At 41.8% G+C, this 115343-nt stretch carries 97 protein-coding genes and 1 pseudogene (1 of these 98 running past the window's edge); 64 read left to right on the top strand and 34 right to left on the bottom strand.

Features of this window, described 5'->3' with window-relative positions; genetic code table 11:
• The first annotated feature begins 156 nt into the window (after positions 1-156).
• A complete protein-coding gene (locus RH40_RS14750; RefSeq protein WP_039954797.1) occupies positions 157-753 on the top strand; it encodes a glutathione S-transferase family protein in 597 nt (198 codons plus the stop codon).
• A 248-nt stretch (positions 754-1001) separates the two neighbouring features.
• On the opposite strand, the gene suhB is transcribed toward RH40_RS14750, so the two are convergent.
• Entirely contained in the window at positions 1002-1805 is an 804-nt protein-coding gene (gene suhB, locus RH40_RS14755) for an inositol-1-monophosphatase (RefSeq protein WP_009602409.1), read from the bottom strand.
• Positions 1806-1982: 177 nt separating this feature from the next.
• Between suhB and trmJ the strand changes: the two genes are divergently transcribed.
• The 12 genes from trmJ (at position 1983) to fusA (ending at position 12817) form a co-directional block, all read left to right on the top strand.
• A complete protein-coding gene (gene trmJ / locus RH40_RS14760; RefSeq protein WP_009602410.1) occupies positions 1983-2708 on the top strand; it encodes a tRNA (cytosine(32)/uridine(32)-2'-O)-methyltransferase TrmJ in 726 nt (241 codons plus the stop codon).
• Positions 2709-2827: 119 nt separating this feature from the next.
• Entirely contained in the window at positions 2828-3334 is a 507-nt protein-coding gene (gene iscR / locus RH40_RS14765; protein ID WP_009602411.1) for a Fe-S cluster assembly transcriptional regulator IscR, read from the top strand.
• 29 nt (positions 3335-3363) lie between these two features.
• Positions 3364-4578, top strand: coding sequence for an IscS subfamily cysteine desulfurase (locus RH40_RS14770; RefSeq protein WP_009602412.1), 1215 nt, complete (start codon positions 3364-3366; stop codon positions 4576-4578).
• Between the two features lie 49 nt (positions 4579-4627).
• Positions 4628-5008, top strand: coding sequence for a Fe-S cluster assembly scaffold IscU (gene iscU / locus RH40_RS14775; protein ID WP_009602413.1), 381 nt, complete (start codon positions 4628-4630; stop codon positions 5006-5008).
• A gap of 70 nt (positions 5009-5078) precedes the next feature.
• Positions 5079-5402, top strand: coding sequence for an iron-sulfur cluster assembly protein IscA (gene iscA, locus RH40_RS14780; protein WP_009602414.1), 324 nt, complete (start codon positions 5079-5081; stop codon positions 5400-5402).
• Between the two features lie 53 nt (positions 5403-5455).
• The gene (gene hscB / locus RH40_RS14785) at positions 5456-5971 is read left to right on the top strand and encodes a co-chaperone HscB (protein WP_009602415.1); all 516 of its coding nucleotides are present in this window, start codon (positions 5456-5458) and stop codon (positions 5969-5971) included.
• Between the two features lie 17 nt (positions 5972-5988).
• Positions 5989-7842, top strand: coding sequence for a Fe-S protein assembly chaperone HscA (hscA, locus tag RH40_RS14790; RefSeq protein ID WP_009602416.1), 1854 nt, complete (start codon positions 5989-5991; stop codon positions 7840-7842).
• Positions 7843-7852: 10 nt separating this feature from the next.
• On the top strand, positions 7853-8191 hold the full coding sequence (gene fdx / locus RH40_RS14795) for an ISC system 2Fe-2S type ferredoxin (RefSeq protein ID WP_009602417.1): 339 nt from the start codon (positions 7853-7855) through the stop codon (positions 8189-8191).
• A gap of 54 nt (positions 8192-8245) precedes the next feature.
• A complete protein-coding gene (gene iscX, locus RH40_RS14800) occupies positions 8246-8440 on the top strand; it encodes a Fe-S cluster assembly protein IscX (RefSeq protein WP_009602418.1) in 195 nt (64 codons plus the stop codon).
• Between the two features lie 305 nt (positions 8441-8745).
• A complete protein-coding gene (gene pepB, locus RH40_RS14805; RefSeq protein ID WP_009602420.1) occupies positions 8746-10044 on the top strand; it encodes an aminopeptidase PepB in 1299 nt (432 codons plus the stop codon).
• A gap of 66 nt (positions 10045-10110) precedes the next feature.
• Complete coding sequence (ndk, locus tag RH40_RS14810) at positions 10111-10536, top strand: nucleoside-diphosphate kinase (RefSeq protein ID WP_009602421.1); 426 nt, start codon at positions 10111-10113, stop codon at positions 10534-10536.
• A gap of 193 nt (positions 10537-10729) precedes the next feature.
• A complete protein-coding gene (gene fusA, locus RH40_RS14815; RefSeq protein ID WP_009602422.1) occupies positions 10730-12817 on the top strand; it encodes an elongation factor G in 2088 nt (695 codons plus the stop codon).
• A gap of 105 nt (positions 12818-12922) precedes the next feature.
• On the opposite strand, the gene RH40_RS14820 is transcribed toward fusA, so the two are convergent.
• The 3 genes from RH40_RS14820 to chrA form a co-directional block, all read right to left on the bottom strand.
• On the bottom strand, positions 12923-13816 hold the full coding sequence (locus RH40_RS14820; protein WP_009602423.1) for a LysR substrate-binding domain-containing protein: 894 nt from the start codon (positions 13814-13816) through the stop codon (positions 12923-12925).
• Between the two features lie 104 nt (positions 13817-13920).
• The gene (locus tag RH40_RS14825) at positions 13921-15606 is read right to left on the bottom strand and encodes an AMP-binding protein (RefSeq protein ID WP_009602424.1); all 1686 of its coding nucleotides are present in this window, start codon (positions 15604-15606) and stop codon (positions 13921-13923) included.
• 144 nt (positions 15607-15750) lie between these two features.
• A complete protein-coding gene (gene chrA, locus RH40_RS14830) occupies positions 15751-16908 on the bottom strand; it encodes a chromate efflux transporter (RefSeq protein WP_009602425.1) in 1158 nt (385 codons plus the stop codon).
• A 102-nt stretch (positions 16909-17010) separates the two neighbouring features.
• Between chrA and RH40_RS14835 the strand changes: the two genes are divergently transcribed.
• Both RH40_RS14835 and RH40_RS14840 read left to right on the top strand, forming a co-directional pair.
• Positions 17011-17922, top strand: a complete 912-nt coding sequence (locus RH40_RS14835) for a LysR family transcriptional regulator (protein ID WP_009602426.1) — start codon at positions 17011-17013, stop codon at positions 17920-17922.
• A 42-nt stretch (positions 17923-17964) separates the two neighbouring features.
• Complete coding sequence (locus RH40_RS14840; RefSeq protein ID WP_009602427.1) at positions 17965-18675, top strand: AraC family transcriptional regulator; 711 nt, start codon at positions 17965-17967, stop codon at positions 18673-18675.
• On the opposite strand, the gene RH40_RS14845 is transcribed toward RH40_RS14840, so the two are convergent.
• The gene (locus RH40_RS14845; protein ID WP_009602428.1) at positions 18644-19522 is read right to left on the bottom strand and encodes a DMT family transporter; all 879 of its coding nucleotides are present in this window, start codon (positions 19520-19522) and stop codon (positions 18644-18646) included. The genes RH40_RS14840 and RH40_RS14845 overlap by 32 nt on opposite strands.
• A gap of 148 nt (positions 19523-19670) precedes the next feature.
• The gene (locus RH40_RS14850) at positions 19671-20225 is read right to left on the bottom strand and encodes a gamma-glutamylcyclotransferase family protein (RefSeq protein ID WP_009602429.1); all 555 of its coding nucleotides are present in this window, start codon (positions 20223-20225) and stop codon (positions 19671-19673) included.
• A 230-nt stretch (positions 20226-20455) separates the two neighbouring features.
• Between RH40_RS14850 and RH40_RS14855 the strand changes: the two genes are divergently transcribed.
• Positions 20456-21640 (top strand): NnrS family protein, encoded by a 1185-nt coding sequence (locus RH40_RS14855; protein WP_009602430.1) that lies wholly within the window; start codon positions 20456-20458, stop codon positions 21638-21640.
• 28 nt (positions 21641-21668) lie between these two features.
• On the opposite strand, the gene glpD is transcribed toward RH40_RS14855, so the two are convergent.
• From glpD to glpK, 3 genes are all read right to left on the bottom strand, one after another.
• Entirely contained in the window at positions 21669-23213 is a 1545-nt protein-coding gene (glpD, locus tag RH40_RS14860; RefSeq protein WP_009602431.1) for a glycerol-3-phosphate dehydrogenase, read from the bottom strand.
• A 159-nt stretch (positions 23214-23372) separates the two neighbouring features.
• The gene (locus RH40_RS14865) at positions 23373-24146 is read right to left on the bottom strand and encodes a DeoR/GlpR family transcriptional regulator (RefSeq protein WP_009602432.1); all 774 of its coding nucleotides are present in this window, start codon (positions 24144-24146) and stop codon (positions 23373-23375) included.
• A gap of 205 nt (positions 24147-24351) precedes the next feature.
• The gene (glpK, locus tag RH40_RS14870; protein WP_009602433.1) at positions 24352-25869 is read right to left on the bottom strand and encodes a glycerol kinase GlpK; all 1518 of its coding nucleotides are present in this window, start codon (positions 25867-25869) and stop codon (positions 24352-24354) included.
• Positions 25870-26620: 751 nt separating this feature from the next.
• On the opposite strand from glpK, the gene glpT reads away from it, so the two are divergent.
• Together glpT and glpQ are read left to right on the top strand one after the other, a co-directional pair.
• The gene (gene glpT / locus RH40_RS14875; RefSeq protein ID WP_009602434.1) at positions 26621-27988 is read left to right on the top strand and encodes a glycerol-3-phosphate transporter; all 1368 of its coding nucleotides are present in this window, start codon (positions 26621-26623) and stop codon (positions 27986-27988) included.
• A 48-nt stretch (positions 27989-28036) separates the two neighbouring features.
• A complete protein-coding gene (glpQ, locus tag RH40_RS14880; RefSeq protein WP_009602435.1) occupies positions 28037-29092 on the top strand; it encodes a glycerophosphodiester phosphodiesterase in 1056 nt (351 codons plus the stop codon).
• A 50-nt stretch (positions 29093-29142) separates the two neighbouring features.
• Here the strand turns inward: glpQ and dapD are convergent, their stop codons facing one another.
• On the bottom strand, positions 29143-30174 hold the full coding sequence (gene dapD, locus RH40_RS14885) for a 2,3,4,5-tetrahydropyridine-2,6-dicarboxylate N-succinyltransferase (protein ID WP_009602436.1): 1032 nt from the start codon (positions 30172-30174) through the stop codon (positions 29143-29145).
• Between the two features lie 331 nt (positions 30175-30505).
• Entirely contained in the window at positions 30506-31114 is a 609-nt protein-coding gene (locus RH40_RS14890; protein ID WP_009602437.1) for a peroxiredoxin C, read from the bottom strand.
• 194 nt (positions 31115-31308) lie between these two features.
• On the opposite strand from RH40_RS14890, the gene RH40_RS14895 reads away from it, so the two are divergent.
• The 3 genes from RH40_RS14895 (at position 31309) to aceA (ending at position 35935) form a co-directional block, all read left to right on the top strand.
• Entirely contained in the window at positions 31309-32232 is a 924-nt protein-coding gene (locus tag RH40_RS14895) for a hydrogen peroxide-inducible genes activator (protein WP_009602438.1), read from the top strand.
• Between the two features lie 624 nt (positions 32233-32856).
• The gene (gene aceB, locus RH40_RS14900; protein WP_009602439.1) at positions 32857-34494 is read left to right on the top strand and encodes a malate synthase A; all 1638 of its coding nucleotides are present in this window, start codon (positions 32857-32859) and stop codon (positions 34492-34494) included.
• 127 nt (positions 34495-34621) lie between these two features.
• Positions 34622-35935, top strand: a complete 1314-nt coding sequence (gene aceA, locus RH40_RS14905; protein ID WP_009602440.1) for an isocitrate lyase — start codon at positions 34622-34624, stop codon at positions 35933-35935.
• Positions 35936-36021: 86 nt separating this feature from the next.
• On the opposite strand, the gene RH40_RS14910 is transcribed toward aceA, so the two are convergent.
• Together RH40_RS14910 and RH40_RS14915 are read right to left on the bottom strand one after the other, a co-directional pair.
• Entirely contained in the window at positions 36022-36456 is a 435-nt protein-coding gene (locus tag RH40_RS14910) for a CBS domain-containing protein (protein ID WP_009602441.1), read from the bottom strand.
• Positions 36443-36634 carry a hypothetical protein gene (locus RH40_RS14915; RefSeq protein WP_039954788.1) on the bottom strand — a complete coding sequence of 64 codons (192 nt, stop codon included), beginning with the start codon at positions 36632-36634 and terminating at the stop codon, positions 36443-36445. Before RH40_RS14915 ends, RH40_RS14910 begins: the two co-directional genes overlap by 14 nt.
• 132 nt (positions 36635-36766) lie before the next feature.
• On the opposite strand from RH40_RS14915, the gene queA reads away from it, so the two are divergent.
• The 6 genes from queA to mepA all read left to right on the top strand — a co-directional run bounded on the left by queA (position 36767) and on the right by mepA (position 43376).
• Positions 36767-37822, top strand: coding sequence for a tRNA preQ1(34) S-adenosylmethionine ribosyltransferase-isomerase QueA (queA, locus tag RH40_RS14920; protein WP_009602443.1), 1056 nt, complete (start codon positions 36767-36769; stop codon positions 37820-37822).
• 106 nt (positions 37823-37928) lie between these two features.
• Complete coding sequence (tgt, locus tag RH40_RS14925) at positions 37929-39068, top strand: tRNA guanosine(34) transglycosylase Tgt (RefSeq protein WP_009602444.1); 1140 nt, start codon at positions 37929-37931, stop codon at positions 39066-39068.
• Positions 39069-39247: 179 nt separating this feature from the next.
• Entirely contained in the window at positions 39248-39577 is a 330-nt protein-coding gene (yajC, locus tag RH40_RS14930; protein WP_009602445.1) for a preprotein translocase subunit YajC, read from the top strand.
• A gap of 20 nt (positions 39578-39597) precedes the next feature.
• Positions 39598-41454 carry a protein translocase subunit SecD gene (gene secD, locus RH40_RS14935; RefSeq protein ID WP_081455021.1) on the top strand — a complete coding sequence of 619 codons (1857 nt, stop codon included), beginning with the start codon at positions 39598-39600 and terminating at the stop codon, positions 41452-41454.
• A 14-nt stretch (positions 41455-41468) separates the two neighbouring features.
• Positions 41469-42416: a protein translocase subunit SecF gene (secF, locus tag RH40_RS14940; RefSeq protein ID WP_009602447.1), complete on the top strand. Its 948-nt coding sequence runs from the start codon at positions 41469-41471 to the stop codon at positions 42414-42416.
• Between the two features lie 111 nt (positions 42417-42527).
• Positions 42528-43376, top strand: a complete 849-nt coding sequence (mepA, locus tag RH40_RS14945) for a penicillin-insensitive murein endopeptidase (RefSeq protein WP_009602448.1) — start codon at positions 42528-42530, stop codon at positions 43374-43376.
• Positions 43377-43380: 4 nt separating this feature from the next.
• Here mepA and RH40_RS14950 read toward each other — a convergent pair whose 3' ends face one another.
• The 3 genes from RH40_RS14950 to rdgC all read right to left on the bottom strand — a co-directional run bounded on the left by RH40_RS14950 (position 43381) and on the right by rdgC (position 46162).
• Positions 43381-43635, bottom strand: a complete 255-nt coding sequence (locus tag RH40_RS14950; protein WP_009602452.1) for a YfhL family 4Fe-4S dicluster ferredoxin — start codon at positions 43633-43635, stop codon at positions 43381-43383.
• Positions 43636-43637: 2 nt separating this feature from the next.
• A complete protein-coding gene (gene trhP / locus RH40_RS14955; RefSeq protein WP_009602453.1) occupies positions 43638-45038 on the bottom strand; it encodes a prephenate-dependent tRNA uridine(34) hydroxylase TrhP in 1401 nt (466 codons plus the stop codon).
• A gap of 209 nt (positions 45039-45247) precedes the next feature.
• Entirely contained in the window at positions 45248-46162 is a 915-nt protein-coding gene (gene rdgC / locus RH40_RS14960; RefSeq protein ID WP_009602454.1) for a recombination-associated protein RdgC, read from the bottom strand.
• Between the two features lie 215 nt (positions 46163-46377).
• Between rdgC and phoB the strand changes: the two genes are divergently transcribed.
• Genes phoB through RH40_RS14975 form a run of 3 tightly spaced genes read left to right on the top strand, consistent with a single transcriptional unit; the run spans position 46378 to position 49338 of the window.
• On the top strand, positions 46378-47067 hold the full coding sequence (gene phoB, locus RH40_RS14965; RefSeq protein WP_009602455.1) for a phosphate regulon transcriptional regulator PhoB: 690 nt from the start codon (positions 46378-46380) through the stop codon (positions 47065-47067).
• A gap of 25 nt (positions 47068-47092) precedes the next feature.
• A complete protein-coding gene (gene phoR / locus RH40_RS14970; RefSeq protein ID WP_009602456.1) occupies positions 47093-48394 on the top strand; it encodes a phosphate regulon sensor histidine kinase PhoR in 1302 nt (433 codons plus the stop codon).
• A complete protein-coding gene (locus tag RH40_RS14975; protein ID WP_009602457.1) occupies positions 48391-49338 on the top strand; it encodes a PstS family phosphate ABC transporter substrate-binding protein in 948 nt (315 codons plus the stop codon). Before phoR ends, RH40_RS14975 begins: the two co-directional genes overlap by 4 nt.
• A gap of 2 nt (positions 49339-49340) precedes the next feature.
• Here the strand turns inward: RH40_RS14975 and ppx are convergent, their stop codons facing one another.
• Together ppx and ppk1 are read right to left on the bottom strand one after the other, a co-directional pair.
• Positions 49341-50849, bottom strand: a complete 1509-nt coding sequence (gene ppx, locus RH40_RS14980) for an exopolyphosphatase (protein WP_009602458.1) — start codon at positions 50847-50849, stop codon at positions 49341-49343.
• A gap of 7 nt (positions 50850-50856) precedes the next feature.
• The gene (ppk1, locus tag RH40_RS14985; protein WP_009602459.1) at positions 50857-52935 is read right to left on the bottom strand and encodes a polyphosphate kinase 1; all 2079 of its coding nucleotides are present in this window, start codon (positions 52933-52935) and stop codon (positions 50857-50859) included.
• Positions 52936-53201: 266 nt separating this feature from the next.
• Between ppk1 and RH40_RS14990 the strand changes: the two genes are divergently transcribed.
• From RH40_RS14990 to phoU, 4 genes are read left to right on the top strand one after another with little or no spacing between them, the layout of a single operon-like run.
• A complete protein-coding gene (locus RH40_RS14990; protein WP_009602460.1) occupies positions 53202-55385 on the top strand; it encodes an ABC transporter permease subunit in 2184 nt (727 codons plus the stop codon).
• A 19-nt stretch (positions 55386-55404) separates the two neighbouring features.
• Positions 55405-57051 carry a phosphate ABC transporter permease PstA gene (gene pstA, locus RH40_RS14995; protein WP_009602461.1) on the top strand — a complete coding sequence of 549 codons (1647 nt, stop codon included), beginning with the start codon at positions 55405-55407 and terminating at the stop codon, positions 57049-57051.
• A gap of 2 nt (positions 57052-57053) precedes the next feature.
• Entirely contained in the window at positions 57054-57872 is an 819-nt protein-coding gene (gene pstB, locus RH40_RS15000; protein WP_009602462.1) for a phosphate ABC transporter ATP-binding protein PstB, read from the top strand.
• 12 nt (positions 57873-57884) lie between these two features.
• Complete coding sequence (gene phoU, locus RH40_RS15005; RefSeq protein WP_009602463.1) at positions 57885-58583, top strand: phosphate signaling complex protein PhoU; 699 nt, start codon at positions 57885-57887, stop codon at positions 58581-58583.
• 27 nt (positions 58584-58610) lie between these two features.
• Here phoU and RH40_RS15010 read toward each other — a convergent pair whose 3' ends face one another.
• The 3 genes from RH40_RS15010 to RH40_RS15020 all read right to left on the bottom strand — a co-directional run bounded on the left by RH40_RS15010 (position 58611) and on the right by RH40_RS15020 (position 60707).
• Positions 58611-59348 carry a copper homeostasis protein CutC gene (locus tag RH40_RS15010; protein ID WP_009602464.1) on the bottom strand — a complete coding sequence of 246 codons (738 nt, stop codon included), beginning with the start codon at positions 59346-59348 and terminating at the stop codon, positions 58611-58613.
• Between the two features lie 63 nt (positions 59349-59411).
• On the bottom strand, positions 59412-59714 hold the full coding sequence (locus RH40_RS15015; protein WP_009602465.1) for a YebG family protein: 303 nt from the start codon (positions 59712-59714) through the stop codon (positions 59412-59414).
• A 102-nt stretch (positions 59715-59816) separates the two neighbouring features.
• Positions 59817-60707: a LysR family transcriptional regulator gene (locus RH40_RS15020; protein WP_009602466.1), complete on the bottom strand. Its 891-nt coding sequence runs from the start codon at positions 60705-60707 to the stop codon at positions 59817-59819.
• A gap of 102 nt (positions 60708-60809) precedes the next feature.
• Here RH40_RS15020 and RH40_RS15025 point away from each other — a divergent pair, with 102 nt between their 5' ends.
• Positions 60810-61772, top strand: a complete 963-nt coding sequence (locus RH40_RS15025; RefSeq protein WP_039954790.1) for a TDT family transporter — start codon at positions 60810-60812, stop codon at positions 61770-61772.
• Here RH40_RS15025 and RH40_RS15030 read toward each other — a convergent pair.
• A complete protein-coding gene (locus RH40_RS15030) occupies positions 61769-63631 on the bottom strand; it encodes a sigma-54-dependent Fis family transcriptional regulator (RefSeq protein WP_009602468.1) in 1863 nt (620 codons plus the stop codon). The genes RH40_RS15025 and RH40_RS15030 overlap by 4 nt on opposite strands.
• Before the next feature lie 335 nt (positions 63632-63966).
• On the opposite strand from RH40_RS15030, the gene RH40_RS15035 reads away from it, so the two are divergent.
• The 6 genes from RH40_RS15035 to RH40_RS15060 all read left to right on the top strand — a co-directional run bounded on the left by RH40_RS15035 (position 63967) and on the right by RH40_RS15060 (position 69971).
• Positions 63967-65058 (top strand): ABC transporter ATP-binding protein, encoded by a 1092-nt coding sequence (locus RH40_RS15035; protein WP_009602469.1) that lies wholly within the window; start codon positions 63967-63969, stop codon positions 65056-65058.
• Position 65059: 1 nt separating this feature from the next.
• On the top strand, positions 65060-66160 hold the full coding sequence (locus tag RH40_RS15040) for an ABC transporter ATP-binding protein (protein ID WP_009602470.1): 1101 nt from the start codon (positions 65060-65062) through the stop codon (positions 66158-66160).
• A complete protein-coding gene (locus RH40_RS15045; RefSeq protein WP_009602471.1) occupies positions 66160-67023 on the top strand; it encodes a carbohydrate ABC transporter permease in 864 nt (287 codons plus the stop codon). The genes RH40_RS15040 and RH40_RS15045 overlap by 1 nt, the downstream gene beginning before the upstream one ends.
• Positions 67024-67033: 10 nt before the next feature.
• A complete protein-coding gene (locus tag RH40_RS15050; RefSeq protein ID WP_009602472.1) occupies positions 67034-67858 on the top strand; it encodes a carbohydrate ABC transporter permease in 825 nt (274 codons plus the stop codon).
• An 11-nt stretch (positions 67859-67869) separates the two neighbouring features.
• Entirely contained in the window at positions 67870-68142 is a 273-nt protein-coding gene (locus tag RH40_RS15055; protein ID WP_009602473.1) for a DUF2160 domain-containing protein, read from the top strand.
• A 110-nt stretch (positions 68143-68252) separates the two neighbouring features.
• Positions 68253-69971: an ABC transporter substrate-binding protein gene (locus RH40_RS15060; protein WP_009602474.1), complete on the top strand. Its 1719-nt coding sequence runs from the start codon at positions 68253-68255 to the stop codon at positions 69969-69971.
• Between the two features lie 171 nt (positions 69972-70142).
• On the opposite strand, the gene RH40_RS15065 is transcribed toward RH40_RS15060, so the two are convergent.
• The gene (locus RH40_RS15065; RefSeq protein ID WP_009602475.1) at positions 70143-70952 is read right to left on the bottom strand and encodes a sulfite exporter TauE/SafE family protein; all 810 of its coding nucleotides are present in this window, start codon (positions 70950-70952) and stop codon (positions 70143-70145) included.
• 338 nt (positions 70953-71290) lie between these two features.
• On the opposite strand from RH40_RS15065, the gene RH40_RS15070 reads away from it, so the two are divergent.
• Complete coding sequence (locus tag RH40_RS15070) at positions 71291-72268, top strand: DUF1852 domain-containing protein (protein ID WP_009602476.1); 978 nt, start codon at positions 71291-71293, stop codon at positions 72266-72268.
• Positions 72269-72296: 28 nt separating this feature from the next.
• The gene (locus tag RH40_RS15075; protein ID WP_009602477.1) at positions 72297-73322 is read left to right on the top strand and encodes a methionine synthase; all 1026 of its coding nucleotides are present in this window, start codon (positions 72297-72299) and stop codon (positions 73320-73322) included.
• A gap of 127 nt (positions 73323-73449) precedes the next feature.
• On the opposite strand, the gene RH40_RS15080 is transcribed toward RH40_RS15075, so the two are convergent.
• Positions 73450-73818, bottom strand: coding sequence for a VOC family protein (locus RH40_RS15080; RefSeq protein WP_039954793.1), 369 nt, complete (start codon positions 73816-73818; stop codon positions 73450-73452).
• Positions 73819-73985: 167 nt separating this feature from the next.
• Here RH40_RS15080 and RH40_RS15085 point away from each other — a divergent pair, with 167 nt between their 5' ends.
• On the top strand, positions 73986-74561 hold the full coding sequence (locus RH40_RS15085; RefSeq protein ID WP_009602480.1) for a VOC family protein: 576 nt from the start codon (positions 73986-73988) through the stop codon (positions 74559-74561).
• A 235-nt stretch (positions 74562-74796) separates the two neighbouring features.
• Here the strand turns inward: RH40_RS15085 and RH40_RS15090 are convergent, their stop codons facing one another.
• The 6 genes and pseudogenes from RH40_RS15090 to RH40_RS15110 all read right to left on the bottom strand — a co-directional run bounded on the left by RH40_RS15090 (position 74797) and on the right by RH40_RS15110 (position 81824).
• Complete coding sequence (locus RH40_RS15090; protein ID WP_009602481.1) at positions 74797-76629, bottom strand: leukocidin family pore-forming toxin; 1833 nt, start codon at positions 76627-76629, stop codon at positions 74797-74799.
• 263 nt (positions 76630-76892) lie between these two features.
• Positions 76893-78932: a hemolysin gene (locus RH40_RS15095; RefSeq protein ID WP_422636331.1), complete on the bottom strand. Its 2040-nt coding sequence runs from the start codon at positions 78930-78932 to the stop codon at positions 76893-76895.
• A 505-nt stretch (positions 78933-79437) separates the two neighbouring features.
• Positions 79438-79791 (bottom strand): annotated as a pseudogene (locus RH40_RS15100) (OmpA family protein); the annotation flags it as partial.
• Between the two features lie 514 nt (positions 79792-80305).
• A complete protein-coding gene (locus RH40_RS20910) occupies positions 80306-80512 on the bottom strand; it encodes a hypothetical protein (protein ID WP_081455022.1) in 207 nt (68 codons plus the stop codon).
• 311 nt (positions 80513-80823) lie between these two features.
• On the bottom strand, positions 80824-81273 hold the full coding sequence (locus tag RH40_RS15105; RefSeq protein ID WP_009602484.1) for a MarR family winged helix-turn-helix transcriptional regulator: 450 nt from the start codon (positions 81271-81273) through the stop codon (positions 80824-80826).
• 128 nt (positions 81274-81401) lie between these two features.
• Entirely contained in the window at positions 81402-81824 is a 423-nt protein-coding gene (locus RH40_RS15110; RefSeq protein WP_009602486.1) for an organic hydroperoxide resistance protein, read from the bottom strand.
• A gap of 406 nt (positions 81825-82230) precedes the next feature.
• Between RH40_RS15110 and RH40_RS15115 the strand changes: the two genes are divergently transcribed.
• Positions 82231-83010, top strand: coding sequence for a substrate-binding periplasmic protein (locus RH40_RS15115; RefSeq protein ID WP_009602488.1), 780 nt, complete (start codon positions 82231-82233; stop codon positions 83008-83010).
• A gap of 327 nt (positions 83011-83337) precedes the next feature.
• Entirely contained in the window at positions 83338-83916 is a 579-nt protein-coding gene (locus RH40_RS20995; protein WP_009602489.1) for an acyloxyacyl hydrolase, read from the top strand.
• Between the two features lie 225 nt (positions 83917-84141).
• Here RH40_RS20995 and RH40_RS15125 read toward each other — a convergent pair whose 3' ends face one another.
• Positions 84142-84528, bottom strand: coding sequence for a hypothetical protein (locus RH40_RS15125; RefSeq protein WP_009602490.1), 387 nt, complete (start codon positions 84526-84528; stop codon positions 84142-84144).
• Positions 84529-84879: 351 nt separating this feature from the next.
• On the opposite strand from RH40_RS15125, the gene recC reads away from it, so the two are divergent.
• The 3 genes from recC (at position 84880) to recD (ending at position 94103) form a co-directional block, all read left to right on the top strand.
• Positions 84880-88338, top strand: coding sequence for an exodeoxyribonuclease V subunit gamma (gene recC, locus RH40_RS15135; RefSeq protein ID WP_039954808.1), 3459 nt, complete (start codon positions 84880-84882; stop codon positions 88336-88338).
• A gap of 63 nt (positions 88339-88401) precedes the next feature.
• Entirely contained in the window at positions 88402-92016 is a 3615-nt protein-coding gene (recB, locus tag RH40_RS15140; protein ID WP_009602493.1) for an exodeoxyribonuclease V subunit beta, read from the top strand.
• Positions 92017-92018: 2 nt separating this feature from the next.
• Positions 92019-94103, top strand: a complete 2085-nt coding sequence (gene recD / locus RH40_RS15145; protein ID WP_009602494.1) for an exodeoxyribonuclease V subunit alpha — start codon at positions 92019-92021, stop codon at positions 94101-94103.
• Positions 94104-94121: 18 nt separating this feature from the next.
• On the opposite strand, the gene RH40_RS20915 is transcribed toward recD, so the two are convergent.
• Both RH40_RS20915 and argA read right to left on the bottom strand, forming a co-directional pair.
• On the bottom strand, positions 94122-94298 hold the full coding sequence (locus RH40_RS20915; protein ID WP_009602495.1) for a hypothetical protein: 177 nt from the start codon (positions 94296-94298) through the stop codon (positions 94122-94124).
• A 382-nt stretch (positions 94299-94680) separates the two neighbouring features.
• Positions 94681-96018, bottom strand: coding sequence for an amino-acid N-acetyltransferase (argA, locus tag RH40_RS15155; protein ID WP_009602496.1), 1338 nt, complete (start codon positions 96016-96018; stop codon positions 94681-94683).
• 205 nt (positions 96019-96223) lie between these two features.
• On the opposite strand from argA, the gene RH40_RS15160 reads away from it, so the two are divergent.
• From RH40_RS15160 to RH40_RS15215, 12 genes are all read left to right on the top strand, one after another.
• The gene (locus tag RH40_RS15160) at positions 96224-96610 is read left to right on the top strand and encodes a DUF2850 domain-containing protein (RefSeq protein WP_241209902.1); all 387 of its coding nucleotides are present in this window, start codon (positions 96224-96226) and stop codon (positions 96608-96610) included.
• A gap of 90 nt (positions 96611-96700) precedes the next feature.
• The gene (mltA, locus tag RH40_RS15165; RefSeq protein WP_009602498.1) at positions 96701-97807 is read left to right on the top strand and encodes a murein transglycosylase A; all 1107 of its coding nucleotides are present in this window, start codon (positions 96701-96703) and stop codon (positions 97805-97807) included.
• A 67-nt stretch (positions 97808-97874) separates the two neighbouring features.
• The gene (gene tcdA / locus RH40_RS15170; protein WP_009602499.1) at positions 97875-98684 is read left to right on the top strand and encodes a tRNA cyclic N6-threonylcarbamoyladenosine(37) synthase TcdA; all 810 of its coding nucleotides are present in this window, start codon (positions 97875-97877) and stop codon (positions 98682-98684) included.
• A gap of 5 nt (positions 98685-98689) precedes the next feature.
• The gene (csdE, locus tag RH40_RS15175; RefSeq protein ID WP_009602500.1) at positions 98690-99118 is read left to right on the top strand and encodes a cysteine desulfurase sulfur acceptor subunit CsdE; all 429 of its coding nucleotides are present in this window, start codon (positions 98690-98692) and stop codon (positions 99116-99118) included.
• A gap of 170 nt (positions 99119-99288) precedes the next feature.
• Positions 99289-100416 carry a dual-specificity RNA methyltransferase RlmN gene (gene rlmN, locus RH40_RS15180; RefSeq protein ID WP_009602501.1) on the top strand — a complete coding sequence of 376 codons (1128 nt, stop codon included), beginning with the start codon at positions 99289-99291 and terminating at the stop codon, positions 100414-100416.
• Between the two features lie 498 nt (positions 100417-100914).
• Positions 100915-101916: a cytoskeleton protein RodZ gene (rodZ, locus tag RH40_RS15185; protein ID WP_009602503.1), complete on the top strand. Its 1002-nt coding sequence runs from the start codon at positions 100915-100917 to the stop codon at positions 101914-101916.
• A gap of 8 nt (positions 101917-101924) precedes the next feature.
• Entirely contained in the window at positions 101925-103043 is a 1119-nt protein-coding gene (ispG, locus tag RH40_RS15190) for a flavodoxin-dependent (E)-4-hydroxy-3-methylbut-2-enyl-diphosphate synthase (protein ID WP_009602504.1), read from the top strand.
• 34 nt (positions 103044-103077) lie between these two features.
• Positions 103078-104346: a histidine--tRNA ligase gene (gene hisS, locus RH40_RS15195; RefSeq protein ID WP_009602505.1), complete on the top strand. Its 1269-nt coding sequence runs from the start codon at positions 103078-103080 to the stop codon at positions 104344-104346.
• Positions 104347-104411: 65 nt separating this feature from the next.
• A complete protein-coding gene (locus tag RH40_RS15200) occupies positions 104412-105026 on the top strand; it encodes a YfgM family protein (RefSeq protein ID WP_009602506.1) in 615 nt (204 codons plus the stop codon).
• A 9-nt stretch (positions 105027-105035) separates the two neighbouring features.
• The gene (bamB, locus tag RH40_RS15205; RefSeq protein ID WP_009602507.1) at positions 105036-106196 is read left to right on the top strand and encodes an outer membrane protein assembly factor BamB; all 1161 of its coding nucleotides are present in this window, start codon (positions 105036-105038) and stop codon (positions 106194-106196) included.
• Between the two features lie 146 nt (positions 106197-106342).
• Positions 106343-107830, top strand: coding sequence for a ribosome biogenesis GTPase Der (der, locus tag RH40_RS15210; RefSeq protein ID WP_009602508.1), 1488 nt, complete (start codon positions 106343-106345; stop codon positions 107828-107830).
• 149 nt (positions 107831-107979) lie between these two features.
• Entirely contained in the window at positions 107980-108861 is an 882-nt protein-coding gene (locus RH40_RS15215) for an alanyl-tRNA editing protein (protein ID WP_009602509.1), read from the top strand.
• 517 nt (positions 108862-109378) lie between these two features.
• Here RH40_RS15215 and xseA read toward each other — a convergent pair.
• On the bottom strand, positions 109379-110707 hold the full coding sequence (gene xseA, locus RH40_RS15220; protein ID WP_009602510.1) for an exodeoxyribonuclease VII large subunit: 1329 nt from the start codon (positions 110705-110707) through the stop codon (positions 109379-109381).
• A gap of 231 nt (positions 110708-110938) precedes the next feature.
• On the opposite strand from xseA, the gene guaB reads away from it, so the two are divergent.
• The 3 genes from guaB to RH40_RS15235 form a co-directional block, all read left to right on the top strand.
• Positions 110939-112402, top strand: coding sequence for an IMP dehydrogenase (gene guaB / locus RH40_RS15225; RefSeq protein WP_009602511.1), 1464 nt, complete (start codon positions 110939-110941; stop codon positions 112400-112402).
• 82 nt (positions 112403-112484) lie between these two features.
• Positions 112485-114038: a glutamine-hydrolyzing GMP synthase gene (gene guaA, locus RH40_RS15230; RefSeq protein ID WP_009602512.1), complete on the top strand. Its 1554-nt coding sequence runs from the start codon at positions 112485-112487 to the stop codon at positions 114036-114038.
• Between the two features lie 257 nt (positions 114039-114295).
• Positions 114296-115343, top strand: the 5' portion of a protein-coding gene (locus RH40_RS15235) for a chitinase (RefSeq protein ID WP_422636332.1). The gene runs 332 nt beyond the window's last position; 1048 of the gene's 1380 nt are visible here — the first part of the coding sequence; the start codon lies at positions 114296-114298; the stop codon falls past the right edge of the window.

The following is a 115343-nucleotide window of genomic DNA, read 5'->3' on the forward strand; positions in this document are numbered from 1 at the left end:
TGTATCGGAATGATGCACCTAATCTCTGTGAACTTTCATTAACTTATTGATTAAAAATTGATTTGGTATTAAAAAGATTGCATTATAGGAATGTGAAAGGCGGCAAAGCTTTATTGAAAGCGTTGTGCGATTTAAGAAGTACATATGGAGAATGTAGTGATTGTATATGGAGATTTTCAGTCTGGTAACTGCCTAAAAATAAAGCTACTGTTGTCACTTTTAGAGATTGAACATGAGTGGAAACACGTCAATATCTTGGAGAAAGAAACTCAAACTGATGAGTTTCTAGCCATCAACCCGAACGGTAAAATACCAACTATTGTTTTCGACAATGGTCAGGTTTTGAGTGAGTCAAATGCAATATTAAGTTATTTTGCTGAAAATACGGACTTCTTGCCTGAAACTCGGTTCGAAAAAGCCAAAGTGTTCGAGTGGCTTTTCTTTGAGCAATACTCACATGAGCCGTATATTGCCGTAGCTCGGTTTATACAAAAATATCAAGGTATGCCAGAAGACCGAATTGAAGAGTACCACTCCCTTCAAACTGGGGGCAATAAAGCCCTACAGATTATGGAATCACAGTTAAGTAAGTCCCCATTCTTGGTCGGTGATAGAATATCAATTGCCGACATTGCATTGTATGCATATACCCATGTCGCATATGAGGGTGGTTTCAACCTCGATAACTATCCAAATATTGTCAAGTGGCTAGATAGGATTTCGTCAATAGAAGGCTATGTTGGCATGGCGTAACCATCGCAGAATAATCGTTCAGACGTATTCACAACGCTTCACCGTTTTAGTTTGAGTCGGCTGTGGTGGCTAATTAGGTTGAGTTGTTTACCACCTAACGTGGCTATGAGCTAAGAGGAAGCTTTAAATGGAGCACATCGTCAGATTTGCTTCAGAACCGGATGGCATTGGTATCAATATTGTTTATGAATATAAAAAAGCCCACTAGATCAGCGGGCTAAAAGATAAATTATATCGTATGAAGTACTTTACTTTAGAAGGGCTTCGTTTGCTTTCTCACGAATGTGCTGCAATATACCTTTGGTGCCACGTGCACTTGAAGCGACGATGTTACCTGACTTCATATGGTCTGAGCCGCCTGAAAAATCAGTGACAATCGCTCCAGCTTCTCTTGCAATCAACTCGCCTGCTGCAATATCCCAAGGCTTAAGACCAAGTTCAAAGAAACCATCTACGCGTCCAGAAGCAAGATAGCAAAGATCAAGCGCAGCAGAACCCGTACGTCTAAAGTCAGCGCACTCTATAAAGAGCGACGACATAATATTGAAATAGGATTCAGAGTGTTGCTTTTGTCTGTGTGGGAAACCAGTTGCAAGAATGCTACCATTCAGATCTTTTAATTGTTTTACACGAATTCTTGCGCTGTTTAGTTGAGCGCCAGCACCACGTTGAGCGGTAAATAACTCGTTTAACATTGGGTCGTAAACACAGGCTACTTCAGTCTTGCCTTTAATGCGTACTGCAATGGAGACAGAAAAGTGTGGTAGGCCTTTGATAAAGTTCGAGGTACCATCCAGTGGGTCAATGATCCATTGTACATCAGAGTCTTTACCTTCCTGAAATCCGCCTTCTTCAGCAACGATGCTGTGATCTGGATAGGATGTCTTGATGGTATCAATAATGAGTGCTTCTGCTTCTTTGTCTACGTTAGTAACAAAGTCATTTGCGCCTTTTTGAGTAGACTCAATTTTTTCAACATTTTCTAATGATTTGGCTATATGGTTGCCTGCTTTTCGCGCAGCGCGAATCGCAATATTAAGCATAGGATGCATACTAATTTCCCAACGGATGTTAAAGAACAGAAAAACGAGCGGCAGTATACCAGATAAGAAATTAAATGGAAGTGGTCAATATTTGCACTTTTGATGGTTTTAACTTTTGAGCTGTGTCTATTTTCATGTCGTATGTGTTATTATCTTGCTGCTTTTTTTCGGCTATGGAAATTATTGATGCTACACAACGTTAAAGTCGTCCTAGTAGGGACCTCTCACTCTGGCAATATTGGTTCTGCTGCTCGTGCGATGAAAGTCATGGGCCTGACAAATCTTGTTCTGGTTGATCCACAGTGTAGCGTTGATGAACAAACTATGGCATTAGCCTCTGGTGCCGGAGAAATCGCGCAGAACGCAAAAATCGTATCATCACTTGATGAAGCCGTGTCCGATTGCCAGTTAGTCGTTGGCTCCAGTGCTCGTTCACGAACACTAGAATGGCCGATGCTTGAGCCGCGTGAGTGTGGTAGAAAGTTCGTTGAAGAAGGAGAGTCATCTCCGGTTGCCTTAGTATTTGGTAGGGAAAGAACCGGACTTACCAATGAAGAGCTGCAAAAATGCCACTTCCATGTCTGCATACCTGCAAACCCAGAATACAGCTCATTGAATCTTGCAATGGCAGTTCAAACACTAAGCTATGAGGTTCGTATGGCTTATTTAGAGAAAGAAAGGGCTGCATTTCCCAAAGCTGAGATTCCCGAGTATTCGAGACATGAAGAGTTTGAAATGCTGCTTCAGCACATTGAAAAAGTGATAAAATTGACGGGCTTTATCAATGATGGCCAACCAAATAAGGTGATGACTAAACTGCGTCGGTTATTCAGTAGAGCTCGACCAGAAGTTCAAGAAATCAATATGTTACGAGGTGTTTTGACTTCAGTTGAGAAGATGAACAAAAACTGACAGAGTCCATACTTTTACAAGGGATAAATACCTGACTAAAATAGTCAATTAAATACTTGACCAAAATAGTCAGGTATGGAAAAATTCTTGGTATATTAATGGTGTGGATAGGATGATTTATGAGACTTACATCAAAAGGCAGGTATGCCGTTACGGCTATGTTGGACGTGGCGCTGCATTCACAACATAATCCAGTTCCCTTGGCAGATATTTCTGAGCGCCAAGGCATCTCTCTGTCATATTTAGAACAATTATTCTCTAAACTTCGTAAAGCTGGTTTGGTTGCTAGTGTTCGTGGTCCAGGTGGCGGGTACCGGTTGGGTGGTGAAGCAGACACAATCGCTATCGGTATGATCATCGCTGCAGTCGACGAATCTGTCGATGCGACCAAATGTCAGGGGCGGGGGGATTGCCAAGGTGGTGCACGTTGTCTGACCCACACACTCTGGCATGATTTAAGTTCTCGTATAAGTGATTTTCTCAACAACATCACGCTTGGTGAGTTGATGAAAGACAACGAAGTTTTAGAAATTTCAGACCGACAAGATTTAAATCTTGCGGCCAATCATGGGTTAACTAATAAAAATACAAACACCGCGCCCATCGGTGTAAATGTCCGCTCTTAAGCGGTTTGCCTGTTACATTGGAGTAGAAAATGAAACTGCCTATTTATTTAGATTATTCGGCGACCTGTCCAGTTGACCCTAGAGTTGCTGAAAAAATGGCTCAGTACATGACTATGGATGGTACGTTTGGCAACCCGGCCTCTCGTTCTCACCGTTATGGCTGGCAGGCAGAAGAAGCAGTCGACACAGCTCGTGAGCAAATAGCAGATTTACTTAATGCTGACCCACGAGAAATTGTATTTACATCGGGTGCTACTGAGTCTGATAACCTTGCCATTAAAGGAGCTGCTCGTTTTTATGCTAAGAAAGGTATGCATATTATTACCTGTAAAACTGAGCACAAAGCCGTCCTTGATCCATGTCGTCAACTGGAGCGTGAAGGGTTCGAAGTGACTTATCTCGAGCCTGAATCAAACGGTATTGTTGACCTCAAAAAACTTGAAGCTGCGATGCGAGATGACACGGTATTAGTGTCTATCATGCATGTAAACAACGAGATTGGTGTTATCCAAGATATCGCCTCTATCGGTGATTTGTGTCGTCAACGCAAAATCGTTTTTCATGTCGATGCTGCGCAGTCGGCGGGTAAAGTGCCTATCGATGTACAAGAAATGAAGGTCGATCTTATTTCTATGTCCGCGCACAAAGCATATGGCCCTAAAGGTATTGGTGCTTTGTACGTTCGTCGTAAACCTCGTATTCGTTTAGAGGCGCAAATGCATGGAGGTGGACATGAACGCGGTTTCCGCTCAGGCACGCTTCCAACCCATCAAATTGTTGGTATGGGCGAAGCTTTCCGTCTAGCGAAAGAAGAATTGGATAAAGACTTCAAACATGCTTTGGCACTGCGTGATCGCTTGTTCGAAGGGGTTAAAGACCTTGAAGCTGTTACAGTGAACGGAGACATGGAGCAGCGTGTCCCACACAATTTGAATATCAGCTTTGCCTTTGTTGAAGGCGAGTCTTTGCTCATGTCACTGAAAGACCTAGCGGTTTCTTCAGGCAGTGCTTGTACATCAGCAAGCTTAGAACCGTCTTACGTTTTGCGTGCTCTTGGATTAAACGATGAACTTGCGCACAGCTCGGTACGATTCTCTTTTGGTCGTTTCACGACTGAAGCTGAAATTGACTATGTTATAGAGCAAATCCGCACAGCAGTGACTAAACTACGCGACATGTCTCCTCTATGGGATATGTATAAAGAAGGGATTGACCTAGATACGGTTGAGTGGGCTCACCACTAAACTAGGTTTTATCTCCTAAACTATTAATAGAGGATTCGAGGAAAATATTATGGCATATAGCGAAAAAGTAATTGATCACTACGAAAACCCAAGAAATGTAGGTTCGTTCGACAAAGAGGATCCGAACGTAGGTAGTGGCATGGTAGGTGCACCTGCTTGTGGTGACGTGATGAAACTGCAAATTAAAGTTACACCTGAAGGTATAATCGAAGATGCTAAATTCAAGACCTACGGATGTGGTAGCGCAATCGCTTCAAGCTCTCTGGTGACAGAGTGGGTTAAGGGTAAAAGTATTGATGAGGCTGCAGCGATCAAAAATGCGGAGATAGCTGAAGAATTAGAGCTTCCACCAGTGAAGGTGCACTGTTCAATTCTTGCCGAAGATGCTATCAAAGCAGCAGTCGCTGATTACAAAAAGAAACATCAATAATGAACCCTCGGTGATGACGGATAGTTAATGCTCTTTCGTTATCACCGAAAACAAACGAATAAGGTGCAGTATGGCCATAACAATGACAGACACAGCGGCTTCTCGCGTCAGAACATTCTTGGATAACCGAGGTAAAGGCATCGGTTTACGCTTGGGTGTAAAGACAACAGGTTGTTCTGGAATGGCGTATGTTCTCGAGTTTGTGGATGAGCTGAATGAAGAAGATTCTGTCTTTGAACACTCTGGCGTTAAAGTAATTATTGACGCAAAAAGTCTAGTTTATCTTGATGGTACCGAGCTTGACTACGTTAAAGAAGGCTTGAATGAAGGGTTTGAATTTAACAACCCGAATGCTAAGGGCGAATGTGGTTGTGGTGAGAGCTTCAACGTATAATCGATAATGCCCATAGCGAGTGAGCTTTGGGCTCTGCAAGGGCAATATTTCCGATGAATTACTTCGAATTATTTGGGCTACCAAATCAGTTTAAACTGGATGGTAGCCTTCTTTCTTCACAATTTCGTGAGCTTCAAAGGCAGTTCCATCCCGATAAGTTTGCTGCAGCATCTGAGCGTGACCGTTTGTTGGCTGTGCAAAAAGCAGCTGAAATTAATGATGCGTATCAGGTTTTGAAAGATCCTATTTCTCGTGCAGAATACTTGCTTACATTCCACGGTCACGAGATCCAAGGCGAGCAGCAAACAATGCAGGATCCTATGTTCTTAATGGAACAAATGGAATTGAGGGAGGAGTTAGAGGAAATCCCTTCTCTCACTGATAATGAACTTGCGTTGTCAAACTTTGAAAGTAAAGTGCTCAAGATGTTTGAACATCAGCTCGAATTGTTAGAGTCAGAAATAGACCGTACGGATTGGGAACAGGCCGAAGATAGCGTACGCAAGCTCAAATTTATTGCAAAATTACAAAATGAAATACAACTGGTGGAAGAAAAACTCTTCGGCTAGTTAAAAAAGGATCGTATATGGCATTACTTCAAATTGCAGAACCAGGTCAAAGTTCAGCTCCACACGAGCATAAACTTGCTGCCGGGATTGATTTGGGTACGACCAATTCGTTAATCGCATCGGTGCGCAGTGGTGAAGCGAAGACATTAAATGATGAGAACGGGCAGAGTATTTTACCGTCAATCGTTAATTACTCATCCGATGGGTTAGTCGTAGGTGAACAAGCAAAGTCCTTGGCTGAGCAAGATCCAGAAAATACGGTTATATCTGTTAAACGATTACTTGGGCGTTCACTGGATGATATTCAGACTCGCTATCCTAATTTACCCTATCAATTTATATCGAGTGATAATGGCCTACCGGTTATTAAAACGTCTGGAGGCAACAAAAACCCGATTGAGGTTTCTGCCGATATATTAAAATCGTTGGGCAAACGCGCAGAAGAAACGTTGGGTGGTGAGTTAACAGGTGTTGTCATTACGGTTCCTGCTTATTTTGATGACGCACAGAGAGCTGGAACAAAAGATGCGGCCCAACTTGCTGGTTTGCATGTTCTTCGTCTTTTGAATGAACCGACCGCTGCCGCTGTTGCTTATGGATTAGACTCTGGCCAAGAAGGAGTGATCGCGGTTTACGATCTTGGCGGAGGTACCTTTGATATATCAATTCTTCGTTTATCTAAGGGGATCTTTGAAGTATTAGCTACAGGTGGTGATTCCGCCCTAGGTGGTGATGACTTTGATCATTTACTCGCTGACTATCTCATTGAGCAATCTGGTGTTACTCAAAATTTGAGTGCCGAGGAGATGCGTAAAGTTCTCAACGTGGCTACCCAGACTAAGATAACATTATCCACTCAGGATACTGCTGAAGTTAACGTTTTAGGGTGGCAAAGCAGTGTCACACGCGAAACTTTTGAAGCCCTGATAAGGCCGTTGATTAAAAGAACGATTTTATCTTGCCGAAGAGCTCTAAAAGATGCAGGTGTGTCTCCAGATGAAGTACTTGAGACCGTTATGGTTGGTGGGTCTACACGTACGCCTCTCGTACGTAAAATGGTTGGAGACTTCTTTGGCTCTGAGCCTTTAACTAGTATAAATCCGGATGAAGTGGTCGCTATTGGAGCAGGTATTCAGGCAGATATTCTTGCAGGTAATAAACCTGATTCTGAGATGTTGCTTCTTGATGTAATCCCTCTTTCCTTAGGTATAGAGACAATGGGAGGACTGGTAGAAAAGATCGTTCCTCGCAATACCACGATACCCGTAGCCCGAGCTCAAGAGTTCACCACGTTCAAAGATGGTCAAACAGCGATGAGTGTCCATGTTGTACAAGGTGAAAGGGAGCTAGTTGATGATTGCCGTTCTCTCGCGAGGTTCTCGCTAAAAGGGATCCCTCCAATGGCAGCAGGTGCTGCTCACATTCGAGTTACGTACCAGATCGATGCTGACGGTCTTCTTTCTGTGACAGCAATGGAAAAGAGTACCGGTGTTCAGTCAGATATTCAGGTCAAACCATCTTACGGTTTAAGTGATGATGAAGTGACGACCATGCTTAGAGACTCGATGACACATGCCAAGTATGATATGGAAGCTCGTGCACTTGCTGAGCAACGTGTGGAAGCAGACCGCGTTATCGAGGGATTAATTACAGCACTAAATGCTGATGGTGATGAATTGCTATCACCAGAGGAAAATCAGCAGTTATTGCAAGCCATAGAATCATTGATAGAAGTTCGTAATGGAAATGATGCCGACGCGATAGAGTTGGGAATCAAGGCGACAGATAAAGCAAGCCAAGAATTTGCTTCGCGTCGTATGGATAAGTCAATTAGAACTGCGTTAGCAGGTCAATCCGTTAACGATATTTAAGAGATAAATTATGCCTAAGATAATTGTATTACCGCATGAAGATTTATGCCCTGAGGGCGCGGTGTTGGAAGCTAACTCGGGAGATACAGTTCTTGATATTGCACTTAAGAACGGTATTGGAATTGAGCACGCGTGTGAAAAGTCCTGCGCTTGTACGACTTGCCATGTCATTATCCGTGAGGGCTTCGACTCAATTGAAGAAAGCGATGAGTTAGAAGATGATATGTTAGACAAGGCATGGGGGCTAGAACCTGAATCTCGTTTGGGATGTCAAGCGGTGGTTGCAGATGAAGACCTTGTTGTTGAAATACCCAAGTACACACTTAACCACGCTTCGGAAGATCATTAAAGAAACCATCTAACTTAAGATAAAAACTATAAATCTACTGGGAAGCAATATTTTATGAAGTGGACAGATTCAAGAGATATAGCGATTGAACTTTGTGATAAGTTCCCTGAGCTTGACCCAAAAACTGTGCGTTTTACTGACCTCCATCAATGGATCATTGAGCTGGAAGAATTTGACGATGAGCCCAATCGATCAAATGAAAAAATTCTAGAAGCGATCATTCTTTGTTGGATGGATGAGATGGACTAAGTTGCTTGGGTATAACTAAGTGACCGCAAGAAAGTTTATTTAGTGAGGTTACTTTGCAGCTCAGCTTTGAGGTTTTCTAGAGTTAGCGGTCAGTGGCCAATACATGGTTTACTTGATTCTGGCTTGAGGACTTTTTCTACCATAGGTACCTTGGCATCATCGGGGTATTCCTTTCAGAGTGCAAAGTGCCATTGTTTAAAAGCGGACTCTTATGTCCGTTTTTTTGAATTTATAACAAGAGTGTCGATATAACCGGATGCTTAGATAAGGCGTAGAAAGCGTCTCAATAAAGACAAGGAGAAACTATGTCTGCAAAAATGTCAGTAGTGCTAAGTCAGGAACATGCAGCGCCTCATTGGGGAAAGAACGCATTGCTCTCTTTTTCTGACTCTGTAGCGACAATCCACCTCAGTGGTAGTCAAAATTCAGATTTAATACAGAAAGCTGCAAGAAAGTTGGATGCCCAAGGGGTTCAAGATATCTCTCTTGAAGGCACATTATGGGATTTGGAGAGCATTTGGTCTTTCCATCAAGGTTACCGAGGTCCCAAGAAAAAAAATAGCCTTTCATGGTCTGAGTTAACATTCGAAGGTGTTTCTGAGTTAGAAGCTCGAATCAAAGCCACTGAATTTACACGAGAGATTATTAATAAAACCGCTGAAGAGGTTGCTCCTCGTCAATTGGCAACCATGGCCGCAGAATTTATTAAGTCTGTTGCACCTGAAGGTACGGTCACGGCACGTATTGTAAAAGATAAAGATCTGCTTGCTGAAGATTGGCAGGGGATTTATGCGGTCGGTCGGGGATCCGAGCGCACGTCGGCAATGCTGCAGCTCGACTTTAACCCTACTGGCGATGATAATGCTCCGGTTTTTGCTTGCCTAGTTGGAAAAGGGATAACCTTCGATTCTGGTGGTTATAGCCTTAAGCCATCGGGAATGATGACGGCAATGAAAGCAGACATGGGAGGCTCCGGTACTATTACAGGTGGGTTGGGTCTTGCAATTCTTCGAGGACTCAACAAGCGCGTGAAATTGATCCTTTGCTGTGCAGAAAATATGGTGTCAGGGAGAGCGCTCAAACTTGGTGATATCATTACCTATAAGAATGGCAAAACGGTAGAAATTATGAATACTGATGCGGAAGGGCGTCTGGTATTAGCCGATGGCTTAATTTATGCCAGTGAGCAAAACCCCGAATTGATCATCGACTGCGCGACGTTAACTGGTGCTGCAAAAAATGCGTTAGGCAATGATTATCATGCTTTAATGAGCTTTGATAATGAGCTTTCATCTCAAGCGTTGAAAGTTGCCAAAGAAGAAAGTGAAGGATTGTGGGCTTTGCCATTGGATGAATTCCATCGAGGTATGTTACCCTCAAACTTTGCGGACTTATCTAACATAAGTAGTGGTGACTATTCACCTGGTGCAAGCACGGCTGCCGCCTTTTTATCTTACTTCGTGAGTGATTACAAAAAAGGTTGGCTACATTTTGACTGTGCTGCGACTTACCGTAAATCTGCGACAGACAAATGGGCTGCTGGAGCGACTGGTGTAGGTGTACGCAGTATTGCTGGCCTTCTATTGCAGCAAGCTAACAAATAATATGAGTGGGAGGCTTAGAATGACTCCCCCTAAGACAACAACAAAAAGATAAAGGATACCCACCCTATGGCTCTAGAGAGAACTTTTTCTATTATTAAACCTGATGCGGTAGAGCGTGATCTTATCGGCGAAATTTATCGACGTATTGAGAAAGCAGGCCTTAAAATCATTGCTGCGAAAATGGTTACGTTAACTGAAGAGCAGGCCAGTGGTTTTTATGCTGAGCATGAAGGCAAAGATTTTTTCCCACCTCTTAAAGAATTTATGACATCTGGTCCAATCATGGTTCAGGTTTTAGAGGGAGAAAATGCGATTAGTCGTTACCGTGAATTAATGGGGAAAACGAATCCAGAGCAGGCTGCCTGTGGAACACTTAGAGCCGATTATGCGCTAAATATGCGTTTAAACTCTGTGCATGGCTCAGATAGTACTGAATCAGCAGCACGTGAAATTGAGTTTTTCTTTCCTGCATCTGAAATTTTTTCTCGGTAAAAATAAATTAAACGAGATAAAGTCGCTTACTGTGCGGCTTTTTTATGTGAATTTTTTTCACAGTGTATTCAAAAAAGTGTGATGAATTGCAAGGTTAAAAAAACGAAGTTTTAAAACACATACAAGTGTATCAGTCTTGACAGATTGTGATATACTCTGCGCGCAATTTATACCTTATTAACAGAGTAAGACAATGGCAGATTTATCAAAGTACAGAAACATTGGTATTTTCGCGCACGTTGATGCGGGTAAAACTACCACCACTGAGCGTATACTAAAGCTTACTGGTAAAATCCATAAAACTGGTGAAGTACATGACGGTGAGTCTACAACTGACTTCATGGAGCAAGAAGCTGAGCGTGGTATCACTATCCAATCAGCAGCTGTTACATGTGAGTGGAATGGCCACCGACTAAACGTAATCGATACTCCTGGACACGTTGACTTTACAGTTGAAGTATACCGTTCACTGAAAGTTCTAGACGGTGGTATCGGTGTATTCTGTGGTTCTGGTGGTGTTGAGCCTCAGTCAGAGACTAACTGGCGCTATGCGAATGACTCAGAAGTATCTCGTCTGATCTTCGTAAACAAACTAGACCGTATGGGTGCTGACTTCTTCCGTGTTGTTGACCAAGTGAAAAATGTTCTTGGTGCAAACCCATTAGTAATGACTCTTCCAATCGGTCGTGAAGATGATTTCGTTGGTGTCGTTGATGTTCTAACTCGTAAAGCGTACGTTTGGGATGACTCAGGTCTTCCAGAAAACTACGAAGTTCAAGACATCCCAGCAGACATGGTTGATGATGTAGAGCAATACCGTGAAGAGCTTGTTGAAACTGCTGTAGAGCAAGACGACGACCTCATGGAAGCTTACATGGAAGGCGAAGAACCGTCGATTGAACAGCTTAAAGCTTGTATCCGTAAAGGTACTCGTGACCTAGCGTTCTTCCCAACTTTCTGTGGTTCTGCATTTAAGAACAAAGGTGTTCAGCTTGTTCTAGACGCAGTTGTAGATTACCTACCTGCACCAACTGAAGTTGACCCTCAGCCTCTAACTGATCCTGATACAGGTGAAGCAACAGGTGAAGTAGCAACAGTTTCTGCTGATGAGCCACTAAAAGCACTAGCATTCAAAATCATGGATGACCGCTTTGGAGCATTAACTTTCGTTCGTATTTACTCAGGCCGCATGAAGAAAGGTGATACTATCCTTAACTCTGCGACGGGTAAAACAGAGCGTATTGGCCGTATGTGTGAAATGCAAGCGGACGAGCGTAACGAACTTACAGAAGCACAAGCTGGTGATATCATCGCAGTTGTAGGCATGAAGAACGTTCAAACTGGTCACACACTATGTGATCCTAAGCATGAATGTACTCTTGAAGCTATGATCTTCCCAGAACCTGTAATCTCCATCGCTGTAGCACCTAAAGACAAAGGGTCTACGGAGAAAATGGGTATTGCGATTGGTAAAATGGTTGCAGAAGATCCATCATTCCAAGTTGAGACTGATGAAGATTCAGGTGAAACAATCTTGAAAGGTATGGGTGAACTTCACCTAGACATCAAGGTAGATATTCTTAAGCGTACTTACGGCGTTGAACTACAAGTAGGTGCTCCTCAAGTAGCATACCGTGAAACTATCACGCAAGCTGTTGAAGATAGCTACACTCACAAGAAGCAGTCTGGTGGTTCAGGTCAATTTGCTAAAATTGATTACCGTATTAAGCCAGGTGAAGCAAATTCAGGTTTCACTTTCTCTTCTTCAGTAGTTGGTGGTAACGTACCAAAAGAATTCTGGCCTGCAGTAGAGAAAGGCTTTGGCAGCATGATGGAAACGGGTGTTCTTGCTGGATTCCCAACACTTGATGTTGAAGTTGAGCTATTCGACGGTGGCTTCCACGCAGTTGACTCTTCTGCTATTGCGTACGAAATCGCAGCGAAAGGTGCATTCCGTCAGTCTATGCCTAAAGCAGGTGCACAGCTTCTTGAGCCAATCATGAATGTTGATGTTTTCACTCCAGAAGACAATGTTGGTGATGTTATCGGTGACCTTAACCGTCGTCGTGGCATGATCAAAGATCAGCAAGCTGGTACAACAGGTGTTCGCATTAAAGCAGACGTACCTCTATCAGAAATGTTTGGTTACATCGGTCACCTACGTACTATTACTTCTGGTCGTGGTCAGTTCTCTATGGAATTTGCACACTACGCACCTTGTCCTGCAAACGTTGCAGAGCAAGTTATTGCTGAAGTAAAAGAGCGTAACGAAAAGAAATAATTCTTATCGTTCCCTATAGTAAAAAACCTGTAGCTTTTGCTGCAGGTTTTTTTATTTGTAAAGCTCAAAAAAGTTAACAAAGCTCTTTGCCTATGATGTGGGCTTTTACTCTGCAATAACTCCGTGCAGCCAGTTAGTGAAAGCTTGGATACGTTTTAATCGCGGTGATTCGTGATCATAAAATAAATTAAATTGGATACCTGGGTTCATACCGATCTGGAAAGGTTTAATAAGCAGGCCTCTGTTCACGAAATCATTGGCTAATGAATCTGAGGCTAAGCATGCCCCGTGACCGGCAACTACAGCATTCATTGCGTGATCAAATGTGCTCACTTCGGTCCATTGTACTGACTCCTTATTCATCTTTACGCCTGCTTGTGCAAACCAACTTTGCCAAGGGTAGCCACCTGATTGATAGTGAATCAACCAAGAACTGAGAAGCTGTTCTGGGCTGGTCAGCTCAATATTGTTGGCTAAGTGTGGTGAACAAAATGGGTAGATAGGCTCCTCGAACAAAAACTCTTTATGAAGTCCTACCGTATTGCCAAGTTCTTCACCTTGCCAGATAGCCAAATCAATATTGCCTTGTTTTAAGTTCGGTTCATCGCAACTTGTTTCGATTCTAATCGGAATATTTGGGTGCTGGGAAGAAAACTGCCAAAGTTTTGGAAGCAACCAGCATGATGCGAATGAGGGAGTTGAACTAACACATAAAAGTCCCTCTACGGGTTCACTTTGTAGTTGGTTTAAGCCAGTTATTATGCTCTCGAGACCTTGAGATACATGTTTGAACAAGATTTTGCCTTGCTCAGTAAGGCGCATCTCCCGTCCTTCTCTAACAAAAAGCTTACAACCAAGCCCATCTTCCAGTTGACGAATTTTTTGACTCACAGCAGCTTGACTAATAAAGAGTTCTTCAGCAGCGCGACTGTAGCTGTTTAATCTTGCTGCTACTTCAAAATAGCGTAGGCCAGGAAGGTGGTGAAGTCTTGAATCCATAGACGTACCTTGTTACTTAGAGTCTTTGTCGAAGCATAATAAAGTGTTTACGTTAAAAAGCAAAAGGGAGAGCGAATGCTCTCCCTTATTTGGTGGGATAAGATTTATTCTTCCCAAACAACGAGTTTGTCTTTTGGCCAGTTTTGCCCAACATCGTGGTACTTTTGTTCAAGAACATGACGCTTAATCTTGAGTGTTGGCGTTAGTATGCCATTCTCGATACTCCAAGGATCGTTAATCATGAGAACGCCTTTTATTTGTTCATGAGATTCTAACTCGGAGTTCATTTTAGCAATGACTTTTTCGGTCGTTTTTTCATAGCGCTTGCGATCGAAATTTGGGAAATCATGTGGTACGACTAATAAGATAGGGAAAGGCAGTCCCAATCCGATTAGGCACATCATTTCTACACGACTGTATTCGAACAGTTTCTTCTCAATAGGAACCGGAGCAACAAACTTCCCTTTTGCTGTTTTGAACGTGTCTTTTTTACGTCCTTGAATGGTGAGATAGCCTTGAGCATCAATAATGCCGATATCACCCGTATGCAACCATCCCTCAGAATCAAAAGACTCTTGCGTAGCAATATCATTTTTATAGTAACCGGAAAACATTCCTTTACTTCTGACCATGATTTCTTGGTCATCTGCAATCTTGAGCTCAATACCTGGTCCAGCGTTGCCGACACTACCAATTTTATCTGCTTTGAAAGGGTAGTTTAGAGTACTATAAGCAAAAGATTCGGTCATACCCCAAGCCTCGGTAATGTTCAAACCAACACTATGGTACCAGTCCAGCAGTGCTGGTGATACTGGGGCCGAGCCACATCCGAGTACTCTTGCTTGATCTAAACCTAATCCATCCGCTAGCTTTTTCTTTATCAGAGAGTTGATAAATGGAATCTTGAGCAATAAATTGAGTTTCTTTTGCGGTAGTTTATCTTGGATTCTTTGCTGGAAGAGAGTCCATAGCCTTGGCACTGAGATAAACAGAGTTGGGCGATGCATCTTAACATCTTCGATAAAGGTATCGAGAGATTCAGGAAAAGCTGTGGGAACGCCACCCATGATCGACGATCCAAAGATATAAACTCTTTCAGTAATATGGGCAAGAGGCAGATAGGAAAAGAGGCGGTCATTTTCTTGTATACCAATGTGATTTATTAATTGTTGAACTGACCAGCTAAACGCACCGTAAGTCAACATCGCACCTTTTGGTAAGCCCGAAGTTCCAGATGTATAGACGAGAGACATTAACTTATCATCATAGTGTTCTGGACGAGCCTCACTTGGTTGAGAAGCATTGATTAGATCGTTGAATTTATGCTCGCACTGTGGGGCAGAATCGTAGGGCAGAGCGATAGTAACAAGATCTGGCATCGCCGTAATTACTTCTTGCGTAGCTGTCGGATCATCAAGCTTACCACCTATAAGAACCGTACTTTCACTGTGAGTTAAGCAGTATTCTATGGTATCGGCTCCCGCTGTTGGGAATATTGGTACGCTAATAAAGTCGCCTAACATCATGGCTAAATCGCAAATAAACCATTCTGCACAATTTTTAGAAATTAATGCGACTTTATCTCTTGGCTTTAATCCCAATCCATTTAACGCGCTGACTAACTTTAACGCTTTATCAGCTACTTCTGAAAATGTGTACTCTACAAACTGTCTGTCGATAATTTGTTTGAGGTAAATATCATCAGGGCGCTCCTCTGCCCATTTTAATATCATCTCATTTGGTGGTGGGAGGGTACAGTTGGATTTGCTTAACTCGTTAGGCTGAATCATTCTCTAACTCCATGTTATCTGCAAAGTTATGCTTATAGTTTTATTGTTAATTAAATGTTAATCTAGCATACTGGTAAGACCTGAGAAAAGCTATTGTGTATAGTTTTCTTTTTTCTTGTGAAGCTCACACGGGTACAGAGGCTTTTAAAGTAAAGCATTGGTCAGTTCCCCAGTAAATACTCCAAAAAGAATAAAGAATATCACTAACCATAAAATAGGCAGTTTTAACTGCTTCCAGAGTAGAGCACCAATTAAAACTCCAGCCAGATCAGATGAAGTTAATACTGCGTTGACAAAAACGGGCTGATAAAATGCAGCCACCAATAGCCCTACAACTGCCGCATTAACTCCTGTGAGTACAGCCGTAACCTTGGGTTTTTGTGCTAGAGCTTGCCAGTGGGACATTACCGTCATGAGTAATAGAAAGCCGGGCAAAAATACACCAAGTGTGGCCAGCAAAGCACCAAAGATGGGAGCTGAAGGGTATAGGAAATAACCTAAATAGGTTGCTAAGGTAAACATTGGGCCCGGTACAGCTTGAGCCGCAGCATAGCCAGTTAAAAAGGTATTTTGTTCGATCTGGGCACCCAGCAAGTTTTGTAGTAAAGGAAGAACGACATGGCCTCCACCAAAAACAAGGCTACCAGCTTGAAAAAAGTCACTAAAAATAGCGAGAAAGGGTATAGAAGAAGTAATGAAAGGAAGGCCGAATAATATTGCTACAAACAAGACCGCTGGTGCATAGGACACATGAACTTTTTTGTGTTCTATTTGCTTGGGCTTTGATAAAAACCAGTAGCCAACCATACCTGAAATAGTGATTGCGAGTATCTGAGTTACTGTGTGAGGAAGAACTAACAAGATTACGGCAGTTAACAAGCATAAACTTACCGTGATTTTATTAGTACAGAAGGTTTTATACATCCCCCAAGCAGCGTCAGCAACAACAATGACGGCAAGCAGTTTGAGTCCGTGTACAATGCTTTCAAACAAGTTTGTATCAGTAAATTGACTACTCAATGCCGCTAATGTGATCATGATGATGATTGAAGGAAGCGTAAACCCTAGGAAAGCCATACAGCCACCAATAACCCCTCCTCTCTTATAGCCAATAGCGAACCCGACTTGGCTCGATCCTGGCCCTGGTAAAAACTGACTTAATGCGACAAATTGAGCGTATTCTTCATCAGTTAACCATTGATATTTATCGACAAAGTGATTTCTGAAGTAACCAATGTGCGCAGCTGGCCCGCCAAAGCTTATCCAGCCTAACCAGAAAAAGGTAGTAAAAATATTAATCATAAAATTATATTTGTTTATGAAGTATGTCGATAATGTACGCAATGGCTTATGATGATTCAAATTAATGATTTCGATATTTGATATGAATTAAATGGGACGGTAATGGCGCAAGAATTGAATTGGAAGAACGTCGATCTTAACTTATTGGTTGCGTTTAATATGCTATACCAATGTCAGAGTGTCAGTTTAGCGGCTGAGAAGTGTTTTGTGAGCCAGTCTGCAATGAGCCATTCCTTGCAGAGGATGAGAACTCTTTTTGATGATCCTTTATTTGAGCGAGTAGGCCACAAAATGGAACCTACTCAGTATGCTCTCCAAATTGCACCAACAGTAGAAAGGTTACTGAGTACCGTTCAAAACGAGCTTCTGGTCAAGGCTCATTTTTCACCTGAGCACTATGGAGATAGTTGGAAGATAGGTCTAACCGATTACGCTGAACAGTTATATGCGCCGCAACTGTTTGATGCCATCAAATTGAAGTCACCTCACTCTCAAATAAGCTTTGTAAATGTTAATCGAAGTAATTATGTAAAAGTCAGTGAGCAAAGTTCATTAGATGTTATTGTTGGGAGTATCGTCGATATTAGCCCTCATTTTCATACTGAACTTCTCTACATGGAGCAGCATTTATGTTTATTTGACTCACAAGTTGTTGAACTCAAAGGTAGCATAAGCTTTGAAGAGTTTATCTCCTTGGAACATGCTTTGGTTAGTCCTAATGGGAAACTAGCCAGTCAGTTAGACAGTCAACTGGCAAAGCTCGGTTATCAACGCAGAGTCGCAGTTTCATCTCGGCACTTTCTCACGATAAAAAACTTATTAGAAGGGCGAAAATTACTGAGTATTGTTCCTGCTCGTTTTGCAAAGAGGATGCAAGAGACATCTTCACTCAGCGTTCTTCAGTGCCCAGTAGAAATTTCGGAATTTCCTATATTATTGATTTATAAGAAAAACATTCGAAATGAAGAAAAGAACTTATGGTTACGGAAAGTGGTCAAGTCTATAGTATATTGAGAGGAACGCTGAATTGTTTTGCTACGGACTACGGGAAAAACTATGAATAAAATAACCGTAAGGTCTTACAACCGTACTTCTGATGGCCATTGTCATCATTATCATCAAATTCTATTGCCAATAAAAGGCTACATTGATTTGAAACTTGATGACGAGGCGATAACGGCTTGTTATGGAGATTGTGTGGTCATACTTGCAGGGTGTTTCCACGAGTTTTATGCCCATGAAGATTTTCGCTTTCTAGTGATTGATACCGATATACTGCCAAATCCAATTTATGAAAGTGGCAGTGGTTTACGTATTCTTGATGAAGCTGCGCAGCAATATCTTGTTTTTGTTGAAAAACAAATAGTGCATCATATTGAAGATGATGTGCAGGCAGCTATGCTCACATTATTGTATAAACTGATTCTAAGTCAGTGTGCATCATTTAAAATCGACCCAAGAATTAGAAAAGTAATTCAATTGATTCATCAAGATGTCAGCAGGGAATTCTCGATTGAAGAACTAGCCAGTACTGCCTGTTTGAGTCATTCCCAATTTAAACTTCTATTTAACAAAAGCATTAACATGACACCGATTCGGTACATTACCAAGTTAAAGATGGAGAAAGCTCGCTCTCTTCTGAGTAATACGGATACACCGATTAATTTAATTGCTGAGCAGGTTGGTTTTAGCAACCCATCCTCATTTACACGCAGTTTTAACGCTTATTTTGGCGTTACTCCAAAGACTTTTCGCTCAGGGGCTTAGGGTCAGTTCGTTTTCGATAATAGACGATGCTTATCGTGACTAGCGAAATTCCTAGTAGCGTGACCTTACTGAGTGTCGTGCCAAAAATAGCATAGTCGAAACAGTACGTGGTAGGTGGTACAGCGTAAAACAATAGACTGACACGATCTGGTTGGTCATGGTTGTTCATATAAATGAGTAGAAGAAATGCGCCAATAGATACAACTAAACTCATCCACAATAGGGCGATGAGCAACAAAATATTCCATTCCACACTCCAACCAATTACCGTGCTTACAATTGTAAAAATAATGCTAGATAACAGACATTGGTAAACCATTGCTCTTACTGGGTGGATCCCTTCATTTTTTTTGACTGTGCCAAAAGTCAAAGACAACAAAGCCAGAAGCGCAAAAACGTTACCCCAGCCATTCATCTCTTTAAGTTGGCTCGTACCGATCACGGCAATGCAGAGCCCTGAGAACCCGATGATTAAACATATTTTTTTGCTTATCGGTAGGGTAATTTGTTGAATAAAAGGTACCAGAAGAGGGTGAGCTCCTAATATCAATGTAACCAGACCAGGCGACATACCTGTGCCTATTGCAAGAGTGTAAAAACTAAGGTAACAGACTTGGAGCAATAAGCCTGTTACTAACGCATCTTTTATGTGATCTTTTGAAGGAGAAGGCCATAAAGGCTTCTTTACTAGCTTATAGGTAATAGAAATAAAGAGCAGCGATAATAGTGCACGGAGGGCGAGGAAATTCCACTCATTTGTGTATTGTAAACCGAGCTTGACCATCACAGCGCCGCTACTCCACATAACCAGAAAGAGAATAGGGCTCAAGATAATTAAATGATTCATTTTTCACCATGGTATTTTCAAGTCTGTTGATTGGGTTTGAAAATATAGGTGGTTTTTTTTAAAGATAATGATCCCAGAGGCTTTTTCTCTATGCCTGAAAGCCGGAATGCTAGGTTCCTTGGCTTTAAAGCGCGCAAGCTAGGAGAAATTAGCCTCCTTGTACTAGTTTGTCTATCAATGGATAGTTATGTTTATTTACACCAGCGTAGTTTTTATATTTTGGGTCTAAACGATCATTTTCTATTGGAAAGTTCCAGCCAATCGTTTGTTTGATAAATTGTTTAGCAAAGTCTTCTGACACCTCTAAGCATCCAGAGAGAACCGTATCAACATAAGTTTGCATAATTGGGCTCAAGTTACAGGGGGGCTCTGAATAATCCTTGGTGTAAACCCATACAGTGTCCTTGGTAGAGAGAGAGAGTTGACTGGTTATGCAAGTACGATCCAGTTTTACCCTTTGATAGCCATTTTCACGTGCGTCAAATTCAAGTAGCTCCTCGTCATTAACTCGAAGTATGACTCCATTGACCTCTCCTTGTCCCCTACTGACAACCAGAGGTGAAAGTGTATTGTTATCGCCGACTTTTCCCCAATAGCGTCGCAGGCCCTCTACGGTTGCGGGGATCGCTTCTGCCGTTTGGCCGGTAAGTTTACGTGATGCGGAATTCATCAAGCTGCCGTAGCCAAAAATATATTGGTTCATTCCATGTCTCGTCTGAAAATATATTTGTTTCGGTTAACTTAACGATTTTTTACGACAAATGGAAGTGATGTAAAACGTTATTTGTGAGTCATATTGACATTATTCCAATCAGGTCATAATGACTCTTTAAGATTTTTTTGTTTTTAAAGTTATGTTTTTGAATGGTTTTTAAGTTTGGACTATTTTTTGCAATGGTAAAGTTAAGGTGCTTCATTTTGAGGAGATATAAGGTGATTAATATTACCGACAATGCCAAAGAGCAGGCCATAATACCCATTTTGAGACTTTCATTTCGCCCATTTTTTTTACTGGGTTCTGGCTACGCTATTGTTGCAATCTCAATATGGGTATGGATGTTTAATGTGGGGCAGCCTTCTCTATTACAGGTGCCGGCGGTATGGTGGCATGTCCATGAGATGTTGTTTGGTTTTTCAATGGCTATTGTGGTTGGTTTTGTTTTAACCGCGATACAGAACTGGACTGGTGTTCCCGGTACCAAAGGCTATCGTTTAGGTTTGATGGTCGCACTATGGTTACTTGCCCGATTATTGTTTTGGATACCAGTTTCGATATGGGTTATATGTTTCATTGAGAGCCTGTTTTTACTATACGTTGCGTACGAAATTGGGCACCGAATAGTGATAACCAAGGGGTGGCGAAACCTCTTTTTCTTGCCTTTGTTTTTGTTGGCAATTGGTGCCAATATAGCGAGTTACTCGGTGTTAGATAAAGTCTTACCTTTCTCTGCTAGTGATGTGTGGCAAGCCATGATGTGGTGGTTTACTTTGTTACTATCGGTCATGGGTGGCAGAGTCATCCCTTTCTTTACTGCACGTAAACTTAATTTCTCTCCACCAATACCTATCAAGTTCGTTGAATGGGGTGGCAGTCTTGTTTTATCTTTGTTGTTTATATTGAGTTTTTCTCCAGCCGCTTTTAATCAGTTTGGACCTTCTTTAATGCTGGTTGCTGGAGGCTTACAAACGATAAGATTGTTTAGGTGGAAACCATGGAAAACAATCAAAGTACCATTACTTTGGTCGCTTCATCTTGCGTATTTTTGTATACCGATGAGTCTTATTCTAAGAGGGCTGAACTACAATCATCCATTAGAGCACCACATGTTACACCTTTTCGTTATCGGCGCATTGGCTGGCTTGATTTTGTCAATGATCACTCGAGTGACAATGGGTCATACGGGACGTGCTATTTATCAAGGGCCTAATATGATGTTGGGTTTTGTTGCATTAATGTCTGCTGCAATGTGTCGCAGTATAATGGTCGGCCTATTTCCAACCGAGATCTTACTTTGGGTTAATATCAGCGCGATATTATGGGGATGCGCATTTGGTTACTACTTATTGCGTTTTGGTAAGATGTTAGTGATAAAGAGAGTTGATGGATATCCAGGTTGAGGCAAAACCTCACCCTGGAAAGCGAGAGTTATATGGCGGTTGAAAGATTAACAACTGGACTCTGGTGTTGAGCGTTGACATAGTCTTCAAGGTGTCTCTTTTCTTGATCATTCAGGTATAAGCCGAGCTTAGTTCTACGCCATAAGATGTCTTCTGCCGTTACCGCGAGTTCATTCTCAATCAAATAATCTATTTCACGTTGATATATACCCGATGCTTCGCTAGAAAAACAAATACCCAAATCTTCTTGTGTAGTGATGTTTTCGAGTAATTTCCACGTGTAGTTTCCAAACTGGGTAACATATCTAAACAATAGATCTTCTTTCATCCATGGGTATGACTGGTGGATGGTTGAGGCTAATTGTTCTCGTGAGCAACTGAAGTTCCCTCCAGGAAGTGCTTGTTTAGCTGTCCATGCACTACCCATTTGAGGTAAGAAGGGAGCAAGTTTGTTCAGTGCAGCTTCTCCCAATTTACGGTAAGTAGTTAACTTTCCGCCAAATACAGACAAAAGAGGCGCTTGATCAAGCTCCGCTTCTATTTCAAGCGTGTAATCACGAGTGATTGCTTGAGGTGAGTCAGACTCGTCATCACACAGTGGGCGGACACCACTGAAACTAGAAACGACGTCCTCTCGCTGGATTTGGTGAACAAAGTGTTGGTTAACGACATCAATGAGATAGTCGACTTCTTCCTCTGAAATGGCGACTTTTCTTGGATCGCCTTTGTATTCGACGTCAGTTGTCCCAACGATAGAAAACTTATCCAGGTAAGGTATCAAGAAGACGATCCTGCTATCCTTATTCTGAAGAATATACGCCTGTGATTCATCATGAATACGCGGAACGACAATGTGGGAGCCCTTTATCAAGCGTATATTTCTGGGGGAGTCTTGATCCAAACTATCATCAAAAAACTGTTTTACCCATGGGCCAGCTGCATTTACAAGAGAGCGCGCTTTGCGTTTAAATGTCTCTCCTGTGATGGTATTTTTAATGGTAATTAACCAAATGTCACCTTCTCTGCAGGCATGCTCGACTTTACAATAATTGCGAACTTCAGCATGGTTCTCTTTTGCTGCCATGATATTTAGAATGACTAGCCTCGCATCGTCAACCCAGCAGTCAGAATACTCAAACCCTTTTTTTATCTCAGGCTTTAGAAGCCCTGATTGCGCAAGATTGATTGTTTCGCTAGCGGGTAGTGTTGTTCTCTTTCCGAGATTGTCGTAGAGAAATAGCCCGCATCTGATCATCCACGCAGGACGCAAGAACGGCCGGTGAGGTAATCTAAACCTCATCGGTTGAGCAATGTGCGGGGCTTTGTTTAATAATACTTCTCGCTCAGCAAGGGCTTCTGAAACCAAGCGAAATTCATAATGTTCTAGGTAACGCAGTCCGCCGTGTATCAACTTAGAGCTTGCAGACGATGTAGCGCTGGCAAAATCCTGAGCTTCGTACAGTCCCACCGATAAACCTCGACCGGCAGCATCGGCTGCAATACCAGCACCATTGATACCACCACCAATGACCACTAAATCAATTATCTTGTCTTCATTGTAAACGAAAGTCATAAGGTAACCTTTCTTGAGCGAACGAACATTTTTGTTTGGTTTTAATCCTACATTAACTTTCGTTTGTGATCATTAATTATTTTCGTTTTTGTTCTATTTGAGCAAAAATAAAGCGCCTTTGTTGCCAAAGGCGCTTTGCTACTCGGTATTAAATGCTGGCTAGTTTTGTTTGGAGGTGACTTGTAGGGGGATTGAGTGTTCGTCAAGAATTGAGCAAATTTCTTTGGGTGGTTGTTTGTCGGTAAAAAGCATGTGTAATTGAGAAATGTTTCCTAGTTTCACCATGGCATTGCGACCAAACTTTGAATGATCAACAGCAAGGAAAACACTGCGACTATTTTCAATAATGACTTTCTTAACCCTTACTTCGTGATAATCAAAATCAAGTAGTGAACCATCAAGGTCAATACCACTAATACCCAAAATACCAAAATCAAGTCGAAACTGTTTGACGAAGTCGAGTGTTGCTTCACCGACAATGCCACCATCAATATTACGAACCTCTCCTCCAGCAAGAATCACGGTACATTCACTATTCGGCATCAAAATAGTGGCGACATTGATATTATTGGTCACGACCCGAAGCTGTTTATGATTTTTACTCAGTGCTCTTGCAATGGCTTCCGGCGTGGTGCCGATATCAATGAATAAAGTTGCTCCATCGGGAATGTGCTTGACCACCTCTTCTGCGATGACATCTTTTTCATTTAGGTTCATGCTTTTTCGAGCGTTGTAAGATGTATTTTCTGAACTCAGGGGAATGGTTGCTCCTCCATGATAGCGACGGATTTTATTTTCATTCGCTAACTCATTGAGGTCACGTCTAATGGTTTGTGGGCTAACGTCGAACTTTTCCACCAATTCATCAGTACTCACGTAGCCTTGTTTTTGGACCAATGCAATAATCTGCTGGTGACGCGGAATCTGCTTCATTGCTGGCTCCTCAGCATATCAGAGAAGATAGACATGTTTATCCCTATAATGAATATCAAGAATTGATGCTATTGTGCGTGAATTTCAGTGTGATGAGAAGTAATGACAGCCAAGAATCGAGCTCTAGACGCAAAAAAATAGCGTAATCTTTTACGCTATTTTTATTGCATTGCGACTTATTGAATAATGTTATTCAACCAAAATATTAGTCTTCATCATCGCGCATATCTGCCCATGATTGAGCGCATTTAACAGCGCGTTTCCAGCCTTTATAGCGCCTTTCTCGTTTTGATTGATCTTTGGTCGGGATAAATGAACGGTCAAGTTCCGATTTGTTTCTCACCTCATCAAGATCTTTCCAGTATCCAACGGCCAAGCCCGCGAGATAGGCTGCTCCTAGTGCGGTCACTTCTGTTACTTTTGGTCTATCAACATTGGTATCAAGAACATCGGCTTGGAACTGCATCAAAAAGTTATTGGCCACGGCACCACCATCAACGCGCAAACTATTTAATGTCATGTTGGAGTCTGCCTGCATTGCATCCAAAACATCACGCGTTTGATAAGCAATGCTCTCTAGTGTAGCTCTGATGATATGGTTTGCACTAATGCCTCGAGTTAGGCCCACGATTGTTCCTCTGGCCCAGGCATCCCAATATGGGGCCCCAAGTCCGGTGAATGCAGGCACAACATAAACACCATTTGAAGAATCTACTTTTGTTGCGAAGTACTCGGAATCTCTTGCATCAGCCAGTAGCTTCATTTCATCTCGTAACCATTGGATAGACGCACCTCCCATGAATACAGCACCTTCCAGAGCATAAGAAGGGCCGCCATCGGCAGCACAAGCTAATGTGGTTAACAAGCCATGACTTGATTTTACTGGCGCATCTCCGGTGTTCATCAATAGAAAACAACCGGTACCGTAAGTATTCTTCGCTTGCCCAGCCTCAACACACATTTGTCCATACAGTGCCGCTTGTTGATCTCCCGCGATTCCCGCAATTGGAATCCGAATACCGCCTTTACCACCTATGTTTGTTTGACCATAGATCTCAGAAGAGCGTTTAACTTCTGGCATCATAGACGCTGGGATACCGAGTTCATCTAACAACTTTTCATCCCAAGACAAAGAGTGGATGTTGAATAACATGGTACGAGAGGCATTAGTATAATCGGTAACGTGAACTCTTCCTTGGGTCATTTTCCAAACTAGCCAAGTATCAACGGTTCCGAATAACAGTTTGCCTGACTCAGCATCTTCTCTAGCACCCTCGACATTGTCCAAAATCCATTTAATTTTCGTTCCTGAGAAATAAGGATCGAGTACCAAGCCCGTGTTGTCTTTAACGTAGTCTTCTAAACCTCGCTCTTTTAATTCTTGGCAGATATTGGCGGTTCGACGACATTGCCAGACAATCGCATTGTACACAGGTTTACCCGTTTCTTTGTTCCATACTATGGTTGTCTCTCTTTGGTTAGTGATACCAATTGCTGCCAGTTGATCGCTCGTGATGCTTGATTTGGCGAGTGCTTCGACCAGCGTCGAGCTTTGGCTTGCCCAAATCTCAAGTGGATTGTGTTCAACCCAACCGGACTTAGGGTAAATTTGGCTAAATTCACGCTGAGATATACTCACGATGTTAGCATTATGATCGAGGATTACGGCACGAGAGCTTGTCGTACCTTGGTCTAAGGCAACAATATATTTGGGCTCTTTCATGGTAAGAATTCCTTTTCTTTTCTTTACCTTCATTTTAGTTAGTGCATGGCAACTAGACTATTGGGTTCCTTTTACCATACTGCGACTACGTCGTATATTCTCACTGTTTGATTACATGGTGAATCAAAGGCTTGATATTAGACAATATTCTGTTGCGTATCACTTTAAACTAGTCAGGACGTTCGTTAAATTCAGGTTTATTACTTCCCTTCGCTGTTCTAGGTTTACCAAGCTAGTCAGATCGTTTATCTATCATTATCGAGAAGATGTAAACTTTTTCGAAAATAAACGCTCAATAAAAGTGAACGTTTTCGCATAAAGTTATCAATAGTAGTATTGTTGATGGTCTGCTTTTGCCTGAGATAATCAAAAGCGGCAATCAACAGGTTGCAAAAAAGCAGTAGTTAGGCAGCTATTTTATTGTGATCTATCATTATCCTAATTATTTACCATATGAATGGTTTTATTGCTTTTAATTCCAATATTGTATTAAAATTATTGACTTTTTTAATCTAATTCTTACCCATTAGTCATTTTTTTAACTATTGCTATGCCAATATAAAGTCCAAATTTAGTGATTTCAATCACATTATTTTATCTCTCTATAATTAGCTTAATCAATTTTGCTTCTTATTTAATCCTTGTCACAGAAATTAAATGAATTTCTACTAGCATGCGTGTTCTTTCGAACGAAACTTATTTTTTGCTCGTTCGAGTTTAAATAATCCCCACAAATTATAATGAGGCCCCTATGTTTGGAATCTTCAAACCTAAGGCGCACATCGAACGCTTACCCTCCGATAAGATCGATAGTGTGTATTCTCGCCTGCGTTGGCAGCTCTTTATCGGCATCTTTGTCGGTTACGCTGGTTACTATCTCGTACGTAAAAACTTCAGCTTGGCTATGCCTTACTTGATTGAGCAAGGGTTTAGTCGTGGTGACCTTGGTGTCGCGCTTGCTGCCGTTTCGATTGCTTATGGACTGTCAAAGTTCTTAATGGGCAGTGTTTCCGACCGCTCTAATCCGCGTTACTTTCTGAGTGGCGGCTTACTTATGTCCGCATTGGTGATGTTCTGTTTTGGCTTTATGCCATGGGCAACAGGCAGTATCACAGCCATGTTTATCCTTCTCTTCATCAACGGATGGGTTCAAGGTATGGGGTGGCCTGCATGTGGAAGAACCATGGTGCATTGGTGGTCTCGCAAAGAGCGTGGTGAAATTGTATCGGTTTGGAACGTTGCTCACAATGTTGGGGGAGGGCTTATTGGTCCTTTGTTCATTCTTGGTTTATGGGCATTCAATGACGACTGGCGCACCGCTTTCTATGTACCTGCTTTTTTTGCCACTCTTGTCGCAATTTTTATTTGGTTAACTGTAAGAGATACACCACAATCTTGTGGTTTGCCTGCCATTGAGGAACATAAAAATGATTACCCTGATGACTATGATAAGTCTCATGAAACAGAGATGACGGCCAAAGAAATATTTTTCAAATATGTTTTTGCAAACAAACTATTGTGGTCCATTGCCATCGCGAATGCATTTGTTTATTTAATTCGTTACGGCGTGCTCGATTGGGCTCCTGTTTATTTGAAAGAAGCAAAGGAATTCTCAGTAGATAAATCTTCATGGGCTTATTTCTTATATGAATGGGCTGGTATACCAGGAACGTTATTATGTGGGTGGATCTCAGATAAATTGTTCAAAGGACGACGTGCACCGGCAGGTATTTTATTCATGGTGCTAGTAACTTTTGCAGTGTTAGTTTATTGGTTTAACCCTGCAGGCAACCCAACCATTGATATGATGGCTCTAATTGCTATCGGGTTCCTTATTTATGGCCCGGTCATGTTGATTGGTCTTTACGCATTAGAGCTCGCGCCTAAAAAGGCAGCGGGTACCGCAGCTGGTTTAACTGGGTTATTCGGTTACTTAGGCGGTGCTGTAGCAGCAAATGCCATCCTAGGATATACGGTTGATCATTTCGGTTGGGATGGTGGCTTTATGATATTAGTGGGCTCATGTATTGCTTCGATCATCTGTTTGGTTTATGCCTTGCTTGGTGAAAGAGCCCATCATGCTCAAAAATTACGTGAAAAAGAAGCATCAGCTCAATAGATAATTCAAAAGGCTGTGCAAGCAGCCTTGTTGTTTGAGGAATAAGTAATGAAAAGACTCTCATTTTTTGCCGCGGCCATGGCTCTTTGTGTATCATCAGGCATATTGGCAAAACCACTCGTGATCGCTCATCGTGGTGCTTCAGGTTATTTGCCCGAGCATACTCTCGAAACAAAAGCGCTGGCTTACGCGATGAAACCTGATTTCATTGAGCAAGATGTTGTTATGACAAAAGATGACCAACTGGTTGTTTTGCATGACCACTATTTAGATCGTGTCACCAATGTTGCAGAGGTGTTTCCTGATCGCGCTCGAGAAGATGGTCGCTATTACGCGATCGACTTTACTCTAGCAGAAATTAAATCCTTGCAAGTGACCGAAGGATTTAATATTGATGAAAAAGGTAATAAAGTTGCTGGTTATCCAGATCGATTCCCGATGTGGAAATCTTCTTTTACTGTCCCAACTTTTGCTGAAGAGATTGAGCTTATTCAAGGTTTAAATAAAACTTTGGGCTATGATATTGGTATCTATCCAGAGATTAAAGCTCCTTGGTTCCATCGTCACGAAGGCAAAGATATCTCTAAAGCTGTGCTTAAAGTACTAAAGCAATATGGTTATGTATCCCACTCGGACAAGGTTTACCTTCAATGCTTTGATGCTAACGAACTTCAGCGTATCCACAACCAATTGATGCCTACGATGGACATGAACCTAAAACTTGTTCAGCTTATGGCTTACACCGATTGGAATGAAACCATGGAGTATAAATCTGGTAAAGCGATGCCTTACAGCTACGACTGGATGTTTGAAAAAGATGGAATGAAAAAAGTGGCTGAGTACGCGGATGGGGTTGGGCCTTGGAAGCCGATGTTGGTTGATGATACTTCCACTAAAAGTAACATTGTTATTAAACCGCTAATGAAAGCGGCAAAACAAGCGGGCTTGCAAGTTCATCCTTATACCTTCCGCGCTGATCCGGGGCGAATTCCTGCTTATACTGATAGCTTTGAAGGGATGCTAGACATCTTTTACAATCAGGTAAAAGTAGATGGATTATTCACTGATTTCCCAGATAAAGCGGTCAGTTTTTTAAATAAATAAGGTGAATTTTAGTGATGATCCCCACCCACAATGGCTGGGGATCATTGTTATCAGTTGTTGCTGTGTAGCTCAGAGTTGAGTTCTACAGCCGTTTTGTTTGCTAAGCACTCAATCCGACCTGTTATCGAATTGCGACGGAAAAGTAAGTCTGAGACTCCAGCAAGCTCACGTGCTTTCACTGTTTCTACTTCTTGGCCATTTGAATCTAACATTTGCACTTTTGACCCTTCAGTTATGTACAGGCCCGCCTCTACTGTGCAGCGGTCACCCAGTGGGAAACCAATCCCTGCATTGGCACCAAGCAGAGAGCTTTCACCAATAGAGATGACAACTTTTCCTCCACCAGACAATGTTCCCATAATTGAAGCGCCTCCACCAATGTCAGAATGACTACCAACTACGACACCTGCAGAGATACGGCCTTCAACCATACTTGCACCTTGAGTGCCGGCATTAAAGTTAATAAAACCTTCATGCATGACGGTTGTACCTTCTCCGACGTGAGCACCGAGACGTACTCGAGAAGTGTCTGCGATTCTAACACCTGATGGAACAATGTAGTCGACCATTTTAGGAAACTTATCAACGCAATCGACAGATAATACACGCCCAGCTAATCGAGCATCAATTTGACGTTCGGCTAATTCTGGTAGATCAATCGGCCCTTCATTTGTCCAAGCAATGTTATGCAGTAGGCCAAATATTCCATCAAGAACAGTACCATGGGGTTTTACGAGGCGGTTAGAAATTAGTTGAAGCTTGAGGTAACCTTCTGCAACAGATGTCGGCTTCTCATCAGTTGCGAGTATAACAACAACAAGTGGTTTGTCCGATTGGGAAGCTTTAGCTGCAAATGAAGCATTGAGCTTATCACCATGCATCTCGAAGGTGGAAGCAAGTTCGCTGCTTTGTTCTGGAGTAATTTCTAGTGTTTCATTACCGTTTGAGTACTTCACAATGGAAGCGATCGCCGTAACTAAATTATCCGAGGGTTCAAGCACTGGGTTTGGAAAAAATGCTTCAATAATTTTGTTATCACGGTTTTTTGTCGCCGTTCCGAGAGCTAGCGAAAAATAAGCCATATTGTATCTCCATAATATGTTCATTTGAGAAAGGCTTATTGAGCCTTTGAGTTTGCATTTTTTTTATCATAAAGAGAGCCTGTTAGACTTTAAAGAGGATTAAGAGATAAAGTCTTTGAGCCGATATTTTTTGTCTCTTTAGAGATGTTTTGTCTTTTAAGCTACATGTATCCAAGTGGCTTAAAAATGCAGGATTCAGAGCGATACCACAGTATTGAGTTCAAGCAATGTGAAAAATCGTCATTGTGATTGTTGCAAATAAAAAGCCCAGAGCTAGGCCCTGGGCTTTGATGTTCTTTACGAATCATTACATGAAATCGTATAGCATTAATTACTTGCTTAGGTCAGATGCGTGCTCAGTAAGGAACGCTGCAACGCCTTTTGGAGATGCGTCCATACCTGCTTTACCTTCTTCCCACTGTGCAGGACAAACTTCACCGTTTTTCTGGTGGAAGTTAAGCGCGTCTACCATACGAAGCATCTCATCAATGTTACGTCCTAGTGGTAGGTCGTTAACAACTTGATGGCGAACTACGCCTTCTTCGTCGATTAGGAAAGAACCACGGAATGCAACGCCAGCTTCTGGATGCTCGACATCATAAGCTTTACAAATCTCGTGTTTCACGTCAGCAACAAGAGGGTACTTAACTTGACCGATACCGCCATCTTCGATAGCTGTATTACGCCATGCGTTATGAGAGAATTGAGAATCGATTGAGATACCAATAACTTCAACACCTTTAGCTTGGAAATCAGCCAGGCGGTTATCAAAAGCGATAAGCTCAGACGGGCAAACGAAAGTGAAATCTAGTGGGTAGAAGAAAACAACGGCTTTCTTACCTTTTGTGAATTCTGCGAAGTTGAAGTTATCAACAATTTCACCGTTACCAAGAACAGCTGCTGCAGTAAAGTCTGGGGCTTGACGACCGACTAGTACCATTTTTTGCTCCTAAAATATGTGGTTACAACCTTGCAACCTTATGTTGAGGTTGAGTCTGTTTTTGTCCGCGACAAACTATAGTACAGATTGCGCCATGTAAAAAAGCGAATTAAATAGATTAAGTTAATCGAAAAAAGCGATTATAATTGTAAGGCGTACAGTCCCCGCGTCACATGGCTTATTAGTAGGTAAATATGAATAAATGGCCCAGCCTAAAACAGTTACATTATCTCATTACTCTTCATGAAACCCGGCATTTTAACGATGCGGCCAGGAAGTGCTTCGTTAGCCAATCAACTTTGAGTAAAGGGATTCAAAATTTAGAGCAACTTATTGGTTGTTCACTTTATGAAAAGAAGGATAAAAAAGGTCCACTTGTTTTTACTCAAGCTGGTGAGCAAGTCGTAAAGCAAGGCAGGGATTTACTTGCAAAAGGAAAAGATTTGGTTGAGTTGGGCCGACAAAATCAAGAAGGAGAGATGGAGGGACAAATCCGGCTTGGCTGTATACCGACTATTGCTCCCTTTCTACTTTGCGATGTAGTTCAAGAGATAAACAAACAATTTCCACTACTAAATTTATTACTGCGAGAAGACACCACAGCGCAGCTATTAGACGCCTTGAGACAAGGTGAGTTGGATGTACTTATTTTAGCTTTACCTATTGATATTGGTGGTATGGAAAGTCGCGTACTGGGGGATGATCCATTTAAAATGATTGTGAGTAGGGATAAGGCGGATCAAATTCGCTCGCCCATTCGATACGCTGATTTTCCAGATGATTTTGTATTTCTATTGGAGAAAGAACATTGCCTTTCCGAGCATGCTATTTCTGCGTGCCAGTTGACAGACAGCAATAAAATTAATTCTTTTCATGCTACAAGCCTACACACCCTAGTACAGATGGTGGCTAATGGTATGGGTACGACATTTATTCCTCAAATGGCGATTAGTCACGGCCTTATTGAAAATCAAAATTTATTAGTCTTGGATGCGCCGGGCAAACAAGCAATGCGACAAATTGGTTTAGTTTGGCGTCCTAGTTCCTCTAGAGTAGCGACGTTTGAACAGTTAGCTAGAGTCATATCTCGGTTATTGCTGCCTCTCCAAGCGAACTGATGGTTTTTAATTGGTGTTATCAACTTAAATCTAAGCAATTTTCGACATATTATTCTGTCTTGTTGTGTTGGCTTGTGAAATCTTACAGAGATAGTTTTTTGAAGCTTTCATTAAATTGTGAAATTTCACAATGTAAAATTTACAGATAAAAAAATAAGCTTCGTTTGATACAGGTCTATGACAACCTAATCTATCCTTTATTTCCCCTTACTTTTTTAGCTTGATAAGAGGTTAAACGATCGTTTTAAACTCCCTTGGTTAGCTTATTTTTATGTAATTTTATTACGTAATTTATTACAAATTTATGGCGAAGTTGAGGCATTTGCACCCAACCGCACAAAACTTTGAATTTCGATTTTAAGTGACTTTAACCCTTTCACTTAGCTAAATGTTGGTATAGCTTATCTATAGAGAAAGCAGGGGAATTGAGATTTTCTTTACATTTTTCTTAGCCCTGAATCTCGGTTTGCTTTGTGTGAAAATTTTGATTTTTCCTCATGTGCTTACTCTGCCGTTTTTTTTGTTTAATAGTTACAAATGTAACTCAAACAAGGATAAAAGGCTCGAGAGACAAAAAGCCTAGTATAAAAAGTCTCGTTGCCTATCTTGCTTAAGGATGAAGCTATGTTTACCAACACACCGTTAAGAAAAAATGAAGCCCAAGAAACCCTGATCAATAATGAAAAAATTGAACTAGTTCATCCTCTCTCGCCAGAACACGAAGTGATTTTCCCTTCTGAAGCCCGAACCTTCTTATCGTTTCTGTGCCAAAACTTTGCCAAGCGGGTCGATGAGTTACTCGCAATCCGCCGAGCAAAGCAAGCAAGAATAGATGCGGGTGAATTACCTGATTTTCTTAACGACACAAGAGATATTCGTGAAGGCAGTTGGAAGATTCAAAACATTCCAGATGATCTTCAAGATCGCCGTGTTGAGATCACGGGGCCAACCGAAAGGAAAATGGTCATTAACGCATTAAATGCGAATGTAAAAATATTTATGGCGGATTTTGAAGACTCTATGTCGCCAGCCTGGGAGAAATTACTCGATGGCCAGATTAACTTGCGTGATGCGGTCAGAGGTACCATTAGCTATACCCAACCTCAAACGAAGAAAGAGTACAAGCTATCGCCAGATCCTGCCGTGTTAATTTGTCGTGTACGTGGACTTCATCTTAAAGAAAAGCACGTTACTTTTGACTCTAACCTCATTCCGGGAGCTTTGTTTGATTTCGCCCTCTACTTTTTTAATAACTACTCTGAACTATTGAAAAAAGGAAGCGGTCCCTATTTCTACTTACCTAAGCTGCAATCTTATCAAGAAGCAGAATGGTGGAGTGCCGTTTTTCATGCGACCGAGGACTACTTTGGTTTAGATACAGGGACAATCAAAGCAACAGTGTTAATTGAAACACTACCTGCAGTCTTTGAAATGGACGAAATTCTATTTGCGCTAAAAGAACATATTGTTGGTTTAAATTGTGGTCGATGGGATTACATTTTTAGCTATATTAAGACATTACGTAAGCACCCTGAACGGGTTCTTCCTGATAGACAAGCTGTTACTATGGACACGCCATTTCTAAGCGCATACTCCCGACTATTGGTCAAAACATGTCACCGCCGTGGTGCATTTGCTATGGGAGGGATGGCTGCGTTTATTCCTGCTAAGGAAGAGGATGAAAACCAGCGGGTTCTAGACAAAATTACCCATGATAAGTCGCTTGAGGCAAGCAATGGCCATGATGGGACATGGGTTGCTCATCCTGGCTTAGCTGACACAGCTCTTAGCGTTTTTGATCAAGTCCTCGGTGAACGAAACAATCAACTTGACGTTACTCGAGAGGGAGACTCCCCGATTACCGCTCTTGAGCTATTGGCTCCATGCGGTGGGGAAAGAACAGAACTTGGCATGAGACATAACATCCGGGTTGCTCTGCAATATATAGAAGCTTGGATCTCAGGTAATGGTTGCGTGCCGATATATGGGTTGATGGAAGATGCTGCGACCGCTGAAATATCAAGAGCATCAATTTGGCAGTGGATCCAACATGGCAAGACTCTTGATAACGGTGAAGTAGTGACAAATGCTCTGTTTGAGCGCTATCTAAAAGAAGAAACTCTGGTGGTTAAGGAGGAAGTGGGCTTGACTCGGTTCGAACAAGGTCGCTTTTCGGAGGCGGCTAAATTGATGTCAGATTTAACTACAAGCACAGAATTGACAGATTTTTTGACCATACCGGGTTACACCTATTTGGACTAAATCGTAAAGGAATCCAACATAAAAATCGTGGCAGAGAGGGAAGTACTGCCATTAAAAATTAACATAAATGCCCATTGAATATTCATCGAATAGTATCTAAGGCACTCATCAAAAGAGGGATAAACTGATGACTAACTTAACTCGACGCCAACAAATTGAAGCACTCGAAAAGGATTGGGCAACCAACCCGCGCTGGAAAAATGTTAAACGTACTTATACTGCAGAGGAAGTGGTCGAACTGAGAGGTTCTATGGTTCCCGCTAATACTATCGCACAACGTGGAGCAGATAAGTTATGGGCATTAGTCAATGGAGAGGCCAAAAAAGGCTATGTTAATTGTCTTGGTGCATTAACGGGGGGGCAGGCTGTTCAGCAAGCAAAAGCAGGTATTGAGGCGATATATTTATCAGGCTGGCAAGTCGCGGCTGATAACAACACTGCTTCTACTATGTATCCCGATCAGTCACTTTATCCAGTCGACTCTGTTCCTTCCGTTGTGAAGCGTATAAACAACTCTTTCCGTCGTGCTGACCAAATTCAATGGTCTGGCGGAAAATCGCCTAGTGATGAAGGCGGTATTGACTATTTCTTGCCTATCGTAGCTGATGCTGAGGCTGGTTTTGGTGGTGTTCTTAATGCCTATGAATTGATGAAATCTATGATAGAAGCTGGGGCAGCAGGGGTGCACTTTGAAGATCAGCTAGCATCGGTTAAAAAATGTGGTCATATGGGTGGTAAAGTGTTGGTTCCGACCCAAGAAGCGGTTCAAAAACTGGTTGCTGCTAGGCTTGCAGCTGACGTTGCGGGGACAACGACGCTCGTTATTGCAAGAACAGATGCTAACGCTGCTGATCTTATTACTTCTGATTGCGACGCTTATGATAAGGATTTTATTATTGGTGAAAGAACCCAAGAAGGTTTTTATCGTGTGAGAGCAGGTATTGATCAGGCGATATCTCGTGGTCTTGCGTATGCTCCCTATGCTGATTTGATTTGGTGTGAAACAGCAACGCCATGCCTTGATGAAGCGCGCCGATTTGCAGAGGCAATTCATGCAGAATACCCAGATCAACTGCTTGCGTATAACTGCTCGCCGTCATTTAACTGGGAGAAAAACCTAGATGCAGAGACAATAGCGAAATTCCAGCAAGAGCTGTCTGATATGGGATATAAATACCAGTTCATTACCTTAGCTGGCATTCATAATATGTGGTTTAACATGTTTGAGCTTGCTCACGATTATGCTCAGGGAGAGGGCATGCGCCACTACGTAGAGAAGGTTCAAAGACCTGAATTTCAGGCTGCAGAAAAGGGCTATACCTTTGTTGCTCACCAACAGGAAGTGGGTACAGGCTACTTTGATAAAATGACCAACACAATTCAGGGTGGTCAGTCATCCGTGACTGCTCTAACTGGTTCTACAGAAGAAGACCAGTTTTAGTTCTCAGATCAGCTCCTATTTCAAATAGAATAGGAGCCCTTTTTTGTTTAGGCATAAACTTTTGGGCGATGAATATCGCTCTTTTTTTAACTATCGTCTTGGATTTTTTCAAAACGCTCAAGCAGATCTATCGCAATAACAATAAAGTCTCCATCAGTAATAATGCCGACCAACTCACCTTTCTCTACCACAGGAAAACAGCCTAATTTGTGCTTGTGCATTTCAAGCGCACATTCTTTGAGGTCGGCTTTAGATGAAATGGTCTTAATATGAGTAGTCATAACCTCAAGCAGTAAGGTCTCCATGACCTTGGATTGTTTGTCGAGATCATTTTGCAACATAGACTCTTGGGCACTTAATACGTCACTCAATGACACGAGCCCGAGCAAATGATGGTGCTCATTAACGATTGGAATGTGGCGAATATCTAAAGCTTGCATGGTATTTTTGGCATCAGCGAGCGTGTGTGATTGCAAAAGTGTGTGTGGATTTTGCGTCATCACGTCTTTAACCTTTATCATTGAGCTCTCCTGTTATTTTCCCCATGTGAGTAACGTTTTGAGGGACGACGAAGTGTTTTGAATCGATAACATTAATATAGCCACTTTTAGCGCAAGGTTCTGAGAGGTCGTCGTTTTTATCACCAAATATTGTTTCTCTACTATTCAATGTATGGTGTTTAACAGGATTAATTTTCATTTGGTCGCAATAATTCATCGCTCTTTTCTTGCTATTGTTACTACGCGGAATATACTATCTGGCTGCGAAAAACCTGTTGTTGGTTTTTCGCAGTCGTTAGCTAAAACTCAATCATCATGAAAGAAAAGAAACATGCAAGTATCCGATTTCCATTTTGAGCTACCCGATGAGCTTATCGCTCGATACCCACAACCTGAACGTACGGCCAGTCGATTACTGCAATTAGATGGTAATTCGGGGGACTTAAAAGACGGTACTTTTGTTGATGTACTTGCGCAAGTGCAGCCTGGAGACCTTGTCGTTTTCAATAATACAAGAGTGATTCCTGCGCGAATGTTTGGCCGCAAAGAATCTGGTGGTAAATTAGAGGTATTGGTCGAACGTGTTCTAGATGAAAAAAGTATTTTGGCACACGTTCGCTGTTCTAAATCACCCAAGCCAGGTTCAACGATTTTTGTTGGTGAGCATGATGAGTTTTCAGCGCAAATGGTGGCACGACACGATGCTTTGTTTGAGCTTAAATTTAACTCCGATCAAAATGTCCTGTCAGTTTTGGAACAAATAGGGCACATGCCACTCCCTCCCTATATCGATAGACCCGATGAAGATTCGGATAAAGAACGCTATCAGACAGTGTACAACCAAAAGCCAGGAGCGGTTGCTGCACCGACAGCAGGTCTCCATTTTGATGAGCTGATGCTTGAAAAACTGGCGCAAAAAGGCGTTGAGCTTGCTTATGTTACTTTACATGTTGGAGCTGGTACATTTCAGCCAGTAAAAGTTGACAACATACATGATCATCATATGCATGCAGAGTATGTAGAAGTGCCTGCCTCCGTGATCGATGCGATTAAAGCAACTAAGGCGCGAGGAGGGCGAATTATAGCAGTAGGCACGACATCGGTACGTTCACTTGAAAGTGCTGCTCAACATGCGTTGACGAATGGAACAGAGCTTGCTCCTTTTTTTGGAGACACTGAAATTTTTATTTACCCTGGATATGAATACCAATTAGTAGATTGTTTGATTACTAATTTTCATCTTCCTGAATCGACGCTTATTATGTTAGTCAGCGCTTTTGCTGGCTACGAAAATACGATGAATGCTTATCACCATGCGGTAAAGAATAACTACCGATTCTTCAGCTACGGTGATTCAATGTTTATCAAGAAAAAGACCGCTAAGTAGAAAATATATTTAGCGGAACTCATAACATGGGTAGTGTGCACGACCATGGTGGCACATCTACTCGTTGTATGATTGTCAGACTGTTTATCTGATCATTGGAGGCTTTGTGAAGCTCAAATTTGAATTGAAGAAAAAAGATGGCGTAGCACGTCGTGGTCAACTGACCTTCGAACGTGGTACCGTTCAAACACCTGCTTTTATGCCGGTTGGTACTTATGGTACTGTGAAAGGAATGACTCCTGAAGAGGTCAAAGACACAGGTGCTGAAATCCTCCTCGGTAACACTTTCCATCTATGGTTACGTCCTGGGCAAGAAGTGATGAAAATGCACGGTGACTTGCATGATTTTATGAATTGGCATGGCCCAATCCTAACGGATTCTGGTGGCTTTCAGGTATTTAGCCTTGGTGATATTAGAAAAATCACTGAGCAAGGAGTGCACTTCCGTAACCCTGTCAATGGAGAAAAAATCTTCATGGATGCGGAAAAATCGATGGAAATTCAGAATGATTTAGGGTCAGATATCGTAATGATATTTGATGAGTGTACACCTTATCCAGCAACGCATGCAGAGGCTAAAAAGTCGATGGAGATGTCCTTACGCTGGGCACAACGTTCTCGTGATCACTTCGATAAATTAGAAAACCCTAATAACCTATTCGGTATTGTTCAGGGTGGTGTATACGAAGACCTGCGTGACGTGTCTGTAAGAGGGCTGACAGAAATTGGTTTTGACGGTTACGCTGTGGGTGGACTTGCAGTCGGAGAGCCGAAAGAAGATATGCACCGAGTATTAGAGCATACATGTCCTCAGCTTCCAGAAGATAAACCTAGGTATCTAATGGGAGTCGGAAAGCCGGAAGATCTCGTTGAGGGAGTTCGCCGTGGCGTTGATATGTTCGATTGTGTAATGCCAACTCGTAATGCTCGAAATGGTCATCTTTTTGTGACGGGTGGTGTGGTTAAAATACGCAATGCCAAACACAAAACAGATACTAGCCCCCTTGACCCGCATTGTGATTGTTACACCTGTAAAAACTACAGCAAGTCTTATTTACATCACTTGGATCGTTGTAATGAGATCTTGGGAGCTCGCTTGAACACAATTCACAACTTGCGTTATTACCAGCGTCTGATGGAAAGTATTCGCAGCGCTATTGATGAAGACCGTTTTGATGAGTTTGTGCAAGAATTTTATGCTAGAAGAGATCGAGAAGTTCCACCTTTAGCTAAAACATCAGCGTAAATTTGATGAGGCTGTCGGTGTGATTGCCGTAGCCTCTAATCGGTCAACAGACCCTTATAAGTAAGCGTAGGCAAAATATTTTTGAGAGGGTGATCGCTGTTAATGAACCCCATACTTGAAACTGTGCTGCAGATGCCCAACTTGGATATTGATAAAAAATAATAGAGGATATTTATATTATGAGTTTAATCTCTAATGCTTATGCGGCAGATGCTGCTCCAGCTGGCGGCGGCTTTGAAATGTTGATTATGCTTGGCATGTTTGCTTTGATCTTTTACTTTATGATTTACCGCCCACAAGCAAAACGTGTAAAAGAGCACAAGAACCTAATGGCCTCTATGGGCAAAGGCGATGAAGTACTCACAAGTGGTGGTTTGGTTGGTAAAATTACCAAAATCACAGAAGAGAATGACTACATTTCTGTTGAACTCAATACCAACAATGAAATTGTTATCAAGAAAGACTTCGTTACTGCAGTGTTGCCAAAAGGTACGCTTAAATCTCTATAAACAGCTAAAGGATCCTCGCTGTGTTAAATCGCTACCCGATATGGAAGTACATGATGGTGGTGTTTACCATCGCTATTGCGGCATTGTACGCACTTCCAAATATTTACGGTGAAGATCCGGCCATTCAAATTACAGGGGCGCGTGGCGCCTCTGTAAATATGTCGACGCTGGATTCTGTCACTCAAGCTCTTGACCAAAAGAGTCTTTCCTATAAATCCATTGCTTTAGAAGATGGATCAATTCTTGTTCGTTTTAATGATACAGATGCACAAATCAGTGCAAGAGATGTTATTAATGAAGCGTTAGGCCGGGATAATATTGTCGCTCTTAACCTTGCTCCTGCGACTCCAAACTGGCTCGATTCTATTGGCGCAGCACCATTGAAGCTAGGTCTTGATCTCCGTGGTGGTGTTCACTTCTTAATGGAAGTGGATATGGACGCGGCAATGGAAAAACTCGTTGGCCAGCAAGAAGAGGCTTTTCGCAGTGAATTACGTGAAGAGAAAATTCGCTACCGTTCTATTCGCGAGTCTGGTTCAGACTCTGTTGAAGTTATCCTGAGGAATGAAAAACAACTTGCTGATGCAATGTCATTATTGAGTGCTAACCATCGTGATATGACATTTTCTCAATCGGATGCTGGTGGACGTTTCTTGCTGAGAGCGACTTTTACTGAGCAGCGTCTTGCTGAAGTGCGTAATTATGCTGTTGAACAAAATATTACCATTTTACGTAATCGAGTTAACGAGCTTGGTGTGGCAGAACCTTTGGTACAACGTCAAGGCGCAGCTCGTATTGTTGTGGAGCTTCCAGGGGTTCAGGACACAGCGCGTGCCAAAGAAATCTTAGGTGCAACGGCTACTCTTGAATTTCGAGAAGTTGATTCTCGTGCAGACCTCTCTGCGGCAATGAATGGACGTGCTCCTGCTGGAAGCGAAATTAAATTCGACCGTAATGGTCGTCCTGTCGTACTGAAAAAACGCGTTATTCTTGGTGGTCAGAGTATCACTGATGCGAGTTCAAGTGCTGATGAATATGGTCGTCCTCAAGTCAATATTGATCTCGATAGTGAAGGTGGGAACAAAATGTCGGCATTTTCTAAGAAAAATATCGGCAAGTTGATGGCAACGGTTTTCGCAGAGTATAAAGACAGCGGTAAACGTACACCGGAAGGAAAAGTCGTTTTATCTAAACACGAAGAAGTGATCAATCAGGCGACGATTCAATCTGCTCTTGGACGCAGTTTCAGGATAACAGGTATTGATTCGGCAGCGGAAGCTCACAACCTTGCTTTGCTATTACGTGCAGGTGCTTTGATTGCACCTATCTCTATCGTTGAAGAGCGTACTATTGGTCCTTCAATGGGGCAGCAAAATATCGATATGGGTATTCAGGCGTGTATTTGGGGTATGGTTGCTGTGATGCTATTTACCTTACTCTATTATCGTAAATTTGGCTTTATTGCCAATATGGCCTTATTAGCCAACCTGATATTGATCGTCGGTGTGATGTCGATGATACCCGGTGCGACTATGACGCTACCTGGCATTGCAGGTATTGTTTTAACCGTGGGTATGGCGGTAGATGCTAATGTCTTGATTTTTGAAAGGATTCGAGAGGAGCTTCGTGATGGTAGAAACCCTCAACAGGCGATTCACCAAGGTTATGCCAATGCCTTTAGTACCATTGCTGATGCGAACATTACCACGCTAATTACTGCGATTATCCTTTTTGCCATCGGTACAGGTGCAATTAAAGGGTTTGCTGTGACACTGTCTATCGGTATTTTGACCTCCATGTTTACGGCTATCATTGGTACACGTTGTGTAGTTAACCTGATTTATGGCGGTAAGCGCATAGATAAATTGTCGATTTAAGGCTGGGAATGAATATGTTTCAGATTCTGAAAGCAGAAAAAGTGATCGACTTTATGCGTTGGTCAAAGTGGACAATGATCCTTTCTATTCTGATGATAGGCGGTTCAATTTTTTCTTTGTCCACAAAATGGTTAAACTGGGGTTTAGACTTTACTGGCGGTACTTTAATTGAGGTTGGTTTTCAACAACCCGCTCAACTTGAAGAAATTCGTACCGCACTAGAGGCGAAAGGCTTTGGTGATGCAACAGTACAAAACTTTGGTAGCTCACGTGATGTGATGGTACGTTTGCGCCCTCGTGAAGGGGTGGCTGGTGAGATGCTTGGGCATCAAATTTTGGATGCGATTACACAAGGCACCGGTGAAACCGTTGAGATGCGCCGCATTGAGTTTGTTGGACCAAACGTTGGTGATGAATTAGCAGAAAATGGTGGCTTAGCTATCATTGCTTCTCTTATTTGTATTCTTCTTTATGTATCAGCACGATTCCAGTGGAGGCTAGCTGCAGGTGCTGTATTGGCATTGGCGCATGATGTCATTATTACTCTTGGTGTGTTTTCGTTTTTACAGATTGAGGTGGATTTAACCATAGTTGCGGCACTCTTAACCGTAGTTGGTTACTCACTTAATGACACCATTGTTGTATTTGACCGGATCCGTGAAAACTTCCGAAAAATGCGAAAAGGCACCTCTGCTGAAATCATGAATAGCTCAATTACGCAAACGCTGAGTCGAACTCTGATCACTTCTGGGACGACTTTGTTGGTGGTGATTGCTTTGTTTACCCAAGGTGGTGCAAATATTCATGGTTTTGCGCTTGCTCTTCTACTAGGTATTACCGTAGGTACTTATTCTTCAATATATGTCGCATCTGCGTTGGCATTGAAACTTGGAATAACCAAAGAACACCTCATCATACCTGAAGTTGAAAAGGAAGGCGCTGAGCTCAACGAGATGCCTTAAAGTCATCACATTTTTAGGATCAAAGCCGCTGATTTTCAGCGGCTTTGTTGTTTTTGTGTCAGGCTTATTGATACCTAATCGCCTTCGTATAAATCAACTAGGAGCCAGTGAATGAATGTGAACAGTCTATGCCAACTTACGTCATTACTGCTTCTTCTCGTGGTGGGTCTTCCTAGCTATGCATCGAGCCTTTGGGAGTCTATTGCTACTCCTTCAAAAGGTGGTCCGGTTGCGATTGGTGCGTATAATAATGGGTGTTTATCAGGAGCGGTAGCGCTACCTCTAAACGGGCAAGGGTATCAGGTATTGCGCAGTCAAAAATTGCGCTACTTTGGTCATCCTAGTACGATAAAGTTCATTGAATACTTAGGCAGAGAAGTGGAGGGGTACTTTCAAAGTAGGCTTCTAGTCGCCGATATATCGTTACCTCGCGGAGGACGTTTCTCTACTGGTCATTCGAGCCATCAGACTGGTTTGGATGTCGATATATGGTTACGTTTACCCAAAAAAGAACTTTTACCTCAAGAGCTAAACCAGCCAAGCCCAATCAGTGTCGTCGATTTGAAACAGTATCGATTAGTAAAAAAAAATTGGGATAAGCGTTATTTTGATTTGGTCAAAATGGCCGCTCAACAACTGGAGGTGGCGAGAATATTCGTTCATCCAGTGATTAAAGAGCAGCTTTGCCTTACAGAGTCATCATCTGATCGTTTGTGGTTGAGAAAAGTGCGGCCCTGGTGGGGGCATCATTATCATATGCACATCAGGCTGAGATGTCCCGAGGGAAGTACAGAGTGCCGAGCGCAAAAGTTGCCACCAGTTGGTGATGGTTGCGGTGCTGAGTTATTGAGCTGGCGTCCACAGACCAAAGCATTTCAGAAAGAGTCACCATCAACTAAAGCAAAGAGAAAAATAAAAGTGCCGCCAAAACAATGTCAGCAGTTGTTGGTTGAAGGTTAGCTTACTAAGCTAACCCTTGAATAATGACAAACTTTTCTAGCAACTCGTCTTCGGTTTCTACGTTGTCTGGATCAACGATAATACACTTGCTGATTGGACAAACGGACTGACAAGTTGGCTTTTCATAATGGCCTTTGCATTCGGTGCACAGATCAGGGTCGATCTCAAAGATCGACTCACCCATGCTAATGGCTCCGTTTGGGCATTCAGGGTCGCACATATCGCAGTTTATGCACTTATCAGTAATGAGTAAGGCCATATTTAACTTAGATTCTGTTTTCTTGTGTTTTGACCATTATTAAAGTTTCGCATCAGTAAAGCATACTCAAGATCAACCTCTTGCGGAACAGGAATGAAAACAAAGTGACCGCTACCTTTGGCATCTTCAATACATTCTGATTTGCGATTTTCCATCGACTCTAATGTAAATATCACATTGCCTTTTGGTGTCATTAACTCAAGGCTATCACCAAGGATAAACTTATTTTTCACCGCCACTTCTGCCAAATCGCCGCGACGTTTACCTGTGAATTCACCAACAAACTGCTGAGTGTCGGAGACTGAATATCCGTAATCGTAATTTTGGTAGGTATCGTGAGTATGACGACGTAAGAAACCTTCGGTATATCCTCTATGAGCCAAGCTTTCCAGTGTAGTCATTAGGCTTGCATCAAATGGCTTTCCTGCAACAGCATCGTCAATGGCTTTTCGATAAACTTGTGCTGTTCTGGCACAGTAATAAAATGACTTTGTTCTTCCCTCAATTTTCAATGAGTGGACTTTCATTTTGGTCAGCCTTTCCACGTGCTGTACAGCTCGAAGGTCTTTTGAGTTCATGATGTAGGTACCATGCTCGTCTTCAAAAGCCGCCATTTTTTCTTCCGGCTTGTGGCGTTCTGAAAGAAGCACCACATCGTCAGTGGGCTGTCCTTTTCCTATGGTTACTTCAGGACGCTGTTCAAGAACTTGTATTTCTTGAGTTTTAGAGGGATCGAATTGTTCAACAATCTGGCCATTTTCATCTTCTTTCCCTTTTTCAACATTATATTCCCAGCGGCACGCATTTGTGCATGTCCCTTGATTTGGATCTCGCTTATTCATATAGCCTGAAAGCAGGCAGCGCCCAGAATAGGCCATACAGAGAGCACCATGGACAAAGACTTCTAATTCGGTTTCAGGGCAATGATGACGAATTTCTTCGATTTCCTCTAAGGAAAGTTCACGAGAGACGATAACCCTTTCAAGCCCGTTTGCAGCCCAGAACTTAACGGTAGCCCAGTTAACGGCATTCGCTTGTACAGATAGGTGAATTGGCATTTCTGGGAAGGCTTCACGTACCATCATTATTAAGCCAGGATCGGACATGATCAAAGCATCGGGACCCATTTCGATGATAGGGGTTAAGTCTCGAATGAAGGTCTTTAGTTTGGCATTGTGGGGTTGGATGTTACAGACTACGTAGAGTTTTTTCCCCAGAGCATGAGCCTCATCAATACCTATTTTCAGATTCTCGTGATTAAACTCGTTATTTCTTACACGCAAGCTATAGCGAGGCTGACCAGCATATACAGCATCTGCACCATAAGCAAAAGCATAGCGCATATTTTTCAGGCTCCCTGCGGGAGATAGCAGCTCAGGTACAAAGGCTTTTTCAGTGGTCATTGCGTTGTTCTCTCTTGTCACAAAATCTTATTTGACTGATTTATCGTCTAGGATCAGGGGCGAAAATTTTACGTGAAAATGCCACCAAAGACTACTTGAAATCCGCAAAAAGGCAAAAGACTTACAAATAGTAGGTTTTTATGGATTAGAGAGGGGAATAGAAATACTCTAGGGGACATATTAAACGTCCCCTTGTATGAACAACGATGTTAGGTTGTTGGGTTGGCTAGACCACCAAGACAATCATAGAGATTGGGTAAAAATGCACTTAGTTCGCCACTCATTAAAGAGAAATCAGCATCGAACCGAGCCCCTTTATCTTCACGGGGAATATCGTCATTTTGATCTTTCAATTCATCAGAGAATTTCAGGCGCTTTAGGCTGCCATCTTCAGAGAGAATAAATTCGAGCCGTTCTTGCCACTCTAGAGCAAGCTTTGTGACGACTTTGTCTGCGTTAATGTGGCTTAGAATCTCATCAGAAGTGAGTTCTTGTTTCTTGCAGCGAATAATACCACCTTCTTCAAGAACAGACTTAAGCTCGGCTTCATCGAGCATGTTAAATCCTGCAGGAAGTTGTCCTGTTTTTACCCAATCAGTGAGTGTCGTCTCGAGCGCTTTTTCTGGGAATGCGGGAACAACGGGTAGGCTTCCCATGGATTTACGCAATAATGCCAGTACATCTTCTGCTTTTTTAAAGCTGCTCGCATCGATGAGAATTAACCCCTGGCTCGGCAAAATAAGGACGTAAGTATTTTGGCTGCGACTGAATGCTCTTGGGAGTAGATCTATGATGATCTCTTCTTTTAAATCATCCTTTTCTTTCTTTTTAAGTGGTCGTCCTTCTTGTGCTTCAAGTGCCTCAATTTTACTATTTAGCGTGTCTTTAATCACAGAAGCTGGGAGCATTTTCTCTTCTTTTTGGGCACAGATAAGGATACGGTTATCTGAAGAGTGCGTCATCATATCGCCATGCTTACCCATAGCGCTGACCCAACCGAACTTTTGTTTATCTTGGCTTCCACAAGGAGTAAAGCGGAACTCCGTGAGTTGTTGCTCAAGCTTATCTGCATTAAATTCAATATCACGGTTAAAACGATAAACTAGACAGTTTTTGAACCACATATGTTTTCTCTATACCTTTTGTTGGGGCACCAATAATAAAGACTTTTGTTGCAATTGTCTTATTTGGTACACGCAATATTGGGAGGAACATTATATGAAAATTTGTTTTCAAAGGTCACAAAAGTGTCATAATTGCTGGTAATAATGCCTATGCATCAAAAGTGATAGTAAACGCCATTTTTGAAATAACACAACTTACATAAGGTTATGCAATTATGTCTAGAAGAATTCTGGTTGTTGAAGATGAAGCCCCTATTCGAGAAATGCTTTGCTTTGTTCTTGAACAAAAAGGTTACCAAGCGGTAGAAGCAGAAGACTACGACAGTGCGGTAACAAAACTCGCGGAACCCTTCCCTGATTTGGTTTTACTGGACTGGATGCTACCTGGTGGAAGTGGGATCAATTTTATCAAACATATGAAGCGCGAAGAGCTAACCAGAAATATTCCGGTAGTGATGCTGACAGCTCGCGGTGAAGAAGAAGACAAAGTGCGTGGCTTAGAAGTTGGAGCCGATGATTACATTACTAAACCTTTTTCACCGAAAGAATTGGTTGCCCGTCTTAAAGCCGTTATTCGCCGTGTCACGCCAACTGCATTGGAAGATGTCATCGATGTTCAAGGTTTGCGTCTTGATCCCGTTTCGCATCGTGTGACAGCGAATGATACTGCTCTCGATATGGGACCAACCGAGTTTAAGATGTTGCATTTCTTTATGACTCATCAAGAACGAGTCTACAGTCGAGAGCAGCTACTTAATAATGTCTGGGGTACCAATGTTTATGTGGAGGATCGCACAGTAGATGTACACATCCGACGTTTAAGAAAAGCACTAGAATTTGCAGGGCATGACAAGCTGATTCAAACAGTGCGTGGTGCAGGGTACCGCTTTTCGACTAAAGCTTAATGAACTATTCCAGTTGGAGAAACCAGTGGTAGAAAGGTTAACCTGGAAAAAACTTACGTGGGAGTTGAGCCTTTTTTATGCGCCTTGGGTTGTTGTTGGATGGATTTTTGGACATATGTCATGGTTATTGCTCACTGCGACTGTGATACAACTCGTATGGCATCTAAATAATCAGGTACGACTATCAGCTTGGCTCTGGGATGAAAAGCGCCTCACTCCACCATCAGGGAGTGGGCATTGGCTATCATTGTTTGATGGCTTATATCGCTTACAGCAGAGGCAGAGAAATAAACGCAAAGAGCTGACTAATTTAATTCGCCGTTTTCGTAACGGTGCCGAATCTCTGCCCGATGCCGTCGTGGTTTTTCGTGGAGAAGGAAATATCGTTTGGTGCAACAAGCTAGCGCAGCACTTGCTGGGGTTTAAATGGCCAGATGATTCTGGTCAACCCATATCTAACCTCATTCGTACTCCTGATTTTATTAAGTATCTCAATAAAAAAGATTTTTCTGAGCCACTAGAGATGCGTTCCCCTTTTAACATTGAACGAATTCTAGAACTTCGGATTGTTCCTTATACCGAGGGCGAGCATCTTATGGTTGTGCGTGATGTTAGTCAGCTCAAGCAATTGGAAGGGATGAGGCGCAATTTCTTTGCGAATGTTTCACATGAACTCAGAACGCCAATGACGGTCTTGCAAGGCTACCTAGAAATGACAGAAGATCCTGATCTTGTTGTTGGTCCAATGTGGAGCAAAGCCCATGGTGTTATGACAGAGCAACTCAATCGTATGAACAGCCTAGTTAATCAGTTATTGACGTTGTCAAAGATTGAGGCTGCGCCGATGCACGAGCTAGAGGACGTGGTGAATGTTCCTGCTATGCTAGAGGTGCTAGAAAAAGAAGCGGTAAGTTTAAGTGGGGCGAATAAACACCAGCTTATATTCGATGTAGATGAATCACTCAGGGTTCTTGGAGATGACGACCAGTTGCGCAGTGCCATTTCAAACCTAGTTTATAATGCTGTGAAGTATACCTCTTCCGGTGCCAGGATTTGTGTACGATGGTATGCTTCTTCTCAGGGAGCACATCTCGAGGTAGAAGATAGTGGTGAAGGTATTGAAGCTCAACATTTACACCGTTTAACAGAACGTTTTTATCGTGTGGACAGAGCGCGCTCTCGTGACACAGGTGGCAGTGGATTAGGACTGGCAATTGTCAAGCATGCGCTTTCCCATCACGATTCCCGACTACAAATACATAGTGAGGTAGGAGTTGGAAGTAAGTTCTCATTTATTCTTCCTTCAAGGTTGGTGGTAGGGATATGATTAAAGTGTTGGCCTTACTCCTATCACTGGCCTTTTTTCCTATTTTTGCTCAAGATGCAGTGCTTACTGATTACGAAAAAAAAGCGGGCGTGAGTGGCAGCTTGACCAGTGTAGGCTCTGACACTCTTGCAGGAATCATGACCTTGTGGGTAGAGGCTTTTCAGCGACTCTATCCAAGTGTTAATGGACAAGTTCAGGCTTCGGGATCATCGACAGCTCCCCCCGCTCTGGTTGAGCAAACCGCTCAGTTCGGCCCAATGAGTAGGCCGATGCGAACAAGAGAAATAGAAGCTTTTCAACGCCAGCATGGTTATCTACCCACTGAACTCAAAGTTGCGATTGATGCTATTGGTATCTTTGTTCATAGAGACAACCCCATTAAAGGTATGAACTTCAAACAGTTAGATAGCATTTTTTCTGCGACATTGCGTTGTGGTGCTACGGAATCCATAGTGACTTGGTCTCAATTAGGCCTCGAAGATGATTGGGCCAAACGCAGTATGCAATTATTTGGTCGTAACTCTGTTTCTGGTACTTATGGTTATTTTAAGAAAAATGCGCTGTGTGGTGGTGACTTTCGAGACAATGTTAATGAACAGCCAGGTTCTGCGTCTGTTGTCCAATCTGTAGCGTCAGCAATTAATACCATAGGTTATTCAGGCATTGGTCACCAAATGTCAATGGTGAAATTACTTCCTATCGCTCGTTCGGGTTCGGACTATGTAAAGGCAACTCAGGAAAACATTGGTTCAGGTAAGTATCCTTTGTCACGTTATCTTTATATCTACCTTAATAAGGCTCCCTCACAACCACTTAGTCCGATTGAGCGAGAATTTATTCGGTTTATTTACTCCCAACAGGGCCAATCTTTGGTAAGTAAAGAGGGGTATGTTCCTATTTCTGCACGTATTGCGCAATCAGAGCTTAAAAAAGTGGGCCTTTAAACTCAATCGTCTTGAAAAGTAAGTACCCACTCTACATCTTGCCAATATTGCTGTTCACTGACTAAATCCGCTTGGAGAAGTTTATTTTGAGTGAGCCACTGGCTATTTTTATTACTCAACATCCATATTTCATTTTCAATTGACAGCGTGACATCGGATAGGGGCATATCGTTTCTTTGTCCATGCAACAAAATAGAAAGCCTGAGAATACGGATAAGACCCATAATGTGTTTTCTTTTGAATAAAGAAAAGTCTTCGAGGTCATTGAGTTTTAAAGTTTTACGTTGAAACCTAACGAGCATGGCGAGTAAGCGTTGTTGCTCTTGGTTAAAACCTGGCATGTATGTATGACGGAGTATGTAAGCAGAATGACGATGAAAAGCTTGTAAGCTAATGCTCAGCCCTACTTCGTGCAACAAGGCACTCCATTGCAGTAAATCCGAAAGCTCGGAGTTATTTTTAATCCCCAGAGTTTTATGGACTTGATTAAATAATATCATGGCTGTGTTTCGTACATGAGTAGCATGATTTAAATCAACCAAGTGTTTACTGGCTAAGCTTTCAGTTGTCCGCATCCGGATATCAATGTGCTTTAGGCCATCCTCCATCTCATACAGTAACCCCTCACGTAAGGCCCCCTCTGAAAAGTGTATCTGGTTGATCTTAAGGCTATGCATCACCGCCATCAAAATAGCCAGCCCAGCAACAAAAACAGGCTTGCGTTCATCAGATAGGCCTTCAAGTTCAATATCATTGATGCATTTCCATTGTTGAAGCGCAATAATCAAGGTATCTAATCTTTCAGGGGTGATGACCCCATCATAATGACCCATCGCGATTAAAACTTCTCGGATCGCTTTTATAGAGCCTGATGATCCAAAAGCAATGTCCCATCCTTTTTTGCGGTAGGTGCTAGCAAAAGATTCCAGTTTCTGCTCTGCAGCGAGACAAGCTGCAGTAAAGTTCCTGATTGATAGTTCTCCGTTGGGGAAAAAAGATCGCGTATAACTCACGCATCCCATTTGTTTACTGTTGACGAGTTCTGGCTCAAACCCCTTTCCTATAATCACCTCTGTACTACCTCCACCAATATCAATAACTAACTTAGAATCAGATTGGGGTTGAGTATGGGCGACGCCCAAGTAAATTAATCGAGCTTCCTCGATTCCGGGGATGATTTCTATTTTAAAGGGGAGGACCTCACGCGCACGTTGAAGAAAGATATGAGCATTATTGGCTTCACGAAGGGTATGTGTTGCGGCGATTCGAACGTTTTCTGCTTCAAAGCCTTGAAGGCGCTCGGCAAATATAGCAAGGCAGGCGAGGCCACGTTCGATAGAAGCATTATCCAAATTATGTTGTTTATCCAGTCCTGATGCAAGATGGACGCGTTGCTTGTGTTTACTGACTAGCTGCAGATCTTGATCGATAACTTTGGCAACGACCATGTGAAAGCTGTTAGAGCCAAGGTCGATAGCGGCGACATCTCTATTTGTTGTAGCATTGCTCATGTTTTGCCTAATTCTCAAACTGTTTAGTTTTTCGCCTTTCTATTTTTTTAAGGTAGTCGTAAATTGCCATTTGTGAGCGAACTTTCTTTCTATTACCTCTAGAAACATAACTATTGCTCATTTCTTTGTCGATTATTCGAGCCTTAACAGTATCAGTAAAGTGAATGTTGATAATGTCAATAATACGTTTTTTAAGGCGAGGATCATATATTGGTGTCGCAACCTCAACGCGATGGTCGATATTACGAGTCATCCAATCGGCTGAAGAAATATAGACTTTTTCATCGCCGTTGTTGTGAGCAATAATGACTCTTGGATGTTCTAAAAAGCGGTCAACAATACTGATGACCGAGATATTTTCACTTATTCCAGCAACACCCGGAACAAGTGAACACATACCTCGAATGATCATTTTTATCTCTACTCCAGAACTGCTTGCGCGGTAGAGACGGTTAATCAAGCTTTTATCAACGAGATTGTTAACCTTGAGTATGAGTGAGGCTTTCTTCCCTTGCTTTGCGTTGATTGTTTCATTATCAATAATTCGGTTTAGTTGCTGGCGTGAATTACGCGGTGAAACAATTAGGTGCTTGAATTTCACTGGGCGATAAGGGTTTTCAATATAGCCAAAGACATTGCGTACCTCATTACAGATGTTAGGGTCCGCAGTTAAGAGTGAAAAATCGGTGTAGATACGTGCATTTCTTTCGTGAAAATTACCTGTACCTATGTGTGAATAATAGACAAGCTCCCCCTGTTCTTTTCGCGTTATCATTAGAAGCTTGGCATGAATTTTAAGTCCCGGTACGCCGAAAATGACCTGAACACCCGCTTCGGTCAATACCTTTGACCACTCAATGTTTGCTTCTTCGTCAAAACGAGCTTGAAGTTCTACTACAACAGTGACATTTTTACCATTATGAACAGCATCGACAAGTGAGTTCATAAGACGTGACTCTTTGGCCACCCGATAAATATTGATTTTTATACTTAGAACACGGGGGTCAAACGAGGCTTGTCGCACCAGTTCACTGATGTGTTCAAAGGCATGATAAGGGTAGTGGAGTAAAATATCTTTTGCTTTGATGGCCTCAAATTTATTGGCGAAGCCATCAAAGTCGATACAATGCAATGGGGGAAGCGGCTTGTTTTCTAAGTAGTCGCGCCCGACATTTGGAAAGTCTATGAAGTCTTTAAAATTATGATATCTTCCTCCAGGAATAAGGCTATCATAGTTAGAGATTTTTAGTTTTTCACATAAAAACTCTAACATATCTTGTGGCATTTCTCTTTCATATACAAAGCGCACAGGCATAGCCGTTAGGCGTTGACTTACTCCTTCGGACATTTGTTCCAGAAGGCTATGCTCAACTTCTCGGCTTAAATCGTATTCAGCGTCACGCGTCATCTTCATTGCGTAGCCGCTTAATCCTTCATATTCAAAAAAGCCATTAAATAGTTCGTCTAAACAATAGCGGATAATATTATCAAGTAATATTATCGTTTTGCGCCGTTTCCCTTTTTCTTCTGGTAATCTTACAAAGCGGGGAAGGTGGTCGGTAGGAATCTCAATTAAGGCATACTGATTCCCATCCCCACTCTCTAATTGAACGGCAATATAAGCGTACTCATCTTTGAGAAATTGCAGCACATCGATATCATCACGCAAAAGTAATGGTGTAATGTGAGGGAGGACATGCTTGTGAAAATAATGCTTAATCCAAATTTGTTGAGGTTCCGTGAGCTGCGCTTCATTGACAAGAAAAATTCGACGACGTGCCATGTCTCTTATTAGTTCTGAGTATAATTCATCAAAGCGTTCGTTGAGCTTTAATGCCTTGGTTTGCATTTTTGCCAACAAATGTTTCGAGTTGTCTTGCCCCCCGCGTTCTTGATTAATTAAGATACGTCTTTTGACGTCAGCAAACCTAACTTTGTAGAACTCATCTAAATTATTGGAGAAGATACCCAGAAATCGAATTCTTTCAATTAATGGTACAGTTTTATCGGCAGCTTCTTGTAGTACACGCTCATTAAAAGAGAGCCAACTCAATTCCTTTTCGACATACAATTTTTCTGTGCTCACAACGTTACCTTTGAATCTTGATGGGGTTCAAAAGTGATGTTTATCACTCTACATGGATAGCAAATTAAGCCGTGGGTTTAACTCTGTGACTTCATTTGCTGAACCTAGCATGTGTATAGATTTCAGTATCTAGGTTTTACTTGGGAACATGACATCAATATTATGTTTTTTATTGCATTGTTTTCAGTTGTTTAATTTCAACTGTAATATAATTGTCACGTGAACGAAATATTATACCCTTGGGGAAAAATAGGTACGAGAATAAGATGAGCGATGCAGAATTCTCTTTACGAGAGCGTGATCAAAGGCGACTAATTCAAGACAAATTGATCCGTTTTGCTGTGAGTACTGGGGGCATAAGCGTTCTGGTTGCTCTCGTGTTGCTGTTTGTTTATCTCTTTTTTATGGTGATCCCCCTATTTAGCGATGCTTCGATTGAGCTAAAAGAAACATATTCTTTTGATATAGTTGATAAAACGGTAGCGATAGGCGTTGGTGATCACGGGGAAGCTGCATTTACTCTTTCAAACCAAGGTAAGGTTCAGTTTTGGTCTCTATCTAACCCCAAAGCACAACCGATATTATCAAAAGCGATTATTGATGGCGGTGATGTGCTTGTGCATGCAACGACAGTGGATGGTTGGTATGGGGTTGCCGATACCAAAGGAAACATAACTTTTTTTCAACCTCAGTTTAGTTATCGACGTGTTGATGGTCAAAGTAGACCAGCGCCTCATATTGAGTACTACCGAACAAACCTAGACTTTACCAATCTAGGTAAAGCTCTTCGGAATTTTACCTTTACTCGACAAAAAACGCTCACTGTTGCAAGCTTTTATCAAGACAGTTCAGTCGAAGTTCGTTGGCGCAACGGTAGCGAACTTGAGACTTATCAATTTGATCAAAAATTTCCAAACTTAGAACAATTGGTACTAACACCAGATGGACAAACTCTTTATCTAAGAACTCAGTCAGAGTTGGTCGTGGCACAAAAAGACCAGAGCCGTTTTGTAATTCGTGAAGTAGTTGATTTAAGTCAAGGGAAACCTGAGCATGCGGTTAAAAATATAAGCTTATTATCCGGGGCATATTCTATATTGGTCACTCATCAAGATGGAAACGTATCGCAATGGTTTGATGTATTGGCAAGTGGTCAGCGAACGCTTACTTATATTAGAAATTTTAAGCTGCCTTCAGAGCTGGTATTACTACTCCCTGATGTTTACCGAAAAGGTTTCTACAGCTTTTACCTCAACGGGACTATCCAAAGCTACTATACAACCAGTGAAGAACTGGTGTTGTTTAAACGCCTATATAATAAGGCTCCTCAACTTGCAGCAATGTCCAACAATGAATCTTTCCTCGTCTCACTGCGTGATAACCAACTCACGTTAGCTGAGATAAATAATGCATTTCCTGAAGTCTCGTTGTCTTCGTTGTGGCAGAAAGTTTGGTATGAAGGTTACCCAGAACCTAGATACGTTTGGCAAACGACACCTTCAAGTGACACCTCGGAAGTTAAATTTAGTTTAGTGCCGATAGCTTTTGGAACACTGAAAGCGGCTGCTTTTGCGATGTTATTTGCAATTCCCATCGCCGTATTGGGTGCGATCTATACCGCCTATTTTATGTCTCCATCAATGCGCCGTTTAATTAAACCGTCTATTGAGCTAATGGAGGCATTACCGACAGTGATCATCGGTTTTCTTGCTGGGTTATGGTTTGCCCCTTTGCTAGAGCGCCACTTGGCTGCAGTTATGGCTTTGATTATCATGCTTCCGATCACGATGTTAGCGGTCGGTGCATTTTGGCAAGTTCTCCCCAAAAAATGGACGGGTTTTTTCAACAATGGATGGCACGTTATCGTTTTGATGCCAGCATTGATTCTGATTTCAATGTTTATCCTAGCTCAAAGCGGAAATATTGAAACTTTACTATTTGCTGGTGATGTTCGCGTGTTTCTGGCTGAGCGTGGCATTGATTTTGATCAGCGCAATGCATTGGTTGTTGGTTTTGCAATGGGTTTTGCTATCATCCCGACGATTTTCACCATTGCTGAAGACGCAATTTTTTCGGTTCCCAAACATCTCTCTGACGGGTCACTTGCATTAGGTGCGACACCGTGGCAAACACTTATCCATGTTGTACTGCTTACCGCGAGTCCGGGTATTTTCTCGGCAATAATGATGGGTCTAGGTAGAGCTGTTGGCGAGACTATGATTGTCTTGATGGCTACAGGCAATACGCCCATTATGGATTGGAATATACTCGAAGGAATGCGAACATTATCTGCAACTATTGCGGTTGAAATGCCGGAGTCTTCCATAGGTAGTTCACACTATCGAATACTATTTTTAGCGGCACTATTACTGTTGGCGTTTACCTTTGCTGTCAACTCATTAGCTGAGTGGGTGCGTCAGCGTTTGCGAGAAAAGTACCGTTCACTCTAATCATTAAGGGCTAGTCATTGTGTTTAAGTGGTTAAAATCCGGAGCTCCTTGGGTATGGCTGACTGCTGGCGCTGTCAGTATAAGTGTACTCTCTGTATTAGGATTGCTACTTTTGATCGGCTGGAATGGACTTGCCTATTTCTGGCCTGCGCCATTGTATCAATGGGAAACAGAGCAAGGAGAGAAACTGATTGGGCAAGTTTATTCTCAAGAGTACGTTCCCATTAGCCATTTTAAAGAGGAGGTGAGTCGCATTCCTAAAAAGAGCATCGATTCTGGGTTGATTAAACGTATCAGCATTAAGAGTGCCAATCGGGATTTATACGGCTCTGATTTTATTTCATTGCTTGATGTTGAACTCAATGAACCAACTACTCCTTCAGATTTATTGGTTATAGAACGGACCAGTGATGGGGACTTTTATGGCCGGCCTGTGGGCTATTATTCTTCTGTTGGCTCTATTGATAAAAATACCCAGAAAGCACTTGCCGTTGGTTTGGTTAAAGCCAAAATGTTGCGAGAAGATATTGACTACCTGATTAAACGCGATGTTCAGGGACTGAATTCTCAACTTGAAAAGTTGCGACTTGAAAAACGTAAGCATCAGTTTGATAAAAGTCTAGATGCTGATTTGATGGCTTCTTACTACGCAAAGAGTCAAACGCTGCGTGAGAAGCTTATGCAAGTCGAAAAAGTGCTCGATGGTTTGCAACGGCAATTAGCTTCTCAAGGAGTGATTGTTGAAGAAATGAAAGGACAACAAGTCAAAATTCCCCTGAGTCAAATATTGGATGCTTGGTATCCTAATCAAATGAACCTTCCTGAAAAACTTTTACATTGGGTGAAACAAGTTTGGAAGTTTCTTTCTGATGATCCACGAGAATCAAACTCTGAGGGTGGCGTGTTCCCTGCAATGTTTGGTACAGTACTTCTAGTGTTAATAATGTCAGTTATTGTTATGCCACTTGGTGTCATTGCTGCGATATATTTACACGAATATGCCAAGAATAATCTGGTCACTCGTTTGATTCGTGTTGCGGTAATAAATTTGGCGGGTGTTCCTTCCATTGTTTATGGTGTATTTGGTTTGGGCTTTTTTGTCTATATGGTGGGAGGCTCGATCGACACGCTTTTTTATCCTGAGCGTCTACCTGCACCGACTTTCGGAACTCCGGGGCTATTATGGTCTGCTTTGACTCTAGCCATATTAACCTTACCTGTTGTGATTGTCGCAACGGAAGAGGGACTGACTCGAATTCCTGTATCGGTCAGGCAAGGTTCACTCGCTCTAGGTGCAACTCAGTTTGAAACGTTATGGCGTATTGTTTTGCCTATGGCAAGCCCTGCGATTCTTACTGGCCTTATTTTAGCCGTCGCACGTGCAGCAGGTGAAGTGGCTCCCTTAATGCTTGTAGGAGCTGTAAAGTTGGCTTCAAGTTTACCCGTTGATGATCAGTTTCCTTTTGTTCACCTTGAACGAAAATTTATGCATTTAGGATTCCATATTTATGATGTCGGTTTTCAGACAACCAATATAGAAAGCGCCAGACCCTTGGTCTATGCAACCTCATTTTTACTTGTTACGGTTATTGTAGGTTTAAATCTGACAGCGATCAGTATCCGCAATAACTTACGTGAGAAATACCGTACTTTAGGACAAGACTAACGATGTTTTCTGTAAATCAAACTTTAGGTTATCGTCCCCCACTTGATGTCAATAATCTGACTGATGAGCAAACTGCCATTGTGATTGAAAGCTTGAGCTTGTTCTACAAAGGAACACAAGCGTTAAAGAATATCTCGATGCGAATCCCTAAGGGACAAGTTACTGCATTTATTGGCCCCTCGGGATGCGGAAAGTCAACGCTCCTTCGTTGTATCAACCGTATGAACGATTTGGTTGATGGCTGTCATGTTGACGGTAAGGTAAAGCTACACGGAAAAAATGTATACCATCCTAAAGTTGATGTACCGACATTGCGTAGGCGAGTAGGAATGGTATTTCAGCGCCCTAACCCTTTTCCTAAATCAATTTATGAGAACGTGGTTTACGGTTTACGCTTACAAGGAATTAAAAATAGCCGTTCGCTTGATGATGCGGTAGAGCGTTCGCTGCGGGCTTCTGCGCTTTGGGAGGAGGTAAAAGATCGTTTACATGAAAACGCTTTCGGGTTATCAGGGGGGCAACAGCAAAGGTTAGTGATAGCCCGTGCAATTGCTATCGAGCCAGAAGTGCTGCTATTGGATGAACCGACCTCAGCGCTCGATCCCATATCTACCTTGACGATTGAAGAGCTGATAAACGATCTAAAAAACCAATATACGGTTGTTATTGTTACTCATAATATGCAGCAAGCAGCGAGGGTTAGCGATCATACAGCGTTCATTCATATGGGAGAGCTAATTGAATATGCGGATACTGACTCTATTTTTACCTCTCCTTTAAAAAAACAAACCGAAGATTATATAACTGGGCGTTATGGCTAGAGGAGTAAGCCTATGAACTTTGGACGACATATTTCGGGTCAATTTAATGTCGAGCTAGAGTCGATACGAACCCATGTATTGGCCATGGGGGGATTAGTCGAACAACAAATTTCTTTTGCAATGCAGGCATTGCACAAAGGGGATATCGAATTAGCCAAAAAAGTGGTGAAAGACGATCATAAAGTCAATTCAATGGAAGTGTCGATCGATGAAGCATGTACCCGAATCATTGCAAAACGACAACCAACGGCAAAAGATTTACGCCTGATTATTGCCATTATTAAGACGATAACAGACCTAGAGCGTATCGGTGATGTTGCCACTAAAATTGCTTATGTTGCCATTGAGTCAGAAAGTAGCGCGGAACGTCAGTTTCACGTATCGCTTGAGCCTTTATGCCGTCAAGCGATTGGAATGTTGCATCAAGTTCTTGATGCGTTTGCTCGAATGGATGTTGCCGCTGCTGCAGAAGTGTATAAGTTAGATGATAAAATCGATATTGAATACGAAGCGGTTATTCGTCAATTAATGACCTATATGATGGAAGATCCTAAAAATATACCCAACATTCTTCAGGTAATGTGGTCCGCAAGAGCGATTGAAAGAGTGGGGGATCGTTGCCAAAATATTTGTGAATACATTATCTACTTTGTCAAAGGGAAAGATGTTCGCCACCTGGGCAACCAGAGTATTGATGATGCGCTGCGTTAACAGCTCGATATTACTTTCAGTGCGCTATTAAATCATGAGTGCGTTAACCACATCAGCGATCTTATTTTGATCGGTAATGGGTATTTCTCTGTCGTCAATCTCTTCGTTTCCCATCTGTGCATGAGTCAATAACGGCATTTTACTCGGTCGGCTTGTTTTACCTGAAAGATGTATCTGTCTGACACCAGTCACCTTTGCTATGTTGGCGACATTGGTCGCATTGATGCCAGCGCCCGCCATTACTGCTATTTGATTACTTTTTACCATAGCAGAGATGATTGGCAGTCCTTTAGCTGCACTTGAGGCTTGGCCTGAAGTCAGAACTTGATCAAACCCCAATTGGCTAATGGTTTCTAGTGCACTTTGCCAATCTCTCGCGTGATCGACGGCACGATGGAATGTTGTACCAAGTTGGTGAAGTTTTGCTCTTTCGACAAGCAAATGATTGGCGTTGATGTCCACATTACCGTTTACGTCCAATACCCCAAATACCACACCGTTTAGTCCCGCATGTGCCGCTGCATCTATGTCTTCTAACATTAGCTCTAATTCATTTTGACTGTAAATGAAATCACCTTGCCTTGGCCTGATCATGGCATAAACAGGTATGCTAGAGAGCTTTGCTGCTTTTACCATCATACCAATACTGGGAGTTAGGCCACCGAGTGCTAATGCGCTGCATAATTCAATACGAGTCGCACCACCTGCGATTGCATAAGCTATGGATTCAAGGTTATCGATGCAAACTTCGATTTGATACGTCATATGGATTATGATGAAGAGAGTGAAGTAAAATGGATTCGCCCTCATATAGAGGGCGAATAAAGATTAAGCAGCGTCTTCTTGCGCCTCATCATCACCATCAATGGCTTCAGGCTTGGGCGCTTTTTTGGGTGTTGGTTTACGCTTTGCGCCGAGCGCATACAAAACGTCTTCTTTATTCTGAGCGAGGAACATCGCGAGGTCTTCTTGCTTTCCTTCGTCCTCAAGTAGTTCACTTTTACCCAAGAGTTCATAGAGTTCGTCTGCCATATCTAGCATTTTGTCATAGGCATCTGCTTCCGCTTTAGAGGTAAAAGTCATTTTTTCTTCTCCGTTGCGTTCTACCACGTACTTGACGATTACAGCCATGGTTGTTCCTCTAGTTCCAATTGTTAAAATTCAGTCACTGTCTTTTTATACAGATTTTAATTTATCAAGTCCAGCGATGGCCTGCAGTTGCTTGCTAAGTGCTCAGTCTTTACTCCACTGATGACAAAATTCAATAAAGTTTTTCAACAATGGGGTTTGATATTTTTCTTTATGAACGAGTAGCCAATAGCGTCGTTTCATATCTAAAGACGTGTGAATTTCTTTCACCCTTCCATCATTGATGGCACTTTGTGCCGCTAGCCTAGAGAGGCAACCAAATCCCAAGCCCGCAGACACGCTATTGATCAAGGCTTCGGTAGTATTGAGCTGAAAGGACTCTTGCCAATGCTCAATACGTGGGGCAATCACGCGCAGAAAAAACTCTCTGGATCCTGAACCTGGCTCACGAAGAAGCCAATCACTCTGTTCTAATGCGCTTAAGGAAAAAGGGCTTTGTTGAAGTATCGGTGATTCCGGAGCACATATAATGCACATTTCATCTTGGCTAAATTGTGTTGAATGGAGCTGAGAATGTAGGGTTTTACCTTCGATAAGTGCAAGATCTAGCTCGTAATCAATTAACTTTTGGCAAATTAACGCAGAGTTTGAAATAAACAAGCTTTGCGAGGTGTGTTGTGAATGTTGACGAAAGTCACTCAATAGATACGGTGCGACTTGATTTCCTATGGTGTCACTTGCTCCAATCTTTAACTGACCAGATAACGCTTGATCATCAAATAAACGCGTAATTTCTTGAGAACGTTCGATAATTTCATCAGCAAGCGGTAGCAGCTTTTGTCCTTCCTGATTGAGAATAAGTCGATTATTGACGCGGTCAAATAATGAGTGGCCGAGCTGTTTTTCTAATTCAGATAAAGCCATGCTGACCGCTGCCTTAGAAAGAAAGAGTGCTTCAGATGCTGCGGTAAGGGTATTGTTTTGAGTAATAGCTATAAAAGTTTTCAACTGCTTAAGAGAGATGTTAGCGGCCATAATGCGTTTGGAAATACTGAACGTTGGTTTGAATTAATTATATATTATAAAACAAACAACCTAGTTAAACTGTGCGTGTCACTAGAAAATATTAGGATTTTGATGATGAAATCAGCAAAAGAGAAACTTTTTTATGCCCCAACCCCCATAGCTGGTCTCGCTCTAGGTGTCGGTAGTCTTGGTTGGTGCTGGGAAAATGCTTATGCTTTTAACGGAATTGCTCAGTGGGCTGGTGCGATTATGGCGGGCTCTTTGCTATTGCTCTTGTTTGCCAAATTTTGCTTTCATCCGAATCAGTTAAAATCTGAACTTGCCCACCCTGTCGTGGGAAGTGTCCTTCCAACTTTTGCTATGGCTCTGATGATAGTGTCGCACTCAATCGGACAATTCATCCCAACTCTTGGTGATGGTATCTGGTTGTTTGCTGTGGTAATACATCTCATTTTCCTGATCACTTTTGCCTATCACAGAATTCAAGATTTTCAATTGCACCAGATGGTCCCTAGCTGGTTTATTCCTCCTGTTGGAATCATAGTAGCGGATGTTTCATTTTCGGGTAACTCAGTATTGGCCCCGATTGCCTACGTTGCATTGTTTCTGGGCATGGCCGCTTGTGCTGTGATGTTACCTTTTATGATATACAGATTGATTTTTACTCGACAAATTGCGGCTAATGAGAAACCAACCATTGCAGTACTTGCTGCACCTGCCAGCGCAACGTTAGCGGGCTATCTTAGTTTAATGGAGAATCCTTCTCCTGTGATCATTGGTATTTTATTTGGTATCTCAGTACTAATGACCAGTGTTATCTATTGTGCTTTTTTCCACCTGCTTAGACTGCCATTCAGTGCCGGTTTTGCTGCTTATACTTTCCCCATGGTGATTGGCTCTACGGCTTTATACAAGTTGGCACATTGGATGGAAAGTCAAGGTATCCCTAATAAGTATGTCATGCAGATAAATGGGTTAGCCTACTTTGAGTTGATTATTGCTACAGCAGTTGTGGCTTACGTATGTGTTCGCTACGTGACCTTTTATTGTTCTGACCTAAAGGAAGCGTATTAGCGAAGTCCTCGTTCCCTTAAACGCTTATATAAGGTATTGCGACTGATACTAAGCTCCTTGGCCGCCGCAGATACGTTCCGCCCACATTGTTCATAAGTTTCGAGCCAGTTATCGTCAAGTTCAGGGGCCGATATTGCTGATGAGAGTAAGGTAACATTGCTATCGGCGTGGGAATGTTGTATATCGTGCATAAAATCATCAGGCAAATCATCAATCATAATCGTATTGCCATCTGCCATTGCTACAGCAATTTGAATCACGCTGACCATCTGTCTGATGTTTCCAGGCCAAGGGTGTTGACAGAAAAGCTTGAGAACATCAGGGCTTACCGTTATTTCTTGACTGCTTTCATTGCACTTTTCGAGCAGTCGTTGAACCAGCACTTCTTTGTCTGAACGCTCTCGTAGTGAGGGGAGTGATAGGTTTAATCCTGTTACTCTATAGTAGAGATCTTGCCTAAAGGTTCCTTGTTGGACATCGTCTTTCAGGTTTCGATTCGTGGCTGATACCAGTTTAAAATCAACAGGATAGGCTGCGGTTGAACCAAGAGGTGTGACGGTACGCTCTTGTAATACCCGGAGTAATCTTGCTTGAACATTAAGTGGCATGTCCCCGAGTTCGTCCAGAAACAGTGTGCCTTTGTCAGCTTTTCTTATTAAGCCAATGGAGCCTTTTTGGTTTGCCCCAGTAAACGCGCCTTTTTCGTAGCCAAATAACTCTGATTCAACTAAGTCAGGCGGTATCGCAGCGCAGTTAACGGCAATGAGAGGGGAATGTTTTCGCTGACTAGATTGGTGCATGGCATTAACAAAAACTTCTTTACCAACACCAGTTTCACCATGAATCAAAATCGGAATATCTTTATTGATGAGGCGGCTGACTTGTTTTATCGCTTTTGCCAGTTGTGGATCACCTGTATCGAGTTTTTGCAGATCAAAAGGCGTGGTTGTTGTTTTTTGAGCTCCTGCAGCCGAGGTGTCACGAAAATCAATTTTACGTCCAACAGGGATACTTGGTGGAATCGTCATTGCGTAATAACTGAACTTTTCTTTTGAACGTATCTCAGCAGGGGTAAAAGATGGGTGAGACAAGAGTTTTTCAAGTTTGATATCAAATAACTGTTCGAGTGATTGCAGCGCCAGATCTTGACCAAGAACAATTTCGGCTCTGCGATTGGCCGAAACGATCATCCCTTGCTCGTTAAAAACGAGCAGTGATGACCACTGGCTATCAATATTTTCAGGCGATGTATTGAACCAAAGTAAAAAATGGTTGCGATGAAATTGAGAAACGATCAACTGGTTTTCTATCGCTTGTGACATTAATTTAACCATACCTAACGTGTGAGAGCTAGGAATGTATGCGTCACTGGCAATAGACAATACTCCTGCCATTTTCCTTTCGGCATCAAAAAGTGGAGCAGCAGAGCCTGTCATAAAACGATTGGAACTTAAAAAGTGCTCATCGTGGAAAACTTGAACAATAGATCCTGTTTCTAACGCAGTACCAATAGCATTGGTGCCAATCAGACTTTCTTTCCAATTGACCCCATTTTGAAAGACTTGGGGTTGGTGTTGGTTAAAAAAGCGTTGCTCCCCCCAATTATTTAGAACATGCCCAGATGGGCTTGCCAACGTTATTAAGCAGTTACTATTGGCCAATAGACTGTCGTAGAAGGGCAGTACTTTTTGTTGTGTTGTCGAGAGCAAGCGAGCATGTTGCTCGATATTCTCCGATAGGATCTGGCCATTTTGTATATCAATAATAGGTTCACTATTGTGGAGCAAACCAAATTCTCTACATCGTTGCCACGAATGCTCGATCATTGATAGATGTTTTTTGTCGATATTAGTGGCCATAATCGGTATTCCACAAATCTAAAGTTTCTGTCGTTTGTATTTCGCTTATCATCGTTATTGTTCAGAAGCGAAAATATAACATATCACTCAGTTGAACACTTTGAACACTTTGAACACCTGATGAACACATTTTATTAACATTTGTTAACCAGATCTCATCCACTCCGAACTGACCAAGATAGTGTCCTTATTGAGTTTTTGGTCATGTTATCCTTATGTTTCAATGCTTGTATCGAGGTTTTGTAAAAAAAATGTATAAAAAATGAAACTTGGCATGACTCTCGCTCTAATGAGCAATATCGAAAATTTGATATTCGCAGGGAAAGGAGCATTTAGTGTCATTAACACTGGAGCAGGTAAGTAAATATGTTGACGGAGAAATGCATATATCAGACGTCAACCTGACATTTGAACCCGGTTCATTCAATGTCCTTCTTGGGCGTACATTAGCAGGGAAAACATCATTAATGCGCTTGATCGCTGGTCTGGACCGACCAAGCTCTGGTCGTATTCTTGTTAACGGCGTTGATGTCACAGGAGTGTCAGTACGAGATCGAAACATATCTATGGTCTATCAGCAGTTTATCAATTATCCCAATCTCACAGTATTTGAGAATATTGCTTCTCCGTTACGTTTGTCTGGTATGTCTCGAGATGAAATAAATCAGAGAGTTTATCAAACTGCCGAGATGCTGCGCATTACAGAACATCTTAAAAAATACCCGCTTGAATTATCAGGAGGGCAGCAACAAAGAACGGCAATGGCTCGAGCATTAGTTAAAGATGCTGAGATAATTTTGTTTGATGAGCCGTTAGTGAATCTTGACTACAAATTACGTGAAGAATTACGTCAGGAAATGCGTGAGCTGTTTCAAACTCGCCATACTATTGCGATTTATGCGACTACAGAACCAAACGAAGCTTTGGCTTTAGGGGGAACCACTACAATTCTTCATGAAGGAAAAGTGATGCAGTCAGGGGCTACGGCTTCGGTTTACCATCGTCCTGACAATGTTGGATCTGCCACTTTATTCAGTGAACCTCCCATCAATCTGATACGTGGAGAGGTCAATAGTAATGAGATCACTTTTGACAAAAGTGCCCACTTTCCACTCAACCAATCACTTAGCAACTTAGAAAGAGGAGAATATCAATTTGGTATTCGTCCTAGTCATCTAAGCCTTTTGCCTAAACATGATGATGATGTTGAGTTGACCGTGCAAGTTGAAGTGGCAGAGATAAGTGGTTCTGAGACTTTTCTCCATGTGCGTAATGCTCAACTAGATATGGTTCTTCATCTTGCGGGAGTTCATAGCTATGAAGTCGATGAAACCATAAAAATCTATATTCCTATCCATAAATTCTATGTCTTCGGGATGGATGACGTACTTGTTCATGCCCCTAGTCGCAACATCAGAGGGCAATAACATGGTACAAATAAGCTTAAATTCTCTTGCCCACACGTATGATAAAAAGCCTTCAGAGTCATCCGTGTACGCGATTAAAGAGATGAATCATGTATGGAAGCAAGGTGGAGCGTACGCTCTACTTGGCCCCTCAGGATGTGGTAAGTCGACGCTACTTAATATCATTTCAGGTTTGATGAGCCCATCTCAGGGAGATGTCATGTTTGATGATATACGTGTCAACTCAATGCCTCCGCAAGATCGTAATATTGCGCAGGTTTTCCAGTTTCCCGTTATCTACGACACCATGTCAGTTTACGATAATTTGGCTTTTCCTTTACGCAATATGAAGGTTCACCAAGCAAAAGTACATTCAAAGGTCACCGAAATTGCAGAGATTCTTGAACTGACCAGCGTGCTGTCAAAAAAAGCACAACATCTAACCGCAGATGAAAAGCAAAAGGTATCGATGGGGAGAGGTCTAGTCCGTGATGATGTCTCTGCAATTTTATTTGATGAACCTCTGACGGTTATTGATCCACAACTAAAGTGGAAGTTGCGCCGTAAGCTAAAACAGATTCATCAGCAGTTTAATATCACTATGGTTTACGTTACTCATGACCAACTTGAAGCGTCTACGTTTGCTGATGAAATTGCAGTTATGTACAACGGGCAAATTGTTCAATTCGGAACACCCAGAGAGCTATTTGAACGGCCTAACCATACTTTTGTTGGTTATTTCATTGGTAGTCCAGGAATGAACTTGCTTGAAGTGCATCCGACAGAGAATGGTGTCATGTTTGATGGGGTCGAAGTGCCTCTATCAGATGCTTACCGACATGCGATAAACAAAGCCAAGAGCCAAAACATCAAAATTGGTATTAGACCAGAGTTTGTACATGTTTGGGAAACTGCCAACCAGTCAGCATTAAAAGCCAGTGTGTTGCATGTTGAAGATCTGGGTACTTATAAAATCATCACATTACTTGTTGGCGAGCAGCAAATCAAAGCTCGGCTGCAAGAGGATCAGCCCGTACCAGAGAAGCAAGCCTATATAAGCTTTCCTGAGCAATGGACCATGCTCTATGTCGATGAATTCCTTGTTAATATTGGAGAGCTGTGATGGATAAAATAACCAATAATCGCGCTTGGTTCCTTGTTCTGCCAGTTTTTATTCTGGTTGCTTTTAGTGCCATCGTCCCCTTAATGACGGTAGTCAATTACTCACTGCAAGATATTTTTGATGCCAATACCGCTTACTTCGTAGGGACGGAGTGGTATCGGGAAATCTTAAATGATGAGCGTTTGCATGGCGCCTTATTACGGCAGTTCGGTTTTACTTTTACCATTTTAATGATTGAAGTGCCGCTCGGTATTCTGGTTGCTCTGATGATGCCAACTCAAGGACGCTGGTCTGCAGTATGTCTTATCATATTGGCTGTTCCCCTTTTGATTCCCCTTAATGTCGTGGGTACGATTTGGCAGATCTTTGGTCGGGCAGACATTGGTCTATTTGGTTGGGCATTAAATGGTTTAGGCATAAATTATAATTATGCAGGTAATCCTCTTGACGCTTGGTTAACCGTTATCTTAATGGATGTTTGGCACTGGACATCATTAATTGCATTACTATGTTACTCAGGGCTAAGAGCAATTCCTGATGCTTATTATCAAGCGGCTAATATTGATCGAGCTTCACGTTGGTCTGTGTTCCGATTTATTCAACTGCCAAAACTAAAAAGTGTTCTATTAATCGGTATTTTGATCCGTTTTATGGATAGCTTCATGATTTATACCGAACCTTTTGTTCTCACCGGAGGAGGACCGGGTAACTCCACAACTTTCCTTAGTCAGACACTAACCAAAATGGCTATTGGACAATTTGACATAGGTCCTGCGGCTGCTTTTTCAATTATATATTTTCTAATCATTTTGTTGGTGAGCTGGGTTTTTTATACAGCAATGACGCATGGTGAAAATAAGTAAGGGATTTACTATGACTATAAATAAAACTAAATCGACACGAATAGCGCATGTATTAGGGCTTACTTTTTATATTCTGTGCTTAATGTTGCCTATTTACTGGCTAGTGAATATGTCCTTTAAAGAGAATCAGGAGATATTAGGTAGTTTAAGTTTTTTTCCTGAAAATTGGACGTTTAAAAATTACCAAACCATATTCTCTGATTCGAGTTGGTATATGGGCTACGTCAATTCGATTATTTATGTTGTAATGAACATGGTGATTACGCTGACCGTTGCGCTTCCTGCCGCCTATGCGTTTTCACGTTACAAGTTTATTGGTGATAAGCATCTCTTTTTCTGGTTGCTTACCAACCGTATGGCACCACCTGCGGTCTTTTTACTTCCTTTCTTTCAGCTCTATTCTTCTGTGGGGTTATTTGACACCCATATCGCAGTGGCACTAGCGCATTGTCTATTTAACGTACCACTTGCAGTATGGATCTTAGAAGGCTTCATGTCGGGAGTTCCAAGAGAAATTGATGAAACTGCCTATATCGATGGATACAGTTTTCCGAAGTTTTTTATCAAAATATTTTTGCCGATGATCCGTTCAGGGATTGGGGTCTCGGCCTTTTTCTGCTTCATGTTCAGCTGGGTTGAGTTACTGCTTGCCAGAACGCTGACATCTATAGATGCCAAACCAATATCTGCGGTAATGACCCGAACGGTCAGCGCCTCTGGTATAGATTGGGGAGTGCTGGCGGCAGCTGGTGTTTTAACCATACTGCCAGGTGTATTGGTTATTTGGTTTGTGAGAAATCACGTTGCGAAAGGTTTCGCATTGGGTCGAGTTTAAGGAGCAAGATTATGAATTGGATGGCTTGGACCACACCGTCAGCACTATTTTTTCTCGGTATTGCACTGATTTTGTTAACAATGACGGTTCGAGAGGTGCTGTCGCCATGTACTGAGAGAAAAGGTTTTTTACCCATTACGACCACACGAGGAGATCGACTTTTTATTGGTTTATTAAGCTCTGCGTTCGTTCATTTGGGTTTTATTGGGTTTTCAGAATTATCCATTTGGGTGCCATTTACCATTTGTGTCATTTGGCTGGGTACGGTTTTAAAGTGGGGATAAAAGAGTAATGTATCACGCGCTCATACTTCATTGGCGCTGATTTAGAGTCAAGAGTATTGAGTGTAACCAGTAACGAGAAACAAGATATTCATAATTGGAGTTATGGAATAATGAAAAAGGATATTAATAAGACAGCTCTAGCAAAACGCTTAGCTATAATCTTTTCACTTGCTGCTATATCGCCATTTTCTTTTGCAGATATGGCGTCTGCGAAAAAATGGATGGTCGAAGAATTTTCTCCATCAACCCTTTCTGAAAAAGAACAAATGAAGGAGATGCAGTGGTTCATTGATGCCGCTAAACCTTTTAAGGGAATGGAAATCAACGTGGCTTCAGAGACGATTACCACTCATGAATACGAGTCTAAAACCTTAGCAAAGGCGTTTTATGAGATCACGGGTATCAAAGTCAATCATGACCTGATTCAAGAGGGTGATGTCGTTGAGAAACTGCAAACGCAGATGCAAACTGGCCGCAATATCTATGATGGTTACATAAACGATTCTGACTTAATTGGTACTCACGTTCGTTACGGTAAAGTGGTGCCTATTTCGGATTTTATTGAAGGCGAAGGTAAGAGCGTGACCAACCCATACCTTGATTTACCCGACTTCATTGGATTAGATTTTACCACCGGACCTGACGGTAAAATTTACCAGTTACCTGATCAGCAGTTTGCCAACCTCTATTGGTTTAGAGCAGATTGGTTTGAGCGTCCGGATTTAAAAGCTAAGTTTAAAAAAGAATATGGTTATGAGCTTGGCGTCCCTTTGAATTGGTCTGCTTATGAAGACATTGCAGAGTTTTTCTCAAAAAAAGTAAAAAACATCGATGGTGAACGTGTCTACGGCCATATGGATTATGGTAAGAAAGACCCATCTTTGGGATGGCGCTTCACCGATTCTTGGTTCTCTATGGCGGGAGCAGGAGATAAAGGCATTCCAAACGGTTTGCCAGTCGATGAATGGGGAATTCGTATCGAAGGTTGCAGACCTGTAGGTTCGGATGTTTCTCGAGGAGGCGCAACTAATGGTCCAGCAGCCGTTTATGCGACAACGAAATACGTTGACTGGCTCAAGCAATACGCACCACCAGAAGCGCAAGGTATGACTTTCGGTGAAGCAGGCCCAGTTCCGGCGCAAGGGTCGATTGCACAGCAAATCTTCTGGTACACCGCTTTTACTGCCGATATGACCAAGCCTGGTTTACCCGTTGTCAATGAAGATGGTACGCCTAAATGGCGTATGGCACCGTCTCCACGTGGGCCTTATTGGGAAGAAGGAATGAAGTTGGGCTATCAAGATGCTGGCTCTTGGACCTTCTTAAAAAGCACACCTTTAAATCGTCGCCAAGCGGCTTGGTTATATGCCCAGTTTGTTGTTTCAAAATCTGTTAGTTTGAAAAAGACGTTAGTTGGCTTAACTCCAATCCGTGAATCAGACATTAATTCTCAAGCCATGACGGATGTCGCTCCCAAATTAGGCGGTTTAGTTGAGTTTTATCGGAGTGATGCTCGTAAACAGTGGACCCCAACAGGAACAAACGTTCCTGATTATCCAAAGCTTGCACAGCTATGGTGGCAATACGTTTCAGAAGCGGCGAGTGGTGAAAAAACACCGCAAGAGGCTTTGGATGGTTTAGCTAAAGCTCAAGACCGAGTGATGCAAAGGTTGGAGCGAAGTGGTGCGCAAGGAGAGTGCGGTCCTAAGCTCAATAAGAAAAAAGGGCGTGACTATTGGCTCTCGCAACCAGGAGCTCCAAAAGCCAAGCTTGAAAACGAAAAACCTCAAGGTAAGACGATCGCTTATAAGGAACTAATTAGCCAATAGATACCTTTGTCAACTATGCATAACCTGTTCGACTCTTATGAGTTGGACAGGTTATTTTTTTGTCCAATGACTTTAAATTTAGATAACTAGATTTTCAAATCGTTGCCTTACCTGTAAAGCAAGCTATTCTCGCTGAACCTTGCATCTTGAGGTTACTTGGGTATCAAACCTTTAAAAAACCATCTTAGCTGCGATGATAAATAATAAGCCTGCAAACGCTTTTTTTATTGAAGCAACGGGTAATGTTTGAGTGGCTTTCGCGCCAAGTGGTGCGGTAAACCAAGAAGTACAAATTATGCCAAATAAAGCGGGTAAGTAGACAAATCCTGCAAAACCATCCTTTAAAGAAAATTGCTCAATACCTGAGCTGATGTACCCGATAGAGCCAAATAGCGCAATGACGATTCCGCAGGCTGAGGCACATCCAATCGCTTTTTTCATATCGATAGAAAAAAAAGTTAACAAAGGAACGAGCAGTGCTCCGCCACCAATTCCTATCATTGCCGATAATGCACCTGTTATGGTGGTAAAGAAAGTCAATAGCCCCTTGTTTGGTAATGCTCGCTGAGTGTTTTTTTCATTTCTTGTACTGCTATAGAGCATTTTTATTGCGATAAGCACTACACAAACGGCAAATACCGAACGTACTATTTGCTCAGGTAAAAGTGATGCGATAAAGCCGCTTAAAAGTGCACCCAAGGCGACACCAGTCATGACCCAAGGTGCTAGCGCCCACGGAACATTGCCGTTCTTATTATGAGCGATAGCCGAAGAAGTAGATGTAAATAAAATCGAGGCCAAGGAAGTGGCAATTGCCGCGATAATCGTTTGCTCTGAGGGTAAAATATTGAAGTGTATTAAGATAGCACTTAAAACTGGGACGATAATTAGCCCGCCACCAATTCCGAGTAACCCAGCGAGAAAACCCACACCACTACCCAGCAGTGCACAGTAAAAAATCAGTAGTAGAGACTCATTCATTATCTTGCTCTTCTTATATTCATGAAGCACAAATCTTACACCAATTGACTTCTTAAGATCATGAATATGTTTCATGTTACAGGTGAAAGAAAAGCGTTTTCCTTTCACTATGAGAATTCGTATAAATGATTTAAGTACCGGGGTATGGGCATCATCAATGTCTATACCCAAGTGACGTCAAAATGCAGGATTAAGAGCGATGCCACAGCGTTGAGTTCAAGGAAAATAACGAAGCGGAATAGTTGGCTCTTACCAAGTTGGGAATAAAACCTGATTACCCAAAAGTTTTTATTAAGTGATAACTGGTTGCCGTTATTTATCGAAAAGGATAGGAAAGTATGCAGATTAACGATTTTAAATTCACAATCAAAAGTTTATTCTTTGATGAAAACTACCTTCCTAACGATACGACTCGAATTACCACAAATTTTGCGAACCTTGCTAGGGGAGAAAGTCGCCAAAGTAATCTGAGAAATGCGCTGGCTATGATAAATAATAGCTTTAATTCTTTAGCACATTGGGACAACCCGAATGCCGACCGTTATTCAGTTGAGTTAGAAATTATTTCTGTTGAAATACAAGTCGATAGTAAAGAGCAGTCTTTTCCATCTATAGAAATATTGAAAACTCATGTGTTGGATCACCAAACTAATCTGCGTATGGAAGGGATTGTTGGTAATAATTTTTCTTCTTATGTTCGAGATTATGATTTTAGTGTTTTACTGCTTGAGCACAACAAAGATAAGACGGTATTCAGTATTCCAGATGACTTTGGAGAGCTACACGGAAAATTATTCAAAAACTTCATAAAATCAGATGAATACACAGAAAATTTTAATAAATTACCCGTGATATGTTTGAGTGTTTCGGATAATAAAACTTACTACCAGACTGATAATCAACATCCAATATTAGGTGTTGAATATCAGCCAAACGAGTCATCACTCACTGAACAATATTTTAAGAAAATGGGTCTTAAGGTGCGTTATTTTATGCCACCTAATAGTGTAGCGCCTCTGGCCTTTTTCTTTTTTGGCGATTTATTAAATGATTACACTAATCTTGAACTGATTAGCACTATTAGCACGATGGAAACCTTCCAGAAGATCTATCGACCTGAGATTTACAATGCCAATTCTGTTGCGGGTAAATGTTACCGACCTAATCTTAAAAACTCAGATCATTCATTGACTCAGATCGTATACGACCGTGAAGAACGTAGTCAATTAGCTGTGAAACAAGGGAAGTTTGCAGAAGAGCACTTTATTAAACCCTACCAAAGTCTGCTGGAAAAGTGGTCTACAAACGCTGTGTAACTGAAGCACTAAGACAAAGGAAATGATGATGAAAAAATTACTGCCAACCTCAACAGCCGGTAGCCTACCTAAACCTTCTTGGTTAGCTCAGCCCGAAACATTGTGGTCACCTTGGAAATTAAGTGGAACAGAGCTTATCGATGGAAAACAAGATGCGCTAAGAGCGACACTTTTGGAACAAGAACGTGCTGGCATTGATATTGTGAGTGACGGTGAGCAAACTCGACAACATTTTGTCACAACCTTTATCGAACATCTTGATGGCGTCGATTTTGAAAAGCGTCAGACCGTAACAATCAGAAATCGTTATGAAGCTAGTGTCCCTAGTGTCGTTGGCCCTATATCTCGCCCAAGATCAGTTTTTGTCGAAGATGCCAAGTTTTTGCGTAGCCAAACTGATGGTCCAATAAAATGGGCATTGCCTGGGCCAATGACAATGATTGATACTTTATATGATGGCTATTATCACGATCGTGAGGCACTGGCTTGGGAGTTTGCCAAAGTCCTCAATCAAGAAGCCAAGGAGTTGGAGGCAATAGGGGTTGATATTATTCAGTTTGATGAGCCAGCATTTAACGTATTCTTTGACGATGTAAACAATTGGGGTATCGCAGCCCTTGAGAGAGCAATCGAAGGATTGCAGTGTGAAACAGCAGTGCATATTTGCTATGGATACGGCATTAAAGCCAATACGGATTGGAAGAAAACGTTAGGAACAGAGTGGCGTCAGTATGAGGAAGTATTTCCAAAGCTTCAACAATCTAACATCGATATTATCTCACTAGAATGCCACAATTCTCGCGTACCAATTGAATTACTCTCATTAATTAAGGGTAAGAAAGTGATGGTAGGCGCGATAGATGTAGCGACTCATAAAATTGAAACCGCAGAAGAGGTCGCTGATACTCTAAGACAAGCATTGAAATACGTTGAAGCCGAGAACTTATACCCCTGTACTAATTGCGGTATGACTCCTTTACCTAGAAATGTTGCTTATGCAAAGCTGCAAGCATTAAGTCAAGGAGCAGAAATTATTCGCAAGGAGCTGTCATGACTTACTATTCAAAGGCTAATTGAGTCTATATGTTGAACCTTTTAAGGGACATACTTGAGGCATAGCCTCTATTTGTATGTCCTCTTCTCGCTAGTTCTAGCATCTTGAGGTTACTTGGGTATTACCCTTATACAGATTGGGTAAACACTCTTATTCTATGTTCATCGGGGTCTTTAGCAACAAAGTTATGCCCATAGACAGCAGTTTGACACTCTTGCTCAAACTGAACACCAAGTTGTTTCCAAGTGTTGAATAGACTATCAAATGATACTTTATCCGGCATATGAAGCGATAACTCTGTCCCTCCACCTTTTACCGAGCTTTTTGGGTTTAATTGGCTGGCCAGCTTCAATGAGATTTGTATGTTGTCTACACAATTTAGCTGAGCAAAGGTTGGAGATAGTAAAACTGGATCACAGTCAAATAACCTAGTATAAAAATCAATGTTTTTATTGATATTATCAACATATAGTACAATGGAATCTAAATTCAAAATATATATTCCTCTTTAATCTTTATCTATTATATTAATTCAATACATTGACAATTTATGTCAGTAGTATTTTATATTTCTACGTGCTATATTTAATACCTTAAACAAATATAGTTTTAATTTTAACACTAAAATCATAAATCTAATAAACGTTTAGGAATCCTTGTTACATGGCAATAATGAAGTTAGGTCATATAAATATCGTTGTTGATGATATTGAAGAGGCATCAAAATATTACTGTAATCTCTTAAAAGGTAAAGCAGTTCAAAGATTCAATAATTTTAAAAATGAAGGGTTTTCTAAATCTGCTGGCTTTATGGAAGATTATGATAAAGTTGATGTATCCATCGAATTTATTGAAATTGACCAAAGCGGTATCTTCATCGAACTCATGCAGTACCACTATCCAAATGAAAATATAAACCATATTAATAGAGATAAGAAAACTCATCAAATAGGTGGTATTGGCCATATTTGCCTTAAAGTAGAAGGTATTATGGATGAGTTTAAAAGGATAAAAAATACCGAAGAAGTAAGATTCATCAGTACACATGAAGATTACCAGCCATTTCAAATTTCCCCTATAAAAGCTGATGACTTTTATTTTGTAGATCAAGAACTCGAAATGAATAGTGAAGTTAAACAAGAGGTAGTTGATGTGGTCGGTGGTATACGCTACTTCTATTTTATCGATAAATACGGTATTCAGTGGGAGTTTGAGGAAGGCCACACTGATATTGGATAAACTCACTTCATAAAATAAACCGGCGACTCAGCCGGTTTTTTTTACGTTATAAAAAACCAACATCAAGGCCAAAAGAATAGCCACTTTGAAAAATAGTGAACCTCTGAAGTAGAAGTGCCCAGTATTGGATTTTTAACTTTCAGACTTGATATTCTGACGGTACGCAAAAGACACACAGAGGAACTTTTGGTGTGTCTTTTTTAAAGTCATAATTTAAAAAATAGCAACCAATATTTTAATAAAGGGGTGAGTGAGTAGTGAACAGGAGTTGGCTTCTTCTTTTTGAACTAACCTCTTGAGTTAGAAACAGACCAGTCGATCTTTTATCATGGGTTAAATAACGGTTTTGAAATAGGTTTTTCAATCGATGATTTTCCCACTCCCACTTTTGGCTCAATGCTTGACTACAAGGTTCCAGTGTAACCAGTCCTATAGATGCACCATCAAGGCATAAATGTTGATTGCTGGCAGAGATATATCGTTTAAAACCGTCATAGATAAATAATCTATCGAAATCATGAAGGTTGCATTCATTGACTGATAAGCGATTTTCTTTATCGCGACTTAAACAGCGATTGTTAAAAATACCCAATTGTAAACTGACAGGCCGTCTTCCTGTAAAAACAGGATGGCTCCAATCTATCCCTATGAGCTTGGCTACCGATACTGTTTTGGTTTGGGCGACAAAACCATTGTAACTGTAATACCAACCACCTTCCAAAAATCTACCGACATAGACGGGGGAGTATTCAACATTGGCGTCAACAAGTATATAGCTATAGTCTTGTTTATGAGTATCAACACCATAAGTAACACTCATTTGAGGAGTGAAGTTTTTGTAACCAACTTCCTTAACATTTTTGGGGTTGATAAATGTCTCAAGGTCGAGGCCGGGCAATATCGCGGATGTTCGCCTTTCAATAAGAGAATCGGCTGTGTCATATTGATCACGAATCCAAGATACAGAAAAAGTGGTAGGGTTTGGTGTGGATATATTTACCTTATAGTCAGTGGTATTATAACTAAACCACCGACCTTCAGTGTGAGTACCTGTAATAGAGAGTGCTTCTTTTGGGTTATTTAGATTACTAGAGACACCAATAGAGAAGTTACTGACTTCACGGTGTGAATAATTACTTTGAATATTCGTTGCTGGTCTTTTTTCTAAGATCTGTAAATCCGATTGTCCGATAATATTGATGGTGTAACTCTTGGCGATAGCACTGTAACCATGAATGTCTGACCATCCGTGAATCAAAGTGGTTGGATTGCTTGTGTCCATGATCTGGCTAAAGCTGTCGTTTAAATGAAAACCAGCTCCTAATTCTTCATAGAAGCTTATTCTTACCAATTTTTTGTCTGGTACATTCAGTTGATCCTTTTCATTCTTTAAGCTGCGTAAGAATTCGACCTGGAAAATAAGAGAAATATTGGCAGATCTGCTGCAGTAAAAAGACTGGGCGGGTTGCGTATCAAGCCAAGGGGTAACTCTTGGAAAAAGGCAATCACTTTCTGAAAATTGCTTATTTAGGCTGACGTAAAAGCTGAGTTTAGGTGGAGATATCTTTTGGACAGATCTTCTTTTTCTGCTCGAACTAGGCCTGCTGTTGTCTTCGTTTAATCTCTGTATTTGTGGATCTAGAGAGTCAGAGATAGGGGTAAAAAGCATAGAGCCTTGGTAATTTGTAATCGCTAAAAATGGTGTGACAATGGACATTCCGATTCGGCTCTGTATTTGCTTTTGGTAGCGCTCAATTTTGTCGTTATCTTCTAACTGTGAAAAGTCCAACAGATACTTTTTATTTTCATTGATCACATTGTCATTTACTGCGGGCAATGATTTTTCTAATGCATCATCACTGACTTCATTTAAGTTAATGTAATTTATATTGCTAGGACTGTAGACGCTTTGCATTATTAATAGTGCTGTATCTGATTGCATTGGGTGTGCAAAGACAGGGAAGTGATGAAAGACAGCTAAAAACACCAGAAAGAATGCCTTTTTTTCGACCTTATGTTTTATTTGCTCTAAGAAAGATAAAAAATGCCCCTGAATTTTAATTTTCAAGATGAAAGCCTTATTATTCGATTAAAAAGATAATTTTACAGATAAAAAGGGTAGTGTTTTTTTTATAAGCTTATGAAAATATTAAGTAATAAAGGGGTGGCTGTGTTCGAGATGAAGAGTTCAGGGCACTTCCTCAGTGTCGAGTGTTAAGAAAATCATGCCGCAGCAGAGCCGGTCTCTTTCCAAGTTTATTGATGATGAAGCAATTGATAGAGAATATCTGTAAAAGGCCTAGCAAAAACGCTAGGCCTTAGGTTATTGGCTTAGTTCAGTTTTAAGTTTCTGATTTCTAGACCATCGCTCTTCTTCTGATATCCATCGATATAAGGTGCGAGCTTATGCGTTCTATCAACAAAGCGAATGGCACGAAGAGAACAGCTTTCGTATCTTTCGTCATTAAATACTTGGTTGATTTTACGATTGGTAACCAGCAGGTTCTCTGGGTAGGTCGTTTCCAACGTTTCCCAGTTTTTCACTGTCTCGTGATCTTGTTTACAAGAGAGAAGAACCTTGATTAAACCTTGTTCTGCGTACTGCTTGAAGTTTTGATTGTTGTTAGTGAACTCTTCCAAAGATAATTTACGGTTGTGGATACTACATCCTGAGTACACACCGTTCTCAGCAAGTTTTAGTGTCGATATTCCACTCTTACCTACAGAGTAATATTGCTCTGTACTAAAGATATTTTCTGGAACATAACGCTCAGGCCTTGATGACACTCGTTCACCTGCCTTGTCTACAACGAAATTACCTAAATGGTTATCAATATTGAGATCACACGACTCAGGAACATAAGTAGGCTCACCAGTAGACGTCAAGCAAGCTTTTTGTAGCTCTGGGTTGTGAGGGTGGAACATTTTACAAGCGACTTCAAATGGGTTTGCCTTAGTTTCATCTGAAACTACTTTAGTCACCAAAATACCCATTGAGTCAGCATTACCCATATCTTGTAGGCTGATTTTGGTGAAGAAACGGTCAGCTTTAAAGGTAATTTTTGCTTTTGCGAAACCGTTGTGAAGATCCTGTGCTCTGATAGGTTCATTAATTGGCAAATACACAGTGTGACTATCGGTTTCAATCTCTGTGAGACCCTGAACGGAGGCGTCTTGGATATCAGAAGCGACTTTCACAAGTAGCTCACGAAACGCCTCATCAGGGTGCACATTACTATTGTGATTACGTTTTTGATAATCTAAATCTAGAGTATACGTTGCGCCAGGTACGGTCGGTAAATAGCTTTCAATAGTCACTGTCGATGCGTTGGTACTAAAATCAAGCGGGTAGCGTCGGTGATTTGCGTAGATTGAGGCACCGCGATAACAGTGATACGTATCCGTATCCAGCTCAGAAGTGTAGCCATGACCGAATTGATTACCGTAGGTTCTGTGGTGACCAATTTCTAGTTTTGCAGGACAATGGGCTCCAACTAAGTTTCTGATTTTGTCCACTCCTATGCTGGTTTTGAGCTCAACGAAGCTTTCATCACCCAAAAATGCGCGAAGTGTACGCTCTGTCCATTTAACTTGGAAGAGGATCTTTTTGCCATCGACAAAGGTTGTTTTGTCAGACTCAGTGACGGGTTGGTAGTTCTTCTTAAAAGTGAACAGTCCCCAAGAGCCTCTTGAAAAAAGATGAGCAAAACCGTTAAAGTCCTGAATCAACTGCTTATCTTTTTGAATAGTTGAACTATTAATGACACGCATCCAAAAAGGACGGGAAACATTGGCGTAGCCATGATGAGTGCGAACTCTGGTCAAATCTTCATTATTGGTGTCTGTAGTGACTGTTGCCCAAGAGCGATGATGTGACCACTTGTTTTTCAACTGAACTGCCAAGCCTTCTGGTGCGAGGACATCAACTGGATGACCCCACATATAAAATGGTAAAAACCATTTTCTATTTCTATGTTCTGGTTTTAGACAGAACTCAGCACCATTTAGACGGCTGATGACACACGCTTTATGAGGGGCATTTGTACTGATTACGCGCATTGAGCGCGGGTTAGAAAAGTCAAGATAATGTCCATTACGCGCACGGACACGCCTCAGTGCCTTGTTGTGAGTATGGCGGCTAAAAGTAGCTACACGATTGTATGACAGGTTATCCCAATCACTGAGTTGCACAGCTAATCCGTCGGGTGCAATGACATCGACTTCATGTCCATAGATATAAGATGGAAGTGAATATCCTGAGCTTTGTCCTGCCTCTAGGCAATATTTTGCGCCAGTATCACGACTGACGATACAGGCAGTTTCTGGATCATGGGTGGGGGACACTGCGTGTACAGGTAACTGTACTCCCATACCAAGTAGTAGGGTGGATAGAACCAATGAAGTTCTTTGCATCATTTTCTTTCCTCTATAAAGTTAATAATATTAAAAACACTTTTAATTTACTAACGACCTAATCAACTGAAACGATTTCTAACATTCATATACATTTGAAAATAAAATCTATATTTAGAATATTTACAGCAAGCAAAACTTAATTTCAGAAAAATAGATCCACCTCAACCCAAATTTAAATTTAATATTATAAATAATATAAATCCATCGAGCTGATAGATGGATTTTGAGCTTTTTGGAAATGTAAGGCTATGGATAGGCTGTACTAATTATGAGAATTGACTATAAATACACAAATAAATAAATGGTTTAATATACGGTATATTTTATTAATTAAGTTATTTTATAAAACACCAGAGATATTTAATCTTTTACTGTTCATTCTTAATTTTGATATGAGGGGTGAAGTGGGATACTTAATAAGTAACAAGCCAGTGAATGATACTGACTTGTTGAGTTAGGGTTAGTACTCGAACTCGGGAATCACGACTTCAACTCTGCGATTTTTCTCTCGTCCCTCATGAGTACAGTTATCAGCAACCGGGTTGTTTTCACCAAGCCCAGTGGCTGTAAGGCGTGCTTCTTCTATTCCTGCTGAAATTAGATAATCTTTCACAGCCTGGGCGCGCATTTCTGAAAGTTTAAGATTGTACGCAGCGGGCCCAGAACTGTCGGTATAACCGGTGATTGCAACTCGTGATGTTGGATATTCGTTTAGAAAATTTGCCAAATTATCTAATCGCTCAGCGACACTTTGGGTCAGCTTGCAACTATCAAATTCAAAGGTACCGCTTCCATATTCTTCTTTATGGGTCTGCATTTTTGATTTGGCTTCAGTCATTTATTGCTCCTATTTTTTACGAGTAAATAACGCTACCTAGAATGATCTCAGGAACCTCGTAGGCTGCAATAAAAACTACCAAAAAAACCACAGATTTTGATGTAATTTCTAAGTATTTTTCGACTTGACTCAAATTAAATCATCACATATTTAATGTTACATAAATATAATTTCAGATTAATAGTGTGGATATTTTACTCTGCTTTATTTTAGATTTGTTACTCTATTTTTCTATTTTAAAATAGCAAAGAAACTTGATATGACTAACATAATAACTAACTTAAATGGTTTTTTATTGTTGATATTCATAGTGATCTATCAAAAGTGGCCAAATTAACAGTGACACTAAACATATAAAAGACGGTTGGAACTTGAGGTGTTTTCTTAGAGAGTTTTTACTATAAAGATATTGATATGTTAAAAAGTGAATTTAGTCCAGATGAGATAAATCAATATTTAAATAATAGGAATTTTATTCGTACGATTTCGGCTATTGGTCGGTATAATATCCAGATGTTTTATACCCAAGTGACGTCAAAATGCAGGATTCAGAGCGATGCCACAGCGTTGAGTTCAAGGAAAATAACGCAGCGTAATAGTGGGCTCTTACCAAGTTGTTTGACGATGAAATCGGCGCTGTGGAACGCTCCCAAAGGGCGAGTTGTCTTGCTTTACATGCGTCGTTACCGATTTTCAATTTAGATGACTAGATCTTCAAATCGTTGCCTTGCCTGTAAAGCAAGCTATTCTCGCTGAACCTTGCATTTTGAGGTTACTTGGGTATATGTGGAATTACTGAAGCCCTCGTCAGCTACAAATATAACTCCACGGAATTGATTCACCATTACCAAGCTCGATCGCGCATTTAACCAAAAGGAAAGCATTTAAAGTTATTAAGTGGCGCTGGGGACAAACGATGAGTGGAAAAAGTCATAAAGTCAGTAATGGGAGAGTTAGATGCATAATGACCAATATGCATCATTTTTACAGTCTCTACTTTTGGGGAAGTTAATCAATTTTACTTCGTAGTTTGGCTCTTAATTGTTTGAGTTGAAGACTCAATGTATGAAGGTCTTGGTTATCTCCTGCAAAATTTTCACGCATACATTGATTGACTCTGAGCCCTTTTTGTTTGAGCATTTGGCCTTCTTTTGTGAGTGTTACTTGCATATAACGTTCATCTTCTTTACTACGAACTCTTTTGAGCAAACCATCTGCTTCCATTCTTTTGACTACGGGGGTCAAGGCTCCTGGTTTTTGAAAGAGTGCATCAGCTATTTCTTTAAGGCTAATTCCGTCGTTTTGCCACAAAACCAGCATAATTAAATACTGGGTATAAGTAAGGTTCAATTCTTCAAGATAGGGTTTATAAACTTGCGTCATGGCAAGTGACGTTGAATAGAGATCGAAACAAATTTGAGCTTCTAAAGCTAAAGGAGAAAGTTGGCGGTCTGTCATAACCCAGTTTACTCGTGGTACACAATCAAAACAAACTAAGTATACATGCAATAATCGTTATCACAATAATTGTGGTCTCTCTGCAAGTAAATAGCTGGGAAGCCCAGCTATTTTATGTGGTTTATCCATCAAACGATTTGAGTATTGACGACAACGTTGCCTCGCGTTGCGTTTGAATACGGGCAAACTTTATGCGCAGTTTCAATCAGTTGCTCTGTTATCTCTTTTCCGTGTCCCGGTAGGTTGACATGAAGATCTACGGTGATGGCAAAACCGATGCCTTTTGTGTTTTCTCCAATGCCAACATCGGCAGTGACTGAAAGTTCTTCTGATAGTTTGATGTTTTGTTGTGCGGCAACGAATTTTAGCGCACCAATAAAGCATGCTGAGTAGCCCGCAGCAAAGAGTTGCTCTGGATTAGTCCCTTCACCACCCAATCCACCAAGTTCCTTCGGGGTGCTTAAATTGATATCCAGCTTCTTGTCTGATGAAATGGAACGTCCCTCACGACCACCTGTTGACGTTGCACTTGCTTGATAGATAACTTTCATAATTCTTCTCCAATTGAAAACTTACATGTTAATAATTCTTAACTTCTAATGGCTGATTGCTCATTAACTAAAAATAAGTTATCGCAATAACAGTTATCGCGCAAGTTAATTTTCATTTAGAACATTAGAATGTTAATCATGAAAATAGATTTTGTTTTTAAGTAAATGATTATTATTGTTTTTTTTGGTGAGTGAAGGCTATGCTGATTCATCTTATTTTTGATTTTAGAGTCAGTCTTTAAGGGGGGGAGGGTGTATCATAAATGATAATTAAGTTATTTAACCTCTGAAATACTCGTTTTTGGTTCGCTGTACGGTATTATTTTAAAAAGCCCTACTGTATGTGTGTCCTTATGATCAAATATTCACTTCAACGTCAGTACCACATCAACAGCAAGAGCATTCTATGAAAAGGGTGTTACCTCTGTTCTTGTGTTTACTCCCTTTTCTGGTGTGCGGAGAAGTAAAGCTAGTTGTACTTGAATATCCTCCCTACGTCACTCTCAATGGTAAAAAAGAAGTGGGTGGCGTTGCTGTAAAAATAGTTGAAAAGATCTTCGAGAACCTAGGGAAGCCTATAAAGATTAGCGTATTACCTTGGGGTAGGGCCATCATTCAAGTTCGAAGCGGTAAAGCTGATGGTATTTTTACGGCTTTTAAAACCCCCGAGAGAGAGCAGTTCGTTAGATATATCGATGGTGTATTATTTGAACAAAACATTGTTGCAATTCGAAGTAGATTTTCAACAATGACTTGGCATGAAGATACATTCGAGCAATCACGTCTGTGTTTGATCAATAATGTGAGCTATGGTCGATATATCGATGATATGATCGAGAAACAACGCTTTAAAACGGTGATAAGAGTAAAGCTACCCGAACAATGTTTACAGCTACTACGTTACAAACGCGTCGATTTTTGGGTGAGTAATGAAGCAGGTGCACGATACCTTGCAGCGATTCACCAAGTGCATAAGCAGCTAATTTTTGAACAGCCGCCCATTGAGTCGACGCCTAGCTATATTGCCTTTTCGAAAAGAGGTACGGTGACCTTGGAAGATATCGCTCAATTTGACGAAGCTTTAAAAAACCTGAAAAGTTCAGGGGAGTATGGAAACATTATTAATCAATATTTTAGTGATATTACCAGCGGACGTCAGAAGCCATCTAGTGACAAACCCCATTAAACAATATCAACACTTTAGATATAGTAGTGCCCATCATTGATACCACAGTCATGGTTATTAACTCTCGCATTTACTAAGCAAAGTAATGTTGATGGTCCAAGGACTTTATTAGAGATCATCAGGTACTTTAACGAGTGTTGGCAGGTTTTTGGGTGGGCGTGCATCTATCAATTTGCTCGTTATTTTAATTACTTAAAAGTTATGCTTTGATTTTCTCTGACAAAAAAATGACAGTTTGCTTTCAAATACTCCATTGATATTAATATCAATGTTATTTATTGTTTTTGCTCATTTTAATATAATAATGTTTATAAAATTGAGCAAGCTATGAAAAAGGCAACATTTCAATCTTTTGGTTTAGCATCTCTGATGCTTTCTTCATTTTCAGTAATTGCCAGCGATAATGCACTCATTGGTGGTGATAACCAGCTTACAGTTAGTGCTGGTCAGAGTATACGTAGTGATTTTGACACAGAAAATCTTTATATGGGCTCTATAGTTTACAGCCAACCTTCAACATTTTTTAGGATTCCTGCAAAAATTAATTTAGAGGGAATATACATCAAGGGTAAAGATGCCTCTAGCGGTAAAAAAGTAGGCGATGATCTTTATCCTAGAGAACTTAAACTCTCTGACTATAACATGGGGATGATCGGTATTTCCCAAGATGTGCAATTGTTTAATCTAGGTGGCTTCTATTCTTCTGTGGGATTAGGTGCCTATTTGAAATCTGAAAGAACAGAGCGAATCAGTTCAAAATTTACGTTTGGAGAGAAGGTCACGTTAGGTTACCAATTTAGTAATGTGAACGTAGAGTTGTATGCACGCCACTTTTCAAATGGAACTTTAACGGATAAGAATGCTGGACAAAATTTCTATGGCCTCTCCTTGGGTTATAGCTACTAGTATGTAAAGCACACAATATCCAGAAAATCTCTGTGTTAGGAAAGGCGCTCAAAAGTCTAACGAGCGTCTTTAATTTATCTATACCCAAGTGACTTCAAAATGCAGGATTTAGAGCGATGCCACAGTGTTGAACGAAGGAAAATAACGCAGCGAAATAGTAGACCTTTTCCAAGTTGTTTGTATATCTGCTCCTTCCTACTATTCTACCTTTTAAAGGTAAGTAACTTACTCATATAATGAAGAAAAATCCGTTTCAAGGTTATAATCGGTAAGCTCTACACTCAATACTTGCAATCTCATAATTTCATCAGTGCTCAGTTCTGTCAGTGTAAAGCTGTTGTATTGAGAAAGAGTGGGCTCTGGTTCCTCTGTTGCTGCTGAAAGTAAATACTGCATCTCTTCTACTTTTGAGCATCTTGCAATACGCAGATTATTGATTAAAAGCACATATTTAAAATCTGACAATTGAATTTGATTTTTTCGAAGTGCTTTTTTGGCTTTTTGTTCTGAGACGCACTGCCTGAGCTTGTGATTGTATTTCTCTAGCAGTTCGTTTGCTGATGAGACAAATGAAATACAACAAAGGCAGAGAAGAAAACTTACGCATTTCATTTTATGTTTCTTTCTCCAAGCTTTTGTTATTAGATGTCTTTTCGAGGTATGGGTGCTCATAATATAAAAGTGAGGGTGTAGAGCTATCTTGCTTAAAAACACAATTCATATCAGGGAGCCATAATAACAAGATCTCTTTGCTATGTTGGTGTGAAAAATAAAATAAGTTATTTTCACTATAAAAAAGCACGAATTGATAATCTAAGTTTCTGACTATTAAGAGGTAAATATCACAAGATATCGCTTTTCTAAGCCAGCTCTTTATTGATTCATCCTCACAACATATAACTCCCCAATATCTCATGTCTATGCTAGTCTGAAGCAAGTTACGAAACGATGAGCGTAAAAACTTTGTTTACCGTCTATCACTCCAATCAAGTAGATGTTTTAAAGTCATTATTGGTGGAACTGATTCGCCTTGATCCTCTCGATAGCCCTTTTGATAAGGAACAGATATTAGTTCAAAGTCCGGGTATGTCGCAGTGGCTAAAAATGGCGCTCGCAGAAGAATTTGGCGTAATGGCAAATATAGAGTTCTCTTTACCAGCCAGCTTTATTTGGGAAAAGTTTACTCAGGTTTTGCAAGACATTCCTGCGCGCAGTGCCTTTAACAAAGAAGCGATGGCGTGGAAGCTGATGGATATACTTCCCAGTCAGTTGAGCTTAAATGAGTTTGCACCATTGAAGCAGTATCTGGCTGATGATGATGATCGTTCAAAGCTTTACCAATTGGCGTTTAAAATTGCCGATATTTTTGATAGTTATCTAGTTTATCGTCCTGAGTGGATTGCGACTTGGGAAGCAGGACAAGAGGTGATAGAAATTGGTGATGAGCATCCGTGGCAGCCTATATTATGGCGTACTTTGTACGACCACACTTTGGCTCTCGGACAGTCACCGTATCACAGGGCAAACTTGTATGAGCACTTTATCGATGTTCTTAGTAATCACAAAGGTAATATTGAAGCACTAAGCGGAACTAAGCGACTGTTCGTTTTCGGTATAACGGCATTACCTCCACGTTATATGGATGCATTGAAAGCTATTGGTGAGCATATGGATGTGCACTTAATGTTTACCAATCCTTGTCGGTATTACTGGGGAGAAGTCAGAGATAGAAAGTTTTTGGCGCGACTTGCCGCGAAAACCCGCCAACATTTGGTATGGCAAGGTGATCACTCAGAACAAGAAGGTTGTAGTCCCCAGTTAAAGGGATCATTAGAGGATAACCTTGATGATACGCTGCATACCCATGTTGTGGGTAACACACTCTTGGCCTCAATGGGTAAGCTTGGCCGTGATAATATGTATTTGCTTTCTCAACTTGAAAGTCATGAGATAGAGGCATTTGTTGATATAGACCGCGATTGTTTACTGCACCAACTGCAAGCTGATATTTTAAACTTGGAAGAGCATCAGGATGACCGTCTTTTTGCTAGTAGTAAACACAAACGAAGCATAGAAGAAGATGACATTTCATTGAGCATTAATGTCTGCCACAGTCCTATGCGAGAGGTTGAAGTTCTACATGATCAATTACTGAACATGTTTGATAAAAACCCCAATCTAAAACCACGTGACATCGTGGTAATGGTGTCTGATATTCAAGCTTATAGCCCAGCCATTCAGGCCGTATTTGGTAATGCGCCGGGTGAGCGGTATATTCCTTTTTCCATTTCAGACAGAAGTGCTGATCAAGAAAGCCCAATCCTCAAAGCTTTTTTACAACTGCTCAATCTGCCAAATACTCGCTGTTTGGCGTCAGAGCTACTTGAATTGCTCGAAACACCCGCGATACTAGCAAAATTTGAGCTCAATGAGGCAGATTTTAATCGCGCCAAACTCTGGGTTGAGGAAACGGGCATCCGCTGGGGGCTTGATGCAGAGACAGGACAAGAATTTGACCTGCCCGCACTTGAACAAAATACATGGCAATTTGGTATTCAGAGGATGCTGCTTGGCTATGCAATGCCTACCGAGATTGGTCTATTTAAGGTGGAGGGCACGGCATTATCACCGTATAGAGAAGTTGAGGGTATAGGAGCAGAATTAGCAGGAAAGCTTGCTCATTACATTGAAACTGTTAGCAAGTATCGACAAAGTTTGTGTGCAGACTATGAGATAGAGGTGTGGCGAGAAATTTTGTTGCAATTACTGGATGATTTCTTTTGTGTTGAGTTAGAAGGAGAAGGGGCGCTAAAGTCGATCCGGGATGCTCTACTTGACCTTAGACAACAAATCAGTGATGCCAGCTACACTCATCCTTTGAGCCTATCTATTATTGCTCAGCACTTACAAGATAAGCTCTCTGGAACACGTATAAGCCAACGATTTTTGGCGGGACAAGTAAACTTTTGTACTTTGATGCCAATGCGATCAATCCCTTTTGACGTTGTATGTTTGCTTGGGATGAATGATGGTATTTACCCCCGTTCGATACCCCCAGAGGGGTTTGACTTAATGAACAACCGAGCCAGACATGGTGATCGTTCACGACGTGATGATGACCGCTATCTTTTTCTTGAAGCAATCTTATCTGCACAAAAAACGCTGTACGTTAGTTATGTTGGTCACTCTATTCAAGACAACACGGAACGTATTCCCTCGGTGTTATTATCCGAACTTCTCGAATATTGTGGCCAAAATTATCGTTTTAGCTGTGATGGGGCTTTATCTTGCGATGAATCCGGAAAAAAATTACTCGATGCTATAACCCATCATCACTCTATGGTGCCTTATAGTGCTGAGGCATTTCTCGGCAGTACGCCAAGTTTCGCCCGTGAGTGGTTACCGGCCATTTATCGTCAGGGAATAGCTCGTGAGAGTTTTGATGATGAACTAACGGATTACTTACTTGATGCAACGGCGTTGCTCAATCTTGAGCTTGCTGAGTTACAGCGCTTTTGGCGTTTACCTGTCGAATACTTTTTTAATCGCCGTTTAAAAGTCGCATTCGAACCGCCACTTCCCGTTATGCAAGACGATGAACCATTTACTTTAAATGGTTTACAAAGTTATCAAATGCGAGGTGAACTGCTTGACAAGATGATTAAGCAGTCGGGGCAAGAAAGTGAGTGGCTGAGTGATTTTTTGGATCAGCAGCGTGCTCAAGGCAAACTTCCCATAGGGACATTTGGTGATATTGAGTTTGAGGTTAACCGGGTTCAGGTAGAGGCGTTGGCCGATAAAATCGGTTTTTTATGCAATAGTTCCTGCGAAGATCTCGAGGTTAAATTGAATTTTGAGGCCATAGGGAAAATAGGCAAGCAAGTGCAACTAGTAGGCTGGCTCACACAACATTATCAATCGGGCTTAGTGCGTTTTCGAAGCGGTAAAATTCGAGCTCAGGACTATTTATCAGTTTGGATTGATCATCTGGCAATGTCGGCAATGGGGGTGAGTAAACCCACACATATGCTGGGTTACGATCGTAAGGAAGGCTTGGTACACATTAAATACGATGAAATCAACGACTCGGTCTATGCCACGCGTCATTTGCATGAGTTGATTTCGCTTTTATATGAGGGGATGAACAAGCCTTTGTGCTACTTCCCTCGTACTGCTTTAGCTGCGATTGAAGCCAGCCTGAAGCGCGGTGAATGGGTTGAGGATAAAGAGCGCGCCACAAAAGAAATGGCTAAATCATTTAATGATAGCTACTTGACTTCAGGTGAAGGCAAAAACGCTTATATTCGACGTATTTGGCCAGATTGGAACGATCAATTAGCACACAACGCCTATCAATTAGCACTGAAAGTACTAGAACAGCCGAGACGAGTAGCCAAGCTTGTTGATGATGAGTCGAAGTGAATTATGGTTTCACTCACAACCGATAACAATGTTGAGCACCTATAAACAAAGAGCGATGATTGAATGACGAGCGCAGAGCATAATGTAACCCCTCTTGATACTTTGACGTTTCCTTTGCATGGTTCAAGGCTAATCGAGGCTTCTGCTGGAACGGGTAAGACTTTTACTATTGCGGGCTTGTACTTGAGGTTACTGCTCGGGCATGGGAGCAGCAGCACACGTCATGCCTCTCCATTGACCGTTGATCAAATACTCGTGGTTACTTTTACTGAGGCCGCTACCGCTGAGCTCAAAGATCGTATTCGTAGTCGTATCCACTCTGCGCGTCTGGCTTTTTCTCGAGGCGAAAGTGATGACCCTGTAATAGCTCCCTTACTTACTGATATTCAAGATCATCAGGCCGCTTCAGAAATATTACTGCAGGCTGAACGCCAAATAGATGAAGCGGCTATTTTTACTATTCACGGTTTTTGTCAAAGAGTACTTAAACAAAATGCGTTTGAGTCAGGAAGCCGTTTTCAAAACGAATTTATTACCGACGAGACTCGGATTAAAGCGCAAGTTGTTGCTGATTATTGGCGCCAGCATTTCTACTGCCTTCCGATTGCAATCGCTGCTGAGATTCGTCGTATTTGGGGGGCTCCAAACGAGCTTTTGTCTGACATTGGTCGTTACCTAACTGGCTATCCGGTTTCGCTGTCTCATCAAGCCAGTGAGCAAAGTTTACTAGAACTTCATCAGAACAACTTAGCACGTATCGATGAGCTGAAAGCTGCATGGAGATTAGCAGAAGCGGACTTTTTAAAACTCATTAGTGAATCCGATGTTAACAAGCGAAGTTACAGTAAGAAATCTTTACCAATTTGGCTCGAGGGCATTACAGCTTGGGCTACCAGCGAAACAGGTAATTATGATTATCCAGAAAAGCTAGAGAAATTTTCTCAGAAGACGTTGAACGAAAAAACGTCTAAAGGCACTGCTCCCGTCCACCCTGTGTTTAATCAGATTGACGACTTTCTGGCTAATCCAATTGGTTTTAAAGCCCCCATCATCGCACATGCCATTCAGTATTGTCGCACTCGGTTAGCGGAACTTAAGCTACAAAGGCAATGGTTATCGTTTGATGATTTGCTGAGTAATTTGTCTATTGCGCTTGATAACGATGAATCTCAACAACTAGTTAAGAAAATTCGTGAGTTATACCCTGTCGCCATGATTGATGAGTTTCAAGATACCGATCCATTACAGTACAGTATTTTTAGTCGAATCTATCATCAGCAAGACACACTGGGCCTGTTTATGATTGGAGACCCTAAGCAGGCTATCTATGCCTTTCGTGGCGCGGATATTTTTACCTATATCAAAGCCCGTCATCAAGTCAATTCTCATTTTACGTTGGGAACCAACTGGCGCTCAAGTGCCGAAATGGTCCAAGCAGTCAATCAGATATTTTCAGGTAGCTCTAGCCCATTTATCTATGACCAAGATATTCCATTTTTACCAGTACAACCTCGACCTGGAGCTGATACATCATTTTGGATGATCGATGGGGAAAAGCAGCCTGCGTTAACGTTTTGGTTGAATGGTGATAATGAGACGCCAATATCTAAAGGTGAGTATATTGAAAGCATGGCAATCGCCAGTGCTAATCATATTCAAACTATTTTAATGGGGTCTCAGCGTGCTCAAGCACACTTCCATAATGGAGACCAAAAAAAGGCAATCAAAGCGAGTGATATTGCTGTATTAGTGCGCACGGGTAGTGAAGCTCAGAAGATAAAAGCGGCACTCAGTGAGCGTGGTATTGCTAGCGTGTATTTGTCTAATCGAGAGAGTGTCTTTTCATCTCAAGTGGCAAAGGATATTCAGCGTCTATTGCAGGGGGTACTGACCAGTGATAATGAGCGAGCGTTACGAGCATGCTTAGCTTCTGAGTTATTTGCTTTGAGCGCATCTGAACTTGATAGCCTCAATAATGATGAAAGTATATGGGATGGAATCATTCACGAGTTTAAAGGCTATCGTCAGGTCTGGTCACGGCGCGGAGTACTTCCCATGCTACGTAACATCATTAGTAAAAGGCACATTGCAGAGAGATTACTTGAAGAGCAGAACGGTGAACGGGTATTGACGGACTTAATGCACATTGGAGAATTGTTGCAGCAAGCTAGCCAAGATCTCGAGAGTGATTATGGGCTTCTTCGTTGGTTGTCTCAGGCTATTGACGATGCGCAAAATGGCCATGGAGGCGGAGATGATCAAATACAGAGGCTAGAATCAGAGCGAAATCTAGTACAAATTGTCACAATTCATAAATCAAAAGGCTTAGAGTATGAATTGGTATTTTTGCCCTTTGTTTTTGCTCATCGGGCTGCGGTAGAAGCGAAATACTATAGTCCAGAGCATGATAGGCATATTCTCGATATTTCTGCACATGATGCTTCCTTACAGCAAGCGGATAAAGAGCGTCTTGCTGAAGATTTGCGCCTGCTATATGTGGCTCTCACGCGCTCAGTATACGGTACTTTTGTTGGGGCAGCACCATTGAAAAATGGCCATTCAAATAAGGAACCCACGGGTATTCATCTGGGAGCTATGGGCTATTTGCTTCAAGATGGCAAAGAGGGAAGTGTGGCTGATTTAGTTGAGGCTTTACGACGCCATGAGCAATCTTTTATTGCTCTGTCTGATTTGCCTCTTGATCACGAGACACCTTATATTGCTAATGATCAAGAGATACAAAACCTGTCGTCGGGCTCTCTTTCTCATGAGATTGACCGCCATTGGCGAATAAGCAGCTACTCTGGTTTGGTGAAACAAGGGGGGCACACTTTTGATGATAATTTGGGTACGTTGCAATACCTTGATGTTGACTCCTTTGGTGATGAAATGCAGCCAGAGAACATTGAGTTGGAACGGAGTATTTTTTCGTTTCCCAAAGGGGCTAGACCGGGGACATTTTTGCATACCTTATTTGAAGAGATTGAGTTTACTCTGCCCGCGAAATCAGAGCAAAATACCAATATAATTATTAATTTACTAGAAAGTGAACAGATGGAAGTTGAATGGCTGCCCATCTTGCAGAATCTGGTTGATACCGTTCTATCAACCCCGTTAGATGGTAAAAATTTGCGGCTCAATCAAATACCAGTGCCACAACGTTTAGTCGAAATGGAGTTCTTATTACCTATTAAGGTATTGACTGCCCCTAGCTTGAATAGAATTGTCCATCGTCATGATATGCTATCGGCCAAAGCGGGTGAGCTCGGGTTTCAAAATGCCAAAGGTATGCTCAAAGGCTTTATCGATTTGGTTTTTGAGTACCAAGGAAAATATTATGTGCTTGACTGGAAATCGAATTATTTAGGCGATCATGTTGATCATTATCAGACATCGTCCATCCATAGCGCAATGGCTGACCACAGATACGATTTTCAATACCAAATCTATGCATTGGCTTTGCATCGCTTTTTGGCGACTCGTATTGCGAATTATGATTATCAGCAGCACTTTGGTGGTGTTTTTTATCTCTTTCTTCGTGGCATGGATGGCAGTAGCGAGCGTGGGATATTCTCGACGAAACCAAATGCTGAACTTTTGAATGAGCTGGATGCCTTGATAGACGGCCGTGAAATCATACAAAGACAAAACAATTTAGGTCAAACGGAGTTATTTTAGCCATGATTGAGCTGATGTTTATTGTGAAAGAGATGGTTGAGCGTGGCGGCTTACGCCAATTAGATTATCAGTTTGCCCGTTTTATCGCTGATCACTCCGATAATGAGTCGTTGGCTTTTTTGGCTGCGCTTGTCAGTGCGGAGCTGGGTAGAGGACACATTTGCCTTACTCTGTATGAACAAGAAGGTCATCTCACTGATTTGGCGAGTAAGCTTGGTTTTTTTGGCCAAGAAGCCGATGAATTGAACAAGCAGCTATTTGCTATTGATTGGTCACAAATACTCAATCAAGCACCACTCGTGGGTAACAATGGAGAGTCTTGTCCACTTACGTTTGATGGTGAAAGATTGTATCTTCATCGCTATTGGCATTATGAAACAATGCTTGCTGCGCATATTGAGAGTCTCGCACAGCCAATTAATCTTAATTCAAGTGAAATGCAGCTTCTCCGCCAGACACTTGATCATTTATTTGCGCGTAATTATCGTTATTTGTTTGATGCTCTTAATCAAGGTAATGGCCTATCATTGCCATATCGAAAACGCTTGGTATGTGATTATCTTGATGTGATTAAGAGTGAGGCTATGGACTGGGCAAGCATAGATCAAACGCTCGTCAATGCAAAAACGATTGCAGATTTAGCACCTCTTGACCGTTTAATACCGATTGATGCTTGCCTTAATTGGCAAAAAGTTGCAGCTGCAGTGGCTTTGACGAAACGCTTTGTGGTTATATCCGGAGGGCCAGGAACGGGCAAAACAACCACAGTAACAAAACTGCTTGCGGTGCTATTAGAACAAGCTCAAAGCCGTGGTGAAAATACCACCATCGAGCTTGTTGCACCAACAGGTAAAGCGGCCGCTCGTCTAACGGAATCAATAGGTAAAGCGGTATCTAGTTTGCCTGTCTCTGATCGTATAAAAGCACAAATTCCTACCAATGCGAGTACCATTCATCGTTTGTTAGGAGCAATAACGGGCAGTGTTGAATTTCGTTATAACCGCGATAATCAGTTGCATTTGGATATTTTAGTGGTTGATGAGGCGTCAATGATTGATTTGTCAATGATGTATAAGCTCACCGAGGCCTTGCCCAAATCTGCGCGCTTAATTCTACTTGGAGATAAAGATCAACTTGCGTCGGTAGAGGCAGGAGCGGTATTGGGTGATATTTGTTCATTCAGTCACTATGGTTTCAGTCGTAATCAGGCTACTCAGTTATCGAGACTTACTGGTTTTGCTGAGTTAGAAACAAGTTCGACTGTGCCGAGTATTTCTGACAGTCTTTGCATGCTGAAGAAAAGCTACCGATTTGATGCTCGTTCAGGTATTGGTCAACTTGCACAAGCCATTAATCATGGTTCGAACAAGAAGGTGGCTGAGGTGTGGCGAACAGGTTTTACTGATATTGCTAAATTTCCCATTGATTCAACCCATTACCAAAATTTAATTCAGACACTGGTTGAAGAGTACCGTCACTTCTTAACTCGTATTCATCAGCGACAATCAGATTCAGTTAGTAATATAGAGCAGTTAGAACACACCGCTAAAGCGGCACTGGCGCTCTTTTCGTCTAGCAGACTTTTGTGTGCACTTAGGGAAGGAGACTTTGGGGTTAGTGGTCTTAATCAACGGATTGAAAAAGCGCTAAGTGCTCGTAAGTTGATCCAATTAAATGATGAGCTTTGGTACTCGGGGAGACCCATACTTATTACTCAAAACGATTACGCATTAGGTTTATATAATGGAGATATTGGCTTGTGCCTTTTCGATGATGAAAAAGCAAAAGTCTTTTTCGAGCAACCTGATGGTAGCATAAAGTCTGTTTTAGCCAGTCGAATTCCTGAGCATGAAACGGCGTATGCCATGACCATTCACAAATCTCAAGGTAGTGAATTCTCTCATGCTTTAATGGTACTTCCACCGGAATTTAGCCCTATTCTGACTAGAGAACTTGTATACACAGGCATTACACGTGCGAAAAACCGTTTGAGTCTTTATAGTGATGAGAGGATATTTGAGCGAGCACTGAAGGTACGGACAACAAGAGCGAGTGGGTTGGTTAAACGACTTAGAGAGGGTAGTTGACCTTCCGTGGTAACTTCATTAAACAGCGTTAGAGAAAGAAATGCTGCGAATACGGTATTTTGTCTTATAGTTCAAGATGAAGGCTTTCAGGCCTTCGCTTACAGGGAAGACACAGTGAACATCAAGGTTTTCAAGAAGCTCATTATCAGCCATGTCCCAAAAGCTTTGAACAGAATTACAAATAATTTTTTTCATCGATAGTTTGCTCTTAGTGACGTAATTAGTAACTTCAAGCAATCCTTGCGACCTAAATAACAATAGAGTTAAATAGGGAACTCCATAAAATTATCTCTATTATGAGAATAGGCGGCATTTTAACCAGATTTGTAACAAAAAGTAAAGTTAATATGCCTTTATATGCACTTTGTATCTATCAATCAGTTACAGAAATTTTATCAGATATTTTAACAGTTGTAGTCCGAAATTTAATCATGAAATTAGACTAATTATCTGATAAAAAAGCCGTTGTTATTAACTGTAAACTTATTTTTCCATGATTGTGCTGTTTGTTCCGGCAAACAGAATGAAGCGGCAAATTCGATGAATATAGCCAGTGTCAACTAACCCACCTCTGGTATTAAAGACAGAGCATTAACGCTTTCGATTTTCTTTGGTAATTGTATAAATTTTGTTTTTGTAGAGGTAGGGAATCGACACCGACTTCCTCAAATCCTTGTTCTCTAAACCAGTGAAGGCTTTGTGTTGTCATAGCAAATAATCCCTGAATCCCCAGAGATTTTGCCTGTGATTTGAGATGTTTTAGAAGCAGTAAGCCGCGGTTGCCATCGCGATACTCTGGATGAATAGCGACACAGGCCATCTCCGCCATGCTTTCAGAGAGGTAAGGGTAGAGAGCTGCACATCCTATGATTAATCCATCCTTTTCTATGATGGTAAATTGATGTAACTCCTGTTCCAGCTGCTCTCGTGAACGCCTTACAAGAATACCTGCTTGCTCTAAAGGCTGAATCAAATCTAAAATTCCGCCAATATCATCAATACAAGCCACTCTCACTTGTTCAGCACTGGCTTGGACGATTTGTGTGCCGATGCCATCGAGAGAGAAAAGCTCCTGAACGAGAGCGCCGTCGACTTTATAACTAACTAAGTGGCTTCGAGACACCCCTGAACGACAGGCGTTGATGGCTGCTCTAAGAAATCTATGGGTACCTGACTCCTCGTTTGGGTTTTGGTTTGACTCTAAATTCATTTCAGCAAGAATTTGCTCTGCTTGCTGAGGGAATAATTCAGCCAATACATTACCGTTTTGATCAATGACGCCTTGTTCAGAGCAAAAGCCAATTAATTTATCGGCATTTAATTTTATCGATACTTGGGTCGCCACTTCTTCAGACAGAAGGTTAAAAGGTTCACCCGTTACTGAACCTGCTATTGGGCCGAGCAAAACAATAGAGCCTTGATCTAAGCTTTGCTTTATACCTTCTGTGTCAATACGGCGTATTTTACCGCTGTGACAATAATCGATACCATCGTCGATACCTTGAGGTTGAGCTGTGATGAAATTGCCACTGACCACTCTTAAATTGGTACCGGCCATTGGAGTATTGCTCATGTTCATTGACAGTTGTGCCGTTATACGAAGTTGCAATTGTCCAGCTGCTTGCATGACGTAACCAAGCGCTTGTTCATCAGTGATCCGAACGTGTTTATGGTAAGGCGTAATACACTGATTTTTTCCGAGTATGTTATTAATTTGTGGGCGTGCACCGTAAATCAAAACTAGCTTAATACCAAGGTTATGCAGCAAAGCAAGATCACTAATGATATGAGGAAAGTTTTCATCGGCTACCGCTTCTCCTCCTAACATAACAACCATAATCTTATTTCTATGCGTGTTGACATACGGAGCTGACTGTCGGAAACCTTTAACTAGAGCTGTACTTCTGATTTTCATAAAATGCCGATTTGGTTTTTAATGTCCCAATATTGCATTTTTATTCATTTTTTAGGCAAGAGTTTTAATGTGGGTTATTACAAAAATTATAATGACTCTAATTCAAACAAAGTGTTCTTTTGGGTTCTCGGAGCGGTAAATTAGCGTGAATGGGGTTTATGAATAACAATTAATGATATTCTTGTTTTTTTGGGTGGGTGTAGTTGTGAGCAAAAAAAGCAATAGCGGTAAGATTTTTGAGAACACGGCTCTTATGTGTGCGATTGTCGTTACATTAATATTCCTCAGTATGAGTGGAAAACTGTACGATTTTTACATGGAGAAAGCCTACCCTAAATCTGAGATTTATGGAGCTTGGGTTGAACAGGATGTAGCATCTTATGCCGCTGACATTTTTATGCTCAATAAATCAGGGGTAATTATCAAGGGTAAGATAGTTACCACCAAATATGATTGGGATGGCGCCAGCTTAAAATATCACCTCGGTGATAAAGTAAGGCGTTTTAAAGTCAAAAAAAATGAACCTGATTTCATGGAAATACAGTTAATTTCTGAGCCCCATTACAAACCTATCTTTCGTTTGGCGAAATAACATAAAGTTAGCAAACGAGTACCTGTGTAATATTGATTATCAATACTAAGTTTGTCATTCTCTTTAATCCACTACAAAGAGACCAACTCAGTGTTAAAAAAAATATCACCACTTATCTTCAGCGCTCTATTATTCGGATGTGCGAATCCGTCTGATCGGGCTCAACAATACCTTGCCAGTAAAGCATTTAGTTCGACTTTGAATAAAACTAGCGTTATTCATTCTGAACAGCCACGTGATTACTCTAAGTTTGAACAGCAGGCTGAACAAGTGACCAACCGTTCGCCTAACATGGCTAAAATTTACGCCCCTCTGTACAACAAACTCAACGAGTGGGTACTGCAGAGCGGTGATCCTTCTACTTTAGATCAGTACGGAATCCAGTTTGCCCAACTTGGTGGCGGTGATAGCCAAGGCAATGTTCTGTTTACTGGTTACTTTTCACCAGTGATGGAGTTAAGGCACAATGCTACCGATGTGTTTAAGTACCCTGTTTACGCGATGCCCGATTGCGAAAGCGAGTGTCCCACTCGTGCACAAATTTATGATGGGGCGCTTGATGGCCTTGGTTTAGAGCTTGGTTATGCTGCTAACCGAATCGACCCATTTTTAATGGAAGTACAAGGTAGTGGATTTGTACATTTCGAAGATGACGATACCCTAGAATATTTTGCTTATGGCGGTAAAAATAACAAAGCTTATATTAGTATTGGTAAAGTTCTCATCGAACGAGGTTTAGTCCCGAGAGAAAAAATGTCTATGAAGGCAATAAAGCAATGGGTGACCGAAAATGATGAGCAAACAGTGCGTGAGCTCTTAGAGCAAAATCCATCATTCGTCTTTTTTGAGCCCAGAGCAAATGCTCCAGTCACGGGCTCGGCTGGAATTCCACTTCTTCCTATGGCATCGGTGGCTGGTGATAAGTCTATTTTTCCCATGGGGACCCCAATACTCGCTGAAGTACCTTTACTCAAACCTGATGGAACTTGGAGTGGTGCGCATCAGTTGAGATTATTGATTGTGCTTGATACAGGAGGGGCGGTAAAGCAGAACCATTTAGATTTATACCATGGTATGGGACCACGAGCTGGAACAGAAGCTGGGCACTATAAGCATTTTGGTCGAGTGTGGAAATTGGGTTTAAAAGGTACAGCAACACAGGCTCCTTGGGCCACTCCACCAGAGAAACTCGAATGACCTAGACTTTTTAATCAAGAGTGCGTATAAAACGCACTCTTTACTTTTCTATCCAGCGGTATTCAATATGCGTGACATCGATACTCCAGCTTCTGACTCTTATAATCAACGTTTTGGCGGAACGCGTCGTTTGTATGGTCATAGTGAAGTGGACATATTGCGAGCAGCTCACGTTTGCGTTATCGGGATTGGTGGTGTTGGCTCTTGGGCAGCCGAAGCATTGGCAAGAACGGGGATTGGAGAATTGACATTGATAGATATGGACGATGTGTGCGTCACTAATATCAATCGTCAAATTCATGCCATGAGTGGAACGATCGGTCAAAGCAAAATTGAAGTTATGGCTGAAAGAATTAAGCGGATAAACCCCGAGTGTAAGGTTAATCTCATTGATGACTTTATTTCACCGGAAAACCAGAGCGAGTATCTTTCTCGCGGTTATGATTATGTCCTTGATGCGATTGACAGCGTTAAAGCCAAAGCATCGCTTTTGGCATACTGTCGTAGCAATAAAATCAAAGTGATTACTGTTGGTGGCGCTGGTGGGCAGCAGGACCCCACTCAAATAAAAGTCGCGGATTTGACCAAAACAATCCAAGATCCCCTCGCCAAGAAGATTAAAGATACGCTGCGCTATCGCCATAACTTCCCAACTAATCCTGGACGTAAATTTGGTATTGAATGTGTCTTTTCGACTGAGCAATTAAAATATCCTCAATCTGATGGGAGTGTCTGTAGTACCAAAGCAACTGCTGAGGGCCCAAAACGAATGGATTGTGCCAGCGGTTTTGGTGCTGCTGCAGTAGTCACCGCCACATTCGGCTTTGTTGCGGTTGCACGCATTGTTGAAAAAATCATTCAGAAACATCGGGGATAATATCCATGATTTATATTCCACCAACGCCATTTGGTACGCAGATTTCGGTGCAAGACATTGTTTCTACGATGCAAAACTTTCACGGATGGGAAGATCGCTATCGTCAGGTTATTCAATGGGGGAAAAAGCTACCGATTATGCCTGAAGAATTGAAATCGGAGCGTGTGCTTGTTTCTGGATGTGAGAGTATGGTTTGGCTGGTTGGTCAATGCCAAGAGGGCAAGTGGTATTTTTTTGCGGACTCTGATGCGCGAATCGTTCGTGGTTTAATTGCTTTGGTGTTAGCAGCTTTCAATGGTAAATCTACACATGATATCAGAGCCTTCGATGTTGAGACTTACTTTGAAAACATTGGTCTATTGGCACACCTAAGTCCATCGCGGGGTAATGGCTTAAGAGCAATTGTCGACCAAATTAAACAAATCATAAGCTAGAAAATGTCAGCATTTAAAACTGAGTATGAATTGAGCGAATATTTGGTTAAAAAATAACCAGAACAATATTATGAGTTTAGTTGTTTGGGGGCTTTTCGGTACTTGTTGTCCTGCATTAAAGTCTGTACAATTCGCGCCCTTACGTAATATTTCGTCCTGTGAGAGGCACTATGACCACTGAAAAAGTTAATCTACTCGATTTCGATCGCCAAGGTTTGCGTAAATTTTTTGCTGATGAACTTGGTGAAAAAGCATTCCGCGCTGATCAAGTAATGAAGTGGATCTATCATTTTGGTGTCGATAACTTCGATAATATGACGAATATTAACAAGAAGCTGCGTGAAAAGTTACAACAGCGTTGTACTGTGACAGCTCCAACCGTTGCAGAAGCTCAGCACTCCTCAGATGGCACTATTAAATGGGCAATGAAGGTCGGTGATCAAGACGTCGAAACGGTCTACATTCCGGAAGATGATCGCGCGACATTGTGTATTTCCTCTCAAGTTGGTTGTGCTCTAGAGTGCAAGTTTTGCTCTACTGCTCAACAAGGGTTCAATCGGAACTTGAAGGTATCTGAAATCATCGGTCAACTTTGGCGTGCTGCGCGTGAAATTGGTTTAGAAAAAGAAACGGGACGTCGACCTATTACTAATGTTGTTATGATGGGTATGGGCGAGCCTCTGCTTAATATGAAAAACTTAATTCCTGCTCTGGAATTGATGCTTGATGATCTCGCTTTCGGTCTATCAAAGCGCCGAGTAACGGTTTCCACTTCCGGAGTTGTCTCGGGGTTGGATCAAATGACAGGAAAAATTGACGTTGCTTTGGCCATTTCATTGCATGCACCTAACGATGCATTACGAAGCGAAATTATGCCAATCAATGACCGTTGGAATATCGATGACTTCTTAGCTTCTGTGAGACGTTATATTCAGTCTTCCAACGCCAATCGGGGTAAAGTAACCATAGAGTATGTTTTACTTGACCACGTGAATGATGATATGGACCATGCTAGAGAGCTTTCACATACCTTGAAAGACACACCATGTAAGATCAACCTAATTCCATTTAATCCATATCCAGGCTCGCCTTATAAAAAACCGAGTAACTCGCGCATTGACCGTTTCCAAAAGACGCTGATGCAACTTGGCCATACTGTTACAGTGAGAAAGACTCGTGGGGACGATATTGATGCCGCATGTGGTCAATTGGTGGGTGATGTGATTGATAGGACTAAGCGAACTGCGGTCAATAAGGCTGCTAAAGGACAAACGATAGCAGTAAAAGCAATCTCTTAAATTGTTGAAAAGCCAGGGCATGTCCCTGGCTTTTTATTGTGCACTTGATGAGATTCTCTGTCAGTATTTTGAAAAACCTTGAGCCACTTTTCAAATATCATGTCTAGCGGTGTTGTTTCACCTGCGATATCCATTACAATTAAGTGTTAAAGATTTGGGCAAATCAACCCGTTTATATATTTATAACCAAGTAACCTCAAGAGGCTAGGCTAAGTGAGAATGGCTTGCCTGCAGACAAGAGAAATCGTCCTTTGGGAGCATTTCACAGCGCTGATGTCATCGTCAAACAACGTGGAAAGAGCTCACCATTTACGGCGTTTATTTTCTTGTGCTCGACACAGTGATAACGTTCTGAACGGAGGTTCTTTAGGTTACTTAGGTATATTAAGCTTCGCGAATTGATTATGATGACATATGAGTAGCGTGGTCTAATTATGAGTTCCTGATCAACAGATAGGTTTATTATTGAACTCTAGATAAAAGAGAATTTTTAAAATCATGGCAGCTGAACAACAACAAACAGCGAATGAAGAAGAACAAGAATCTGTAAAAGCGGGTACGATCCTCAAAAATAAACGTGAGGAACTAGGATTAACGCAGCGACAAATCGCTGACCGCCTTCGCTTAAGATTGTCCATTATAGAAAATATTGAAACTAATAATTTTTCCTCAGAACAAGTGGCTACTTTTACTCGAGGTTACCTGAGCTCATATGCACGGGCTGTTGGTCTTGAGCCTGCTCAAGTTTTAGATGCATTAGAGCAATCCCAAAAAGATCAGCCAGAAGAACAAAATATGAAAAGCTTCTCTCGAAAAACCAAAAGAGAAGCACATGATAGTCGAATCATGAACATTACTTGGTTTATTTTATTAGTTATTGTCGGTATATCTTCTGTCTTATGGTGGCAAAACCGAGAGATTACCATGGCTGATCTTACCGCTGATGATGTTGCCGATTTCCCAGAAACCTCTTTAGACGCTGAACAACCTCCACTCGACTTTTCCACCATTACTGAAACAAAAATTGAACCTGTTACTGAAGAAGTCGTTGTCGAAGATGAGCATGTAAATACCGAAGCTCCGGCGGAAAATGGTCAAAAAAACAAACTGGTAAAAGAAAAAGAGGCTGAAATTGCGACTGTATTAGAGCAGCCTAAAGTTACTCAAGAAGCTCAACAGTCAGAAATACCTCCGAGTAGTGATAAAAAAGAATCTATCGAACAGCCGGCAACCGAGCAAAATAATACTGCTGAAGTTGAGCGTAACAATCAATTGGTGATGAATTTTGCTAATGATTGTTGGATTCAGATTAAAGATTCAACAGGAAAAACACTCTCAACTGGCGTTAAAAAGGCAGGTCAGAGCGTAACTTTGAATGGAAAATTACCATATAGTGTCATTTTAGGTGCTCCAGAAAACGTCTCAATGACATTATCGAGTGAACCAATCGACCTTTCTGGGTATACTTCAGGGAAAGTAGCAAGATTTAACTTACCTTAAGATTTATTATGCAATACGAATCTCCTATAAAACGTCGCCCATCGACTCGTATTTACGTGGGCGATGTGCCTATTGGTGATGGTGCTCCAATTGCTGTTCAGTCAATGACCAATACGAGAACCACCGATGTAGAGGCTACCGTGGCACAAATCCAATCACTTGAAAAAGTGGGGGCGGATATTGTGCGTGTCTCGGTTCCAACTATGGATGCTGCCGAAGCGTTCAAGCAAATAAAGCAAAGAGTGAATATTCCGCTTGTTGCTGATATACATTTTGATTACCGAATTGCTTTACAGGTGGCGGAGTATGGTGTTGACTGCTTACGCATCAATCCCGGTAATATTGGCAAGGAAGATAGAATACGCGCCGTCGTTGATTGTGCGCGAGACAAGAATATTCCAATTCGTATTGGGGTCAATGGTGGCTCTTTAGAAAAAGATATCCAGACCAAGTATGGAGAACCGACGCCAGAAGCATTGGTTGAATCGGCAATGCGTCATGTTGATATTCTCGATCGCCTCAACTTTGACCAATTTAAAGTGAGTGTTAAAGCGTCAGATGTCTTTCTAGCGGTGGATTCTTATCGCTTGTTGGCTAAGAAAATCGACCAGCCACTTCACCTTGGAATAACCGAGGCTGGTGGAGCAAGAGCAGGCTCCGTCAAATCTTCGGTTGGTCTTGGTATGTTATTGGCTGAAGGTATTGGTGATACTCTGCGTATTTCACTTGCTGCTAACCCAGTTGAAGAAATTAAAGTCGGTTTCGATATATTGAAATCATTGCGGATTCGCTCGCGTGGTATTAATTTCATCGCTTGCCCGAGCTGTTCTCGTCAAGAGTTTGATGTCATTGCGACCGTCAATGCGTTGGAAGAAAGACTTGAAGATATTATCACACCAATGGATGTCTCGATCATAGGGTGTGTGGTCAATGGCCCAGGTGAAGCAGAAGTCTCTCACCTTGGCCTAGCTGGAAGTAACAAGAAAAGTGCTTTCTATGAGGATGGTAAACGTCAGAAAGAGCGGTTTGACAACAATGATCTTGTCGACAAGTTAGAAGCTAAAATTCGTGCGAAAGCTTCTGTTCTAGATGATAGCCAACGTATAGATATTAAATTGAAAGATTAGATTACGCCTAGTAACGACAAATACGGTAAATATTGTGGCAAAAACAATCCAAGCAATTCGAGGCATGAATGATTGCCTCCCAACTCAGTCACCCCTTTGGCACAAGCTGGAAAACGCTGTGAAAAACGTGGTGAGTGTTTATGGTTACAGTGAAGTTCGCATGCCGATAGTAGAAATGACTCAATTATTTAGTCGTGCTATTGGCGAAGTAACTGATGTAGTAGAAAAAGAAATGTATACCTTCGAGGATCGCAACGGAGATAGTCTAACGCTTCGTCCGGAAGGCACTGCTGGCTGTGTTCGTGCTGGTATTGAACATGGCTTGCTTTACAACCAAGAACAAAGACTTTGGTATATGGGGCCAATGTTCCGTCACGAACGTCCTCAAAAGGGGCGTTATCGCCAGTTTACACAATGTGGTGTAGAAGTTTTCGGTCTAAATGGTCCTGATGTTGACGCAGAATTGATCATGATGACGGCACGTCTATGGCGTGAGCTTGGTATTGATAAACATGTACGTTTAGAGTTGAATTCAATCGGCTCACTTCAGGCGCGTGCTGATTACCGCGAGGCATTAGTTGGCTTTTTAGAGCAACATATTGATGTTCTTGATGAAGATTGTAAACGTCGTATGCACACCAACCCGTTACGTGTGCTAGACACCAAAAATGCCGAAATTCAGGCGATTCTCGGGGATGCTCCCAAGCTTTCAGACTACTTAGATGAAGAATCCAAGCAACATTTTCAGGGTTTGTGTGAACTTCTTGATAGTGTAGGAATCGAATATAGCGTTAATCAACGATTAGTGCGTGGTTTGGATTACTATAACCGCACGGTATTTGAATGGATTACTGAAAGTTTAGGCGCTCAAGGTACTATTTGCGGCGGTGGTCGTTATGATGGTCTTGTTGAGCAACTGGGAGGTAAATCTACTCCTGCTGTCGGTTTTGCTATGGGATTAGAGCGTTTAGTATTGATGCTTGAAACTTTAGAGTTAGACTCAGTCAGACGCGGTGTTGACGTTTACGTGGTGACTGCAGGAGAAGGAACTTTATTGGCGGGTATGAAACTTGCCGAAGCTCTTCGCGAAGAAGTCCCAGGATTGAGAGTAATGAGTCATTTCGGCGGCGGGAATTTCAAAAAACAGTTCAAGCGTGCCGATAAAGTTGGAGCCGCTGTTGCTCTCGTGCTCGGCGAGGATGAGGTTTCTGAAGGCACAGTGGTACTCAAAGACCTTATCGGAGGTACACAGAATACTTATCCGCAGGCACAAATCGTTACTAAGCTAGCAGAGCTGGTGTAGTTCATTAATTTTACGGCTAAGAGAAGAAACCTTGCATTCTCTTGGCGCACAAAAGAGGACAGGAAGTGGAACTCTACGATACTGAAGAGCAACAAATAGAGCGTATTAAAGAACTGTGGAATGAGTACGGCAAAGTTATCGTAGCCAGTGCAGTGATCGGTTTAGGTGGCTTATTTGGCTGGAACCAATATCAAGATTCTGTTATCGCTACACAAGAAGCGACCTCAGATAGCTACGTTGCTGTTATAGAAGAACTCGCAGATAAAGGTGTCAGCGCAGCGAACGATGTGCAAACGTTTATCGATGACAACCAAAAAACACAGTATTCGGTTTTAGCTGCGTTGCAACTAGCAAAGCTACAAGTCGAGGCAGGAAATTTGGATGAAGCATTGGCTCAATTAGAGTGGGCGAAATCCGCAACTCAGGATACAGCGATTTCTGCTGTTATCTTACATCGTCTTGCTCGCTTAAAATTAGAGCAGGGTAATTATGATGCTGCGCTTGCAGAGTTGAACCTGGTAAAAGATCAGGGGTGGGCAGGCCGTGTTGCGGAGCTTAAAGGCGACATCTTCCTGCGCCAAGGTAATACTGAGGCGGCTTATACTGCCTATACTGAAGCACAACAAGATGGTGATGCAAGCCAGACTTTGCAAATGAAGTTGGATGATCTTGCACAATAAGGTTTTAGCGTGAAGAAACTTGTCAATAAAGCGCTAGCAACAGCGGTACTTGCTAGCGTGTTAGCCGGTTGTGCTAGTGAAGAAGACTCAATTGTGATGTCTCCGGTACCCAAAGTTGAAAATAGTTTCAATACTAAATCGTTATGGAGTACCTCTGTCGGTGATGGTGTCGGAACTTATTTTTCTAAACTCAAGCCTCTTTATTCCTACGAGAAAGTGTTCGTTGCTAGTCGAGATGGGGTGGTAAAAGCACTCGCTCCTGAGAAGGGCGACGTTATCTGGAAAGTTGAGTTGGATCAAGAAGGGCCAGCTCGTTTATCCGGTGGCATCGCATCAGGCTATGGTCAGATATTTATCGGAAGTGAAAATGGTATTATCTATGCCCTAGATGAGCAGACTGGTAAAATAAATTGGCAAACGAAAGTTAAAGGTGAAGTGCTTGCTGCGCCGACAACTGACAGCAATCGTGTGATTATTCACTCGAGCAATGGTCTACTTATGGCTCTTGATGAGGCATCTGGGGAACTTCAATGGACCATCAACACTGATGTACCAAACTTGACTCTACGTGGGTCAAGTCAACCAGTGACTGAATCTGGAGGTGTCTTTTGGGGAACCTCGAATGGTCGTTTGGCCGCTGCGATTGTTGAACAAGGGCAACTGATCTGGCAGCAACCCGTTGGTACAGCTCAGGGAGCGACTGAGATTGATCGTTTAGTTGATGTTGATGCTTCACCGATCATACTTGGTAGTACCCTATACATCGTAGGTTACAATGGCCATCTGATTGCGCTCGATCTCCGCACAGGTAAACAAATCTGGAAACGAAGCTACTCATCTGCAACTGACATGGTCAGTGACGGTAGTCGTTTGTACTTAGTGACCGATAAAGATCACATTGTCGCGGTAGATGCGCGAAGTGGTACCGAACTTTGGAAAAACTCGCTCCTAGAGTATCGTCTAGTCACGGCCCCTAGTCTTATTAATGATAAGATTGTTGTCGGTGATAGCGAGGGATACCTCTATTGGTTAGATAGAGGAACGGGTGAGTTTACGGCGAAACAAAATGTGGACAGTAGCGGCTTCGCTGTTGGGCCTATCGCTGTACCCGATGGTTTCATTGTCACGACTCGAAATGGCAAAGTAAAGAAACTAACGATCAACGATTAATCGTGTGATATAATTGCAATACGGCTCCTCGCTGGCAACAGTTAGGAGCCGTTTGTTATGTTGAAAGAAAATAATGTGGTTATAGATAAGGAGCGACTAAATTCCTTATCTATAACTACATGAAGAAAAATATTGTAGAGGTTGTTATGATACCGGTTGTTGCTTTAGTCGGGCGCCCAAATGTTGGTAAATCAACATTGTTTAATCGTTTAACTCGTAGTCGAGATGCCCTAGTGGCTGATTTCCCTGGGCTGACTCGTGACCGTAAATACGGCCAAGCTAAATTGGGTGAACACGAATTCATCGTAATTGATACTGGTGGTATTGATGGCACCGAGGAAGGTGTAGAAACCAAAATGGCCGAGCAGTCTTTGGCTGCGATTGATGAAGCTGACGTGGTACTTTTCATGGTTGATGGTCGTGCAGGTCTGACCCCAGCCGATATCGCAATATCCAATCATTTAAGAAAACTTGCTAAACCGTCGATGCTCGTAGTCAATAAAGTCGATGGCATTGATGCGGATGCAGCATCAGCAGATTTTTGGCAACTCGGTGTTGATGATATGTATCAGATCGCGGCCGCTCACGGGCGAGGCGTTGGTGCACTTATCGATCGTGCTTTAAACCCTTTTGCTGAAGAGATGATTGCTCAGGAACAAGGTGTCATTGAAGACTTGACGGATTTTGTCGACCAAGATGAGGAAGTGTTAGAGTACACTGAGGAAGAAGCAGAGCAAGAGTTTCAGCGCTTGCAAGATCAGCCGATCAAACTAGCCATTATCGGTCGCCCTAATGTAGGTAAATCAACCCTGACAAACCGTATTCTCGGTGAGGAACGTGTGGTTGTTTATGATATGCCTGGTACTACTCGAGATTCTATTTATATTCCAATGGAAAGAGACGGCAGAGAGTATGTATTGATTGATACTGCAGGTGTTCGTCGTCGTAAGCGTATTAATGAAACGGTAGAAAAATTCTCAGTAGTTAAAACCTTGAAAGCGATAGAAGATGCCAACGTTGTACTACTTGTAATTGATGCAAGAGAAAATATCTCTGATCAAGATCTCAGCTTATTGGGTTTTGCACTAAACGCCGGGCGTTCTATTGTTCTTGCTGTTAATAAGTGGGATGGCTTGGATATGGACGTTAAAGAGCATGTTAAGAAAGAGCTAGACCGTCGTTTAGGCTTTGTTGATTTTGCCCGTCTTCACTTTATTTCAGCTTTACATGGAACAGGTGTTGGCCATCTGTTCGAGTCGGTTCAGGAAGCGTATAAATCAGCAACAACCAGAGTCGGCACTTCAGTGCTTACCCGTATTATGAAAATGGCTACTGATGATCATCAGCCACCTATGGTAAGAGGTCGCCGCGTTAAGTTGAAATATGCTCACGCGGGTGGATACAATCCTCCTTTGGTGGTGATCCACGGTAACCAGGTGAATGAATTACCGGATTCTTATAAGCGCTATCTGATGAATTACTACCGTAAGTCATTGGAGATAATGGGGACACCAATTCGAATTCAGTTCCAGAACAGCGATAACCCATTTGAAGGTAAATCAAATAAAATGACGCTTTCTCAAGAGAGAAAACGTAAACGTCTGATGAGCGCGATGAAAAATCGCAAAAAGTAAGACATATGCTTGTGACCTTTTGCTCTATTAAAACAACGTGGTGAGAGGTTGCAAGTCAATCAAGTCTGATATCTTATTCAAGTCCCCTGAGGTGACTTGGACACACAAACGCCTACCATTGTTAGGCGTTTTTTCTACCTGGTAAAATTATGCAGATAATGACTTCGACAATCTCACAATTCTGTCATCAAATATGGCAACTCAATTCTGAAGTTTTACTCGTGGAGTTGGGAGCCGATTATCTTTATGTGGTTACCCGTACCAGTCCTTTTCATCCTGTGAGCCATATTTGGCCCGACCATCCTGCAGATAAAGGCACGATTGATGGTTATCCGGTAGTAGATTGTCAAGTGGGTGCGGTTGAGGTATCCACAGGGCAGCTGTATGTCGGTGATTCTATCCCAGTAAAACGTAACCAACCTGGGTGGAATTTTGTTGTTGTGCATTGCCTTGCAAAAGAATCTAAAACCATCGAGGTCAACCAGATGGTCAATTTGGCTGTCGATAAAGCTTATCAACTTTCTTTAAGTCGTGGACACAGTGCAGGACATTTGTCTTCTCTTGCTTTGAACAAGGTTCTGACTCAGCAAGGTTTTTGGCGAAAAGATGCGGAGCGTAAAGATCCGCACGGAAATTACGATTTTAATAGTTATGCGCAAGTTTCGAGTTTTGTCAGCCCAGAGAAATGTATCGATCACTATCGTTTGGGAAAAACCATTCGTAAACGTGGCCTAAATAGCCATGAGATGCTTGATAAACTGAAAAGCATTGAAGTTTTGGTTAATCAGCAGTTGTGTGTTTGGGTTGGGTTAAAAAGCCCAGTAGAAATAAGGTGTGAAGGCGATAAACTGATTGATTCACGTTATTGGCACTGCAATCTGGGTGAAAGTACCGAAGCTGTGATACCTTGTGGAGGAACTCACGTGTCTTCCTTGGGTGAGTATTGCCAAATTACGGTTAGTTTGAGGTGTATTGATGAACATAATATTGAAATGCACACAGATGTAATTCCGAGTCATAGCGACAAATGATCTTTTTATTTAATTCTTAAAATATGACTTTAAAATCTAATTTCAGATGATAATATCGCTTAAAATGAAAATGCAGAACATGTAACTTATGCTTTCGGCATGTGGTTATATAAATGTTCTTAAATGGGCAGATCGCTGATCAGGTTGTATTTCGCCTATGATCGGGTAAGGATCTTTTACCCAAGGGCTCAAATTTGGTTAGTCGTTTCGATAGAAATAAAAAGCTTCAGTTTTATCAATAAACTAAGCTTTTATACCTATGAACTCTCAAGCTGTTAGTTGAAACAACAATGGTTTGTATTGTAGACAAGGTAAGTATTGGAAGATCTAACTATCTGAAGTGAAAGTTGGTTGTACTATTTGACAGTCGAGGTAACTTGCCTTTTGGGAGCGTGTCACAGCGGCGATTTCATCGTCAAACAACTCGGTAAGAGTCAATTATTCCGCTACATTATTTTCCTTAAGCTCAACACAGTAGCATCGCTCTAAACCCTGTAGCTTGAAGAACTAGCAATGATCACTTTACGATAGATTGAATTTCACCATCAACTAAACGGGTGATGATTGTATCGCCTGTTTTTACATCAGAGGTATGTGTCACTATCTTTTGTGCGGTTTTGGTAATTGAATATCCTCGCTGTAATGTTGCAAGAGGACTAACTGTATCTAGTTTTTCAGCAGATATAGCCAATTGATGACGTGCGTTAAGCAGTTTTCTATCCATCGCATCCAATAGTTTTTGCTCTAAGCCAAGCAATTGAGCTTTCTGACTTGCCATGCGTTTTATCGGTGAATGGAGCTCCATACGATGTTGGATTTTTTCTACTTGCTGACGTTGATGGTTTATCAGGCGCTGAATTGCTGACATTAAGCGAGATTCTAAATCATCAAGTTGTTGACTTTGTTGTTGTAGCCTGTATCTAGGGTGCTGGCGTTCTACTCTGTGAGTAAAGGCATTAATATGGTGCTTTTGCTCAGATAGATAATAGCGCATGGCACTTATCAACTTATTCTGCTTTGTACTGAGAGCCTGTGCTTTGTGACTATTATCACGACTAACCAACTCAGCGGCAGCAGAGGGAGTGGCAGCGCGAACATCGGCCACAAAATCGGCGATGGTGACGTCTATCTCGTGCCCGACAGCGCTAATAATGGGTATTTGGCTGGAAGCAATCGTTCGAGCAACCATCTCATTATTAAAGCACCAGAGATCTTCTAATGAACCCCCACCTCTTCCTACGATGAGCACATCACACTCATTACGACTATTTGCACAACCAATGGCCTGTGCGATGCTAATTGCCGCTTCATCGCCTTGAACCATCGTTGGGTAAATAATGACTGGCAGAGAGGGATCACGGCGCTTTAATACATCCAGAATGTCAAACAGTGCTGCACCTGTTTTGGAGGTTATAATACCGACTCGTTTCGGGTGTTCTGGGAGTGGCTGTTTGGAGCTTTGGGCAAACAGTCCTTCCGCTGCAAGCTTGAGTTTGAGTGCCTCAAATTGTTGCTGTAATTTACCATCACCCTCGGCCTGCATGGATTCAATAATGAGCTGATAGTCACCGCGAGGTTCATACAAGGACAGTCTTGCTTTAACTAGAACTTGATTACCATTTTGTGGTTTAAAAGTGACATGACGATTGTTGCCACGAAACATGGCGCACTTTACTTGCGCTCGTGAGTCTTTGAGCGTGAGATACCAATGGCCAGAGACAGGTGCTGAAAAATTAGATATTTCGCCAACCAACCAAACAATACCCATCTCGTTTTCGAGGAGTAAACGAACTTCAGCGTTAAGGCGAGAGACAGTGAAAATGTTTGGATTGTTCGAAAAAGACAAGGCTAATCTCTCAGACGTGAGTATGGAAATTAGCCGCAATATAATACATATCAAGGGGTTTAATGCAAGAAAAAAATTAAAAAACTTGTAGTAAAGCGATTGCGTTCACCGTATAATCCGTCCGCAATATCTAATCCAAATACAGTTTGTTGACTTGCAACATCTGTCCTCATTATGCGAAACGATGAGATTGGGTTTTCTTTCTACTCCTATAATTGTGAGATATTGCAAATGCTAAGAATTGCCAAAGAAGCGCTGACATTCGACGATGTTCTACTTGTGCCAGCACACTCCACTGTTCTCCCAAACACAGCTGATCTTCGCACTCAGCTGACTAAAAATATCACCCTAAATATTCCGATGATTTCTGCATCAATGGATACTGTTACGGAAGCTCGCTTGGCGATTGCTCTTGCTCAAGAAGGCGGCATCGGCTTTATCCATAAAAACATGTCCATCGAACAACAAGCTGCAGAAGTTGAAAAGGTAAAGAAATTTGAAGCGGGTGTGGTCACCGATCCTGTTACTGTTAGCCCTGATGCCTCTATTGCTGACGTAATTGCCTTAACAGATAAGCACGGCTTTGCTGGTTTCCCTGTCGTCACTAAGAACAATGAACTTGTCGGTATTATTACAGGTCGAGATGTTCGTTTTGTGACTGATCTCAGTAAGAAAGTTGATGTGGTTATGACACCGAAAGAGCGTCTAGCTGCAGTACATGAAGATGCGACACGCGAAGAAGTACAAGAGAAAATGCATGAAGCTCGTGTCGAAAAAGTGCTGGTTGTGAATGATGACTTCCAATTAACAGGCATGATCACAGCAAAAGATTTCCACAAAGCTGAGCGTAAACCCAATGCATGTAAAGATGCTCGTGGTCGACTACGTGTCGGAGCCGCTGTTGGTGCTGGTGCTGGCAATGAGGAGCGTGTTGCTGCTCTGGTTGCAGCAGGTGTGGATGTACTTCTTATTGATTCTTCTCACGGCCACTCCGAAGGGGTGCTGTCGCGCATTCGCGAGACACGTGCAGCATATCCTGAACTGGATATTATTGGTGGCAATGTAGCAACGGGCGCAGGCGCAAAAGCACTTATCGATGCTGGAGTAAGTGCAGTAAAAGTTGGTATCGGCCCAGGTTCAATCTGTACTACACGAATCGTTACAGGAGTGGGTGTTCCACAGATCACAGCGATTGCTGATGCCGCAGAGGTGGCTAACGAACACGGTATTCCGGTTATTGCTGATGGTGGTATCCGTTTCTCTGGTGATATTTGTAAAGCCATTGTTGCAGGTGCCTCTTGCGTCATGGTGGGGTCAATGTTTGCAGGTACAGAGGAAGCACCAGGTGAAGTGATTCTTTATAACGGCCGCTCTTATAAAGCTTATCGTGGTATGGGTTCTCTAGGCGCGATGTCGCAAGGTTCTTCGGATCGTTATTTCCAATCTGATAATGCGGCAGATAAGTTGGTCCCTGAAGGTATTGAAGGTCGAATTGCATACAAAGGTCGCCTAAAAGAAATCGTTCATCAGCAGATGGGTGGATTGAGATCGAGTATGGGTTTAACCGGTTCTGCAACCATAGAAGCAATGCGTACTGAAGCTGAATTTGTACGTATCTCTGGTGCTGGTATGAAAGAATCTCACGTTCACGACGTCCAGATCACTAAAGAAGCGCCTAACTATCGTTTGGGTTAATTAAGCCTCTCAGTCCTAATATTAGCCTGAGGGAACCATAGGTTGCCCTCAGCTTGTTCAACTTGCTAAAAAGATTACTCAAATGACTAAAAATATTCATGACCAACGAATTTTAATTCTTGATTTTGGCTCGCAATACACACAGCTGGTCGCTCGCCGTGTACGTGAAATCGGCGTGTACTGTGAACTGTGGAGCTGGGATGTTGATGAAGCTGATATCCGCGAATTTAACCCTGATGGCATCATCTTATCCGGTGGTCCTGAGAGCGTAACAGAGGACAATTCTCCTCGTGCTCCTCAATATGTTTTTGATTCCGGTGTTCCTGTATTGGGTGTGTGCTATGGCATGCAGACAATGGCAGAACAGCTAGGTGGACGTGTTGCAGGTTCAACTGAGCGAGAGTTTGGTTATGCTCAGGTTCAAGTATCGGGTGAGTCAGCACTATTCAAAGATCTTGATTTATCACAAGATGTTTGGATGAGTCATGGTGATAAAGTTGTTGAAATTCCGTCAGACTTTAGCAAAATCGGACAAACAGAAACCTGTCCTTTTGCGGCTATCGCGAATGAAGAGAAAAAATACTACGGCGTTCAATTTCACCCTGAGGTGACTCACACTAAACACGGTTTACAAATGCTTGAAAACTTCGTTCTCGGTGTTTGTGGATGTGAGCGTTTATGGACGTCTGAGTCTATTATCGAAGATGCAGTTGCCCGTATTAAAGAGCAAGTAGGCGAAGATGAAGTTATTCTTGGTTTGTCTGGTGGCGTAGATTCGTCTGTTGTCGCTATGCTGGTACATCGTGCAATTGGTAGTAAGCTAACCTGTGTGTTCGTTGACAATGGCCTGTTACGTCTCAATGAGGGACAGCAGGTTATGGACATGTTTGGTGATAAATTTGGCTTAAACATCATTAAAGTAGATGCGGAAGAGCGTTTTCTTTCTGCGTTAGAAGGCAAATCTGATCCTGAAGATAAACGTAAAACTATTGGTCATGTCTTTGTTGATGTTTTTGATGAGGAATCTAAAAAACTCAAGAACGCAAAATGGCTAGCGCAAGGCACTATTTATCCTGATGTTATCGAGTCTGCCGCTTCTAAAACGGGTAAAGCACATGTCATCAAGTCTCATCACAATGTTGGTGGTTTGCCAGATGATATGGAGATGGGGCTAGTTGAGCCTTTACGTGAGCTATTCAAAGACGAAGTACGCAAAATCGGTTTAGAGCTTGGATTGCCTTACGATATGCTTTACCGCCATCCATTCCCAGGCCCAGGACTTGGTGTTCGAGTGCTTGGAGAAGTTAAGAAAGAATACTGTGATTTGTTGCGCCGTGCTGACGCCATCTTTATTGAAGAACTGCACGCGGCTGACCTTTACCATCAAGTTTCTCAAGCCTTTACTGTCTTTTTACCTGTGCGCTCTGTTGGCGTCATGGGTGATGGTCGTAAATATGACTGGGTTGTGTCTCTTCGTGCGGTTGAAACTATTGACTTTATGACCGCTCATTGGGCTCATCTTCCTTATGACTTCTTGGGCAAAGTTTCCAATCGTATCATCAACGAAGTGGATGGTATTTCTCGTGTTGTCTACGATATTTCTGGTAAGCCGCCAGCAACAATCGAGTGGGAATAAGACCGTAAACGACAAAAAAGCCAGCGTTAAGCTGGCTTTTTTTATATCAGGATAAAATCTTCGAGTTACTGCGTAAATTCATCAATAAATTTACCTTCGTGCCTATTGAGAGACCTGTCTGTCTCGCAAACCTTCCTGTTCAGTTAGCGATTGGTTTTTTATTGAACTTAGCTTTTTATTTGCAGCTTTTTCCACAAAGGATGGTTCAAATGAAAACAAGATGTTGCCTGATTGCGCTTAGTTCAATCACTTTTTGTATGCCCCTGTTAGCGGAAATTCATATTGAGCCCGACCCAGAAAGGCCAGGGGGGTATATTGTTTCCAAAGCAGACCTTGAAGCGCGTGAGGCAGAACTGACATCTAATCCAATGTACGCTGTGTGGGCAAAAGCACTGTTAACTTCAGCTAATTCTGTGGTTGAAGCAATAGAGCCCGGAAAGGAGACAAATCCCGATAATGTCAAAAGAGCCGAAAGCGTGTTCTCGGAAGGTGAATGGAATTTTCTGACTCATATGGCTGCGCCAGAATATACTTACACTCGGTTTTTACGGGCGATAGGTAAATTCCCCGCATTTTGTGCGTATTATTCTGATGGCCGCGACTCCGATGCGATTTGCAAGCGCTCCATTGTTACCGCTTTTGCTCATTTTGCTCAAGAAACAGGTGGTCATATAGCGAAGGATAATACTTCTGATAACCCCTTGGGATTAGAGGAATGGCAGCAAGCATTGGTGCATGTGCGTGAAATGGGATGGTCGGAAGGTGAAGTCGGGTATACCACAGGTTGTGGGCAGAATGACTGGCAAAACAAGAAGTGGCCTTGCGGCTCTGGACAAGGCTACTTTGGTCGAGGAGCGAAACAGCTTTCCTATCATTTTAATTACGGCGCGTTCTCTGAGGCGATGTTTGAGGGAGACGCAACGGTATTATTAAATAACCCCGGTCTTGTTGCTGACTCTTGGCTCAATCTCGCTTCTGCTATTTGGTTTTTTCTCACCCCTCAAGCACCCAAACCTGCAATGTTACATGTGATTGATAAAACATGGACTCCTTCAAGCCGAGAGAAAGAGGCGGGGATTGGCTATGGCTTTGGCACCACAATTAATATCATCAATGGCGGAATTGAATGTGGCGAACAAAATAAAGATAAAGGCCAGCCTGTCAATCGGGTACGATATTGGCAAGGGCTTGCTGAACATTATCAAATTCCTATCGGTAGCAATGAAAAAGACACGTGCTGGCAGCAGAAACCTTATGGAAGCATCAACTTAGATGGAGCTGAAGATGTGCTTTACACCAACTGGG

This window comes from Vibrio caribbeanicus ATCC BAA-2122 (assembly GCF_000165125.1).
GTDB lineage: Bacteria > Pseudomonadota > Gammaproteobacteria > Enterobacterales > Vibrionaceae > Vibrio > Vibrio caribbeanicus.

Excerpts from the sequence above, each read along its gene's own strand:
- suhB (WP_009602409.1), bottom strand. The coding sequence starts at position 1,805 with ATGCATCCTATGCTTAATATTGCGATTCGCGCTGCGCGAAAAGCAGGC.
- trmJ (WP_009602410.1), top strand. The coding sequence starts at position 1,983 with ATGCTACACAACGTTAAAGTCGTCCTAGTAGGGACCTCTCACTCTGGC.
- iscR (WP_009602411.1), top strand. The coding sequence starts at position 2,828 with ATGAGACTTACATCAAAAGGCAGGTATGCCGTTACGGCTATGTTGGAC.
- RH40_RS14770 (WP_009602412.1), top strand. The coding sequence starts at position 3,364 with ATGAAACTGCCTATTTATTTAGATTATTCGGCGACCTGTCCAGTTGAC.
- iscU (WP_009602413.1), top strand. The coding sequence starts at position 4,628 with ATGGCATATAGCGAAAAAGTAATTGATCACTACGAAAACCCAAGAAAT.
- iscA (WP_009602414.1), top strand. The coding sequence starts at position 5,079 with ATGGCCATAACAATGACAGACACAGCGGCTTCTCGCGTCAGAACATTC.
- hscB (WP_009602415.1), top strand. The coding sequence starts at position 5,456 with ATGAATTACTTCGAATTATTTGGGCTACCAAATCAGTTTAAACTGGAT.
- hscA (WP_009602416.1), top strand. The coding sequence starts at position 5,989 with ATGGCATTACTTCAAATTGCAGAACCAGGTCAAAGTTCAGCTCCACAC.
- fdx (WP_009602417.1), top strand. The coding sequence starts at position 7,853 with ATGCCTAAGATAATTGTATTACCGCATGAAGATTTATGCCCTGAGGGC.
- iscX (WP_009602418.1), top strand. The coding sequence starts at position 8,246 with ATGAAGTGGACAGATTCAAGAGATATAGCGATTGAACTTTGTGATAAG.
- pepB (WP_009602420.1), top strand. The coding sequence starts at position 8,746 with ATGTCTGCAAAAATGTCAGTAGTGCTAAGTCAGGAACATGCAGCGCCT.
- ndk (WP_009602421.1), top strand. The coding sequence starts at position 10,111 with ATGGCTCTAGAGAGAACTTTTTCTATTATTAAACCTGATGCGGTAGAG.
- fusA (WP_009602422.1), top strand. The coding sequence starts at position 10,730 with ATGGCAGATTTATCAAAGTACAGAAACATTGGTATTTTCGCGCACGTT.
- RH40_RS14820 (WP_009602423.1), bottom strand. The coding sequence starts at position 13,816 with ATGGATTCAAGACTTCACCACCTTCCTGGCCTACGCTATTTTGAAGTA.
- RH40_RS14825 (WP_009602424.1), bottom strand. The coding sequence starts at position 15,606 with ATGATTCAGCCTAACGAGTTAAGCAAATCCAACTGTACCCTCCCACCA.
- chrA (WP_009602425.1), bottom strand. The coding sequence starts at position 16,908 with ATGATTAATATTTTTACTACCTTTTTCTGGTTAGGCTGGATAAGCTTT.
- RH40_RS14835 (WP_009602426.1), top strand. The coding sequence starts at position 17,011 with ATGGCGCAAGAATTGAATTGGAAGAACGTCGATCTTAACTTATTGGTT.
- RH40_RS14840 (WP_009602427.1), top strand. The coding sequence starts at position 17,965 with ATGAATAAAATAACCGTAAGGTCTTACAACCGTACTTCTGATGGCCAT.
- RH40_RS14845 (WP_009602428.1), bottom strand. The coding sequence starts at position 19,522 with ATGAATCATTTAATTATCTTGAGCCCTATTCTCTTTCTGGTTATGTGG.
- RH40_RS14850 (WP_009602429.1), bottom strand. The coding sequence starts at position 20,225 with ATGAACCAATATATTTTTGGCTACGGCAGCTTGATGAATTCCGCATCA.
- glpD (WP_009602431.1), bottom strand. The coding sequence starts at position 23,213 with ATGACTTTCGTTTACAATGAAGACAAGATAATTGATTTAGTGGTCATT.
- RH40_RS14865 (WP_009602432.1), bottom strand. The coding sequence starts at position 24,146 with ATGAAGCAGATTCCGCGTCACCAGCAGATTATTGCATTGGTCCAAAAA.
- glpK (WP_009602433.1), bottom strand. The coding sequence starts at position 25,869 with ATGAAAGAGCCCAAATATATTGTTGCCTTAGACCAAGGTACGACAAGC.
- glpT (WP_009602434.1), top strand. The coding sequence starts at position 26,621 with ATGTTTGGAATCTTCAAACCTAAGGCGCACATCGAACGCTTACCCTCC.
- glpQ (WP_009602435.1), top strand. The coding sequence starts at position 28,037 with ATGAAAAGACTCTCATTTTTTGCCGCGGCCATGGCTCTTTGTGTATCA.
- dapD (WP_009602436.1), bottom strand. The coding sequence starts at position 30,174 with ATGGCTTATTTTTCGCTAGCTCTCGGAACGGCGACAAAAAACCGTGAT.
- RH40_RS14890 (WP_009602437.1), bottom strand. The coding sequence starts at position 31,114 with ATGGTACTAGTCGGTCGTCAAGCCCCAGACTTTACTGCAGCAGCTGTT.
- RH40_RS14895 (WP_009602438.1), top strand. The coding sequence starts at position 31,309 with ATGAATAAATGGCCCAGCCTAAAACAGTTACATTATCTCATTACTCTT.
- aceB (WP_009602439.1), top strand. The coding sequence starts at position 32,857 with ATGTTTACCAACACACCGTTAAGAAAAAATGAAGCCCAAGAAACCCTG.
- aceA (WP_009602440.1), top strand. The coding sequence starts at position 34,622 with ATGACTAACTTAACTCGACGCCAACAAATTGAAGCACTCGAAAAGGAT.
- RH40_RS14910 (WP_009602441.1), bottom strand. The coding sequence starts at position 36,456 with ATGATAAAGGTTAAAGACGTGATGACGCAAAATCCACACACACTTTTG.
- RH40_RS14915 (WP_039954788.1), bottom strand. The coding sequence starts at position 36,634 with ATGAAAATTAATCCTGTTAAACACCATACATTGAATAGTAGAGAAACA.
- queA (WP_009602443.1), top strand. The coding sequence starts at position 36,767 with ATGCAAGTATCCGATTTCCATTTTGAGCTACCCGATGAGCTTATCGCT.
- yajC (WP_009602445.1), top strand. The coding sequence starts at position 39,248 with ATGAGTTTAATCTCTAATGCTTATGCGGCAGATGCTGCTCCAGCTGGC.
- secF (WP_009602447.1), top strand. The coding sequence starts at position 41,469 with ATGTTTCAGATTCTGAAAGCAGAAAAAGTGATCGACTTTATGCGTTGG.
- mepA (WP_009602448.1), top strand. The coding sequence starts at position 42,528 with ATGAATGTGAACAGTCTATGCCAACTTACGTCATTACTGCTTCTTCTC.
- RH40_RS14950 (WP_009602452.1), bottom strand. The coding sequence starts at position 43,635 with ATGGCCTTACTCATTACTGATAAGTGCATAAACTGCGATATGTGCGAC.
- trhP (WP_009602453.1), bottom strand. The coding sequence starts at position 45,038 with ATGACCACTGAAAAAGCCTTTGTACCTGAGCTGCTATCTCCCGCAGGG.
- rdgC (WP_009602454.1), bottom strand. The coding sequence starts at position 46,162 with ATGTGGTTCAAAAACTGTCTAGTTTATCGTTTTAACCGTGATATTGAA.
- phoB (WP_009602455.1), top strand. The coding sequence starts at position 46,378 with ATGTCTAGAAGAATTCTGGTTGTTGAAGATGAAGCCCCTATTCGAGAA.
- RH40_RS14975 (WP_009602457.1), top strand. The coding sequence starts at position 48,391 with ATGATTAAAGTGTTGGCCTTACTCCTATCACTGGCCTTTTTTCCTATT.
- ppx (WP_009602458.1), bottom strand. The coding sequence starts at position 50,849 with ATGAGCAATGCTACAACAAATAGAGATGTCGCCGCTATCGACCTTGGC.
- RH40_RS14990 (WP_009602460.1), top strand. The coding sequence starts at position 53,202 with ATGAGCGATGCAGAATTCTCTTTACGAGAGCGTGATCAAAGGCGACTA.
- pstB (WP_009602462.1), top strand. The coding sequence starts at position 57,054 with ATGTTTTCTGTAAATCAAACTTTAGGTTATCGTCCCCCACTTGATGTC.
- phoU (WP_009602463.1), top strand. The coding sequence starts at position 57,885 with ATGAACTTTGGACGACATATTTCGGGTCAATTTAATGTCGAGCTAGAG.
- RH40_RS15010 (WP_009602464.1), bottom strand. The coding sequence starts at position 59,348 with ATGACGTATCAAATCGAAGTTTGCATCGATAACCTTGAATCCATAGCT.
- RH40_RS15015 (WP_009602465.1), bottom strand. The coding sequence starts at position 59,714 with ATGGCTGTAATCGTCAAGTACGTGGTAGAACGCAACGGAGAAGAAAAA.
- RH40_RS15020 (WP_009602466.1), bottom strand. The coding sequence starts at position 60,707 with ATGGCCGCTAACATCTCTCTTAAGCAGTTGAAAACTTTTATAGCTATT.
- RH40_RS15025 (WP_039954790.1), top strand. The coding sequence starts at position 60,810 with ATGATGAAATCAGCAAAAGAGAAACTTTTTTATGCCCCAACCCCCATA.
- RH40_RS15030 (WP_009602468.1), bottom strand. The coding sequence starts at position 63,631 with ATGGCCACTAATATCGACAAAAAACATCTATCAATGATCGAGCATTCG.
- RH40_RS15040 (WP_009602470.1), top strand. The coding sequence starts at position 65,060 with ATGGTACAAATAAGCTTAAATTCTCTTGCCCACACGTATGATAAAAAG.
- RH40_RS15045 (WP_009602471.1), top strand. The coding sequence starts at position 66,160 with ATGGATAAAATAACCAATAATCGCGCTTGGTTCCTTGTTCTGCCAGTT.
- RH40_RS15050 (WP_009602472.1), top strand. The coding sequence starts at position 67,034 with ATGACTATAAATAAAACTAAATCGACACGAATAGCGCATGTATTAGGG.
- RH40_RS15055 (WP_009602473.1), top strand. The coding sequence starts at position 67,870 with ATGAATTGGATGGCTTGGACCACACCGTCAGCACTATTTTTTCTCGGT.
- RH40_RS15060 (WP_009602474.1), top strand. The coding sequence starts at position 68,253 with ATGAAAAAGGATATTAATAAGACAGCTCTAGCAAAACGCTTAGCTATA.
- RH40_RS15065 (WP_009602475.1), bottom strand. The coding sequence starts at position 70,952 with ATGAATGAGTCTCTACTACTGATTTTTTACTGTGCACTGCTGGGTAGT.
- RH40_RS15070 (WP_009602476.1), top strand. The coding sequence starts at position 71,291 with ATGCAGATTAACGATTTTAAATTCACAATCAAAAGTTTATTCTTTGAT.
- RH40_RS15075 (WP_009602477.1), top strand. The coding sequence starts at position 72,297 with ATGAAAAAATTACTGCCAACCTCAACAGCCGGTAGCCTACCTAAACCT.
- RH40_RS15085 (WP_009602480.1), top strand. The coding sequence starts at position 73,986 with ATGGCAATAATGAAGTTAGGTCATATAAATATCGTTGTTGATGATATT.
- RH40_RS15095 (WP_422636331.1), bottom strand. The coding sequence starts at position 78,932 with ATGGGAGTACAGTTACCTGTACACGCAGTGTCCCCCACCCATGATCCA.
- RH40_RS15105 (WP_009602484.1), bottom strand. The coding sequence starts at position 81,273 with ATGACAGACCGCCAACTTTCTCCTTTAGCTTTAGAAGCTCAAATTTGT.
- RH40_RS15110 (WP_009602486.1), bottom strand. The coding sequence starts at position 81,824 with ATGAAAGTTATCTATCAAGCAAGTGCAACGTCAACAGGTGGTCGTGAG.
- RH40_RS15115 (WP_009602488.1), top strand. The coding sequence starts at position 82,231 with ATGAAAAGGGTGTTACCTCTGTTCTTGTGTTTACTCCCTTTTCTGGTG.
- RH40_RS20995 (WP_009602489.1), top strand. The coding sequence starts at position 83,338 with ATGAAAAAGGCAACATTTCAATCTTTTGGTTTAGCATCTCTGATGCTT.
- RH40_RS15125 (WP_009602490.1), bottom strand. The coding sequence starts at position 84,528 with ATGAAATGCGTAAGTTTTCTTCTCTGCCTTTGTTGTATTTCATTTGTC.
- recB (WP_009602493.1), top strand. The coding sequence starts at position 88,402 with ATGACGAGCGCAGAGCATAATGTAACCCCTCTTGATACTTTGACGTTT.
- recD (WP_009602494.1), top strand. The coding sequence starts at position 92,019 with ATGATTGAGCTGATGTTTATTGTGAAAGAGATGGTTGAGCGTGGCGGC.
- RH40_RS20915 (WP_009602495.1), bottom strand. The coding sequence starts at position 94,298 with ATGAAAAAAATTATTTGTAATTCTGTTCAAAGCTTTTGGGACATGGCT.
- argA (WP_009602496.1), bottom strand. The coding sequence starts at position 96,018 with ATGAAAATCAGAAGTACAGCTCTAGTTAAAGGTTTCCGACAGTCAGCT.
- tcdA (WP_009602499.1), top strand. The coding sequence starts at position 97,875 with ATGCGTGACATCGATACTCCAGCTTCTGACTCTTATAATCAACGTTTT.
- csdE (WP_009602500.1), top strand. The coding sequence starts at position 98,690 with ATGATTTATATTCCACCAACGCCATTTGGTACGCAGATTTCGGTGCAA.
- rlmN (WP_009602501.1), top strand. The coding sequence starts at position 99,289 with ATGACCACTGAAAAAGTTAATCTACTCGATTTCGATCGCCAAGGTTTG.
- rodZ (WP_009602503.1), top strand. The coding sequence starts at position 100,915 with ATGGCAGCTGAACAACAACAAACAGCGAATGAAGAAGAACAAGAATCT.
- ispG (WP_009602504.1), top strand. The coding sequence starts at position 101,925 with ATGCAATACGAATCTCCTATAAAACGTCGCCCATCGACTCGTATTTAC.
- der (WP_009602508.1), top strand. The coding sequence starts at position 106,343 with ATGATACCGGTTGTTGCTTTAGTCGGGCGCCCAAATGTTGGTAAATCA.
- RH40_RS15215 (WP_009602509.1), top strand. The coding sequence starts at position 107,980 with ATGCAGATAATGACTTCGACAATCTCACAATTCTGTCATCAAATATGG.
- guaB (WP_009602511.1), top strand. The coding sequence starts at position 110,939 with ATGCTAAGAATTGCCAAAGAAGCGCTGACATTCGACGATGTTCTACTT.
- guaA (WP_009602512.1), top strand. The coding sequence starts at position 112,485 with ATGACTAAAAATATTCATGACCAACGAATTTTAATTCTTGATTTTGGC.